This is a genomic window from Rhizobium sp. J15 (assembly GCF_002531825.1).
GTDB lineage: Bacteria > Pseudomonadota > Alphaproteobacteria > Rhizobiales > Rhizobiaceae > Rhizobium.
In genome coordinates this window covers 1-114553 of record NZ_NWSX01000006.1, presented here as the reverse complement: position 1 = coordinate 114553, position 114553 = coordinate 1, and the positions used below count along the sequence as shown (strand labels likewise).

Annotated in this window: 101 protein-coding genes, 6 tRNA genes and 1 riboswitch (1 of these 108 cut by a window edge); of the genes, 61 read left to right on the top strand and 46 right to left on the bottom strand. The window is 61.4% G+C overall.

Annotated elements, in window-relative coordinates; translation table 11 throughout:
* Positions 1–1541, top strand: the 3' portion of a protein-coding gene (locus CO670_RS07000) for a glycogen debranching protein (RefSeq protein WP_097589724.1). It extends 214 nt beyond the left edge of the window; 1541 of the gene's 1755 nt are visible here — the last part of the coding sequence; the start codon falls outside the window, past its left edge; its stop codon occupies positions 1539–1541.
* Between the two features lie 14 nt (positions 1542–1555).
* Here CO670_RS07000 and CO670_RS06995 read toward each other — a convergent pair whose 3' ends face one another.
* The gene (locus tag CO670_RS06995; RefSeq protein ID WP_097589583.1) at positions 1556–2176 is read right to left on the bottom strand and encodes a GNAT family N-acetyltransferase; all 621 of its coding nucleotides are present in this window, start codon (positions 2174–2176) and stop codon (positions 1556–1558) included.
* A gap of 177 nt (positions 2177–2353) precedes the next feature.
* Between CO670_RS06995 and CO670_RS06990 the strand changes: the two genes are divergently transcribed.
* The 3 genes from CO670_RS06990 to CO670_RS06980 all read left to right on the top strand — a co-directional run bounded on the left by CO670_RS06990 (position 2354) and on the right by CO670_RS06980 (position 5534).
* Positions 2354–3688, top strand: a complete 1335-nt coding sequence (locus tag CO670_RS06990) for an extracellular solute-binding protein (RefSeq protein ID WP_088687932.1) — start codon at positions 2354–2356, stop codon at positions 3686–3688.
* A 119-nt stretch (positions 3689–3807) separates the two neighbouring features.
* Entirely contained in the window at positions 3808–4701 is an 894-nt protein-coding gene (locus tag CO670_RS06985; RefSeq protein WP_097589582.1) for a sugar ABC transporter permease, read from the top strand.
* Positions 4701–5534, top strand: coding sequence for a carbohydrate ABC transporter permease (locus CO670_RS06980; protein WP_097589581.1), 834 nt, complete (start codon positions 4701–4703; stop codon positions 5532–5534). The genes CO670_RS06985 and CO670_RS06980 overlap by 1 nt, the downstream gene beginning before the upstream one ends.
* A 7-nt stretch (positions 5535–5541) precedes the next feature.
* Here the strand turns inward: CO670_RS06980 and CO670_RS06975 are convergent, their stop codons facing one another.
* The 4 genes from CO670_RS06975 to CO670_RS06960 are packed head-to-tail and all read right to left on the bottom strand — an operon-like array spanning position 5542 to position 10147.
* Entirely contained in the window at positions 5542–6783 is a 1242-nt protein-coding gene (locus CO670_RS06975; protein WP_097589580.1) for an O-antigen ligase family protein, read from the bottom strand.
* Entirely contained in the window at positions 6780–8342 is a 1563-nt protein-coding gene (locus tag CO670_RS06970) for an undecaprenyl-phosphate glucose phosphotransferase (protein WP_097589579.1), read from the bottom strand. The genes CO670_RS06975 and CO670_RS06970 overlap by 4 nt, the downstream gene beginning before the upstream one ends.
* A gap of 56 nt (positions 8343–8398) precedes the next feature.
* Entirely contained in the window at positions 8399–9568 is a 1170-nt protein-coding gene (locus CO670_RS06965; protein WP_097589578.1) for a glycosyltransferase family 4 protein, read from the bottom strand.
* 3 nt (positions 9569–9571) lie between these two features.
* Entirely contained in the window at positions 9572–10147 is a 576-nt protein-coding gene (locus CO670_RS06960) for a polysaccharide biosynthesis/export family protein (RefSeq protein WP_097589577.1), read from the bottom strand.
* Between the two features lie 189 nt (positions 10148–10336).
* Between CO670_RS06960 and CO670_RS06955 the strand changes: the two genes are divergently transcribed.
* Positions 10337–12499 (top strand): Wzz/FepE/Etk N-terminal domain-containing protein, encoded by a 2163-nt coding sequence (locus CO670_RS06955; RefSeq protein ID WP_097589576.1) that lies wholly within the window; start codon positions 10337–10339, stop codon positions 12497–12499.
* Positions 12500–12503: 4 nt separating this feature from the next.
* Here CO670_RS06955 and CO670_RS06950 read toward each other — a convergent pair whose 3' ends face one another.
* Both CO670_RS06950 and CO670_RS06945 read right to left on the bottom strand, forming a co-directional pair.
* Positions 12504–13745 (bottom strand): GNAT family N-acetyltransferase, encoded by a 1242-nt coding sequence (locus CO670_RS06950; RefSeq protein WP_097589575.1) that lies wholly within the window; start codon positions 13743–13745, stop codon positions 12504–12506.
* A 120-nt stretch (positions 13746–13865) separates the two neighbouring features.
* Complete coding sequence (locus CO670_RS06945) at positions 13866–14075, bottom strand: DUF2842 domain-containing protein (RefSeq protein ID WP_097589574.1); 210 nt, start codon at positions 14073–14075, stop codon at positions 13866–13868.
* A 115-nt stretch (positions 14076–14190) separates the two neighbouring features.
* Here CO670_RS06945 and CO670_RS06940 point away from each other — a divergent pair, with 115 nt between their 5' ends.
* Positions 14191–15294 carry a COX15/CtaA family protein gene (locus CO670_RS06940; RefSeq protein WP_097589723.1) on the top strand — a complete coding sequence of 368 codons (1104 nt, stop codon included), beginning with the start codon at positions 14191–14193 and terminating at the stop codon, positions 15292–15294.
* A 10-nt stretch (positions 15295–15304) separates the two neighbouring features.
* Here CO670_RS06940 and CO670_RS06935 read toward each other — a convergent pair whose 3' ends face one another.
* The 7 genes from CO670_RS06935 to CO670_RS06905 form a co-directional block, all read right to left on the bottom strand.
* Positions 15305–16096 (bottom strand): sulfite exporter TauE/SafE family protein, encoded by a 792-nt coding sequence (locus CO670_RS06935; protein WP_097589573.1) that lies wholly within the window; start codon positions 16094–16096, stop codon positions 15305–15307.
* A 4-nt stretch (positions 16097–16100) separates the two neighbouring features.
* Entirely contained in the window at positions 16101–17033 is a 933-nt protein-coding gene (argC, locus tag CO670_RS06930) for an N-acetyl-gamma-glutamyl-phosphate reductase (RefSeq protein ID WP_097589572.1), read from the bottom strand.
* Positions 17034–17092: 59 nt separating this feature from the next.
* Entirely contained in the window at positions 17093–18055 is a 963-nt protein-coding gene (speB, locus tag CO670_RS06925) for an agmatinase (RefSeq protein ID WP_097589722.1), read from the bottom strand.
* Between the two features lie 255 nt (positions 18056–18310).
* On the bottom strand, positions 18311–19501 hold the full coding sequence (cml, locus tag CO670_RS06920) for a CmlA/FloR family chloramphenicol efflux MFS transporter (RefSeq protein WP_097589571.1): 1191 nt from the start codon (positions 19499–19501) through the stop codon (positions 18311–18313).
* A 302-nt stretch (positions 19502–19803) separates the two neighbouring features.
* Positions 19804–20271, bottom strand: a complete 468-nt coding sequence (rpsI, locus tag CO670_RS06915; RefSeq protein WP_010035502.1) for a 30S ribosomal protein S9 — start codon at positions 20269–20271, stop codon at positions 19804–19806.
* 1 nt (position 20272) lies between these two features.
* A complete protein-coding gene (gene rplM, locus CO670_RS06910; protein WP_012483399.1) occupies positions 20273–20737 on the bottom strand; it encodes a 50S ribosomal protein L13 in 465 nt (154 codons plus the stop codon).
* Positions 20738–21041: 304 nt separating this feature from the next.
* Positions 21042–21941: a LysR family transcriptional regulator gene (locus CO670_RS06905; RefSeq protein ID WP_176538884.1), complete on the bottom strand. Its 900-nt coding sequence runs from the start codon at positions 21939–21941 to the stop codon at positions 21042–21044.
* Between the two features lie 73 nt (positions 21942–22014).
* On the opposite strand from CO670_RS06905, the gene CO670_RS06900 reads away from it, so the two are divergent.
* Both CO670_RS06900 and CO670_RS06895 read left to right on the top strand, forming a co-directional pair.
* Entirely contained in the window at positions 22015–22248 is a 234-nt protein-coding gene (locus tag CO670_RS06900) for a DUF1127 domain-containing protein (RefSeq protein WP_097589570.1), read from the top strand.
* 101 nt (positions 22249–22349) lie between these two features.
* Complete coding sequence (locus CO670_RS06895) at positions 22350–23183, top strand: enoyl-CoA hydratase (RefSeq protein WP_097589569.1); 834 nt, start codon at positions 22350–22352, stop codon at positions 23181–23183.
* Here the strand turns inward: CO670_RS06895 and CO670_RS06890 are convergent, their stop codons facing one another.
* Positions 23184–24020 (bottom strand): EamA family transporter, encoded by an 837-nt coding sequence (locus tag CO670_RS06890; protein ID WP_097589568.1) that lies wholly within the window; start codon positions 24018–24020, stop codon positions 23184–23186.
* A 473-nt stretch (positions 24021–24493) separates the two neighbouring features.
* The gene (locus CO670_RS06885) at positions 24494–24817 is read right to left on the bottom strand and encodes a hypothetical protein (RefSeq protein WP_097589567.1); all 324 of its coding nucleotides are present in this window, start codon (positions 24815–24817) and stop codon (positions 24494–24496) included.
* A 118-nt stretch (positions 24818–24935) separates the two neighbouring features.
* Between CO670_RS06885 and CO670_RS06880 the strand changes: the two genes are divergently transcribed.
* From CO670_RS06880 to CO670_RS06870, 3 genes are all read left to right on the top strand, one after another.
* Positions 24936–25364, top strand: coding sequence for a CoA-binding protein (locus CO670_RS06880; protein WP_097589566.1), 429 nt, complete (start codon positions 24936–24938; stop codon positions 25362–25364).
* A 116-nt stretch (positions 25365–25480) separates the two neighbouring features.
* Positions 25481–26764: an O-acetylhomoserine aminocarboxypropyltransferase gene (locus CO670_RS06875; protein ID WP_097589565.1), complete on the top strand. Its 1284-nt coding sequence runs from the start codon at positions 25481–25483 to the stop codon at positions 26762–26764.
* A 310-nt stretch (positions 26765–27074) separates the two neighbouring features.
* Complete coding sequence (locus CO670_RS06870) at positions 27075–28145, top strand: acyltransferase (RefSeq protein WP_097589564.1); 1071 nt, start codon at positions 27075–27077, stop codon at positions 28143–28145.
* 68 nt (positions 28146–28213) lie between these two features.
* Here CO670_RS06870 and CO670_RS06865 read toward each other — a convergent pair whose 3' ends face one another.
* Positions 28214–28948 carry a phosphotransferase gene (locus tag CO670_RS06865; protein ID WP_097589563.1) on the bottom strand — a complete coding sequence of 245 codons (735 nt, stop codon included), beginning with the start codon at positions 28946–28948 and terminating at the stop codon, positions 28214–28216.
* A 294-nt stretch (positions 28949–29242) separates the two neighbouring features.
* On the opposite strand from CO670_RS06865, the gene CO670_RS06860 reads away from it, so the two are divergent.
* Together CO670_RS06860 and CO670_RS06855 are read left to right on the top strand one after the other, a co-directional pair.
* Positions 29243–29593: a cupin domain-containing protein gene (locus tag CO670_RS06860; protein ID WP_097589562.1), complete on the top strand. Its 351-nt coding sequence runs from the start codon at positions 29243–29245 to the stop codon at positions 29591–29593.
* A 233-nt stretch (positions 29594–29826) separates the two neighbouring features.
* Positions 29827–31953 (top strand): EAL domain-containing protein, encoded by a 2127-nt coding sequence (locus tag CO670_RS06855; RefSeq protein WP_097589561.1) that lies wholly within the window; start codon positions 29827–29829, stop codon positions 31951–31953.
* Between the two features lie 120 nt (positions 31954–32073).
* Here the strand turns inward: CO670_RS06855 and CO670_RS06850 are convergent, their stop codons facing one another.
* Positions 32074–33318: a cytochrome P450 gene (locus CO670_RS06850; protein WP_097589560.1), complete on the bottom strand. Its 1245-nt coding sequence runs from the start codon at positions 33316–33318 to the stop codon at positions 32074–32076.
* A gap of 147 nt (positions 33319–33465) precedes the next feature.
* A complete protein-coding gene (locus CO670_RS06845; RefSeq protein WP_176538883.1) occupies positions 33466–34896 on the bottom strand; it encodes a GGDEF domain-containing protein in 1431 nt (476 codons plus the stop codon).
* Positions 34897–35119: 223 nt separating this feature from the next.
* Here CO670_RS06845 and clpP point away from each other — a divergent pair, with 223 nt between their 5' ends.
* The 6 genes from clpP (at position 35120) to CO670_RS06815 (ending at position 44185) form a co-directional block, all read left to right on the top strand.
* Positions 35120–35749 (top strand): ATP-dependent Clp endopeptidase proteolytic subunit ClpP, encoded by a 630-nt coding sequence (gene clpP, locus CO670_RS06840; RefSeq protein WP_003573944.1) that lies wholly within the window; start codon positions 35120–35122, stop codon positions 35747–35749.
* A gap of 301 nt (positions 35750–36050) precedes the next feature.
* Positions 36051–37328 carry an ATP-dependent Clp protease ATP-binding subunit ClpX gene (clpX, locus tag CO670_RS06835; RefSeq protein ID WP_004680013.1) on the top strand — a complete coding sequence of 426 codons (1278 nt, stop codon included), beginning with the start codon at positions 36051–36053 and terminating at the stop codon, positions 37326–37328.
* A 404-nt stretch (positions 37329–37732) separates the two neighbouring features.
* Positions 37733–40150 carry an endopeptidase La gene (gene lon / locus CO670_RS06830; RefSeq protein ID WP_097589558.1) on the top strand — a complete coding sequence of 806 codons (2418 nt, stop codon included), beginning with the start codon at positions 37733–37735 and terminating at the stop codon, positions 40148–40150.
* 206 nt (positions 40151–40356) lie between these two features.
* Entirely contained in the window at positions 40357–40632 is a 276-nt protein-coding gene (gene hupB / locus CO670_RS06825) for a DNA-binding protein HupB (RefSeq protein WP_003558438.1), read from the top strand.
* 117 nt (positions 40633–40749) lie between these two features.
* Positions 40750–40901: riboswitch (FMN riboswitch) on the top strand.
* A gap of 91 nt (positions 40902–40992) precedes the next feature.
* Positions 40993–41892 (top strand): DMT family transporter, encoded by a 900-nt coding sequence (locus CO670_RS06820; protein ID WP_097589557.1) that lies wholly within the window; start codon positions 40993–40995, stop codon positions 41890–41892.
* 94 nt (positions 41893–41986) lie between these two features.
* The gene (locus CO670_RS06815) at positions 41987–44185 is read left to right on the top strand and encodes an esterase-like activity of phytase family protein (protein ID WP_097589556.1); all 2199 of its coding nucleotides are present in this window, start codon (positions 41987–41989) and stop codon (positions 44183–44185) included.
* An 87-nt stretch (positions 44186–44272) separates the two neighbouring features.
* Here CO670_RS06815 and CO670_RS06810 read toward each other — a convergent pair whose 3' ends face one another.
* On the bottom strand, positions 44273–45259 hold the full coding sequence (locus CO670_RS06810; RefSeq protein WP_097589555.1) for an aldo/keto reductase: 987 nt from the start codon (positions 45257–45259) through the stop codon (positions 44273–44275).
* A gap of 146 nt (positions 45260–45405) precedes the next feature.
* On the opposite strand from CO670_RS06810, the gene CO670_RS06805 reads away from it, so the two are divergent.
* Positions 45406–45807, top strand: coding sequence for a cupin domain-containing protein (locus CO670_RS06805; protein ID WP_097589554.1), 402 nt, complete (start codon positions 45406–45408; stop codon positions 45805–45807).
* Between the two features lie 4 nt (positions 45808–45811).
* On the opposite strand, the gene CO670_RS06800 is transcribed toward CO670_RS06805, so the two are convergent.
* Positions 45812–46417 (bottom strand): class I SAM-dependent methyltransferase, encoded by a 606-nt coding sequence (locus tag CO670_RS06800; protein WP_097589553.1) that lies wholly within the window; start codon positions 46415–46417, stop codon positions 45812–45814.
* Positions 46418–46582: 165 nt separating this feature from the next.
* Between CO670_RS06800 and CO670_RS06795 the strand changes: the two genes are divergently transcribed.
* Both CO670_RS06795 and CO670_RS06790 read left to right on the top strand, forming a co-directional pair.
* Complete coding sequence (locus CO670_RS06795) at positions 46583–46942, top strand: hypothetical protein (protein ID WP_097589552.1); 360 nt, start codon at positions 46583–46585, stop codon at positions 46940–46942.
* Positions 46943–47068: 126 nt separating this feature from the next.
* Positions 47069–47617, top strand: coding sequence for a glutathione peroxidase (locus tag CO670_RS06790; RefSeq protein ID WP_097589551.1), 549 nt, complete (start codon positions 47069–47071; stop codon positions 47615–47617).
* A 59-nt stretch (positions 47618–47676) separates the two neighbouring features.
* Here CO670_RS06790 and CO670_RS33720 read toward each other — a convergent pair whose 3' ends face one another.
* The 3 genes from CO670_RS33720 to CO670_RS06775 form a co-directional block, all read right to left on the bottom strand.
* Complete coding sequence (locus CO670_RS33720; protein WP_097589720.1) at positions 47677–47889, bottom strand: hypothetical protein; 213 nt, start codon at positions 47887–47889, stop codon at positions 47677–47679.
* 382 nt (positions 47890–48271) lie between these two features.
* Positions 48272–48874 carry a hypothetical protein gene (locus tag CO670_RS06780; protein ID WP_097589550.1) on the bottom strand — a complete coding sequence of 201 codons (603 nt, stop codon included), beginning with the start codon at positions 48872–48874 and terminating at the stop codon, positions 48272–48274.
* A gap of 251 nt (positions 48875–49125) precedes the next feature.
* A tRNA-Val gene (locus tag CO670_RS06775) sits at positions 49126–49201 on the bottom strand.
* Between the two features lie 413 nt (positions 49202–49614).
* Between CO670_RS06775 and CO670_RS06770 the strand changes: the two genes are divergently transcribed.
* The 26 genes from CO670_RS06770 to CO670_RS06645 all read left to right on the top strand — a co-directional run bounded on the left by CO670_RS06770 (position 49615) and on the right by CO670_RS06645 (position 73936).
* Positions 49615–49691, top strand: a tRNA-Asp gene (locus tag CO670_RS06770).
* 51 nt (positions 49692–49742) lie between these two features.
* Positions 49743–49819 (top strand) — tRNA-Asp (locus CO670_RS06765).
* Positions 49820–50065: 246 nt separating this feature from the next.
* Positions 50066–50431, top strand: coding sequence for an NADH-quinone oxidoreductase subunit A (locus CO670_RS06760; RefSeq protein WP_008521906.1), 366 nt, complete (start codon positions 50066–50068; stop codon positions 50429–50431).
* Positions 50422–51006, top strand: a complete 585-nt coding sequence (locus CO670_RS06755) for an NADH-quinone oxidoreductase subunit B (protein ID WP_064801815.1) — start codon at positions 50422–50424, stop codon at positions 51004–51006. The genes CO670_RS06760 and CO670_RS06755 overlap by 10 nt, the downstream gene beginning before the upstream one ends.
* A gap of 18 nt (positions 51007–51024) precedes the next feature.
* Positions 51025–51627, top strand: a complete 603-nt coding sequence (locus tag CO670_RS06750; RefSeq protein ID WP_097589549.1) for an NADH-quinone oxidoreductase subunit C — start codon at positions 51025–51027, stop codon at positions 51625–51627.
* Between the two features lie 81 nt (positions 51628–51708).
* Complete coding sequence (locus tag CO670_RS06745; protein ID WP_097589548.1) at positions 51709–52050, top strand: four helix bundle protein; 342 nt, start codon at positions 51709–51711, stop codon at positions 52048–52050.
* Between the two features lie 63 nt (positions 52051–52113).
* Positions 52114–53304 (top strand): NADH-quinone oxidoreductase subunit D, encoded by a 1191-nt coding sequence (locus CO670_RS06740; protein ID WP_097589547.1) that lies wholly within the window; start codon positions 52114–52116, stop codon positions 53302–53304.
* Positions 53304–53576, top strand: a complete 273-nt coding sequence (locus CO670_RS06735; protein WP_088677234.1) for a hypothetical protein — start codon at positions 53304–53306, stop codon at positions 53574–53576. Before CO670_RS06740 ends, CO670_RS06735 begins: the two co-directional genes overlap by 1 nt.
* A gap of 16 nt (positions 53577–53592) precedes the next feature.
* Positions 53593–54753 carry an NADH-quinone oxidoreductase subunit E gene (locus CO670_RS06730; RefSeq protein WP_097589546.1) on the top strand — a complete coding sequence of 387 codons (1161 nt, stop codon included), beginning with the start codon at positions 53593–53595 and terminating at the stop codon, positions 54751–54753.
* A 10-nt stretch (positions 54754–54763) separates the two neighbouring features.
* Complete coding sequence (nuoF, locus tag CO670_RS06725) at positions 54764–56068, top strand: NADH-quinone oxidoreductase subunit NuoF (protein ID WP_097589545.1); 1305 nt, start codon at positions 54764–54766, stop codon at positions 56066–56068.
* A 2-nt stretch (positions 56069–56070) separates the two neighbouring features.
* The gene (locus tag CO670_RS06720) at positions 56071–56736 is read left to right on the top strand and encodes a 5' DNA nuclease (protein WP_097589544.1); all 666 of its coding nucleotides are present in this window, start codon (positions 56071–56073) and stop codon (positions 56734–56736) included.
* Between the two features lie 223 nt (positions 56737–56959).
* On the top strand, positions 56960–59041 hold the full coding sequence (gene nuoG / locus CO670_RS06715) for an NADH-quinone oxidoreductase subunit NuoG (RefSeq protein WP_097589543.1): 2082 nt from the start codon (positions 56960–56962) through the stop codon (positions 59039–59041).
* 11 nt (positions 59042–59052) lie between these two features.
* Positions 59053–60096, top strand: a complete 1044-nt coding sequence (gene nuoH, locus CO670_RS06710; protein WP_088677238.1) for an NADH-quinone oxidoreductase subunit NuoH — start codon at positions 59053–59055, stop codon at positions 60094–60096.
* Positions 60097–60136: 40 nt separating this feature from the next.
* The gene (gene nuoI / locus CO670_RS06705) at positions 60137–60628 is read left to right on the top strand and encodes an NADH-quinone oxidoreductase subunit NuoI (RefSeq protein ID WP_017959943.1); all 492 of its coding nucleotides are present in this window, start codon (positions 60137–60139) and stop codon (positions 60626–60628) included.
* Positions 60629–60772: 144 nt separating this feature from the next.
* Complete coding sequence (locus CO670_RS06700; protein WP_088677240.1) at positions 60773–61387, top strand: NADH-quinone oxidoreductase subunit J; 615 nt, start codon at positions 60773–60775, stop codon at positions 61385–61387.
* 23 nt (positions 61388–61410) lie between these two features.
* The gene (nuoK, locus tag CO670_RS06695) at positions 61411–61719 is read left to right on the top strand and encodes an NADH-quinone oxidoreductase subunit NuoK (RefSeq protein ID WP_010066755.1); all 309 of its coding nucleotides are present in this window, start codon (positions 61411–61413) and stop codon (positions 61717–61719) included.
* Positions 61720–61726: 7 nt separating this feature from the next.
* Entirely contained in the window at positions 61727–63727 is a 2001-nt protein-coding gene (gene nuoL, locus CO670_RS06690; RefSeq protein WP_097589542.1) for an NADH-quinone oxidoreductase subunit L, read from the top strand.
* Complete coding sequence (locus CO670_RS06685) at positions 63727–65238, top strand: NADH-quinone oxidoreductase subunit M (protein WP_097589541.1); 1512 nt, start codon at positions 63727–63729, stop codon at positions 65236–65238. The genes nuoL and CO670_RS06685 overlap by 1 nt, the downstream gene beginning before the upstream one ends.
* An 18-nt stretch (positions 65239–65256) precedes the next feature.
* The gene (gene nuoN / locus CO670_RS06680) at positions 65257–66702 is read left to right on the top strand and encodes an NADH-quinone oxidoreductase subunit NuoN (protein ID WP_097589540.1); all 1446 of its coding nucleotides are present in this window, start codon (positions 65257–65259) and stop codon (positions 66700–66702) included.
* A complete protein-coding gene (locus CO670_RS06675; protein WP_097589539.1) occupies positions 66702–67466 on the top strand; it encodes a biotin--[acetyl-CoA-carboxylase] ligase in 765 nt (254 codons plus the stop codon). The genes nuoN and CO670_RS06675 overlap by 1 nt, the downstream gene beginning before the upstream one ends.
* Before the next feature lie 17 nt (positions 67467–67483).
* The gene (locus tag CO670_RS06670; protein WP_088677245.1) at positions 67484–69154 is read left to right on the top strand and encodes a ribonuclease J; all 1671 of its coding nucleotides are present in this window, start codon (positions 67484–67486) and stop codon (positions 69152–69154) included.
* Positions 69155–69156: 2 nt separating this feature from the next.
* Complete coding sequence (mce, locus tag CO670_RS06665) at positions 69157–69561, top strand: methylmalonyl-CoA epimerase (RefSeq protein ID WP_097589538.1); 405 nt, start codon at positions 69157–69159, stop codon at positions 69559–69561.
* A gap of 169 nt (positions 69562–69730) precedes the next feature.
* On the top strand, positions 69731–70006 hold the full coding sequence (locus tag CO670_RS06660) for a DUF1467 family protein (RefSeq protein ID WP_088688227.1): 276 nt from the start codon (positions 69731–69733) through the stop codon (positions 70004–70006).
* A 589-nt stretch (positions 70007–70595) separates the two neighbouring features.
* Positions 70596–71918: a proline--tRNA ligase gene (gene proS, locus CO670_RS06655; protein ID WP_097589537.1), complete on the top strand. Its 1323-nt coding sequence runs from the start codon at positions 70596–70598 to the stop codon at positions 71916–71918.
* Positions 71919–71933: 15 nt separating this feature from the next.
* On the top strand, positions 71934–73238 hold the full coding sequence (locus CO670_RS06650) for a lipoprotein-releasing ABC transporter permease subunit (RefSeq protein ID WP_097589536.1): 1305 nt from the start codon (positions 71934–71936) through the stop codon (positions 73236–73238).
* A 14-nt stretch (positions 73239–73252) separates the two neighbouring features.
* Complete coding sequence (locus CO670_RS06645; protein ID WP_097589535.1) at positions 73253–73936, top strand: ABC transporter ATP-binding protein; 684 nt, start codon at positions 73253–73255, stop codon at positions 73934–73936.
* Between the two features lie 8 nt (positions 73937–73944).
* Here CO670_RS06645 and CO670_RS06640 read toward each other — a convergent pair whose 3' ends face one another.
* Positions 73945–74409 (bottom strand): DUF5680 domain-containing protein, encoded by a 465-nt coding sequence (locus CO670_RS06640; protein WP_097589534.1) that lies wholly within the window; start codon positions 74407–74409, stop codon positions 73945–73947.
* A gap of 488 nt (positions 74410–74897) precedes the next feature.
* Here CO670_RS06640 and dnaE point away from each other — a divergent pair, with 488 nt between their 5' ends.
* Complete coding sequence (gene dnaE, locus CO670_RS06635) at positions 74898–78395, top strand: DNA polymerase III subunit alpha (RefSeq protein WP_097589533.1); 3498 nt, start codon at positions 74898–74900, stop codon at positions 78393–78395.
* Positions 78396–78409: 14 nt separating this feature from the next.
* On the opposite strand, the gene CO670_RS06630 is transcribed toward dnaE, so the two are convergent.
* The gene (locus tag CO670_RS06630) at positions 78410–79654 is read right to left on the bottom strand and encodes a L,D-transpeptidase family protein (RefSeq protein ID WP_097589532.1); all 1245 of its coding nucleotides are present in this window, start codon (positions 79652–79654) and stop codon (positions 78410–78412) included.
* Between the two features lie 151 nt (positions 79655–79805).
* Positions 79806–81098, bottom strand: a complete 1293-nt coding sequence (locus CO670_RS06625) for a DNA polymerase IV (RefSeq protein ID WP_097589719.1) — start codon at positions 81096–81098, stop codon at positions 79806–79808.
* A gap of 75 nt (positions 81099–81173) precedes the next feature.
* On the opposite strand from CO670_RS06625, the gene CO670_RS06620 reads away from it, so the two are divergent.
* Positions 81174–81761, top strand: coding sequence for a GNAT family N-acetyltransferase (locus CO670_RS06620; protein ID WP_097589531.1), 588 nt, complete (start codon positions 81174–81176; stop codon positions 81759–81761).
* On the opposite strand, the gene CO670_RS06615 is transcribed toward CO670_RS06620, so the two are convergent.
* Together CO670_RS06615 and CO670_RS06610 are read right to left on the bottom strand one after the other, a co-directional pair.
* Positions 81736–82413, bottom strand: coding sequence for a hypothetical protein (locus CO670_RS06615; RefSeq protein WP_097589530.1), 678 nt, complete (start codon positions 82411–82413; stop codon positions 81736–81738). The genes CO670_RS06620 and CO670_RS06615 overlap by 26 nt on opposite strands.
* A gap of 2 nt (positions 82414–82415) precedes the next feature.
* Positions 82416–82724 (bottom strand): DUF3572 domain-containing protein, encoded by a 309-nt coding sequence (locus CO670_RS06610; RefSeq protein ID WP_097589529.1) that lies wholly within the window; start codon positions 82722–82724, stop codon positions 82416–82418.
* Between the two features lie 133 nt (positions 82725–82857).
* On the opposite strand from CO670_RS06610, the gene CO670_RS06605 reads away from it, so the two are divergent.
* Both CO670_RS06605 and CO670_RS06600 read left to right on the top strand, forming a co-directional pair.
* Complete coding sequence (locus CO670_RS06605) at positions 82858–83229, top strand: response regulator (protein WP_097589528.1); 372 nt, start codon at positions 82858–82860, stop codon at positions 83227–83229.
* A gap of 18 nt (positions 83230–83247) precedes the next feature.
* The gene (locus tag CO670_RS06600) at positions 83248–84621 is read left to right on the top strand and encodes a PleD family two-component system response regulator (RefSeq protein ID WP_097589527.1); all 1374 of its coding nucleotides are present in this window, start codon (positions 83248–83250) and stop codon (positions 84619–84621) included.
* 747 nt (positions 84622–85368) lie between these two features.
* Here the strand turns inward: CO670_RS06600 and rpmG are convergent.
* The 9 genes from rpmG to CO670_RS06555 all read right to left on the bottom strand — a co-directional run bounded on the left by rpmG (position 85369) and on the right by CO670_RS06555 (position 96930).
* On the bottom strand, positions 85369–85536 hold the full coding sequence (gene rpmG, locus CO670_RS06595) for a 50S ribosomal protein L33 (RefSeq protein ID WP_003587245.1): 168 nt from the start codon (positions 85534–85536) through the stop codon (positions 85369–85371).
* A gap of 92 nt (positions 85537–85628) precedes the next feature.
* Entirely contained in the window at positions 85629–86813 is a 1185-nt protein-coding gene (locus CO670_RS06590) for an MFS transporter (RefSeq protein ID WP_097589526.1), read from the bottom strand.
* 249 nt (positions 86814–87062) lie between these two features.
* Positions 87063–87515 (bottom strand): DUF983 domain-containing protein, encoded by a 453-nt coding sequence (locus CO670_RS06585; protein ID WP_097589525.1) that lies wholly within the window; start codon positions 87513–87515, stop codon positions 87063–87065.
* Positions 87516–87583: 68 nt separating this feature from the next.
* Complete coding sequence (gene rnr / locus CO670_RS06580) at positions 87584–89956, bottom strand: ribonuclease R (RefSeq protein WP_097589524.1); 2373 nt, start codon at positions 89954–89956, stop codon at positions 87584–87586.
* Between the two features lies 1 nt (position 89957).
* Positions 89958–92612, bottom strand: coding sequence for a type I DNA topoisomerase (topA, locus tag CO670_RS06575; RefSeq protein WP_097589523.1), 2655 nt, complete (start codon positions 92610–92612; stop codon positions 89958–89960).
* Positions 92613–92861: 249 nt separating this feature from the next.
* Entirely contained in the window at positions 92862–94004 is a 1143-nt protein-coding gene (gene dprA, locus CO670_RS06570; protein WP_097589522.1) for a DNA-processing protein DprA, read from the bottom strand.
* Positions 94004–94645, bottom strand: a complete 642-nt coding sequence (plsY, locus tag CO670_RS06565; RefSeq protein ID WP_097589521.1) for a glycerol-3-phosphate 1-O-acyltransferase PlsY — start codon at positions 94643–94645, stop codon at positions 94004–94006. The genes dprA and plsY overlap by 1 nt, the downstream gene beginning before the upstream one ends.
* 42 nt (positions 94646–94687) lie before the next feature.
* Positions 94688–95977 carry a dihydroorotase gene (locus tag CO670_RS06560; RefSeq protein ID WP_097589520.1) on the bottom strand — a complete coding sequence of 430 codons (1290 nt, stop codon included), beginning with the start codon at positions 95975–95977 and terminating at the stop codon, positions 94688–94690.
* The gene (locus CO670_RS06555) at positions 95974–96930 is read right to left on the bottom strand and encodes an aspartate carbamoyltransferase catalytic subunit (RefSeq protein WP_088685472.1); all 957 of its coding nucleotides are present in this window, start codon (positions 96928–96930) and stop codon (positions 95974–95976) included. Before CO670_RS06555 ends, CO670_RS06560 begins: the two co-directional genes overlap by 4 nt.
* 179 nt (positions 96931–97109) lie before the next feature.
* Between CO670_RS06555 and CO670_RS06550 the strand changes: the two genes are divergently transcribed.
* Positions 97110–98768: an acyl-CoA dehydrogenase family protein gene (locus tag CO670_RS06550; RefSeq protein ID WP_097589519.1), complete on the top strand. Its 1659-nt coding sequence runs from the start codon at positions 97110–97112 to the stop codon at positions 98766–98768.
* A 239-nt stretch (positions 98769–99007) separates the two neighbouring features.
* Here CO670_RS06550 and CO670_RS06545 read toward each other — a convergent pair whose 3' ends face one another.
* On the bottom strand, positions 99008–101881 hold the full coding sequence (locus tag CO670_RS06545; protein ID WP_097589518.1) for a ribonuclease E/G: 2874 nt from the start codon (positions 101879–101881) through the stop codon (positions 99008–99010).
* Positions 101882–102502: 621 nt separating this feature from the next.
* Here CO670_RS06545 and CO670_RS06540 point away from each other — a divergent pair.
* The 3 genes from CO670_RS06540 to prfB all read left to right on the top strand — a co-directional run bounded on the left by CO670_RS06540 (position 102503) and on the right by prfB (position 107811).
* On the top strand, positions 102503–103762 hold the full coding sequence (locus CO670_RS06540) for an N-acetylmuramoyl-L-alanine amidase (RefSeq protein ID WP_097589517.1): 1260 nt from the start codon (positions 102503–102505) through the stop codon (positions 103760–103762).
* 356 nt (positions 103763–104118) lie between these two features.
* On the top strand, positions 104119–106578 hold the full coding sequence (locus CO670_RS06535) for a penicillin-binding protein 1A (RefSeq protein ID WP_097589516.1): 2460 nt from the start codon (positions 104119–104121) through the stop codon (positions 106576–106578).
* Positions 106579–106679: 101 nt separating this feature from the next.
* Positions 106680–107811, top strand: a protein-coding gene (gene prfB / locus CO670_RS06530; RefSeq protein WP_176538882.1) for a peptide chain release factor 2 whose coding sequence is annotated in 2 segments (ribosomal slippage) — positions 106680–106748 and positions 106750–107811 — 1131 coding nt in all. Because the reading frame shifts where the segments join, the coding sequence is not laid out codon by codon here.
* 54 nt (positions 107812–107865) lie between these two features.
* Here prfB and CO670_RS06525 read toward each other — a convergent pair.
* Genes CO670_RS06525 through CO670_RS06515 form a run of 3 tightly spaced genes read right to left on the bottom strand, consistent with a single transcriptional unit; the run spans position 107866 to position 110192 of the window.
* Positions 107866–108879 (bottom strand): dienelactone hydrolase, encoded by a 1014-nt coding sequence (locus tag CO670_RS06525; RefSeq protein WP_097589514.1) that lies wholly within the window; start codon positions 108877–108879, stop codon positions 107866–107868.
* Between the two features lie 25 nt (positions 108880–108904).
* Positions 108905–109414: a hypothetical protein gene (locus tag CO670_RS06520; protein WP_097589513.1), complete on the bottom strand. Its 510-nt coding sequence runs from the start codon at positions 109412–109414 to the stop codon at positions 108905–108907.
* Positions 109415–109418: 4 nt separating this feature from the next.
* Positions 109419–110192, bottom strand: a complete 774-nt coding sequence (locus CO670_RS06515; RefSeq protein WP_097589512.1) for an NAD kinase — start codon at positions 110190–110192, stop codon at positions 109419–109421.
* A 157-nt stretch (positions 110193–110349) separates the two neighbouring features.
* Here CO670_RS06515 and CO670_RS06510 point away from each other — a divergent pair.
* Positions 110350–110425, top strand: a tRNA-Thr gene (locus CO670_RS06510).
* A gap of 114 nt (positions 110426–110539) precedes the next feature.
* Positions 110540–110854, top strand: coding sequence for a hypothetical protein (locus tag CO670_RS06505; protein WP_097589718.1), 315 nt, complete (start codon positions 110540–110542; stop codon positions 110852–110854).
* Between the two features lie 26 nt (positions 110855–110880).
* Here CO670_RS06505 and CO670_RS32885 read toward each other — a convergent pair whose 3' ends face one another.
* Both CO670_RS32885 and CO670_RS32470 read right to left on the bottom strand, forming a co-directional pair.
* Complete coding sequence (locus CO670_RS32885; RefSeq protein ID WP_176538881.1) at positions 110881–111018, bottom strand: hypothetical protein; 138 nt, start codon at positions 111016–111018, stop codon at positions 110881–110883.
* 64 nt (positions 111019–111082) lie between these two features.
* Positions 111083–111478 (bottom strand): hypothetical protein, encoded by a 396-nt coding sequence (locus CO670_RS32470; protein ID WP_141502241.1) that lies wholly within the window; start codon positions 111476–111478, stop codon positions 111083–111085.
* On the opposite strand from CO670_RS32470, the gene CO670_RS06495 reads away from it, so the two are divergent.
* Positions 111450–112190, top strand: coding sequence for a hypothetical protein (locus CO670_RS06495; RefSeq protein WP_097589510.1), 741 nt, complete (start codon positions 111450–111452; stop codon positions 112188–112190). The genes CO670_RS32470 and CO670_RS06495 overlap by 29 nt on opposite strands.
* 7 nt (positions 112191–112197) lie before the next feature.
* Here CO670_RS06495 and CO670_RS06490 read toward each other — a convergent pair whose 3' ends face one another.
* Both CO670_RS06490 and rlmB read right to left on the bottom strand, forming a co-directional pair.
* Positions 112198–112890 carry an AprI/Inh family metalloprotease inhibitor gene (locus CO670_RS06490; RefSeq protein ID WP_097589509.1) on the bottom strand — a complete coding sequence of 231 codons (693 nt, stop codon included), beginning with the start codon at positions 112888–112890 and terminating at the stop codon, positions 112198–112200.
* A gap of 38 nt (positions 112891–112928) precedes the next feature.
* A complete protein-coding gene (gene rlmB / locus CO670_RS06485) occupies positions 112929–113819 on the bottom strand; it encodes a 23S rRNA (guanosine(2251)-2'-O)-methyltransferase RlmB (RefSeq protein ID WP_097589508.1) in 891 nt (296 codons plus the stop codon).
* A 201-nt stretch (positions 113820–114020) separates the two neighbouring features.
* Between rlmB and CO670_RS06480 the strand changes: the two genes are divergently transcribed.
* Positions 114021–114105 (top strand) — tRNA-Tyr (locus tag CO670_RS06480).
* A 24-nt stretch (positions 114106–114129) separates the two neighbouring features.
* Positions 114130–114203, top strand: a tRNA-Gly gene (locus CO670_RS06475).
* Positions 114204–114553: the final 350 nt, after the last annotated feature.

Below are 114553 nucleotides of genomic sequence, written 5' to 3'. Positions count from 1 at the left end.
TCGTTGCGCAGTCGCTCCCGGTGATGCTGATCCGGGCGCGCCTTCACGGCATATATCCGGCGCGTCGTTGTGCCTGGTGGCACGAGCCGGACCGGGAAGGCGCTCGGGCAAGCGTCACGCGCGATGGTGACCGACAGACCTTCGAAATGGGCTGGGGTGTGCTCATCGTGGAGGTTTCCGCCTCCGATCTGCGGATTGCCGTCGGCGCCTCGCGAGACGAAGCCGAGAAGGCTCTGGGCCTTGCCGGTGAAGCCATCATCGCGGAAGCCGCGGAATACGTGGCGCGCTGCGATATGGTGCCGCAAGCCGACCCGCTGATGCGCAGCATGGTCAGCCAGGGAGTACACGCCGCCCTTTCCAGCATAAGGCGAGACGAAAACGGCGCCTTTGCCGGTCTCGCCGCTGGGCAGGCCTATAGCGCTCCGGCGCGGACCTATTACCGCGACGGCTATTGGACGATGCAGCCTCTGCTGACGCTTGCGCCGGAGGCGGTGCGCGACGAGATCCGGCTGCTCGCCAAGGGGGTGCAGCCGGACGGAGAGGCTCCGAGCGGCGTGATCTTGACGGGGCCGGCGCAATCAGAGGCCTGGCAGCGCTTTGTCGCCGACAGCAAGGCCAATCCCAAAATTCACAAAAGGGCAGTGCCGGAGTACCACAACCGTCCGCAGGACTGGTGGAGCGATCACTTCGACAGCCCGCTTTTCTTCATTCTCTTTCTGAACGACTATTTCGACGCGACCAAAGACGCGGCAGAGGTGGAGCGGCATTGGCCCGTCGTTAAGGCAATCATGGATCGCTATCTCAATCTGGCCGGGCCGGACAGCGTTCTGCCGCTGAAACCGCGCAACGACCGTGACTGGGCCGACAACGTTTATCGGGAGGGCCTCGTCTCCTACGATCTAGGCCTTTTCGTCGGCGCCATGGAGGCGGTGGAGAGGCTCGGCGTGGGCCACGATCCGGCTCTTGCCGAACGCGCAGGCAAGACCGCCGATTTTGCCCGCCAGGAAATCGAGGACAAGCTCTTCGTGCCGGCAACGGACGGATATATAGACTATGGAACGCCCGGCGCCTTCGTCGAGGATCATCTGGCGCTCGACAGCCTGACCCTGTCGCGGTTTGGCGCGATCTCCAGGCAGAAGGCCGTCGGCCTGCTCAACGCTTTTGAAAGCAAGCTGGAAACGCGCAACAACCAGGCGCAGCCCTATGGCAGTTGGGGTGTCATGTGCGTCTATCCTCCGTTCAAGCGGCCGAGGGATCTGCGATCCAAGACGGCATTTCCCTACCGCTACCACAACGGCTCGGACTGGCCCTATTGGGATGGCGCCTATGCCGAAGAACGCCTTCGCCATGGACTTGGAGGCGCACGCTATGCCTTGACGCGCTGGTGGAAAACCTGCCTCGACAATGGCTGGATCGGAGCGGTGGAATATTTCTCCCCGCCCTATGGGCGCGGTTCGCTGCTTCAGGGCTGGAGCGCCATGCCGGCCGCGGTCGTCCTGAAATACGGGTTGGACGCGGCCAATGCGGAGCCGGTGTCATGAACATTCCGGCGCCGTCAGCTTTGGCCAGATCTCCCATCGATCCGCATGGCAAAGGCTACGGCGTCATCCTGTTCGAGCTCGGAGAACCCGAGATGGCGGTAGAATCCCCTGGCGGCTTCGTTCTTGGGATCGACACCGAGATGCACGGCCTTGACCCCGTGCTGCCTGAGCGCCTCGAGCTCGGCGTTGATCATCCTGCGTCCCCAGCCGCTGGCCTGACGTCCGGGCAGGATGTTGATGTGGAGATGCGCGGGGTATTCGTCCTGAAGCCACGGCGTTCCGCTGCGCGGATTGTGAATCCGCTCGATCACGTCGGCGTCGCGCGGACGGGCGGGCGCCAGACCGGCGATCTGCTGGCGCACGAGCGGCCACCAGTTTGTCTCCAGGTCTCTGTCGAACCGACCGGTATCCGGCACGCCGACGACATAGCCGACCGTATGGCCGTCCTGAACCAGGACGAAAGCAAAGTCCTTGGCGAATTTGAGATAGGGCACCGACCAGATGTAGCCCGGCAGATGCGGGTCGCTGTAAAGCGCGCTGGCATCCTTGCCGCCGTCCGCGGTTTTCAGGCAGATTTCGAAAAGCGCCTCGCTGTCCGCGTCTGTCGCCGGGCGGATGAAACAGTTGCTGTCCATCACTTTGCCACCTCCTGCGTGGCGCTTCGTCATTTCTGGTTGCGAGGGAGGCTCATGCATTGACGATTACCTCAGATTCGCCGGCCCGGCAAAGCTCTGGGGGAAGAAAACGTTCGGCCGCTGCTTGGCGCGAGGCCTGAACGGGGAGTGGAGAATAAACCAAATAAGGTGGAACCCATGAAAAGAAGAGCGAAATCGATCAACATACTGTCGGCATGCCAATTGAGAGCAGCCGTCGCGCTTGCCGGCGCGGCGCTTGTAAGTTTCAGCCTTTCCGCCGCGCGCGCGGCCGATCTGCCTGTATGGGACGACCAGACCTATGAAGGTCAGAGCGCGGTCATCGAGCAGCTGAACAAGGACTTTGAAGCTGCCCATCCCGGCGTCACGATCAAACGCACCGCCCGCACCTTCGATGACATGAAGCTGACGCTGAAGCTCGCTGTTTCCGCAGGCGACGGCCCCGTCGTCACCAAGGTCAACCAGGGCGCAGGCGACATGGGCGCGATGGTCAAGGAAGGCCTGCTCCTGCCGGTTGACGACTACATCAAGAAATACAGCTGGGATAAGCGGCAGTCGGACTCCGTGCTTGCCCGAGACCGCTGGGAGGATGGAAAATTCGGGGTCGGCAAGACCTACGGCATATCGGGCCTCGGCGAGATCGTCGGCCTCTACTACAACAAGAAGATCCTCGCCGACGCGGGCGTCGAGGTGCCGAAAACCTTCGAGGAGCTCTTGGCCGGGCTTGATAAGCTGAAGGAAAAAGGCGTTGCGCCCTTCATGATGGGCTCCGCCAAGCAGCATCTGGCGCTCCATATGATCGGCGCCATCGAGCAGGCGCATATCGATGCGAGCAATCGCGCCGAACTTGACGATCTGATCTACGGCAGGGGCGGTTCCTGGAATACCAAGGGGAATATCGAATCCGCCAAGCTCGTGCAGCAATGGGCACAGGGCGGTTATTTCTTCCCCGGTTTCGAAGGCATCTCGGGTGACGACGCCGTTCAGCTGTTCATATCAGGGCAGGGCGCGTTCCTGATTTCCGGCACCTGGTATTTTGGGGACATGCAACACAACCCGGATATTGCCTTCATGGCCATTCCTGCACCGAAAGGCGTTTCCAAGCCCTTGAGTGTCGGCGGCGTGGACCTTGCCTGGGCGATAACGAGCCTTGCCAAGGAAAAGGCAACCCAGGACCTCGCCGGCGAATATATCGACTACATGGTTTCGGAGAAGGCTGCCGAAACCTGGGCCAATGCCGGCTATCTTCCTGCAACATCGCTGGCGGCGGACGCAAAGCCGAAGCTTACCCCGCTGCTCACCAGCGGTATCGAGATGTGGAAGACGCTCAATGCCAACGACGCTCTCGGCCATTATCCCGATTGGTCGAGCCCGACGATGCTGAAGACGATAGACGACAATACGCCGCTTCTGCTGTCCGGCAATATTACGCCTGAAGCCTTCGTCGATGCCATGGACAAGGATTACCAGGCCTATCTGAAGGACAAGAAGTAAGAGTGGGCACACTGGCCACGGCCGCTTGCCATGCGGCCGTGGCTGCTTCTGAGATCAACGGGCGCGGCAATCTCGGCTTGCGGCGCGACGACCATAGCTTTGGCTTGACGGAGTAATGGATGAAACGCTCCAAACTCGACGGTTCCCAACATACCAATTTGATCTACCTGCTGCCCGGGCTGCTGCTCTACGGAGCTTTCGTCTTCGGGCCGATCATTGCCGCCTTGGGTTTGAGCCTGACCAGCTGGGACGGCGTGAGCATGCCGAGATGGGTTGGCCTCAGCAATTATTTCGATCTGTTTTCCGACAGTCGCTTTTATATTGCCCTACGCAACAACGCCCAGCTGATGATTTTCTATTGTGTCTTGCCGCTCGTGCTCGGCATCACGCTTGCCGCTTGCGTCTGGAATCTGAAACAGCGCGAACAGCTCGCCCTGCGGACGTTCCTGTTCCTGCCCTACATCATGCCGACGGCCGTTTTGGGCATCATTTGGGCATGGCTCTACAATCCCGCATTCGGCCCGTTCAATCAGTTTCTGAGGGCAGTGGGATTGGGCATGTTCGCACTGCCCTGGCTCGGAGATTTCAATTTCGCGCTTTCGGCGGTCGGGATCGTCGCGACATGGTATTTCTTTGGCTTCTGCATGGTCATCTTCCTGACCGGAATTCAGCGCATCGACCCGTCCCTTTTCGACGCGGCCAAGGTCGATGGCGCTTCGGCGCGCAAAACCTTCTTCTGGGTAACGCTGCCGCTTCTCCTGCCTGAGATCAGGGTGGTGCTGCTCTTGACCGTCATTGCGTCGATCAAGAGCTTCGACCTGATTTTCACGATGACCCGCGGCGGGCCTGCGAACGCGACACTCGTGCCGAATATCTACATGTATCAGCTCGGTTTCGAGCTCAATCGCTTCGGCGCGGCGGCGGCCATCGCCATCGTCGGCGCGGCACTCACATTCATTATCAACTATGTAATTCACCGGTTCGTGGGCTCACAAAGCAGAGGGGTGGCTTGATGAGCCGTTCGTCCAACATCCCCGCCGCTACGCTATCCCTGCGCATTCTCCTCTGGCTTCTCGCTTTCGTAACGATCACGCCATTCCTGCTTCTGCTTCTGACCTCGATCAAGAGCAAGGCCGACGTGCTGAAGGGTGCCTTCGCCCTGCCGGCATATCCGCATTTCGAAAATTACCTCGATGCCTGGAATGCCGGGCATTTCAATATCTACTTCTGGAATTCGATCATCGTCGTCATACCGGTCGTCGCCGCCAGCGTTTTCCTGGGTCTGCTGACGGGCTTCGCCTTCGCGTTCCTGTCCTTCCCGCTCCGACGCACGCTGTTCGCGATCCTGACGATCGGCATGATGGTGCCGGCGGAAGCCTTCATCATCCCGCTTTATTATGAGATGCGCTACCTCGGCTGGATCAATACCTATGCGGCGGTGATCGTGCCGCAGATCGCCATGTCGATCCCGTTCTCGACGATCTTCCTCGCGAGCGCGATGCAGCAATTGCCGGAAGAAATCCTGGAAGCGGCGGTCCTCGACGGCGCCGGACGCTTCTATATTCTTCGCAAGATCGTCGTACCCCTCATGGTGCCGGCAATGTCGACACTGGCGCTGTTCCTGTTCATATGGACCTGGAACGAGTTTCTCATTCCCTTCATTCTGGTCAATGACGATGCCTATCGGACGCTGCCTCTCGGCATGCTGTTTTTCCAGGGACGCTACACGGTCAATACGCCGGTGCTGACCGCCGGTGCCGTGATCGTCATCGCTCCGCTGATCGTGACCTATCTCATCTTCCAGCGGCGGTTTATCGCCGGCTTGACGGCAGGGGCGACGAAATAGGCAGACCTCACGCCGCTGCCACGGAGCTTCGGCGCCTGTGCCGCGCTTCCAGCGCGACACAGCCCCAGACCGTGCCGAAGAGCAGGTAGACGTGCCGCCAATGATCGATGTCGATGACGTTGCCGATCGCCGCGTGGCCGAGCACAGAAATCCAGGCGATCATCAGGAAGGGTTGCCAGGGCCGGTCAAGCAGCAGGTTGCGAAAGCCGATGGCGAGCGTCCAGATCAGCATGCCGACATAGCTGATGAAGCCGAGCCAGCCATAGCTGGTCAGCGATTTCAGCCAGATATTGTGCTCGTCCTCGGGAAACATGGTGCCGAACACCAGCGGCCCGATGCCGAGCGGGCGCTCCATCATCATGGTGAAGCCGATCCTGTGGCGCTCGAAGCGGCCGAGATGCTCACCGTCATATTGCTGCACCAGCTGCGCACGGGCCGAAAACAGTTCTGCGACCTTCGGGATCTGCAGCGCCACGAGCAGCGACGCGATCAGCATGATGATCGCCGCCAGCGACAGGATCAGGACTCTCAGGCGAAAGGCGCCGCTGCGCTCCTTCAGCAGCATGATGAAGATCAGCAGCAGCACGCCGAGGGCAAAGAGGCCCCAGGCGGCGCGGGAAAAGGACAGGAAGATACCGAGCGCAATCACCAGCAGGGCTGCGGCCTTCAATGGCGACTTCTTCAGGTCGCCGACGAGGATGCCGTGGATGAGGTGGAGCGACGGCGGCACCAGAAAAGGGCCGAAAACATTCGGATCCTGGAAGGCGCCTTTGGCGCGGTCGTAGAGCGTGAAGACCTCGGAGCCGGGAAACGCGTGGAAATAGCCGAGCACGCCGAGCGCCGAAGTGGCGACGGCGGCGAAGGCCCAGGCGTTGAAGATCAGCGGCAGCCGCTTGTGGCTGTCCTCGATGATCGCCGCGTAGAAGACCGCCGTCAGCGCCAGGAAGGTCGAGACGGCGATATACATCGGCCCCGTCGCCAGGTCCTTCATCTGCGTCAGCGACAGCATGCCGCCGATATTGAAGGTGAGGAGCAGGGCAAGCAGCGGCGCCACGCTGCGCGAGATCTTCAGGCCGAGGATGAACCAGAGGCCGATCAGCCCCGCCATCCAGAGTTCATAGGGGGCGGGCTCGTCGATGACGAAGCCGGACAGAAAGACGCCGAAGGCGACGAAGGCCGAGCCGATCAAGCGCAGCGTCATCCGCTGCGGCTGGGCGACACGCGAATATGTCGCCTCGATCGCGCTCAATAGGCATTTTCCGTGTTGAGCAGCCGGATCGGCGTCAGGAACAGGATCTTGAGATCGAACCAGAGCGACCAGTTCTCGATATAGTAGAGATCGTAGGCCGTGCGGAACTTGATCTTCTCGTCATTGTCCACTTCGCCGCGCCAGCCGTTGATCTGCGCCCAGCCGGTCACACCAGGCTTGACGCGGTGGCGGGCGAAATAGCCTTCGACGACATCGGCGAAGGCGCGGTCACGTGCCTGGGCAAGAACCGCATGCGGACGCGGGCCGACGAGGGAAAGCTCGCCGCGCAGCACGTTGAAAAGCTGCGGCAGTTCGTCGATCGAAGTCTTGCGGATGAAGCGGCCGACACGGGTGACGCGCGGATCGCCCTTGGTCACCGCGGCCTTGCCTGTGGGGTCGGCCATGTTGGTATACATCGAGCGGAACTTGAAGACGTTGATGACTTCATTGTTGAAGCCGTGACGCTTCTGCATGAAGAAAACAGGACCTTCGGACGTCGCCTTGATGGCGATCGCGGTTGCGACCATCAGCGGCCAGAGCAATGCAAGCGCAATCAGCGTGAAGAAGATGTCGAAGCCGCGCTTGGCAACGGAATCCCAGTCGCGGATCGGCTTCTTGAAGATGTCGAGCATCGGCACCGAGCCGACATGCGAATAGGCGCGCGGCCGGAAACGCAGCCGGTTGGCATGCGCAGCCAGGCGGATATCCACCGGCAGCACCCAGAGCTTCTTCAAGAGGTCGAAGATGCGCGCCTCGGCCGACAGCGGCAAAGCGATGATCAGCATGTCGATGCGCGTCAGCCGCACGAATTCGACGAGTTCGGCCACGGTGCCGAGCTTCGGATAGCCGGCGACCATGATCGGCGAGCGCTTCTCGCCGCGGTCGTCGAAGATGCCGCAGATGCGGATGTCGTTGTCGGCCTGTTGTTCGAGAATGCGGATCAGCTCCTTGGCCGGTTCGCCACCGCCGACGATGACGGCGCGCCGCTCCATGATGCCGTTGCGGGCCCAGTTGCGGATGCCGTAGGAGACGAGGAATCGCTCGGCCGCGAGGAAGAGCGCGCCCGCCACGAACCAGGGGATATAGGCATCGACCATCGCCCATGTCGTCCCGCGGACCAGTGCGAAAAAGCCGGCGGTCAAGACAAGCGCGATCGTCCATGAGGCGAGGATGCGCGGCATCAGCCTGAGCTTGGCCCGAAGCGCGGGAATGGTGTAGGTGTCGGCAAGCTGTAGACCGACGACCGTCAGGGCCGAAGCGATCGCCGCCATGCCGGCGCGCACCAGCGGAGTATCGCTGCCATCGCCGGGCCAGAAATAGTGGGCGATCAGGGCGATGGCGAAGAGCGCCAGGAATTCCAGGAGCCGCAACTGCCCGATGATGATCACGGGCGATTGCGGGCCGTCGCGGAACTGTTCGGCGATCTGCCGGGCATAGGGATTGATCTCGATCGGCCCGGAAGATTTCTCCTCGGCCGCATCGCCGCGCGCCTCGACGTCGGAAACCTGCCTGCGCAGTGCTTCTATGTCGAACTGATCGCCTTTTTCCAGTTTGTTCATGGGGTTTTGTCGCTCGTTGTCAGCAAGCGAAATACCAGAAAGCCCCTAAGAAATATTTACGAGGCGACGGGCATTGCTTGCCTGGCCGCGGGATCGACGAGCTCATGGTACAATTTCAGAACATCCTGCGCCATCACGGCCGAGGAAAACACGGCCTTTACTGCTTCACGCGAGGGCATTGTTCTCGCGTGCCAGCCGGGCGTGCTCAGCGCTTCCGCCATGACGCGGGCGAGATCGTCGGAATTGCCGGGCTCCACCAGGGCCGGACTGTCCTTGCCAAGTACCTCGGGAATCCCACCGACGCGGCTTGCAATGATCGTCTTGCCGGCGCCGAGCCCTTCGAGCACGATATAGGGCATGGCTTCGGCACGAGAGGGAACGACGAGGTTCTGCGCCATGGCGAAGGCTTCGTGGATGCGCATGGCCGGCAGCATGCCGATACGCTTGCCGAGGCCGCGTTCCACCATCATCTCGCGGTAGCGGTCACGGTCAGGCCCGTCGCCGATCATCAGCGCCGAAAGCGGCCGGCCGAGCAGCCGCTCGGTCTTGGCGAAGGCATCGACAAACAGATCGGGACCCTTGAGGTCCCGGAGCATGCCGACATAGATGAAGTGGACAGCGTCCGACCGGGTATGGATCGGTTCGAACTCCCGTTCGCCGATGCCGTTGTAGATCAGTTGCGTCTTCGTCCGCGGCTTGCCCACCTTGCGCGCATAGGTGTCGCGTTCATATTCGCAGATGAAGACCAGCGCATCGGTGAAATATTCCTGCAGGCGCTCCATCCTGAGGACGAACTGTCCCGTGAAGGAGGAGCGCGAATAATGCAGGCTTCCGCCATGCGCAGTATAGAGGCGGGCTACGCGATACCTGTTCACCCGCAAGGCTGAGCCGGCAAGTCGCGCGAGCACGCCGCCTTTGGCGCCGTGCCCGTGCAGCACATCCGGCCGCAAACTTTTGATTTTCTTGTACGTATCCCACATCGTCGCAATGTCGGACGGGCTGACCGAGCGCCGGATCGGCACGCGTGTCAGGCCGAGCGAGAGATATGGGCGGATATCGTCGAAAAGGCTGTCCTCGTGTTCGCCGCCGGTCGAGCTGTCGCAGAGAATGCCGATTTGATGGCCGGCCTTGCTGTGCTCCTCGACGAGATCGCGGACATGGCGGAAAATCCCGCCGACCGGCGACCTGAAGCAATGGAGGATGCGGAGCGGCTTCTGTTTTGTCATCGCTCAGAAGAGCCGTTCGCGGACGTAGATCGTGTCGCCGGCGATGATCGGCCCGGAAATGTTGATCCGGCCGGTCAGCACCTGTCCGTTGATCTTGCGGGTCACGTCGACCATGCTCTGGTTGGCGCGGCTGGTGAAGCCGCCGGCAACGGCGATGGCGTTCTGCACGGTCATGCCGGGAACATAGGCATATTGGCCGGGCTGGCCGACTTCGCCCATGATGAAGATCGAGCGGTAGCGATCGACATCGATGGTGACGTCGGGGTCGCGAAGATAGCCCTGCTGCAGTTTTTGGGCGATCTGTCCCGAGAGCTGCTGCAAGGTCCGGCCGCGGGCAGGGACCTGGCCGATGAGGGGGAAGGCGATATAGCCGGCCTGATCCACCGTGTAGGTGTTGGTCAGGCTCTGCTGATCGAAGACGGTGACACGCAGCCGGTCGCCGCTATCAAGCGTATAGGGCTGGATGGTCGCCTCGTTGAAGGCTTTTGGAGCCGGCTTATACGTCGTGCAGCCGCCCAATGCTGCCGTCATGGCTGCAAGGCTCAGGGCCAAAAGGATCTTGGGCGGGGCGACAGACATCCGCTTGTGCTCACAGAAAATGAACTCGGTGATGTCGTTATCGATCCGTTAGGGTTAATGCCCGGTAAAAAACCTCTGCGATTTCCCGAGTTCCTTGTCGATCGGTGCTTATTTCTTGGAAGTTCGCCATTAACCGTTGAGTTACCATGGTCGTTTACGCTTACGGCACATTTGTTGTGGAGTAAGAGCATGTCCGGCGTAGTGCGTGATCAGGATGTGGACATCGACCTCGGCCAGTTGGCCCGCGCGGTTTGGGCGCGCCGTCTCAGGATTTTGACGATTACCCTCATGGCGGCGGGCGCCGCCTTCGCCGGCGCCAAGCTCATGTCGCCGCAATATCGCAGCGAGACACGCCTTCTCATCGAGCCGCGAGCGCCGGCTTTCGCCAGCACCCAGCAGGTCAATGATGTAAGCGCCAGCCCGCTGATGGATGAATTGAACATCGCCAGCCAGGTGCAGCTCCTGCAATCGGCCGATCTCCTCAAGCGGGTCATCAACGATCTCAAGCTCTACGACCTGCCGGAATTCGACGATGCCGCCAGTGGCTCGGCGATGAGCAGCATCCTGGTGAAGCTGCACCTGAAGAAGAACCCGCTGGAAAACCCGCCGGAAGAGCGCGTCATCGACGCCTTCACCGAACGCCTGCAGGTCTATCAGGTGCCGGGGTCGCGCGTCATCGGCATCACCTTCACTTCCAAGGATCCGAAGCTCGCCGCCGCCATTCCGAACGCCATGGCGAAGGTCTATCTCTCGATCCAGAGCGGCGCCAAGCTGGATTCCAATTCGGAAGCGACGCGCTGGCTGGAGCCGGAGATCGAAAGCCTGCGGCAGAAGGTCTCCGAGGCCGAGAAGAAGGTGGCCGAATACCGCACCACCCACGGGCTGTTGCAGACGAACGGCACGACCACTTTTCCGGCCCAGCAACTGAACGACATCTCCGCCGAGCTGACCCGTGTACGGGGCGACAAGGCCAATGCCGAGGCAAGGGCGCAGGCGGTGCGCAATGCGCTGTCGTCCGGCGAGTCCTCCGACACGCTGCCCGACATCATGTCCTCGCAGGCGATCCAGCGGCTGAAGGCGACGGAATCCGGTCTCCAGTCGCAAATATCAGACCTCCAGACCAGCCTTCTCAACAGTCATCCGCGGCTGAAGAGCCTGCGCGCCCAGCTCTCCGATATCCGCGGCCAGATCCGCCAGGAGACGCAGAAGATCCTGGCGAGCATCGAAAACGAGGCGAAGGTTGCCGATCTCCGCGCGAGTGAACTGGAGCGCCAGAAAGACACGGTTCAGGCCAACAGCGCCCGCGCCGGCGAAGACGAGGTCGGCCTCAATGCACTGGAGCGTGAGGCAAACGCGCAGCGCCAGTTGCTGGAAACCTATCTGGTTCGCTACCGCGAGGCCGCTTCCCGCGCCGACAGCAATTCGAGCCCCGCCGATGCCCGCATCGTTTCCAAGGCGATCGAGCCGGTCGATCCCTATTTCCCGAAGGTCGTGCCTATCGTCGTCGTCGCCGCCGTCGCGACGCTGATCGTCAGCGCGATCGTTATCATGCTGACCGAACTCTTCAGCGGCCGGGCGCTGCGCGCCGCCGACATCGCCCCGAAGGCGTCCGATGAGGAGGCCATTGAGGACGAGGCGCCGCAGGCCGCTCCGGTCGCCGTCGCCGCGAGAAGGCCTGTCCAGCCGAGCATGCTTGCCGCCGTCGCGGATGAGGACGAGGCAGTCGAGGAGCTTGAGGCCGCCGAAGAGGCGCCGGAGGACGACAATGAATTCTCCGTTGCATCGGTTGCGGATTATCTGACCGGCAGCCGGGCACCGCTGGCGATCGCCATATCTCCGACTGGCGACAATGGCTCGGCCGCGACGGTTTTGTTGACCCGCATGCTCGCCGACGCCGGCCGCCGCGTCATCCTGATCGACATGACCGGTTCCGGTTATCCGACCGAACTGATGGCCGAAGACCGGGCGGCCCCCGGCGTCACCGATCTGCTTTGCGGCGATGCGGCCTTTGGCGACACGATCCACGGCGACCGCTTTTCCGATGCCCATCTGATCCCGCAAGGCCGGAGCGATGTGCGCCGCGCCATGCGTGGCGTCGACAGGCTGTCGCTGCTTCTCGATGCGCTCGCCGCCGCTTATGACCTCGTGGTCGTCGAATGTGGTGCGGCCGATGTCGCCGGCGTCTCTCGGCTGACGCACAGCCGCGACGTCGAGATCATCCTTTCCCTGCCGGAGATGGAAGAGGCCGTCTTCGTGACGCTGATGACCGAATTCCAGGCCGCAGGTTACGAGCGCGTCGTGCTGATGTCGGGCGGCGAAGGGGCGGAGCAGGAATTCGGTCGCGCGGCCTGAGCGATCAGCCGATTCTTGCCCGGATGCCCTGGGCGAATTTGTAAAGTTTCGGGCGCGCCTTGATATGCGCCTTGCCGCGGGTCACGAACCGGTGCGCAGCGGCGGCGGCGACGCCGAACGGCGTGATCGGCAGCACCACGTCGTGATGCGCCGTCTCGACCGGCGCCCAGGAACGCTTGTAGGTCTGGTCGCCGAGGCCGAAATCGAACAGGGCCACGCCCTTGTCGTGCAGTGCCGAAATGGTCTGCCAGTACAGGAATTCGCCGGGGCTCGTATCCGGCACGAGTTCTTCGTCGATCGCGCCGAACTGGCAGATGATGTGATCGCCCTTGCGCGAGATGCCCGAAATTGCGGCGATCCGGCCCTCATTTTCGCCTTTGAGCCGCAACGCGTGCATCTGCAGCCCGAAAGACTGCCTGATGTCGTCTCGGCTGTTGATGAGGCCGTGCAGGAAGGCCTGCGTCTCCTTGTCGGCGAAAACGTCAGGCAGGCCGAGGCTGGCGAAGCGGGCGCTTTTCAGCCGGAAGAACGTATCGAGGAGGTCGTGCTGTTCTTCCGAGGTTTCGGGAACGGCGTATTCGAAGCCGCCCGCCGCTTCGAGGCGTCGCGACTGAACCCGGAATTTCTTGCGCCGGCTCTTGGCGTTGAGCTGTTTCAGCGTTTCCTCGAAAGTGGAAAGGAGCGGCAGCTGGTAGGCATGGTTCTGGTTCTGCACCATCGGCAGCCCCGTCAGCGGCGTCTGCCTCCCGCGCCATTCCAGCGGAATGTTTTGCAACAGCAGCAGATCGGCCCGGCCCTTCAGCGCGTGCTGGAGCTGGCCGGCGAACTGGTCGGCATCGATGCTTCCGCCGCTTTCTGCAAAGTTTTCGGAAAACAGGCCGGTATTGATGTTGCTGTGGTCGGCGGCGATGAACTTGGCGATGGAAAGCCCGCGGGATTTGACGATCTCGACCGGCAGAATGAAAGCCGTCTGGCCGGCATGCGTGCCCTTGAGGATCGCAAGCGGCCGCTGAAAGGCGTCGACCCAGGCGGCGCACCAGTCATAGCTCTGGTGAAGCGACTGTAGATTGTCGCGCTCCAGGGCCCGCCAGTCGTCCTCAAGCGGCTGCATGCTGTCGAACACGCTGATGTCTATTTCGGCCATCGCGAGTTTCATGCTCAGCTGGCGCAGGTTCGAAAGGGCTGTTTCGGCCAAAGCTGCGTCATTCGACTGATGTTCATGGACATCGAGCTTTTGCGTCTGCACGGGTGGGTCTCCGGTCAAGAATGCTGAGCGGAAGGTAGGGATGCCTGACGTATATTTGGTTTAAGCGCGTGGAGTGGGCGAGGTTTTCCGCCGATCACGGTTATTCGGCCGTTAATGGCCTCACTGCTGCCGCGGTCCGGCCATCCATTTGATGATTACCATGGCCGGCAAGACCCAGAGCAGGCCGGTCAGAAAGAAATAGAGAAGATGTCCCCACCAGGGCGCATTGCCGAGCGTTGCCACCGCGATCGTATTGGCCAGCAGCGCATAGCCGAGCACGAGCACGATGATGAGGATCGTGCCGATGAATTTGCGGAGGCGGATGGGCATCGCTTATCTCTTGCAATGGATGGATCGAACCGGCGCGACGGCATGCCGCAAAGGTTCGGGGCTTGTTTTGCATGAGCCGGTGGGGCAAATCAACACCCGGATAGAAGGAGACATCATGGCCGTCGCGAACCTCACCACGGAACAGGCGATCCGCAGCGAAATGCGCAAGCAGGACCGCGACCGCCGCGCCGTGCGCCTCTGGCTCGGCTTCGTGCTCTTGACGCTCTTCTGTCTCGTGCTGGTCGGCGGCGCAACGCGGCTCACCAATTCCGGCCTGTCGATCACCGAATGGAAGCCGATCCACGGCGTCATCCCGCCGCTGTCGGCTGCCGAATGGGAGGAGGAGTTCCGCCTCTACCAGCGCATTCCCGAATTTCAGCAGCTGAACAGCTCCATGACCGTCGAAGAGTTCAAGGGCATCTTCTGGTGGGAATGGGCGCATCGGCTGATCGCCCGCGGCATCGGTGTGATCTTTGCCCTGCCGCTCGTCTATTTCTGGCTGACGGGGCGGATCGAAAGACGCCTGCGCTGGCCGCTCGTCGGCATCCTGGCGCTCGGCGGCCTGCAGGGCTTCATCGGCTGGTGGATGGTGTCCTCCGGTCTTTCGGTCCGCACGGATGTCAGCCAGTACAGGCTTGCGACCCATCTCGTCATGGCCTGCCTGATCTTCGCCTCCTGCATGTGGATCATGCGCGGTCTCTCCAGACATTCGGATGATCCGGCGCCGGCACGAAGCTCGCGCGCATTTGCTGCCGCGATCGCCATTTTCTCACTGTTCCAGATCTATCTCGGCGCGCTGGTGGCGGGGCTGGATGCCGGCTTTTCTTATAATACCTGGCCGCTGATGGACGGCGCGGTCATCCCGTCGGATCTGCTGATCCAGCAACCTTTCTGGATCAACGCCTTCGAGAACCCGAAGACCGTGCAGTTCATCCACCGGATCGGCGCCTATACGCTCTTCGCGCTCACGCTGATCAATATGGTGATCGCCCTTCGCGGCGCATCATGGACCACCCATGCGCGCCGCGCCGTCCTGCTTTTTGCGCTGGTGACGATACAAGCGACGATCGGCGTCGCCACGCTCTTGATGCAGGTGCCGCTTCACTGGGGCCTGCTGCACCAAGCCGGCGCGCTGGTGGTCTTCGGTTTCGCCGTCGCCAACTGGCGCGGCTTTTACGGTGAATATCCGCGCGAGACGCTGATCGCCGAGCATAATTGAAGAGAACCGTTCAGCGCAGCACGCCGTCGAGCAGCGGCATGCCGACGATCGCTGCGACGCCGATCAGCACGTAGCAGGCGATGCGGAAGGTCCGTTCCTCGGCGAGCCCGAACAGTTTCGAGCCGCCGTAGAGCCCGACCGCATAACTCGGCAGGATGACGACGGTGAGCGCGAAGACGGCCGGCACGAACAGGCCGCCGACATAATAGCTGATGACGCTGAAGACGGTCGAGATCGAGAAATAAAGCACGACATTTGCCCTGACGCGCGTGCGGTCGCTCTTGCCGCCGAGCCAGTAGGCGACCACAGGTGGCCCGCCGAGCTGTGCCGCGCCGCTGAAAAGCCCGGCGATCAGGCCGACGCCGCTGGTAAGCGGTGCGGAGGGCGCGCCGTGGTAACGCCACCCGGATACCAGAAGCGCAAGCAGGCTGATGGCGATGATCGTGATGCTCCAGCGCAAGAGCATCGGGTCCAGCAAAGCCAGTATGGCAGTACCGGCCGGCACGCCAAGGGCAGCACCCGCCGCCATGATGAAGACCTCGCGTCGGTTGGCGCCGCGCCAGGCGGGCGGGATCATCCCGAGCGTCGCCACGCCGTCGATGACGAGCAGAATCGGCGAGACCAGCTTCGGCCCGACGATCGCACCGCCGAGCGGAATGAAAATCAGCGCAGCGCCGAAGCCGGAGAAGCCGCGGGCAAGCCCGGCGATGAAGGCGAAGGCCATCAGCGCATAGATTCCGTGGTCGGGCAGGGCGGCGGCAAACCATCCCTGCACGCCGTCTATAAGCGCGTCCGGCGTCATGACGTCAGGAGGCGAGCATCAAGTCCATATTCTGGACGGCAGCGCCCGAGGCGCCCTTGCCGAGATTGTCGAGCAACGCCACCAGATTGACCTGCGAGCCGCCTTCCTTGCCGAAGACGAAGAGCTTCATCGTGTCCTTGCCTTCGAGCTCGACGGCGTTGACGCGGGGGAGCGCCTTGCTTTCGGCGAGCGGCACGACGGTGACGATGTCCTGACCGGCATAATGGGCGACGAGTGCGGCGTGGATGCTCTCCATCGTCGCGCCCTCGGCGAGATCGTCGAGATGCAGCGGCACCTGCACGATCATGCCCTGCGCGAACTTGCCGACGGACGGCGAGAAGATCGGCGCACGATCGAGCAGGCCGTGCACGGTCATCTCGGGCACATGCTTGTGGGTGAGCGGCAGGCCGTAAAGGAAATGCGGTGCGGTGATCGCATCCGGGTGGTCCGGATTTTCCATCTGCGCGATCAGCTGCTTGCCGCCGCCGGTATAGCCGGAGACCGCGTTGACCGTCACCGGATAGCCGTCCGGCAGGATGCCGGCGGCGCGCAGCGGCCGTATGACGCCGATCGCACCGGTGGGATAGCAGCCGGGATTGGCGACGAAGCGGGCGGCCTTGATCTTGTCCGCTTGCGCATTGTCCATTTCGGCAAAGCCATAGGCCCAGCCGGGATTGACGCGGAAGGCGGTCGAGGTGTCGATGACCCGGACATTGTTGTTGGCCGACACCATCTGCACCGCTTCCTTCGACGCGTCGTCGGGCAGGCAGAGAATGGCGATGTCGGCGCTGTTCAGCATGTCCTCGCGCATGGCGGCGTTGCGCCGCTCGGCTTCCGGAATGGACAGAAGCTCGACATCGCGGCGGCCGGCCATGCGCGTGCGGATCTGCAGACCCGTTGTGCCGTGTTCGCCGTCGATGAAGATTTTCGGTGCCATGTTAGACCTGCGCTTTCAATGGGTTCTGAAGGTTTCCGGATTCAGTTTGCGATGATACGTCAGCCTTGTGACACAGCGATGGCGCGTCGCTCGGCGTGAAGACCCAGCATATACATTGCCACTGTTGCCCCCGCAATGGCGGTGATATCGGCATGATCATAGGGCGGCGACACTTCGACCACGTCGGCGCCGCGAATGTCGAGCTGATGCAGGCGCTGCAGCACCGAGAGGATCTTGGCGCTCGACGGTCCGCCCGCGACCGGCGTGCCGGTGCCCGGCGCAAAAGCCGGATCGAGGCAATCGATATCGAAGGTGAGATAGGCGGGAGCGCCGCGCGTCTGGGAGATGATCGCCGAGGCGATGTCGCCGGCACTCATGTCCTCGACCTGATGCCCATAGAGGATGTTGATGCCGCAATCCTCCGGCGCATGGGTGCGGATGCCGATCTGGATCGAGCGGTCGGGATCGATGATGCCCTCGCGGGCGGCACGCGCCACGAAGGAACCGTGATCGATACGCCGCTCTTCGTCGAACCATGTGTCCTGGTGCGCGTCGAACTGCACGAGGGCCAGCGGCCCGTGTTTTGCCGCATGGGCTTTGAGCAGCGGCCAGGTGACGTAGTGATCGCCGCCGAGCGTCAGCAGGAAAGCGCCGCTGTCGAGGATGACGTTCGCCTGGCGTTCGATGGCCGCGGGCGTATCCTGATGGTTGCCGTAGTCGAGCAGGCAATCGCCGTAGTCGATCACGGCCATGCCGGCGAAGAGTTCGCGGTTGAAGGGATATTGCGCGTCGTTGTCGAAGATTGCCGAAGCGCGGCGGATCGCCTGCGGCCCGAAGCGCGTGCCCGGCCGGTTCGATGTCGCGGCGTCGAAAGGAATGCCCCAGACGGCAACATCGACGCCGGCAAGTTCCTTGGTGAAGCGTCGACGCATGAAGGACAGCGCACCGGCAAAGGTCGGGTCGCTGGCGGCGGAGGTGAGGCTGGTGGCGGTGAAGGCATGATCGATGGACTTGTTCGCCAAGAGGGGCTCCTTCTCTGTGGGCGCTAAACCAGAGCCGCGTTCGATGTCGACTGACATTGCCGGATCACCGGTCACGACTACACCGCGGGCGGCGGATCTGCTGCCACCCGACGAGGTCTGCCTGATCCCCCGGAAGGAGCTGGTGTTTCCTTTCGGGGCAGCAAAGGGGTAGGCGAGGTAGGCCGAGATTTCAAGCGATCCCGTTGTTTGACGGCCGCTCTTGGCTTTCGAGCGGCCGCCGTTCAGCAGCATTCGTCAGGCTGCCTTCCGCGGAAGCTGGCGCAATCCGACCAGGGTTATCAGTGCCGTCATGGCGGTATAAGCTGCGAGCGGCCAGGCCGTGTCGCCGTCGAGCAGAACCACGAACAATGTGCCTGCAACTGCGACCATGAGGCTTTCGACGCAGAAATAAAGCGCCACTGCCGTTCCCGCGGTATCGCCGAAGGCTGCGAGCGCACCGTTGGCGGTGACGGCCGTCGCAAAGACGATGCCGACTGCGATAATCCACATCGGCAGGATGAAGCTGACGAGCGGTGCCTGCAGAAACATCTCTCCCATGGCAAGCATCGCCGCTCCGGCAAGCAGCATCGCCATTCCTCTGGCGAGGCTGCCTGCGATGCCCCAGCGCATGACGAAGTGTTTGGCAAAGCGCGCCGTCACGATCATCACCAGCGCCACCGAGGCGAAGAGGAAGCTGAAACTGATGCCGGAAAAGCCGGCTTGATCGATCAGGATGCGAGGCGCAGTCGAGAAGAAGACGAAGAAGGCTCCCATCGCCGCACTGAAACCGGTCGTGTAGACCCAGAAGGGAAAGCTCGTGAGAATGGGGCGTAACGCGATGGTTGCCGCCGCAGCCGCCGGGCGGGTCTCATGCCATCGCGTGCCGGCATGGAGAATGGCGGCGACCGAGAGGAGACCGATGACGAGAAAGATGGCGCGCCACCCATAACGGTCCGCAATCACCGCTCCGACGATCGGCCCGAACGCGGGTACAAGAGATAGCATGGAACCGAGCAGGCTATAGATCACGCTGCTTTCCGGGCGCTCGGCATAGACGTCGCGCACCGTCGCGAAGGTTGCGACAAGAGCCGCCGAGGCGCCGATGGCCTGCAGCAATCGGAAGGCCACGAAGAGGGACGCTGATGAGGCGCCGGCAAGCAGGAAGGATGCAACGGCAAAGAGTGCCGCTCCGCCGAGCAGGACGGGCCGCCGTCCGACGATATCGGAGATCGGACCGAAGACGATCTGCCCGACGCCGAGCACAAGCATATAGAGGCTGAGGGTTAGCTGGATGACCTCAGGCGAGGTGCCGAGCGCCCGGGGCATCGTCGGCACGACCGGTAGATAGATGTCCATGGCAAGGGACGCCAGGATGTCGAAGGGAGCCATCAGCAACAATGCCGCCGGCACGGAATAATTCCAGGACGGAATTTTCGGATAAGACATGGGTAAGATCCGCTCAAATGATTTCATTCGGCGGCGATCTGTCTTTTCATCAGTATCGGATTTGCTGGGACAGACGCCGCAACAACAGCGCAAGGTTGTTGCGGCTTAGTTGTCTGCGGACTTGGTTGTTCCCATGAGGCGGCCTTGGCTGCGGCTTCGCACATTCGCGAAGCGCTTTGCCGGATTTCTATCAGCAGAACCGGAATGCGGCAATGGCGCCAAACAGGCCCAAGAGCTCCTCAACGCGCAAGCAAAAAGGCCGGGTTTCCCCGGCCTTCGTAAATTCCGTCTGTCCGAAGCGATTAGCGCTTGGAGAACTGGAAGGAGCGGCGGGCCTTTGCCTTGCCGTACTTCTTGCGTTCGACGACGCGGCTGTCGCGGGTCAGGAAGCCGCCCTTCTTCAGGACCGAGCGCAGGCCCGGCTCGAAGTAGGTGAGCGCCTTGGACAGGCCGTGGCGAACAGCACCGGCTTGGCCGGAGAGGCCACCGCCGGCAACGGTTGCGACGATGTCGAACTGGCCGTCACGGGCAGCCGCGACGATCGGCTGGCGCAGGATCATCTGCAGCACCGGACGGGCGAAATATTCCGCGAATTCCTTGCCGTTGACGATGATCTTGCCGGAGCCCGGCTTGACCCAGACGCGGGCGACGGCGTTCTTGCGCTTGCCGGTCGCGTAGGAGCGGCCGAGCGAATCGACCTTGCGGACGTGGGCCGGAGCAGCAGCTTCGGAAGCCGTGCCGAGTTCCTTCAGGGAGGAGAGGTCAGCCATATTAGGCGCTCCTTACGTTCTTTTTGTTGAGCGCGGCAACGTCGAGGGCGACCGGCTGCTGGGCTTCATGGGGATGGTTGGAGCCGGCGTAGACGCGCAGGTTCTTCATCTGGCGACGGCCGAGCGGGCCGCGCGGAACCATGCGTTCGACTGCCTTTTCGAGGACGCGCTCCGGGAAGCGGCCTTCGATGATCTGGCGCGCGGTGCGCTCCTTGATGCCGCCGGCATAACCGGTGTGCCAGTAGTAGACCTTGTCGGAATACTTCTTGCCGGTGAAGACGACCTTGTCGGCATTGATGACGATGACGTTGTCGCCGTCGTCAACGTGGGGCGTGAAGGTTGCCTTGTGCTTGCCGCGCAGGCGCATAGCGATGATGGAAGCGAGACGGCCAACGACCAGCCCTTCGGCGTCGATGATCACCCACTTCTTCTCCACCTCTGCAGGCTTCTGGGAGAAGGTTGCCATAGTGAATACTCTCTTTTAGGACCCTTGGCCCGAGGGCTTGAAGGGCGTTTCTTGTTGCTTGGATTGGCACGCCTGAGGCAGGCCAAAAAGAAAGCAGCCCGGAAAGGCTGCGTTCTGGCGCGGTGTATAAAGGCAATGTGACATCCGGTCAATACAGGCTTTTCTGACACCCGGAAAAAAGAGATAATAAAAACAGCATGTTAGATATGGGGTATTGCAATACCTCACATTTGTCGCCTGAAGAACGATCGTGCCTGATGCTTTCACGCTGCTTTGGAAGCAGGATTGCACGGTCGGAAGGGCCCTAATCTTCGAACTCGCGCAGGCATTTCATCATTTCGCGAAGCCCGCGTGTCAGATGTTTGTCCCGGCGAAGAACCATCCCGAGGCGGCGCGTGAGTTTGGGATTCAGCGGCGACGTCGCCACAAGCCCTGCACGGTCGCGCTTCAGCGCCAGCCCCGGCAGGATCGACCAGCCGAGCCCGGCGGCGACAAGCTCCTTGATCGCTTCGATGCTGCCGAACTCCATGGCTGGCCGGATCCTGTTTTCTGGGGCGACCAGCCAGTCGTCGATCGTGCGTCTCGTATTGCCTCCCTCGTAAAGCAGCAGCGTCCTGGCGCGCATGAAGGCGGCGTCCGGTCCGCCTTCGGGCATGCGGCTGCCCGCGGGCGCGACGGCCAGCAGCTCCTCCTCGTAGAAAGGTTCGATCTCGAAGTTCCGTCCGGATGCCGGCAGGGCGACGACGGCGATATCGAGGCTGTTGGCCTCCAGGTCGCGCAGGATGTCGTCGGCATTGCCGATGTGGACGGTGATTTCGAGGTTGGGCATGCTTTTCCTGGCGGCGGCGATGGCGCGGGGCAGCAGATGGATCGATGCGGTGCCGCCGCTGCCGATGCGCACGCGGCCGCTCGCGCCATCCCGATGCGGCATCATCGCTTCTTCAGCCGCGGCGGATTCCTGGAGCAGGCGCCTTGCATGCGCGAGCAGGTCGAGGCCTGCCGCGGTCGGCTGCGCCCGCCGCCCGACGCGCTCGATGAGCCGGACGCCGAGCCGCTGTTCCAGCCCCTTGACCTGCAGGCTGACGGCCGGTTGCGTCAGCCCCTCCTTATCGGCCGCAGCCGTAAAGCTTCCGAGATCTGCGACGTTGACGAAGGTCGCGAGCTGATCGAGATTCAGAGGCATTCCAAAGAAATCCTTATGCATATCATAATATCCATAAGCTTCTTTCACGATGTCTTCCAGTGCATCCTTCGTCCGTCGAGGAAAGGAAGAAGAGATGTCTTTGGAAGCAAGCGAGATCAACGAGGCGTCCCGCGATATCGTCCCGCCGAAGCTCCGCAAGCTTAGCGGCGTCGCCCTGCGGCTCGTCGGGGCTATCGAGCATTGGCTGGAAAAGCGCCGCAGCCGCCGCACTCTTGCGGAACTGAACGACGACCAGCTTCGCGATGTCGGCCTGACCCGCGCCGAGGCGAAGGCCGAGGTATCGAGGTCATGGTTCTGGATAGAGTAGCGGCCCCGGCCGCTTTCGCCTAAGCCGCCGATATTGCTCGAAATTGCCGGCGCCTTGTGGCAGAACTGCTGTTTGGAAAATCAAGCGCAGGGAGCTGCATCATGGCCGAAATCGTATCCTTCCGGAAGGACGCAGACAGTGCGGACGAGGGTGGATTGCTGCTCCGCTCGCTGCGGGACGGCGTGCTGCGGCTCGTCCTCAACAACCCGCCGACAAACGTGCTTTCGATCGCGCTTCTCGAAGCGCTGATGAACGCGCTCGATGCGGCGGCTGCGGATCCGGATGCGCGGGTCATCGTCATCGCCTCGACCGGCAACGTCTTTTCCGCCGGCCACGATCTCAAGGAACTCACCGCTCATCGCGCCGATGACGATCAGGGAGCCGCTTTCTTCGAACGGTCCTTCCGGCTCTGCGCCGATCTGATGCTCAAGTTCGCGCATCTGCCGAAGCCCGTCATCGCCGAGGTCGACGGGCTTGCGACGGCCGCGGGCTGCCAGCTCGTCGCCTCCTGCGATCTGGCGATCTGCACGGATACGTCGACATTCTGCACTCCGGGCGTCAATATCGGCCTGTTCTGCTCGACCCCAATGGTCGCGGTTTCGCGCGGCGCTCATCGCAAGCAGGCGATGGAGATGCTCCTGACCGGCGAGACGATCGACGCTTCGACCGCCAAGGATTTCGGCCTCGTCAACCGCATCGTGCCGAAACAATATCTGGCGCAGGTCGTCGCCAAATATGCCGGCGTCATCGCCAGCAAGTCGCCGCTGATTCTGAAGATCGGCAAGGAAGCCTTTTATCGGCAGCTCGACCTGCCGGTGGAGGCAGCCTATGACTTTACCGCCCGGGTGATGGTTGAAAACATGCTGACAAGCGATGCGCAGGAAGGGATCGGCGCCTTCCTCGGCAAGCGCAAGGCGGAATGGAAGGGCGAGTAATCACGCCAGTTTCAGAACCAGGCCGCCGATCGCGATGACGACTCCTGCGACATAGCGCCAGATGCTGGCCTTTTCCTTGAACACGGTGACGGAGATCACCAGCGCGAACAGAATTGCGGTTTCGCGCAAGGCGGCAACCGTGGCGACCGGGGCTTTCGTCATCGCCCAGAGCGCCAGCCCGTAGGAGGCGATCGAGCCGGCGCCGCCGACGAGGCCGCGCCACCAGTTGCGACGGATATGACGCGTCACCGCGAAAGCGCCGCGCCGGGATGTCGCCCACGAGAACAACAGGACGGGCGGCAGCAGCGACATCCACAATGTGTAGGAAACCGCATTGCCGGAAAGGCGTGCGCCGATGCCGTCGACATAGGTGTAGCTGGCGATGACGCAGGCATTGGCGAGCGAGAACATGACGGCGCGGCTGTTGCCTCGCCGCGCTTCGAGAGCGAGCGTCAGCACGCCGGCTGAGATCGTCATGATGCCGGCAAGTGCTGCGGGGGAAAGCTTTTCCTGCAGGACGAAGCCGCTTGTGGCGGCAATCAGTAGCGGCGCGCAGCCGCGCATCAGCGGATAGACGAGGCCGATATCGCCGGCCCGGTAGGCGGCGGCGACCAATTGGAAATAGGCGAATTGCAGGATGGCCGAGGCGCCGATGAAAGGCCAGGCCGAGGCGTGCGGCAACGGCAGGAATGCAAGGAACGGCAAGGCCGAAACCGCGCCGCCCGCCGAAATCAGCGCCGCATCGAGCGATTTGTCGCTGCCGGCCTTGACGATGGCATTCCATGTCGCGTGCAGCAATGCGCCGAAAAGAACGAGCAGGATGACGTCGAGAGGCAAGGAAGTGAACCCGAAAGGCCGAGGGAAGGGAAACGCCTCTCCATAGGCGGCTTAATTTTCTGAAAAGACAACTGGGATTTGCACGAAAATCGAAGCGGGCCACGACGGCGTCGTTCAAATGTCGATTATTATCCTTCGTTGTGTGTCCAATGGCGGTCCTTCTGATCAATTTTTACGTGCGCGCGATATGCGTTCAATCCAGGCGCTGCTTTCAACTATGAGATGTTTCTAATGGACGTAAGAACATAATGCGTCCATATCTAGAACGAAGAAAGAAATTATCCGGAGGTGTTCGATAGCTTATTATTCTATGCTGCTGAAATATAGATATTATTCTATAACTTTGACATAGGGGAAAATTAAAGCTGCTGATTGTATAATCTAAAACAAATCGCAGCGCGGGATTGAGTTGCAGCCTCTTCGCAAGCGCGAAGGGCATATGGTTCCCGCGCTTATTCACGGCGGCGGAATTATCAGAGTTGATAATGCGGAATGAACAGCATCCCGTCAAGGTTGTCGATGTTCTGGCAGTTCAAAACAGGGCAGCGCGGATTGTCTTTCGAGGGGATATGCGTCCATTCCGCATAATCGGTCGCGTCGCAGTAATTGCTGTTGCGGACATAGCGGTCGTAGAGCGGCAGGCCGCGAGGAGACTGGTAACGGAAGATGACGGCGCCCTGATTGTGGATGGCGGCGCGCACGCTGGCGCAGCTCATGGTGAGCGGATTGTAGCGCGAGATCGCCAGCGCAGGAGATGCGGCGAGCACGAGCGCGAAGGCAAGAGCGAGTTTTTTCATCGAATCATCCTCCTGGAGCACCCAACTCATATATACGGGAAACCTGCGCCTCCGGTTTCATGGAGACGCAGACAAACATTACGCCCCGCCGAGGGCATTTGGGAGTGGAGAAGCGGATATGAACCACAACATCTACACGGACGATTATCTTGCCGGCATCCTGCATTCGGTAAAGACCATCGCGCTGACCGGCGCATCGCCCAATCCTGCGCGGCCGAGCAACGGCGTCATGGGTTATCTGCTGTCGCGCGGATATGAGGTTATTCCCGTCAATCCGGGGCAGGCGGGCAAGCAGATCCACGGTCGTACGGTCTATGCCCGGCTCGCCGACATTCCCGTGCCGATCGACATGGTCGACGTCTTTCGCGCCGCCGAATATCTGGATGGGGTGGTCGAAGAGGTATTGGCGCTGAAGCCGCTGCCGAAGGTCGTCTGGGCCCAGCTCGGCGTCCGCGACGATGCGGCTGCGGTTAAGGCGGAAGCCGCCGGCATCAAGGTGGTGATGAACCGCTGCCCGGCGATCGAGTATCCTCGCCTCGTTGCCTGACGTGCCGTCCGCGGAGACGGATTTTCCACCGAACGCCCTTGGGTTGAAACGGATCGCGATTAACTTTCATCGGTGACAGGCTATGATCCTGCCCGTCAGCAAAACTGGAGGACGACATGGCCAAGAATGATCCGGGATTCAACACTTTGGCGATTCATGCGGGCGCCCAGCCCGATCCGGCGACCGGTGCGCGGGTGACGCCGATCTACCAGACCACCGCTTTCGTTTTCAATGATTCCGATCATGCCGCCTCTCTCTTCGGCCTGCAGGCTTTCGGCAACATCTACACCCGCATCATGAACCCGACGCAGGCCGTGCTCGAGGAGCGCGTCGCAGCGCTGGAAGGGGGAACCGCCGCCCTTGCCGTCGCCTCCGGCCACGCGGCGCAGATGATAGTCTTCCACACCATCATGCGCCCCGGCGAGAATTTCATCGCCGCCCGCAGGCTTTACGGCGGCTCGATCAATCAGTTCGGCCATGCCTTCGAGAATTTCGGCTGGCAGGTCCGCTGGGCCGATCCCGATGATCCCGCAAGCTTCGAAAGCCAGATCGACGATAAGACGCGCGCGATCTTCATCGAGAGCCTCGCCAATCCCGGCGGCACCTTCGTCGATATCGCCGCGATCGCCGAGGTCGCGCATCGTCACGGCCTGCCGCTGATCGTCGATAATACGATGGCAACTCCCTATCTCATCCGCCCGATCGAACACGGCGCCGATATCGTCGTGCATTCGCTGACGAAATTCCTCGGCGGCCACGGCAATTCCATGGGCGGTCTCATCGTCGATGGCGGCACTTTCGACTGGTCGAAATCCGGCAACTACCCGATGCTGTCGAGCCCGCGGCCGGAATATAACGGCATGGTCCTGCATGCGACCTTCGGCAATTTCGCTTTCGCCATCGCCGCCCGCGTGCTCGGCCTGCGCGACCTCGGCCCGGCGATCTCGCCCTTCAACGCCTTCCTGATCCTGACCGGCATCGAAACCCTGCCGCTCAGAATGCAGCGCCACAGCGACAATGCGATCGCCGTCGCCAGATGGCTGAAGGCGCACAGCAAGATCGCCTGGGTGAACTATGCCGGTCTCGAAGACGACCCGAACCACGCCCTGCAGGAGCGTTACTCGCCGAAGGGCGCAGGCTCCGTCTTCACCTTCGGCGTTCAGGGCGGCTACGAAGCGGGCAAGACGCTTGTCGAAGGCCTGGAGCTCTTCTCCCATCTCGCCAACATCGGCGACACCCGCTCGCTCGTCATCCATCCCGCCTCGACGACGCATCGGCAGTTGAACGACGAGCAGAAGATCGCCGCCGGCGCCGGCCCCGATGTGGTGCGGCTTTCGATCGGCATCGAGGACGTCAAGGACATCATCGCCGATCTCGAGCAGGCGCTTTCCAAGATCTGACCGTCCTTCGCAGCAAGAGTTTGTAAATTTGCAGACTACGTTTGCCCAATGCAATTATGGGATCAGCGCCCGGTTCGAGCAGAGTCGAGCGCTGATTTTGTTTGATCGAACTAAAAATCGAAAAAGAGGGGAGTGAGACGACGAGCCGTCCAACTCGATCCATAAGAGCGGTCATTCTCAGGCCAACAATAATTTGACCGAGGCGTATTTCGGCGGATCAGAGGTTATCTCTCCTATTTTCACCACGGTCGTGACAACATTCAAAACCCACCTTAATGATCTGTTAAACCTTGAGGGAGCGGGGGCTCGCATGCAGGGGCCTGCAGTCACGAAGCCATTTTACCCGAACTTCAACATGATCAGGCTCATTGCAGCCTCCATGGTCATCTTCTCGCATGCCTTCCTTATCTCGGAAAAGACCTCGGCGAACGAGCCCTTCATGCGCTTGCTCGGCGAGGGCAGGAATCTTGGCAGATTCGGAGTCTACGCGTTTTTCATCACCAGCGGCTTCCTCGTCACGCAGAGCGCGCAGTTTGGCAGCGTCGGTGGTTTTCTCTGGCGGCGGATGCTTCGGATATATCCGGCGCTTGTCGTCTGCACGCTGCTCAGCGTGTATGTTTTAGGTCCCTTTTTCAGCCCGTTGGGCATCGGTGGTTACCTGGGCTGGTCGTATCACGTGAGGACGACAGTGTATTCGGTGCTCAATCCGAGCTACGGCATGGTCCTGCCGAAAGTGCAGTTTTATGATCCGGCAATCTCCTGGCTTGCCACCTTCACCAACGGCTCTCTTTGGACGATCAGCCAGGAAATCTTCTGCTACCTCATCCTTGCGGCATTTATGGCCATCGGGCTCCTGCGAGCGCCGTTGATGGCGCTTGTCCTCGCCGTGGCCGTCACGTGGGAGCTTTTCTTCGACCATCCGTGGCCGGACAGAAAGCTGATCACGGATTTCACTTTTATCGCTCCCTTCTTCTTCTGCGGTTCGCTTCTCTGGTTCGTGATCGAAAGGTGGCAGCCAAATATTGTCCTGGCGGTGGTCTTCGTGGCGCTCGGTTTGCTCTGCGTCGCTGTTTGGCCCGACTATATCTACGGACCCATGTTGTTCGCCTATCCGCTTGTCTACATCGCAACCTCGCCAATCATACGCCTGCCGACGCTCGACCGCTTGGGCGACCTCTCCTACGGCACCTATCTCTATGGCTGGCCGGTGGAGCAGGTGGTGAACCATGCGCTCGGCCAATACAGCACGCCGTGGAGCGTGTTCGCGCTTTCCCTGCCGACAGCGTTGTTGTTCGGATGGCTTTCATGGCATCTCTTGGAAAAGCATGCGCTCCGCTTGAAGCGAATCTCATTTCTCCAACGACAGCCTGTTAGTCAGTGATGATGAACCCACGCCCGTCGCTAGTTGATTGAAGCGTCTGGGGAGAGGCCGCCCCTCGGTGCCGTTGCTTAGACTGCTCGCACTTCTGCAAGTCGCCTGATGGCATAGTCGTCGTCCCAGCAGACGGCGGCTTCCCACGCGGCCGACGCTTGTGCGGCGACGTCATACGCTGTGCCTTCGAGACTGGCGGCATTGTGGGGCAGGGCGAGGTCGAGATCGGGGACGTCGACATGCGACTCATCCCAGTCGATCAGTGCGACCCGGTTCGCGGTCATGCGGATGTTGCCAGGGTTGGTCGGGTTGCCGTGGACGACGCTCGTCTCGCGACCGATAAGCCGCGCCCACGCCGCTCGGCATCGCGCGACGCCATCTGGCGGCATCGTTGCAAGGTTGATCCTCGTCCCGGTTTCGGTGTGCAGGAGATCAGTCGAGGACCGCCAGCCGGGGCGCTGCTTCCAACCCCGCGTCAACCGATGCAACTCGCGGAGTGTCTCGGCGACGCGACGCCAGTCGTCTTCCGTCTCAGGTGGTCCGCCATCCATATATTCCATCACCATAATGCCGTCGGCGAACAGGCTTCCATCCGTCGCCGGGATCGGCACCGGCACGCTCAGCCCTTCGCGGTCAAGATGGCGAAGGAGGTCGGCCTCCCACGCGAGATCGGCGTCGCTCCTGGTACCCAAACGACCGACCGCAAGCCGCCCGTGGACGCGCACGCTCCAGACATCGTTGGCAACTCCGCCAGAGAGCCTTTCGATGCGAACCGCATCTTTCCCCCACAGCTCCAGCGCTTCCCACCCCATCAAACGCTCCTAGAGTCCCTCGGGTCTACCATTCCCTGGGTCGGTTGACGTTCGTTTCGACTGGTCTTGTCCGGGATGTCTCCTCGGTATGAGGCGATGTAGATGCTCTTCATCCTTGTTGAAAGCGTGTCTGGAAGGTTTTAATCGTTGTTGCGGTAGATCTTTCGTCGAGCTCGCAGCAATTGCAACGCTGCCTGCGAGGTAAGCTGCGATCGCACCTGAAAAATATAACGATTACAATTGCGACCCGACAAATATTTGCTGCGAAGAACATTGATATCGGAGAGGTCTGCGATGGCCGTGAGGAACTTCATTACCTTCAGCACCGATGGCGTCGAACCGGAGTTTGGCGCGCCCGAGCCCGGCCGCATCATTTCCGGCGATCCGCAATTCCGCACATGGAATCTGGAGGAGGCCGAAGGCGGCCTCTATTCCGGCATCTGGGAGGCGACGCCGGGCAAGTGGCGGATCGTCTATGAGGAATGGGAATATTTCAGCCTGCTGTCCGGCCATTCGATCGTGACCGAGGATGGCGGCGAACCGGTTCATCTGAAGGCGGGCGACCGGATGATCTTGAGACCCGGCTTCAAGGGAACCTGGGAAGTCGTTGAAACGACTCGCAAGGATTATGTGATCAAGGTTTAGGAAGCGGCTGCAAACCCGCTCTTGCCATGCAGGCTCTGTCCCGGTTTGCGGCGATTATGGGCCGGTTTTCCTGAAATCGCCGCTTCTCTTTCGCGGATAGACGGCATTTGATCATTCTCTTTAAGGGTGCCTACATCGTCAAATGGTAGACCTTATCTGCAGCGCATTGCGGACATGATGTCTCCTGCCGTCACCACAGACATGGCCTTACAATTCATCTTTCCGGGATTGGCATGTCGTCGAATCTTGCGGGTAAGCACGTTCGCACCCAAACGTTTTCCATCATTGCGACAACCGTTTGCTTCCTTGTCATCGCTCTCGCACTGACAGGCCTCATGGCCCATGTCGTCGCGACGATGACCCGGTCGGCGAACGAGATCGACGATGCCAGGGCCACGCGCGCCGCCCGTGCGGCGGTCGCAGCCTTTGTCGATCGCCTGAGCGCGACAACGACCGATAATGCCGTATGGGATGATGCCTATAAGGCGATCTCGGCTCCTGGTGCAGCGGATTGGGCCTATGAGAACTGGGGTAAAACCAGCGCGGACTACCCGCTCTATGACGGCGCCATCGTGATCGGCCCCGACCGCTCGTCGATCATCTCCGCCTATGCCAAGGGCAAGCCTTTCCAGCCCGGCACTTTTTTCGGCGCATCCTTTTATCGGCAGGTCGACAAGGCAGCCGATTCCGGACAGGCGCCGGTGGTCAATTTCATCAAGACCAAAACGGGTATCGCGCTGATCGCGTCACAGGCAATCCAGCCGTTCGAGAAAGAAGGCGAGCTTCCCAAGCTCAGCGTGCTGAGCTTCTACAAGGAATTTAACGCGGAAGTTCTCGCCACGCTTTCGAGCGAACATGAACTCGAAGGGTTGCGCCTTGCGACCGCGCCCGAGCAGGGTTTCCTGAATACGCCGATCACCGACCTGAAGGGCAGCGTCATCGGCCATCTTGTTTGGCCGAGCAAGGCGCCGGGTAGCGCCGTGTTTCAGGGGGTCTATCCCTATGTCGCGGCCGCCGTCATCATCCTTGTGCTGTTCCTGGCAGGCGTTCTGCTGGTAGGCGCGTCCGAGGCGCGGCGCCTGAACCAATTGGCGCAGGCGGCGATTTTCGAAGCGAACCACGACAGCCTGAGCGGCCTGTTGAACAGGCATGGGCTTCTCGCCCTCCTGGAAGAGCTGGAAGGTTCGGATTTTTCGCCGCCCCGGCTCTATCTGGTCGATCTCGATGGATTCAAGGCCGTCAACGACGCCTGGGGGCATGCGGTGGGAGATGACCTGATCCGCATCGTCTCGAAGGCGCTGAGCGCCTGCCATCCCGAAGTCGTCGCCGCGGCGCGGCTCGGAGGCGACGAGTTCGCTCTGCTGCAGGTTGGAACCGCCGCACGTGAAGAGATAGAAGAGACTATCCTGGCGCTGTTTGCCGAGCCCTTCAAAATCGACGGACGAACGATCGAGGTTGGCGCGAGCATCGGCGCCGCCGCGCGTGAAATGGACATCCCTGCGCTGGAGCTTCTCCGCAGGGCTGACATGGCGCTCTACCGCGCCAAGGAAAATGGCAGGGGCAGGGCAATCGAATACGACCCCGAGCTGGATCGCGAGCGTCAAAGGGTCGCCGAACTGGAAAGCTTGTTGAAGAGCGCCATCGGCAATGGTGCGATCGAAGCCGTTTTCCAGCCTCTCGTCTCTGCGACGACGGGCGCGGTCACCGGCCTTGAAGCGTTGGCGCGCTGGCGCACCGCAGCGGGCAATATCAGCCCCGAGATTTTCATTCCGCTTGCCGAAAGATGCGGCCTCATCGACGCGCTCGGCGTTCATATGCTGAAAACATCGATCGAGCATGCCAGGAACTGGCCCGGCCTGGCATTGTCCGTGAACGTTTCGCCGGTCCAGCTCTGCAATCCGGAATTTGCCGACGAAGTGATCTCGCTCCTTGAGGATCTCGATTTCGATCCGCGGCGCCTGACATTGGAGATCACCGAAGGCGTTCTCATGACAAATCCGGATCAGGCCCGCCGGTCGATCGATCACCTCAAGCAGGTCGGCATAAAATTCGCTCTCGATGACTTCGGCTGCGGCTATGCAAGCATCGGCGCATTGCGGCAGTTCGGGTTTGATCGGATGAAGATCGACCGCTCGCTCGTATCCGCTCTCGACCAGGCCTCCAACGGTGCCGATGTCCTCAAGGCAACCATCTCTCTGGCGACCGCTCTGCAGATCCCCGTTACCGCGGAAGGCATCGAGAATTCGCGCCAGGCAACGATCCTGCGGGAGGCCGGCTGCGACCAGCTGCAAGGCTACCTGATCGGAAAGCCGATGTCGGCGCTCGACATATCCAGCAAGCTTCAGGAACAAGCAGCGTAACGCCGCCAGATTGCGGCGGCACGCTGCGCGGGGACGGACGCGAGAGCACGTCGCCGGAACGCGACAAGCGCAGGGAAGACTACATCACCGGTCGTTATGGTTGATATCCGAGGGGCTTGATCACCACCGCAGATCCAGGCGGTCCAGCCCGTGGAAATGGTAGACGTCCTTGACCACCGGTGTCTTCGCCAGCTTGAGGCCGGGAAGTCGCTCGAACAGGATCGGCAGTACGACGTTGAGCTCCAGCCGCGCCAGCGGCGCGCCGATGCAGAAATGAATGCCGGCGCCGAAGGAGAGGTTCGCCGCTTCGTTGCGGTCGGGCCGGAAGGCGAGGGGATCGGTAAATTTCGCCGGATCGAGATTGGCGGCGGCGAGGATGAGGCTGACCTTATCGCCGCGCTTGAAGGAGACGCCGTCGATTTCGGCAGGTTCGAGCGCCCAGCGCTGGAAGATGTGGACCGGCGCGCATATGCGCAGCGTCTCCTCGACGGTGCGCTCCGTCGCCGCCTCGTCCCGGAAGAGCGCCGCCGGATCTGAACCGCTGTCGAGGATGGTGCGCACGGAATTGCCGATCTGGTGCACGGTCGCCTCGTGCCCGGCATTGAGCAGCACGATCGTCGTCGAAATCAGCTCCTCCTCGGTCAGATACTGGCCCTTATGCTCGGTATGGATCATGTGGGTCAGCAGGTCGTCGCGCGGTTCGGCGCGGCGTTCTGTGATCACGGTCCTGACATAGTCGGAAAATTCCTTCGCCGCCCGTTCGGCCTCGTCCTCCTGCTCGCGCGTCCGGCCGAACATGTACATGCGGACATAGGCATGCGACCAGGCGAGCAGCTGCGGCCCCATCTCTTCGGGAATGCCGATCATGCGGGCGATCATCGTCACCGGGATGATGTCGGCAAAGGCCGCGAGCAACTCGACCTCGCGCTGGTCTGCAAAGCCGTCGATCAGTCGGTTGGCAAGCTCGGCGAGCTCCGGCTTCATTTTCTCGACATGGCGGGACACGAAGGCCCGGTTTACCAGCGTGCGCAGCCGCGTGTGCTCCGGCGGTTCGAGTTCGAGCAGGGAATAGCGTTCCGAGAGATCGAAACTGGCAAGATGAGGGCTCGGCTCGGCAAGGCCGAGTTCCTCGCGGCTGGCGATATGCAGGATCTGCCGGCCGAAGCGACGGTCGCGCAGCAATCCGTTCACGTGGTCGTAGCCGGTGAAGAACCACTGCTGCTGCTCCTTCCAATAGAAGGTCGGGCAATGGGCGTGAAGCGCCGCATAGACGGCGTTCGGATTGCCGTAAAAGGCCGGATTGCGGGCATCCAGCGAGACATGGCGGCTGGCGGGGTCGATCGAGAGGAAGGGCGGTATCGTCATGCGCTGAGGCTTAGCGGATTTGCCCGGTCTCGAAAAGATGCAGGCGAGGCAACCGGCCTCGACGGCTGCGCGCCTCGCAGGCGCGCCAGCCGCTTTAAAACTTGTGCCCAACCCCGGGAATCGACTCCGGTTTTCGGGATTGTCAGGCTAGCCGGCCCGCGACAGCGTGCTCATGCGCCGCAGGGCCTCGACCTGATCGTCAACCGTCGGCACCAGTTCGCCGGCGGTGCTGCTCGGCATTGCCGGCGCTGGCGCTGCGGCTTCCGCTTCGCCGAACGTGACCGTGCAATTGCGGCCGGCGGCTTTCGCCGCATAGAGCGCCCGGTCGGAGGCCGAAATCAGCTTGTCGATATTGGCTTCGATCGAAGAGGCGAGTGCGATGCCGATGCTGACGGTGACCGGAACGATCGCCTCGCCGGTGCTGACGGGAAGGCGGCAGAACTCGGTGCGGATTGCTTCGGCGATCGCCTCGGCTTCCGTCTGGTCAGCGACGGCGGCGAAGGCTGCGAATTCCTCGCCGCCCATGCGGCCGAAGATATTGTTCGGAATATACTGGCGGGCCATGCGTGCAAAGGCAGTGAGCACGGCATCGCCCGACTGATGACCGAAGCGGTCGTTGACGCGCTTGAAATGGTCGAGGTCGAAAAGCAGCACCGCGACCTGGCGCTGCTCGTCATGGGCTCTTTCCTGAATGGTGTCGAAATAGCCGAGCAGGCCGCGGCGGTTGAGTACGCCGGTCAGCGCATCGGTCAGGCTCAGCGCGCGCAGGTGCCGTTCGGAGCGCTCCATGATCAGCCGACAGGTCAGCGCGAAGGCGATGGTGAGCAGGAAGGCGCTGGCCATCGCCGAGGCGCCGCCGAGATTGGTGGCGTCGATCTCGCTCGGCAGTGTCAGCGCCATCGTCAGTGCCGATCCGAAGCAAAGGCAGCCCTGGATGACGAAGACGCCCATCAGCTTGACGCGGGTGCGCTCGCGGCGCATGTCGCCGGCGGCGACCGCCATGGCAAGCGCCGTGGCGCCTGTCGCCGAAGCGAGGTTATAGAGGACGACGCGGTTGGAATAGTCGTCGTTGACCCAGGGCAGGAAGATCCCCGCCAGCCAGATCACCGGCGGAAGCAGCGCCCACCACTCGATCTTCTTGCGGTCGAGCGCGAGGAAACCCGCCACCCAGGCGCTCTGCCCGAGAAGCGCGATGGCATTGCCCGCCTCTATCGAAAGCACGCTGGGGATTTGGCCGCGCCAGGCAACCATCGCAAAGCCGATGCCGGTCAAAAGAAAGCCGAAGCCCCAATAGAGATAGGCCTCGTTCTTGACGTTGTGGCGCCATGCGACGAACAACACCAAGGCGAGTGTCATGGCCTCCGAGCACCAGATGGCGAGACCTGTAGCGATATTGAACACGGCAGCAAACCCCTCGTCTGTCGGCCCTTTTCTGTCAGGCTGCATCCTTGCCGAGGAAGCTCGCCACTTCCTTAATGCCGCTGCACTGCGGCATGGTTTTGCGCCGATATCTGCCGGTAGGCTTTCCGTGGGGTAAACGTGTGTGAGCACTGTCGAATGGAGTAAGCTTTTCTTCATCCTGTCATGGAGAAAAGCCGGGGGAGACGGCGCCCGGGGCTCGTCGTCATCAGGGGTTTGGGAGAAAGAGGCTGCCGGAGCCGAAGCTTAGCCGCCTTGCCCTGCCTTCTTAACGTTATCCTCATGCGTGTCTTGAAGAGAAGGGCAGGGACACTCTATGTAGGGATAAGACATTTTCTTTGATTCCCGGCGTCGGCCGGCGAGACGTTGACAAAGGACGCACATGAGAAACCCAGTCGATACCGCAATGGCCCTCGTGCCGATGGTCGTTGAACAGACCAACCGCGGTGAACGCTCCTACGACATCTATTCCCGCCTGTTGAAGGAACGCATCATCTTCCTGACGGGCGCCGTCGAGGACCATATGGCGACGCTCGTCTGCGCCCAGCTTCTCTTCCTCGAGGCGGAAAACCCGAAGAAGGAAATCGCGCTCTACATCAATTCGCCCGGTGGCGTCGTCACCGCAGGCATGGCGATCTACGACACGATGCAGTTCATCAAGCCGGCGGTTTCGACGCTCTGCATCGGTCAGGCGGCCTCCATGGGCTCGCTGCTGCTGGCGGCCGGCCATAAGGACATGCGCTTCGCCACTCCGAACTCCCGGATCATGGTGCACCAGCCCTCCGGCGGCTTCCAGGGCCAGGCCTCGGACATCGAGCGCCACGCCCGTGACATCCTCAAGATGAAGCGCCGCCTCAACGAGGTCTATGTCAAGCACACCGGCCGCACCTATGAGGAAGTTGAAAAGACGCTCGATCGTGACCATTTCATGGATGCGGACGAAGCCCAGGGCTGGGGTGTGATCGACAAGGTTCTGACGTCGCGCCTCGAGATGGAAGGCGAGCAGGCCTAGTAATTAATTGGGATGGTGTTTTTGCCGCCACAGTTCTATCTCATTTGTGATCGAACAAGGCTTTCATCAGGCGACGAAGACGCTAATAGTAACTATTAATGCTATGTTGAATTTTTATGACATAGCATTCGGCATTCGAAGGGGAATTCGTTGCCGCCGGGACCCGCACATGATTGACTGGGACCGGTTCGTACCCCTGAAGCCCTTCTCGGCAAAGGCTCCGGCAACGGAGTGCCGCCAGGAGCTGATAGAGTGGACCGCGATTTCGCCTTGAAATGCGGCGTGCTGGAAGGAAAGTGATATGAGCAAGGTCAGCGGCAGCAACGGCGGCGACAGCAAGAACACCCTCTATTGTTCGTTCTGCGGAAAGAGCCAGCACGAAGTCCGGAAACTGATTGCCGGACCGACCGTCTTCATCTGCGATGAATGCGTCGAATTGTGCATGGACATCATCCGCGAGGAGAACAAGTCCTCGATGGTCAAGTCCCGTGACGGCGTTCCGACGCCCCAGGACATCATCAAGGTCCTCGACGAATATGTCATCGGCCAGCGGCAGGCGAAGAAGATCCTGTCGGTCGCCGTTCACAATCATTACAAGCGCCTCGCGCACGCCTCCAAGAACGGCGAAGTCGAGCTGGCGAAATCGAACATCATGCTCGTCGGCCCGACCGGCTGCGGCAAGACCTATCTCGCCCAGACGCTCGCCCGCATCATCGACGTTCCCTTCACCATGGCCGATGCGACGACGCTGACGGAAGCCGGTTATGTCGGCGAGGACGTGGAAAACATCATCCTGAAGCTCCTGCAGGCAGCCGACTACAACGTCGAGCGCGCGCAGCGCGGCATCGTCTACATCGACGAAGTCGACAAGATCTCGCGCAAGTCCGACAACCCGTCGATCACCCGCGATGTCTCGGGCGAGGGCGTGCAGCAGGCGCTTCTGAAGATCATGGAAGGCACGGTCGCTTCCGTTCCGCCGCAGGGCGGCCGCAAGCATCCGCAGCAGGAATTCCTGCAGGTCGACACGACGAACATCCTGTTCATCTGCGGCGGCGCTTTCGCCGGCCTCGACAAGATCATCTCCGCTCGCGGCGAGAAGACCTCGATCGGCTTCGGCGCCACCGTCAAGGCCCAGGACGACCGCCGCGTCGGCGAAGTGCTGCGCGAACTGGAGCCGGAAGACCTGGTCAAGTTCGGCCTCATCCCCGAATTCATCGGCCGTCTGCCGGTTCTGGCGACGCTCGAAGACCTCGATGAGGATGCGCTGATCCAGATCCTGTCCGAGCCGAAGAACGCGCTGATCAAGCAGTATCAGCGCCTGTTCGAGATGGAAGACGTGGAACTGACCTTCCACGAGGACGCGCTTCGCGAGATCGCCCGCAAGGCGATCGTGCGCAAGACCGGCGCCCGCGGCCTTCGTTCGATCATGGAGAAGATCCTGCTCGACACGATGTTCGAGCTGCCGACGCTGGAAGGCGTGCGCGAGGTCGTCATTTCGGAGGAAGTCGTGCGCGGTTCGGCACGTCCGCTCTACATCTATGCCGATCGTCAGGAAGAAAAAGCCAACGCTTCCGCGTAATCTTGTGGCTTTCGCACCATTATTTTAAGGGGCTTGCCTTAGGCAGGCCCCTTTCTATTTGAAAAACCATGCGAGGCGCTGTTAGTATTTTACCGGTGGGAACCGGAATTGCCTTTGCCGATGTTGCGCAAGGGGCGGTGCTTGGCAAAGATGCAGCGATTCCGTGAGCCATTGCTGGCGTTTGTATTTTAGCCGGGTCGGAAGTGGTAAGCGCCGGTCCAGCCACGCGTTTCATAGTGTTGGCGTTCCGTTGTAATGAAGCTGTCACATCCGGGGAACGCGGGCGTTAGCGTGGCTTGAAAAGCGTAGTCAGAACCTCCACTTGTAGAGCCAAGTGAGAGTGCCGGCCGGTCCCAAGCGGCCGTGCAGAGAGCCCGGCAACGGGACGATGGAAAGGACATAAAATGACGAAGAAAACGTCTGTAGCGAGCAGCACCGCATATCCTGTTCTGCCCTTGCGCGACATCGTGGTTTTCCCGCATATGATCGTGCCGCTGTTCGTCGGACGGGAAAAATCGATCCGCGCGCTCGAAGAGGTCATGGGCTCCGACAAGCAGATCATGCTGGTCACGCAGATCAACGCCAGTGACGACGATCCGGATCCTTCCGCGATTCACAATGTCGGCACCGTGGCGAACGTATTGCAGCTGCTCAAGCTGCCTGACGGCACCGTGAAGGTTCTGGTCGAAGGCCGCGCCCGCGCCGAGATCGACGCCTATACCAGCCGCGAGGATTTCTACGAAGCGCTCGGCCATGTGCTCGAGGAGCCGCATGACGATCCGGTCGAGCTGGAAGCTCTGTCGCGCTCGGTCGTTTCCGAATTCGAGAGCTATGTGAAGCTCAACAAGAAGATTTCGCCGGAAGTTGTCGGCGCCGCCAGCCAGATCGACGATTATTCCAAGCTCGCCGATACAGTCGCCTCGCATCTGTCGATCAAGATCACCGAAAAGCAGGAGATGCTGGAGACCACCAGCGTCAAGGCCCGCCTCGAAAAAGCGCTCGGTTTCATGGAAGGCGAGATTTCGGTCCTGCAGGTCGAAAAGCGCATCCGCTCGCGCGTCAAGCGCCAGATGGAGAAGACCCAGCGCGAATACTACCTCAATGAGCAGATGAAGGCGATCCAGAAGGAACTCGGCGACGGCGAGGAAGGCCGCGACGAGATGAGCGAACTGGAAGAGCGCATCTCCAAGACCAAGCTGTCCAAGGAGGCCCGTGAAAAGGCCGATGCGGAGCTGAAGAAGCTGCGCCAGATGAGCCCGATGTCGGCCGAAGCCACCGTCGTGCGCAACTATCTGGACTGGTTGCTCGGCATTCCGTGGGGCAAGAAGTCGAAGATCAAGGCTGATCTCAACAATGCCGAGAAGATCCTCGAAGCCGATCACTTCGGTCTCGACAAGGTCAAGGAACGCATCGTCGAATATCTGGCCGTGCAGGCCCGCGCCACCAAGATCAAAGGCCCGATCCTGTGCCTCGTCGGCCCTCCCGGCGTCGGCAAGACCTCGCTCGCCCAGTCGATCGCCAAGGCGACCGGCCGTGAGTATGTCCGCATGGCGCTCGGCGGCGTTCGCGACGAAGCCGAAATCCGCGGTCACCGCCGCACCTATATCGGCTCGATGCCCGGCAAGGTCATCCAGTCGATGAAGAAGGCGAAGAAGTCCAACCCGCTCTTCCTGCTCGACGAAATCGACAAGATGGGCATGGATTTCCGCGGCGACCCGTCTTCGGCCCTGCTCGAAGTGCTCGACCCCGCGCAGAACTCGACCTTCATGGACCATTACCTGGAAGTCGAATACGATCTGTCGGACGTAATGTTCATCACGACGGCGAATACGCTGAACATTCCTGCGCCCCTGATGGACCGCATGGAAATCATCCGTATCGCCGGCTACACCGAGGATGAAAAGCGCGAGATCGCCAAGCGGCACCTGCTGCCGAAGGCCATCAAGGAACATGCGTTGCAGCCCGAGGAATTCTCGGTCAGCGACGATGCCCTGATGGCGATCAGCCAGCAGTATACCCGTGAGGCCGGTGTCCGCAGCTTCGAACGCGAATTGATGAAGCTCGCCCGCAAGGCGGTCACCGAGATCATCAAGGGCAAGACGAAGTCCGTTCACGTGACGGCCGCCAACATCGCCGATTATCTCGGCGTCCCGCGCTTCCGCCACGGCGAAGCCGAGGGCGAGGATCAGGTCGGCGTCGTCACCGGTCTTGCCTGGACGGAAGTCGGCGGCGAGCTGCTGACCATCGAAGGCGTGATGATGCCGGGCAAGGGCCGCATGACGGTCACCGGCAATCTGAAGGACGTGATGAAGGAATCGATCTCGGCAGCGGCCTCCTATGTCCGCTCGCGCGCCGTCGATTTCGGCATCGAGCCGCCGATGTTCGAAAAGAACGACATCCACGTGCACGTGCCGGAAGGCGCGACGCCGAAGGATGGCCCCTCGGCCGGTGTCGCCATGGCGACCGCCATCGTTTCGATCATGACCGGCATCCCGGTGAACAAGCATGTGGCCATGACCGGTGAGATCACCCTTCGCGGCCGTGTGCTGCCGATCGGCGGTCTCAAGGAAAAGCTGCTCGCAGCGCTTCGCGGCGGCATCAAGAAGGTGCTGATTCCGGAAGAGAACGCCAAGGATCTGGCGGAGATCCCGGATAACGTGAAGAACAGCATGGAGATCATCCCGGTCTCCCGGATGGGCGAGGTGATCAAGCACGCGCTGATCCGCCGGCCGGAGCCGATCGAGTGGGATGGCACGGTGGAAACGCCCGTCATCACCTCGGTCGAAGGTCTCGACGACACGGGCGCGGCCATAGCGCATTGAGTGGCATTTGCCACATTTGTGCCCAATTCGCGCAAAAGACGAGAAAAGGCCGGCGGAAACGCCAGCCTTTTTTGTGAAAACGTCATGGAGACGCTTGCTTTTCCTTGATTTGCAGGGCTTTTGGGTTTCCGGCGGGCCTGATGAAACCTATTCTGCGCCTAGCTTACATTTGAGTCGTTTCATACCATTTAGAAAGGGGTGGAAACATGAACAAGAATGAACTCGTGTCCGCAGTGGCCGAAAAGGCAGGACTGACGAAGTCTGACGCGGCTTCCGCTGTTGACGCGGTTTTCGACGTTGTCCAGGCCGAACTCAAGAACAAGGGCGATATCCGCCTCGCTGGTTTCGGCAGCTTCACCGTTTCTCATCGCGCTGCAACGAAGGGCCGCAACCCGTCGACCGGCGCTGAAGTCGACATTCCGGCCCGCAACGTGCCGAAGTTCACGCCCGGCAAGGGCCTGAAGGACGCCGTCAACGGCTGATTTGATCATCCGCCGGCCGTAAACGAGAACGGCTGAGCAGGATTTCGAGGGGTTCGGCATTGCCGGACCCCTTTTCGTTTGCCGCTTGCCGCATGCAGCGCTTTGTTTTACCAACAATGCTGTTCTCAGGGCGGGGTGAAAGTCCCCACCGGCGGTAAGGGCTGCGGCCCGAGCCCGCGAGCGCTTTCCCAAGCTGTCGCGCGGGAGGGGTCAGCAGATCCGGTGTGATTCCGGAGCCGACGGTATAGTCCGGATGAAAGAGAATGAGCATGGCCGCGTGCGGGCAGGGGACTGCCGGCATCAGCGTGTCGTCGTCTCATGCGTCCTGATTTATGTTGGTTCCTATTCTGGATGGAAGACATGAATCAGAATTCCCTTGCAGTCTCGCAATCCCGCGCCTTTGCCGGCGCAACCTTCATGGTGCTGGGAGGCGCGACCTTTTCGCTCCTCAACGTCGTCACCCAGTGGCTGACCATGAAGCTCGCCTTTCCCCCGGCCTCAGCGGTCTTCTGGCAATATGCCTTCGCCTTCCTTTTCTCCTTGCCCTTCCTGCGCAAATCAGGCCTTTCGGCTATGCGCACCACCTATCCCTGGCGGCATGTCGTGCGCGTGGTCTTTGCCGCGCTCGGCGGCGCGGCCTGGGTTTCCGGTCTTGCTTCGGTGCCGATCTGGCAGGCGATTGCGCTTGTCATGACCTCGCCTTTCTTCATCATCCTCGGCGCCCGTCTGTTCCTCGGCGAACGCGTCGGTCCCGCCCGCTGGATGGCGACCGCGGTCGGCTTCGCCGGTGCGATGATCACCCTGCAGCCATGGTCCGACAGCTTCACCTGGGCAACATTGCTGCCGGTGCTCTCGGCGCTGCTCTGGGGCGCCTCGTCGCTGATCACCAAGAGCCTGACCGGCATCGAGAAGCCGGAGACGATCACCCTCTGGCTGCTGGTGCTGCTGACGCCGATCAACGGCGGGCTGGCGCTTGCGGCGGGCCTCGCCGTGCCGACGGGTGCGACGCTAGCTCTCTTCCTTCTGGCGGGCCTCCTGACGGTCGTGGCGCAATATCTGCTGACCCTTGCCTATGCCAGCGCCGACGCTGCCTATGTGCAGCCGTTCGACGGTCTGAAGCTGCCGTTCAACGTGCTCGCCGGCTGGCTGTTCTTCGGCTATGCGCCGGCCGGCTATCTCTGGCTGGGAGCCGCGCTCATTCTTTCCGCATCGCTCTTCATCATGCGAAACGAGATGCGGCGGGAAAGGCAGGCGGCCTGACGCAAAGCCTCTGAAATGACGCGGACTGTCATGTCTCTGTCATGGCAGTCCAGCAAAACCCCTCTGTTCGATCTTTCGACATTGGGGGATTTCCATGACAAATTCATCGCGCAAAGCAGCGTTCGCTGCCATGCTTTTCGCATCCGCTGCCTTCCCGGCCGCGGCCGAGCCGGTTTTCAACCGCATCGCCTCCTTCCCGGTCGCCCAAAACCTGCCTGACGACAAGGACAAGCTTTCGCCGACCTCCGCCGAAATCATCACCGCGACCAACGACGGCAACACGCTGATCTATAGCGACAGCCCGCTCGGCGCGATCGGCTTCATCGACATCACCGACGCCAAGGCTCCGAAATCAGGCGGCGCGCTGATGATGGACGGCGAGCCGACGTCGGTCACGTCGAGCGCCGGCAAGGCGCTCGTTGCCGTCAACATCTCCGACAGCAAGGCCAAGCCCTCGGGCCGTCTGGCGATCGTCGACGTGGCGACGAAGAAGATCGAGAACACCTGCGATCTCGGCGGCCAGCCGGATTCGATCGCCCTCAACAAAGACAAGACCCTCGGCGCCATCGCGATCGAGAACGAGCGCGACGAAGACGTCAATGACGGCAAGATCCCGCAGATGCCGGCAGGCGATCTCGTCGTCTTCCAGGTCAAGAACGGCACCGTCGATTGCGGCACCATCAAGCATGTGGCGCTGACCGGGCTTGCCGGCGTTGCCCCGGAAGATCCGGAGCCCGAATTCGTCGCCTTCAACGGCCTGAACGAAATTGCCCTGACGCTGCAGGAAAACAACGAGATCGTCATCATCGACGCCAACACGGCTCAGGTGAAGACGCATTTTACCGCCGGCAGCGTCGATCTTTCCGGCATCGACACCAAGCGCGACGGCGCCCTGAAATTCTCAGGCGAATCGAAGGGCGTGCCGCGTGAGCCGGACGCTGTGAAGTGGCTGGACGACAGCCGCCTCGTCGTTGCCAATGAAGGCGATTACCAGGGTGGGTCACGCGGTTTCACCATCTTCGACAAGACGGGCAAGGTTCTTTACGATTCGGGCGCTTCCTTCGAACGCGCCGTCGCCCATATCGGCCACTATCCGGAAAGCCGTTCGGGATCGAAGGGCGTGGAGCCGGAAGGCTTGGAAGCCGCAAAGTTCGGCGACGACAATTATTTCTTCCTGCTTGCCGAGCGCGCCTCGATCGTCGGCGTCTACAAGGATACCGGCGCCGATCCCGAGCTGATCCAGCTGCTGCCGTCTGGCATTTCGCCGGAAGGCGCGGTCGCCATTCCCCAGCGCAACCTCTTTGCCACCGCCAATGAAGTCGATCTCGGCAAGGACGGCGGCGCGCGCTCGCATGTGATGATCTATGAGCGTTCGGAAGGCGAGAAGGCCTATCCGCAGATCGTCTCGGCCGAGAAGGACGGCAATCCGATCGGCTTCGCCGCCCTTTCGGGCCTTGCCCCCGTTCCGGGCAAGCCGGGCATGCTTTATGCCGTCAGCGACAGCGTTCTCGGCTCGCAGCCGACGATCTGTACCATTGACGCGACCAAGAAGCCGGCTGTCATTAGCGACGCGCTGGTCGTCAAGCGTGACGGCGCTCCGGCCCAGAAGCTCGACATCGAAGGCATCGCGGCGGCCGCCGACGGCTCCTTCTGGCTCGCTTCCGAAGGCTACAGCGAGCGCCTCGTTCCGCACGCCCTTTACAACGTCAATGCCAAGGGTGACATCAAGGCCGAGATTGCCTTGCCGAAAGAGTTTGCCGCCAACGAAATCCGGTTCGGTTTCGAAGGCGTGACCATTATCGGTACCGGCGACGACACCACGCTCTGGATGGCCGTTCAGCGCGAGTGGGGCGACGACGAGAAGGGCTTCGTCAAGCTCGTCTCCTACAATCCGAAGAAGAAGGAATGGGGCGCCGTGCGCTATCCGCTCGACAAGACGGAAAGCGGCTGGGTCGGCCTCTCCGAGATTTCCGCCCACGGCGATAGCGTCTACATCATCGAGCGCGACAACCTCGTCGGCGACGCGGCCAGGCTGAAAAAGCTCTACAAGGTCGCGATCTCCGAACTGAAGCCCGCCAAGCTCGGCGGCGAACTTCCGGTCGTCAAGAAGACCGAAGCGCACGACTTCCTCGGCGAACTCAAGACCGCGACCAACGGTTATGCCCTCGACAAGCTCGAAGGCTTCGCCTTCGACGCATCGGGCAAGCCCTACGCGGTCACCGACAATGACGGCGTCAGCGATTCCTCTGGCGAGACGCTGTTTTTCCCGGTCGATCTGACCGCGACGAACTGAGTCGTCATAGATGGAACAAAGAAGAGGCCGGGCGAAAGTCCGGCCTCTTCGGTTGGATCCAAGACGCCAAACGCGACGAGCTCCAGCCTACCAGCGCTGATGCACATGCGGCGCGATCAGCCGCCCATAGATCTCCCGCGTTGCCGCCATGACATCGGCCGAAAGCGGCGCGAGATCGGCAGCGGCCGCATTGGCCCTGGCCTGCTCGGCGTTGCGGGCGCCGGGGATGACGACGGTGACGGCGTCAGCCATCAGGATCCAGCGCAGCGCGAAGGCGGCCATGGTGGCGCCGGCGGCCACCAGCTTGCGCACTTCCTCGACCGCCTGCAGACCGACTTCGAAGGGTACACCCGCGAAGGTCTCGCCGACGTCGAAGGCTTCGCCATGGCGGTTGAAATTGCGGTGGTCGTCGCTGGCAAAGTGCGTGTCGCGGGTAATCTTGCCGGAGAGAAGGCCGCTTGCGAGCGGCACGCGGGCGATGATCGCGACGTTCCTGCGGCGCGCCTCAGCGAAAAACAGGTGGTCAGGGCGCTGGCGGAAGATGTTGTAGATGATCTGGATGCTGACCACGCCGGGGTATTCGATCGCCTTCAGCCCGTCTTCGGCCTTCTCGACGCTGACGCCGTAACCCTTGATCTTTCCGGCCTTCTGCAGCTGGTCGAGACCTTCGAAAACCTCGGGCTGGTAAAACACTTCGCGCGGCGGGCAGTGAAGCTGCACGAGGTCGAGGCTGTCGACGGAAAGGTTCTTGAGGCTGCGGTCGATGAAGCCTTCGAGATTGGCCTTGCTATAGCCTTCCGCGACGTGCGGATTGAGACGGCGGCCCGCTTTGGTGGCGACCATCGGGCGTGCGCCGCTGCGTGTCTTCAAAACCTCGGCAATGATCTTTTCCGAGCGGCCGTCGCCATAAACGTCAGCCGTATCGATGAAAGTCATGCCGGCATCGAGCGCGGCGTTCAGGGCCGCGCGGCCGTCCGCTTCACTGATATCGCCCCAGGAGCCGCCGATCTGCCAGGCGCCGAAGCCGACATTGGTGACCGTGAACGGCATGCGGCCGAAAGCATGGTGTTTCATGGAAAAATCCTTCGTAGGTCATGAAAGACATTGGGGTATCAGGCGGGCGACTCTGCGGCAATCGCCGATCCGGCCTTGATCGGCCGCGGTGATGAAATATCGTTGCCTCAAGATGCTTCAACCGTAATGGATGAAAAGGAACTGTCATGGAGATCAAACCCGTCGGCTCGCGCCCCTCTGTAAAGCCGTCGCCCGACTATTTCACCGGCGCGGTTCGCCAGGATCCGCTGATGGAAGCGCCGGCGCCAGCCCGGGTGAGGGCAACATCCGTCACCTTCGAGCCTGGCGCCCGCACCGCCTGGCACACCCATCCGCTCGGCCAGACGCTGATCGTTACGTCAGGCAAGGGCCTCGCCCAGAGCTGGGGCGGGGAAATCCAGGAGATTCGCGCCGGCGACACCATCTGGTTTTCACCCGGTGAAAAACATTGGCACGGCGCCGGCCCGGACACGGCGATGACGCACATCGCCATTCAGGAAGCGCTGGACGGCAGCATTGCCGATTGGATGGAGCCGGTCAGCGACGAGCAATATTCCGGCAGGACATGAGGGCCTACAGCCGCTTCAGGCAGTAGGAAAAATGCGCGTGTGATTCGACCGTCAGAAACTCGAATTGCCAGCCGTAATCCTTGCAGAACTTGGTGACTGCCTCGACGACGCCGTAGACGATCGGCTTTACCGTATTGCCGGTGCAGAAATCATGCCCGGCAATGCGTCCCGTCCGCTTCACCTTCTTTTCGCAGAGCAGAAGCTCCTGCCAGGTGAGCTCGAAGGAGTGGTCGGTATCGATATAGGCCCAGTCGAGGAAATCGTCGTCGAATTCGGCAAGCTTTTCGAGCGATGTTCCCTGCATCAGATGCAGCCGACCGGCCCCGATTTCGGCCGCGAACCGCGTGTGGATCGAATCGAGGCCGGAGCTGTAGCGGTCCATCGACCAGGGATCGATGAGATAGAGTTGCGACGGGCGATTCTTTTCCAGGATCTCAGCCGTATATTCGCCGAAGGCCGCTCCCACCTCGACGCCGATGCCGCCGTTCGGGATCCGGTAGAGCAGTTCGCCGCGATCGGGCAGCAGACGGGCGTTTTCCATATGATGGGCGCTGAGCGGCGTGCGCGGCATGCTCGCCCGCAGCGCCTGCCTTTCTTCACGTGTTTTCATCTCTGATCCCGGGATTGCGGGCGGCTGACGGCCCTGATGTGGTTCGAGAGGAACGTAAGAGCAGCCGATGCTGATGACAACCTCATGACGGGAATTTGCTTCTTTCGCGCAAACCGCTAAGTTTCATCCGTGGACTGACGAAAGAGCCTCGGGAGGAGCGACTTCATGAGACGCATGTGGCCTGAAGAATTCAACGCCATCATCAGCGGAGCCGAAGAGGTGGTGCTGGAATTGCCCGGCGAGGCCGGAGAGGCGCCATTGCGCCGCAATGCGCTGAAAGCGCGCATCACCATGGAGGATTACGAGCGAATCTGGCCGCTGGCCGAGATGCGATTCCGACTCGGCCACGAAAGTTTCGCCGGCAAGGCCATCACGCTGATCACCACCAATCCTCATTACCATGCCTGGCATCCGAAGGACGGCGGCAGCGTCGACGCCGTGTCGGAGAGCGGTCGCCACTACAAGACCGATTATATCGTCGTGCATTTCCTGCTCGACGATGTGAGGGAAACGTCTCCTGCCTGATGGCTTTCCGACCCGGTGCGGCCGGAAGCCGCACCGGCTCTATCCTGAAGCCCGATTGACCGACGCTGGTGACAACGGCGGCGATATCGCTAAGCTCGGCGAAAATCTTTGAAAGGGAGGCTTCCCGTGACAGGCAACGTGCTTGATATCCCTGTGAAGACGGTGGATGGCCGTGAGACCAAGCTCGACGAATACAAGGGCAGGGTGCTCCTGATCGTCAACGTTGCCTCGAAATGCGGGCTGACGCCGCAATATGAAGGGCTCGAAAAGCTCTACGGGGAAAAGCGCGAGCGCGGCTTCGTCATCGCCGCTTTCCCCGCCAACGATTTCAAGGGCCAGGAGCCGGGCACCGACGCCGAAATCCTCGACTTCTGCACCAGCACCTACGACGTGACCTTCCCGATTTTCTCGAAGATCTCGGTCAAGGGGGAGGCCCAGCATCCGCTTTACCGGCAACTGACCAAGTCAGGCGTGCCGACGACAGGCGACGGCCCGATGCGCGAACGCCTGAAATCCCACGGCATTTCAGGCGGCGATAAGGACGACATTCTCTGGAACTTCGAAAAATTCCTGATCGGCCGCGACGGCAAGGTGGCGGCCCGCTTCGCGCCCGACGTGCCGGCGGATGATTCGCGGCTGGTTTCCGCCGTGGACAAGGAACTGGCGAAGGGATGAAGCCCTCCAGGCCGCCAGGCATGACCGGGCTGCGATGATTTGCGAGCTGGGCTCGCTCATCAGATCCCAAGCACGGTCACGAGGGGAGGCGTAAAATCCTTGAAGCCGAGGCTCGGCCAGTCGCACCTTCTGTCGAATTTGGTCTTTGGTTCGTGGCGCTGACAATTCGGATTCGTCTTGAATGCATAGCCGGGCAGGGTGACGTATGTGGCGTTTGGCGCGCCAACGGCAATCGCGATGCACAGCGTCAATGCGGAGCAGAGAGTTCTCATGGCACCCCCCAAGGCGTGAGAAACCTTTATGCACGGAGACTTTCCGGGCGGCGAATAGTCTCACTTTGGCCGGCCCCCATCCATTCGCCTAATGGGAGGTGGCCGGGCGACTAGGAGTAGTCCGTTTTGGTGGAGCGTTGGCTCCCGACGGCGGGCCGAATCTGGATCTGCCGGGCGTAACACCTGCCGTTCCGGAATGTCCGTTTCGGCGGAAGGGTGAAAGGCGATCTCGTAACGACAGGCGCGCCTCTATCCCACAAGGAGCGCCACCGTCCGAGTGCAACGCCTCTTGGCTCTCGAATAGAGGGCGGGTAATTCAGAGATGTAATGTTGTTACATATGAGGATACTCACGCGTGCTGCCGTCGGTTCCTTTTGGTTGGCTATCCAGTTCTGAAGTCTTGCCCGGACTTGCGTAACTCATTCCAACGCCAGCTGTCAGACAATTCGGTGCGGCTATCATGTAGGATATCGCCCTGCATAGGGTGAATGACGAAACGACGAGCAGCGAGAATTTGATCTGCTTGGCTCATCTCAGCGAGACCAGGGAACAAACCGCCCGCCATCGCTGAGAATGCCGATTCGCTTCCCCCGATCTTGGCCGCAGCAAACCAAGCAATAAACACTCCGACCACGGGCGGACTACGTTTTGCGGCCATTGTGTAGTCGATGCAAGCGGTCAGGAGGAGAGCAGTGCACTCATCAAATGTGATATCCTCAAGTATTGCAGCAGGATCGCGATCGGCGTGCTTCATGAAATTTCGCGCTGAGTTGATGAGCATGTTTACGTGTTTGACTTCCCAACCATGGTCGTCAGCCACATGCTTTTTGATACGTGTTCCTCCCGACTTTTCGAGAAGTTTATCGCATACTTCGGATACGTTCGCGGCCAACTGATACACGGCAAGTGGCTCAACCAAAAACCAGTGCAGATGGATAGCGGCAAGCAACTGCCTCCGTGCCGCATCGAGCTTCGTAATGGCCACAGAAATCTCCTAGGTCTTCGCTCACACCAACGGTGGTAGCCAGTCGGAGGCGATCTCTTCGATAATATCCGGGATGTTGTTCTTGGGCGACCCCGCCTTGCCGATCGGCCACATCTTTCGGCGCGCGCCTCACATAGCAATAGACGCCGTGGCGTCTTCGCAGGATTGGTGATCAAACGCACCGTGTACATGACCCAGGGCTCTAGTAGCCCTTGATGTCGTTTAGGTTTTTGAAACGTAAGGGAAAAGAATGGTGGGCGATGAGAGACTCGAACTCCCGACATCCTCGGTGTAAACGAGGCGCTCTACCAACTGAGCTAATCGCCCATCGCAAACAAAGCCGGATCGGCCTGCCGCGTTGGTGGCCGTGATCTATGCGGATCGCGGCAAAACCGCAAGAGTGTTTGTGAAGATTTTTTGATTTTTTTGGTGGGGATCCTGTCCCTTGCCGCGCCAGCCGGGTGCGGCCGGCTGTGGATAAAGGGGAGGGGAGAACGATCGGCATATGCATTTTGCCGATGCGCTCGGCTTCAGTCGTGCTTCGGCACGGCCGCGGACCCTAGAATCGCCGTTTTTCATTCTTCGTACAGGGGCTCTGACGAAACAATTCAACAACTGTCATGGTTTTGTCTCCAAACCTCCTTGACACTAAAAGACGAACCCCGTAGTTAGCCGCTCATCGAAACGGGCAGCCGTTTTGATGAGGGTGCGAAGGCATCCGGATTGCTTGAAAATGAAGTGCGGGTGTAGCTCAGTCGGTTAGAGTGCCGGCCTGTCACGCCGGAGGTCGCGGGTTCGAGCCCCGTCACTCGCGCCATTTCCAAGCCGGCGACAAATCGCCGCTGTCCGGCTCTTCCGTCCGTCATGCGCGGGTGTAGCTCAGTCGGTTAGAGTGCCGGCCTGTCACGCCGGAGGTCGCGGGTTCGAGCCCCGTCACTCGCGCCATCTTCTTCAGAAAGCCATGCAGTTTCCAATGGTCAGACATGCAGTTCAGACGGTTTGCGCGGATTTGTCGCGACATCGTTGCATCTGCTTGATAATGTCCGCGCGCCACTCGTCGAATTGCCTCTGTAAAAGTCTTGCGCCGGGGCGTCGGCTGCGCTAACCACGGCTTGTTGCAACGCACGTTCGCTTGCCGGGCAATTGCCCATATGCGCCGCCTGGCGCCGCCGGCAAGCAGGGATGAACATGATGACTGAACTGCTCAGTTCCTATATTCCGATCGCTATCTTCATTGGTATCGCGCTTGTCATCGGCCTGGCTCTGCTCATTGCGCCGTTCGCCGTGGCTTTCAAAGCGCCCGATTCGGAAAAGCTCTCGGCTTACGAATGCGGCTTCAATGCTTTCGACGACGCCCGCATGAAGTTCGACATCCGCTTCTATCTCGTGTCGATCCTCTTCATCATCTTCGACCTCGAAGTCGCCTTCCTGTTCCCCTGGGCTGTTTCCTTCGGCGCCATCGGCTGGTTCGGCTTCTGGTCCATGATGGTCTTCCTCTTGGTGCTGACCATCGGCTTTATCTATGAATGGAAGAAGGGAGCCCTGGAATGGGAGTGACCCCTGTGAGCAATCAGCCGCTCGTCGCGCCGCAGCCGAAGGGGATCATTGATCCCTCGACCGGCAAGCCGATAGGCAGCAACGACGCCTTTTTCGGCGAGATCAACAATGAGCTCGCCGACAAGGGTTTTCTCGTTACCTCGACCGACGAACTGATCAACTGGGCCCGTACCGGCTCGCTGATGTGGATGACCTTCGGTCTTGCCTGCTGCGCTGTTGAGATGATGCAGCTGTCGATGCCGCGCTACGACGTCGAGCGCTTTGGTTTTGCGCCGCGCGCCTCGCCGCGCCAGTCCGACGTCATGATCGTTGCCGGTACGCTGACCAACAAGATGGCGCCCGCCCTGCGCAAGGTCTATGACCAGATGCCTGAGCCGCGTTACGTCATCTCGATGGGCTCCTGCGCCAATGGCGGCGGTTATTATCACTATTCCTATTCGGTGGTGCGCGGCTGCGACCGCGTCGTGCCGATCGACATCTACGTGCCGGGCTGTCCCCCCACGGCGGAGGCGCTGCTCTACGGCGTGCTTCTGCTGCAGAAGAAGATCCGGCGCACCGGCACGATCGAACGCTAAGGGTTAAGGACAAGGCATATGAGTGAAGCCCTGACTGAGCTTGCGTCCTATCTTGGCGAAGCGCGCGGCAACCTGATTGCCGCCTCGCAGATGAAGTATGGCGAGCTGACGCTGACGGCGACAGGCGAAAACCTGATCGCGCTTCTGACTTTCCTGCGTGATGACGCCAAATGCGGTTTCGTCAACCTGATTGATATTTGCGGGGTCGACTGGCCGCAACGCGAACTGCGTTTCGACGTCGTCTATCATCTGCTGTCGCCGAAGCAGAACCTGCGCATCCGCGTCAAGGTCGCGACCGATGAGGATACGCCCATTCCCTCGGCCTGCGCCGTCTATCCGGGCGCCGACTGGTTCGAGCGCGAAACCTGGGACATGTACGGCGTGCTCTTCACCGGTCATCCGGACCTGCGTCGCATCCTGACCGACTACGGCTTCGAAGGCCACCCGCTGCGCAAGGACTTCCCGACGACGGGTTTCGTCGAGGTCCGCTACGACGACGCGGCGAAGCGGGTCGTTTATGAGCCTGTCGAGTTGAAGCAGGAATTCCGAAACTTTGACTTCATGTCTCCCTGGGAAGGGACCGAATATGTGCTGCCCGGCGATGAGAAGGCGAAGCAGTGAGTAGCGAATAGTCGGTAGTGAGTAGTGGATAGATAGTTGGGTGACGAACGGGAAAATCAATTCCTATCGTGATTTGAAGGTATGGCATTTGCCATCGAGCTATCTGTCGTTTGTTATGAGGTGACGAGAACCTTCCCGCGGGAAGAGATCTATGGAATGACCAGCCAGATTAGACGATCTTCCGCTTCTGTGGCCGCGAATATTGCGGAGGGGTATGGAAGAGAAAATCGAGGTTCGTTTGCCCAATTTCTCAAGATCGCGCAGGGCTCGTTGAAAGAGTTGGAGACGCATTTGATCATCGCCGGACGAATTGGCTTTCTTCAAGCCTCGGCCTTGGACGAATTGCTCGACCGATGCGACGAAATTGGAAAGATGCTGGGATCGCTTATCCGAAGCGTTCAGGGCAGGAAAGCTGACAAATAGTGAGTGTGATGAAAGCTAAACACTACTCACTATTCACTACTCACTCTAAGCGAGTTGATCGCCATGACAGAACATAACGTCCGCAACTTCAACATCAATTTCGGACCGCAGCATCCGGCGGCGCACGGCGTTCTTCGTCTTGTCCTGGAGCTTGACGGCGAAATTGTGGAGCGGGTCGATCCGCACATCGGGCTGCTTCACCGCGGCACCGAGAAGCTGATCGAGACCAAGACCTATCTTCAGGCCGTGCCCTATTTCGATCGCCTCGACTACGTCGCGCCGATGAACCAGGAGCATGCCTATGCGCTGGCCGTCGAAAAGCTGCTCGGCATCCAGATCCCGATCCGTGGCCAGCTGATCCGCGTTCTTTATTCGGAAATCGGCCGCATCCTCTCGCATCTCCTGAACGTCACGACGCAGGCCATGGACGTCGGTGCGCTGACGCCGCCGCTCTGGGGCTTTGAAGAGCGTGAAAAGCTGATGGTGTTCTACGAGCGTGCCTCCGGTTCGCGCATGCACGCCGCCTATTTCCGCCCGGGTGGCGTCCACCAGGATCTGCCGGAAAAGCTCGTGCAAGACATTGGCGACTGGTGCGACCCGTTCCTGAAGGCGCTCGACGACATCGATGACCTGTTGACCGGCAACCGCATCTTCAAGCAGCGCAACGTCGATATTGGCGTCGTGTCGCTGGCGGATTGCTGGGCCTGGGGCTTCTCCGGCGTCATGGTGCGCGGGTCGGGTGCCGCCTGGGATCTGCGTCGCGCCCAGCCCTACGAATGCTATTCCGATCTCGAATTCGACATTCCGATCGGCAAGAACGGCGACAATTACGACCGCTACCTGATCCGCATGATCGAGATGCGCGAATCGGTCCGCATCATGAAGCAGTGCGTCAACCGCCTGCTCTCCGATGCCAAGACCGGTCCCTTCTCTTCGATCGACGGCAAGGTCGTGCCGCCGAAGCGTGGCGAGATGAAGCGCTCGATGGAAGCGCTGATCCACCATTTCAAGCTCTACACCGAAGGCTACCACGTGCCGGCGGGCGAGGTTTATGCGGCCGTCGAGGCGCCGAAGGGCGAGTTTGGCGTCTATCTCGTCTCCGACGGCAGCAACAAGCCGTATCGCTGCAAGATCCGCGCCCCGGGCTATGCGCATCTCCAGGCGATGGATTTCATGTGCCGCGGTCACCAGCTTGCCGACGTCGCGGCCGTTCTCGGCTCGCTCGACATCGTCTTCGGCGAGGTGGACCGCTGATGCAGCGTCTGCCGCTCGTCGTCGCGCTTCTTCTTTCGGCATCCGGAGTTTCGGCTCAGGAGGCCGACACCCTCGGCACGCCGTTGGGGCATAAGGAAGTGACGCCGCCGGCAGCGCAATCGTCCATGGGCGAGCTTTTGTCCAAGGGCTATCAGATCAAGGCTGCCGTTCCGAACGGCGGCAAATTCGTAGTGTTTATGCAGAAAGACCAGTCGGCCTATGCCTGCGAGATGCAGTCCTTGACTGCGTCGCGGTGTGGAACCCTAAACTGACAAGGCGTGAGGAAGAATGTCCGTTCGTCGATTAGCCGAAGATCAATTTCAGCCTGCCGCATTCGCCTTCAGCGATGAAAATGCGGTCTGGGCGGACAAGACGATCCAGAAATACCCCGCCGGCCGCCAGCAATCGGCGGTCATTCCGCTGTTGATGCGGGCGCAGGAGCAGGACGGCTGGGTCACGCGCGCGGCGATCGAGAAAATCGCCGACATGCTCGACATGGCTTACATAAGAGTGCTCGAGGTCGCGACCTTCTATACGCAGTTCCAACTGCATCCCGTCGGCACACGCGCCCATGTCCAGGTCTGCGGCACCACGCCCTGCATGCTGCGCGGCTCGGAAGCGCTGATGTCGGTCTGCAAGAGCAAGATCCACGCCCATCCCTTCGAGCGCAATGCCGAAGGCACGCTGTCCTGGGAAGAGGTCGAATGTCTCGGGGCCTGCGTCAACGCACCGATGGTGATGATCGGCAAGGACACCTATGAGGACCTGACGCCGGCGCGCCTGGAAGAGATTATCGACACCTTTGCCGCCGGCAACGGCGCAAGCATCAGGCCTGGCACCCAGATCGACCGGATATTCTCCGCGCCTGAGGGCGGCCCGACCTCGCTGACGACGGAAGAGCCGAAGGCGAAAACGCGCGCCAAGAAGGCCGATGCCGAAACCGTGTCGGCCCCCGTCGACGCTGCTCCGGTTCCGCCATCGGAGGCTGCCCGCCCGAAGAGCACCGACGCCGAGACCAATGCCGCGCTGAAGACGCCCGCAACGGCGCCGAAGGCGGCAGCGAAGAACGCCAAGGCCGCCGAGGAGCAGCCGGTTTCCGGCACCGCGGCTGCCGAGCCTGTCCCGGCCGCCAAGGCCGAAGCCGCTCCGGCGGCGAAACCTGCCCTGACCGACAAGAATCGCCCGGCCGGCATCGAAAAGCCTGCCGCACCGGATGATCTGAAGATGATCTCGGGCGTCGGCCCGAAGATCGAGGCGACGTTGAACGAAATCGGCATCTTCACCTTCTCGCAGGTCGCAGGCTGGAAGAAAGCCGAACGCGATTGGGTCGATGGCTACCTGAATTTCCGCGGCCGTATCGAGCGCGACGACTGGGTCAAGCAGGCCAAGGCGCTCGCCAAGGGCGGCGAAGCGGAATATATCAAGGTCTTCGGCAAGAAGCCGCGGTAAGAGGTGAAGCATGTTACAAGATAAAGACCGCATCTTTACCAACATCTACGGCCTCAAGGACAAGTCCCTGAAGGGTGCGATGAGCCGCGGCCACTGGGACGGCACCAAGCAGATCCTCGAAAAGGGCCGTGACTGGATCATCAACGAGATGAAAGCGTCGGGCCTTCGCGGCCGCGGCGGCGCCGGCTTCCCCACTGGCCTCAAATGGTCCTTCATGCCGAAGGAAAGCGACGGACGCCCGCATTACCTCGTCGTCAATGCCGACGAATCGGAGCCCGGCACCTGCAAGGACCGTGACATCATGCGCCACGATCCGCATACGCTGATCGAAGGCTGCGTCGTCGCGAGCTTCGCCATGGGCGCCAACGCGGCTTACATCTATGTGCGCGGCGAATATATCCGCGAACGCGAAGCGCTGCAGGCGGCGATCGACGAGTGCTATGACTATGGCTTGCTCGGCAAGAACAACAAGCTCGGCTGGGACATGGACATCTTCGTCCATCACGGCGCCGGCGCCTATATCTGCGGCGAAGAAACCGCGCTGCTCGAAAGCCTGGAAGGCAAGAAGGGCCAGCCGCGCCTGAAGCCGCCGTTCCCGGCCAATATGGGCCTCTATGGCTGCCCGACGACTGTCAACAACGTCGAATCGATTGCTGTGGCACCGACGATCCTGCGCCGCGGCGCTGGCTGGTTCTCGTCCATCGGCCGTCCGAACAATGTCGGCACCAAGCTGTTCATGCTCTCCGGCCACGTCAACAAGCCGTGCACGGTCGAAGAGGAAATGGGCATCACCTTCCGCGAACTGGTGGACCGCCATGCCGGCGGCATCCGCGGCGGCTGGGACAACCTGCTCGCCGTCATTCCGGGCGGCGCATCCTGCCCGATCGTTCCGGCCAAGGACATCATCGACTGCCCGATGGATTTCGACGGCCTGCGCGGTGTCGGCTCCTCCTTCGGCACGGCCGCCGCGATCGTCATGGACAAATCCACCGACGTCATCAAGGCGATTGCCCGCATCTCCTCCTTCTTCAAGCACGAGAGCTGCGGCCAGTGCACGCCCTGCCGTGAAGGCACGGGCTGGATGTGGCGCGTGATGGAGCGCATGGCCAAGGGCAATGCCCAGAAGCGCGAAATCGACATGCTGTTCCAGGTGACGAAGCAGATCGAAGGCCACACCATCTGCGCGCTCGGCGACGCCGCCGCATGGCCGGTGCAGGGTCTGATCCGTAATTTCCGTCCGGAGATCGAAAAGCGCATCGACCAATATACGGCAAGCGCGCTCGATCACGGTGCGGTTCTGGAGGCGGCTGAATAATCATGGCGGACAAGGCATCCAGCGGCAGGAACAGGGAAGAGGCAGCCGATTTCGCGGCCGGCTTCGGCCGTCTTGCCGCCGAGGTGCTGGAAAATGCGCGCGCAATGCCGGTGCATCCGCTGATGGCTCATCCCGCCGCCGCCTTCGCCGCCGCAACCGCGATCGGCTTCGGTTTTTCGACGCAGATGGCGGGCGCTTTCTTCGGGGCCTTCCAGAGCGCTCTGGAAACGACCGGCAAGCTTGCCGCAGCCCTCGACGACACGCCGCCGGAAGTACCGGCGCCCGAGGTCGATATTTGGCCGGAGAACATCCGCGCTGACGTCAAGACTGTCGCCAAGCCGGTAGTGGAAAAGAAGGCAAGGCCGAACCTGACCGTGGTCACACCGGCCAGCGAACCGGTGGCCAGCCAGGCGACGCCGACCGCGAAGACAAAGCCGGCGGCGCGGACGAGGAAGGCGGACGATCTGAAGCTGATCGCCGGCATCGGTCCGAAATTGGAGCAGGTGCTGAATGCCAGGGGCATTCGCAGCTTCGCCGAGATCGCCGCCTGGAGCGACGCGGAGATTGCCAGGCTCGACGCCGAACTCGGCTTCAACGGCCGTATCGCGCGCGACGATTGGGCCGGCCAGGCGAAGGTTCTGGCAGGGCGGGGCCGCAGGAAGAAATGAAATGCCCGGCCGTATCAGGCGGCCGGAAAAACGGGCAGATCGGCAGAGGGGCGGGGGCCTCAGGCTGAGATGCCGGTGCGGGTTCCAGGTCTGGAGCGCGCGACAGAGAATTTGGGCAACATCAGCTGCCAGCAGGACGAAAGATCCGGCTTGGCAATGAGACTGTTGCAAAAATAGATTTGTTTGCCGTCTTCAGGCAAACGGGAAACAGGACTGAGCGACGATGGCAAAACTGAAGATTGACGGCAACGAGATCGAAGTTCCGGATCATTTCACGCTGTTGCAGGCGTGCGAAGACGCCGGCGCCGAAGTTCCGCGCTTCTGCTTCCATGAGCGTCTCTCGGTCGCCGGCAATTGCCGCATGTGCCTTGTCGAAGTGAAGGGCGGGCCGCCGAAGCCGCAGGCCTCCTGCGCTATGAGCGTTCGCGACATTCGCGGCGGCCCGAACGGCGAACTGCCCGAGGTTTTCACCAACACGCCGATGGTCAAGAAGGCCCGCGAAGGCGTGATGGAGTTCCTGCTGATCAACCATCCGCTCGATTGCCCGATCTGCGACCAGGGCGGCGAATGCGACCTGCAGGACCAGGCGATGGCCTTCGGCATCGACACCTCGCGCTATCAGGAAGACAAGCGCGCCGTCGAGGACAAGTATATCGGCCCGCTCGTCAAGACGGTGATGAACCGCTGCATCCATTGCACGCGCTGCGTCCGCTTCACGACCGAGGTCGCCGGCATTTCCGAACTCGGCCTGATCGGCCGCGGCGAGGATGCCGAGATCACCACCTATCTCGAACAGGCGATGACCTCCGAGCTGCAGGGCAACGTCGTCGACCTTTGCCCGGTCGGTGCGCTCACCTCCAAGCCCTTCGCCTTCACCGCGCGCCCCTGGGAGTTGAACAAGACCGAATCGATCGACGTCATGGATGCCGTGGGTTCGGCGATCCGGGTCGACACCCGCGGCCGTGAGGTCATGCGCATCCTGCCGCGCGTCAACGAGGTCATCAACGAGGAGTGGATCTCCGACAAGAGCCGCTTCATCTGGGACGGCCTGAAGACCCAGCGCCTCGACCGGCCCTATGTCCGCCGCGACGGCCGCCTTCAGCCGGCCACCTGGGCCGAGGCCTTCGGCGCCATCAAGGCCGCCGTCAGCGCCACCTCGGGCGACAAGATCGGCGCGATTGCTGGCGATCTCGCCTCGGTCGAAGAAATGTACGCGCTGTCCGAACTGGTGAAGTCGCTGGGATCGGAGAATCTCGACTGTCGCCAGGATGGGGCGGCACTCGATCCGTCGCTCGGCCGTGCAAGCTACCTCTTCAACCCGACGATTGCGGGCATCGACCAGGCCGACGCGCTGCTGATCATCGGCGCCAATCCGCGCTTCGAGGCAGCCATCCTCAACGCCCGCATCCGCAAGCGCTGGCGCCGCGGCAAGTTCCCGATCGGCGTGATCGGCGAGCCGGGCGAACTGCGCTACAGCTATGACTATCTCGGCAGCGGTCCCGACACTCTGAAGGATCTTGTCGATGGCGGCCACGCTTTCGCTGATGTCCTGAAGAATGCCGAAAGGCCGATGATCATCATCGGCCAGGGCGCGCTGTCGCGCGCTGATGGCGCCGGTGTTCTCGCAAGCGCGGCCAAGCTCGCCGGTTCGGTCGGTGCGGTCATCGAAGGCTGGAACGGTTTTGCCGTTCTCCATACCGCCGCCTCCCGCGTCGGCGGCCTCGACCTCGGCTTCGTTCCGGGCGCCAAGGGCGTCAATGCCGCCGAAATGCTGACGGCGATGGACGTGCTGTTCCTGCTCGGCGCGGACGAACTCGACTTCACCGCCAAGAAGGCCAAGCTCACCGTCTATATCGGTTCGCATGGCGATAACGGCGCCCATCACGCCGATGTCATCCTGCCGGCTGCAGCCTATACGGAAAAATCCGGCACCTGGGTCAACACCGAAGGCCGCGTCCAGATGGGCAGCCGCGCAGGCTTTGCGCCGGGCGACGCCCGTGAGGACTGGGCGATCATCCGTGCTCTTTCCGACGTGCTCGGCAAGAAGCTTCCCTTCGATTCGCTGAGCGCATTGCGCGCCCGGCTCTATGCCGCTTTCCCGCATTTCGCCGCCATCGACGAGATCGCTGAAACCGATAGCGCCCAAATTGCCGCAGTCGCGAAAAAAGCCGGCAAGATGAACAAGTCAGGGTTTGCGTCGCCGATCAAAGACTTCTATTTGACGAACCCGATAGCGCGCGCCTCGGCTGTCATGGCCGAGTGCTCGGCATTGGCCCGCAACAACTTCAAAGTCGCGGCAGAGTAAGGGCAGGGACTATGGATTCTTTCTTTTCGAGCTATGTCTGGCCGGCGATCATCATGATCGGTCAGTCGCTGCTGCTTCTCGTCTGCCTGCTCGTCTTCATCGCCTATGTGCTGCTCGCCGACCGCAAGATCTGGGCGGCCGTGCAGCTGCGCCGCGGCCCGAACGTCGTCGGCCCCTTCGGCCTGTTCCAGTCCTTCGCCGACCTTCTGAAATTCGTCTTCAAGGAGCCGATCATCCCGGCCGGCGCCAACAAGGCGGTCTTCCTGCTGGCTCCGCTGGTGACGGTGCTGCTGGCGCTGTCCACCTGGGCGGTAGTGCCGCTCGCCGACGGATGGGTGATTGCCAACATCAATGTCGGCATCCTCTATATCTTCGCGATCTCGTCGCTCGAAGTCTACGGCATCATCATGGGCGGCTGGGCTTCGAACTCGAAGTATCCCTTCCTCGGCGCCCTGCGTTCGGCCGCACAGATGGTCTCCTACGAAGTCTCGATCGGCTTCGTCATCGTCACCGTGCTGCTCTGCGTCGGTTCGCTGAACCTGACCGATATCGTCAATGCACAGCACACCGGCCTCGGCACGATGCTCGGCCTGCCGGCGTCGTTCCTCGACTGGCACTGGCTGTCGCTGTTCCCGATGTTCATCATCTTCTTCATTTCGGCGCTTGCCGAGACGAACCGCCCGCCTTTCGACCTTCCGGAAGCCGAATCGGAACTCGTCGCCGGCTTCATGGTCGAATACGGCTCCTCGCCGTACATGATGTTCATGCTCGGCGAATATGCGGCCGTCTGCCTGATGTGCTCGTTGACGACGATCCTCTTCCTCGGCGGCTGGCTGCCTCCGGTCGATATCTGGATCCTCAACTGGGTTCCCGGCATCATCTGGTTCATGCTGAAGGCCTGCTTCGTGTTCTTCATGTTCGCGATGGTCAAGGCTTTCGTCCCCCGCTACCGCTACGACCAGCTCATGCGCCTCGGCTGGAAGGTCTTCCTGCCGCTGTCGCTCGCCATGGTCATCATCGTTGCATTCGTGCTGAAACTGATGGGATGGGCATGATGATGTCCGCTCTCGTTTCCGGCAAAATTGGAGGTTGAAGATGGCAAGCTTGTCCGGCTCCATCAACTCGCTGTTTCTCAAGGAATTCGTCGGCGCGTTCTTCCTGTCGATGCGTTATTTCTTCCGCCAGAAGGCGACGATCAACTATCCCTTTGAAAAGGGTCCGGTTTCCCCGCGTTTCCGCGGTGAGCACGCGCTGCGCCGTTATCCGAACGGCGAGGAACGCTGCATCGCCTGCAAGCTCTGCGAGGCGATCTGTCCTGCCCAGGCGATCACCATCGAAGCCGGTCCCCGCCGCAACGACGGCACGCGCCGCACAGTGCGCTACGACATCGACATGGTGAAGTGCATCTATTGCGGCTTCTGCCAGGAAGCCTGCCCCGTTGACGCGATCGTCGAGGGTCCGAATTTCGAATTTGCGACGGAAACCCGCGAAGAACTCTATTTCGACAAGGCGCGGCTTCTGGATAACGGAGACCGGTGGGAGCGCGAAATCGCCCGCAACATCGCGATCGATTCTCCGTACCGCTGATTGACGTTTTGAAATGCTGCGAGGGAGCCCGAGTGCTCCTCCCGCGGTCAATATGCACAGGAGCTTTGCCGGCCAGCGCCGCGGAAAGCTCCATCGGGCAGGGAAACTCCCGGCTGCCCGGGGGAAGATGAAAAAGGCACCAACATGGGTCTGCAGGCTCTATTTTTCTATCTTTTCGCCTTTGTCGCGATAGCGTCGGCGTTCATGGTCATCTGGGCGAAGAACCCGGTTCACTCGGTTCTGTTTCTGATCCTGGTGTTCTTCAATGCGGCCGGCCTCTTCCTGCTGGCGGGTGCCGAATTCCTGGCGATGATCCTGCTCGTCGTTTATGTCGGCGCGGTCGCGGTTCTCTTCCTCTTCGTGGTGATGATGCTCGACATCGATTTCACCGAGCTTCGCGCCGGTGTTCTCGAATATGCGCCGATCGGCGCGCTGATCGGAATCATTCTCGCAGCCGAGCTGATTGTCGTCATCGGCGGCAGCGTCATCTCGCCCGATATTGCCAAGTCCGTCGCCATGCCGATCCCGGCACTCAGCGAGCGCACCAATACGGCCGCCCTCGGCGACGTGCTCTACACCAACTACGTCTATTTCTTCCAGATCGCCGGTCTGGTGCTGCTGGTTGCCATGATCGGCGCCATCGTCCTGACGCTCAGGCACCGCACCAACATCAAGCGGCAGAACATTTCCAGGCAGGTTTCCCGCACGCCCGCCACCGCCGTCGAGGTGGTTTCGGTCAAGCCGGGGCAGGGCGTCTAAAGGCAGGTCAAGGAACAAAGAACATGGTCATCGGACTTTCCCACTACCTGACGGTCAGCGCCATCCTCTTCACGCTCGGCGTCTTCGGCATCTTCCTGAACCGCAAGAACGTCATCGTCATCCTGATGTCGGTCGAACTGATCCTGCTTGCCGTCAACATCAACATGGTCGCCTTCTCCCATTTCCTGAACGACATCGTCGGCCAGGTCTTCGCGCTGTTCATCCTGACGGTCGCGGCTGCCGAGGCGGCGATCGGTCTTGCAATTCTCGTTGTCTTCTACCGCAACCGCGGCTCGATCGCGGTCGAAGACGTCAATATGATGAAGGGCTGAGTGGCTCATGTTCCTCTATAAGGCTATCGTCTTTCTTCCCTTGATCGGCGCGATCATCGCCGGCCTGTTCGGCCGCGCCATCGGCGCCAAGGCTTCGGAATATGTCACCAGCGGCCTGATGATCATCGCCGCCATCCTGTCCTGGTTCGTCTTCTTCACGGTCGGCATGGGCCACGCCGAAGGCGGCCCGATCAAGGTCGAGGTGCTGCGCTGGATCCAGTCCGGCGGCATCGATGTCTCCTGGTCGCTGCGTATCGATACGCTGACCTCCGTCATGCTGATCGTCGTCAACACGGTCTCGACGCTGGTTCACGTCTATTCGATCGGCTACATGCACACCGATCCGCATCGCCCGCGCTTCTTTGCCTATCTCTCGCTCTTCACCTTCGCCATGCTAATGCTGGTGACGGCGGATAACCTGGCCCAGATGTTCTTCGGCTGGGAAGGCGTCGGTCTTGCTTCCTATCTCCTGATCGGCTTCTGGTTCAAGAAGCCGTCGGCAACCGCTGCGGCGATGAAGGCCTTCATCGTCAACCGCGTCGGCGACTTCGGCTTCGTGCTCGGCATTGCCGGTGTCTTCGTGCTGTTCGGCTCGATTGGTTTCGACACGATCTTCGCCAATGCTTCGAACTTCGCTCCGCATGAAGGCGGCGGCGAGGCGAGCGAGGTGATCCTCAACCTCTTCGGCATGCAGCTCGACAAGGCGCATGCGCTGACTGGCATCTGCCTGCTGCTCTTCATGGGTGCCATGGGCAAGTCGGCCCAGTTTCTGCTGCACACCTGGCTGCCGGACGCGATGGAAGGCCCGACCCCGGTCTCGGCTCTCATCCATGCCGCAACCATGGTCACCGCCGGCGTCTTCCTCGTCGCCCGCATGTCGCCGCTCTTCGAACTGTCGCACGATGCGCTCGTGGTCGTCACCGTGATCGGCGCGATCACCGCCTTCTTCGCGGCGACCGTCGGCCTCGTGCAGAACGACATCAAGCGCGTCATCGCCTATTCCACATGCTCGCAGCTCGGCTACATGTTCGTGGCGCTCGGGGTAGGGGCCTATGGCGCGGCGATCTTCCATCTCTTCACGCATGCCTTCTTCAAGGCGCTGCTCTTCCTCTGCGCCGGCTCGGTCATCCATGCCGTCGATGGCGAGCAGGACATGCGCTACATGGGTGGCCTGCGGCCGCACATCAAGGTGACGTTCTGGATGATGATCATCGGCACGCTGGCGATCACCGGCGTCGGCATTCCCTTCACGCCGATCGGCTTTGCCGGCTTCTTCTCGAAGGACGTGATCATCGAGGCGACCTATGCTTCGCACTCGCCCGTCTCCGGCTTCGCCTTCTCGCTGCTGGTCATCGCGGCTCTGTTCACGAGCTTCTATTCCTGGCGTCTGATCTTCATGACTTTCTTCGGCAAGCCGCGCGCTTCGCACGAAGTCATGCACCATGTTCACGAGTCGCCGCAGGTCATGCTGGTTCCGCTCTATCTGCTGGCGATCGGCGCGGTGCTTGCGGGCGTGATCTTCGAAGGCCGCTTCTACGGCGAAGAATATGCCGAATTCTGGAAGGGCGCGCTCTTCACGGGTGCAGAAAACGAGCTGGTGGAAGAATTCCACCACGTGCCTGCGCTCGTGGCCTTGAGCCCCTTCATCGCCATGGTGCTCGGCTTCGTTACCGCCTGGTACATGTATATCCGCTCGCCGCAGACGCCGCGCATCCTCGCCAAGCAGCATCGGGTGCTCTACCATTTCCTCTTGAACAAGTGGTATTTCGACGAGCTCTACGACTTCCTCTTCGTCGGTACCGCGCGAGCCCTTGGCCGCTTCCTGTGGAAGAAGGGTGACGTCGGCGTCATCGATACCTACGGCCCGAATGGTGTCGCCGCCCGCGTCGTCGCCGTTACCGACCGCGTGGTCCGTCTGCAGACCGGTTACCTCTATCACTATGCCTTCGCCATGCTGATCGGCATTGCGGCGCTCGTTACCTGGATGATGCTCGGGAGTTCCTTCTGATGACCGATTGGCCTATTCTTTCAACGGTCACCTTCCTGCCGCTCGTCGGCGTGGTGCTTCTGCTGCTGATGAACGGCGAGAGCGAAAGCGGCCGCAAGAACGTGCTGTGGATCTCGCTGATCACCACCGTCTTTACCTTCGTCGTCTCGCTCTTCATCTGGATCGGCTTCGACAATGCCAATCCGGGCTTCCAGATGATCGAGAAGCACAACTGGCTCGGCACCGGCATCGGCTACCATGTCGGCGTGGACGGTATCTCGATGCTGTTCGTGATCCTGTCGACCTTCCTCATGCCCTTCTGCGTGCTGGCGAGCTGGCTCTCGATCGAGAAGCGCCTGAAGGAATACATGATCGCCTTCCTCATCCTGGAAACGATGATGATCGGCGTGTTCGTCTCGCTCGATATCGTGCTCTTCTACGTCTTCTTCGAAGCGGGCCTCATTCCGATGTTCCTGATCATCGGCGTCTGGGGCGGCAAGGACCGCGTTTACGCGAGCTACAAGTTCTTCCTCTATACGCTGCTCGGCTCGGTGCTGATGCTGCTCGCCATTATGGCGATGTACTGGCAGGCCGGCACGACCGACATCACCGCGCTGCTCGCCTACAAGTTCCCGCCGGCAATGCAGACCTGGCTATGGCTCGCCTTCTTCGCCTCCTTCGCGGTGAAGATGCCGATGTGGCCGGTCCATACCTGGCTTCCGGATGCCCACGTTCAGGCGCCGACGGCAGGTTCGGTCATCCTGGCGGGCGTGCTGCTGAAGCTCGGCGGCTACGGCCTCATCCGCTTCTCGCTCGGCATGTTCCCGGTCGCGTCCGATTATTTCGCGCCGTTCGTCTTCGCCTTGTCCGTCATCGCCATCATCTACACCTCGCTGGTGGCGATGATGCAGGACGACATCAAGAAGCTGATCGCCTATTCCTCGGTGGCGCACATGGGCTACGTGACCATGGGTATCTTCGCCGCCAACATGCAGGGCGTCCAGGGTTCGATCTTCCAGATGCTGTCGCATGGCATCGTCTCCGGCGCGCTCTTCCTGTGCGTCGGCGTCGTCTATGACCGCACCCATACCCGCGAGATCAACGCCTATGGCGGCCTCGTCAACAACATGCCGAAGTATGCCGTCGCGATGATGGTCTTCACCATGGCCAATGTCGGGCTTCCCGGCACGTCGGGTTTCATCGGCGAATTCCTGACGCTGATCGGCGTCTTCCGGGTCAACACCTGGGTCGCGCTCTTTGCCGCCACCGGCGTCATCCTCTCGGCCGCTTATGCGCTTTGGCTTTATCGCAGGGTGATCTTCGGCGCGCTGGAAAAGGAAAAGCTGAAGGCACTGCTCGATCTTTCCAGACGCGAACAGCTCATCCTCTACCCGTTGATCGCGCTGACCATCTTCTTCGGCGTTTACCCGGCTCCGGTCTTCGATGCGACGGCCGCCTCGGTGGATCTGCTGGTCAACAACTACACGGCCGCCGTGCACGCAGCGCAGAATGTTGCGCTGTCTATGAATTGATGACGGGACTTATCGGACATGACCGCTGAAACAATCCTCCTCAGTCTGCATCTTTCCGCGCCGGAGCTCATCCTCGCGGTCGGCGCCCTTGTCCTGCTGATGGTCGGCGTCTTCTCAGGCGAGCGGTCGGGCCCCGTCGTCACCGGCCTTGCTATCGTCCTGCTCCTGGCTTCCGGCCTGTGGCTGCTCTTCGTTCCGGCGGAAGGCCTTGCCTATGGCGGCGTCTATATGGCCGATGGCTTCTCCCGCTTCATGAAGCTGGTGGCGCTCATCGGTTCGCTGGTCGCCCTGTTCATGACGATGGGCCATGCACGCGAAAACCAGCTCGACAAGTTCGAGTTCCCGGTTCTCCTGGTGCTGGCGACCCTCGGCATCTTGCTGATGATCTCGGCCAACGACCTGATCTCGCTCTATCTCGCACTGGAACTGCAGTCGCTGGCGCTCTATGTCGTCGCTGCGATCAACCGCGATAGCCTGAAGTCGACCGAAGCCGGCCTGAAATATTTCGTCCTCGGCGCTCTGTCCTCGGGCATGCTGCTCTACGGCATGTCGCTGGTCTACGGCTTCACCGGCCACACCCATTTCTCCGAGATCGCCCAGGCGCTGTCCGTCGAGGGCGCGCGTTCGCTCGGCCTCGTCTTCGGTCTGGTCTTCATTCTTGCCGGCATCGCCTTCAAGATTTCGGCCGTTCCCTTCCACATGTGGACGCCAGACGTGTACGAAGGTGCTCCGACGCCGGTGACCGCCTTCTTTGCTGCAGCCCCCAAGGTTGCCGCCATGGCGATGATGACCCGCATCGTCATCACCGCTTTCCAGCCGGTTCTGGCGGACTGGCAGCAGGTCGTCGTCTTCATCTCGATCGCCTCGATGCTGCTCGGCTCCTTCGCCGCGATCGGCCAGAAGAACATCAAGCGACTGATGGCCTATTCCTCGATCGGCCACATGGGTTACGCTCTGGTCGGTCTTGCCGCCGGTAATCAGACAGGTGTTTCCGGCGTCATGCTTTACATGGTCATCTACATGATCATGACGCTCGGGACCTTTGCGATCATCATGTCGATGCGCCGCAAGGACGGCACCGTCGTCGAGAATGTCGACGATCTCGCCGGCCTCTCGACCACCAACCCATTCATGGCTGTGGTGCTGACAGCGCTGATGTTCTCGCTTGCCGGCATTCCGCCGCTCGCCGGCTTCTTTGCGAAGTACTTCGTCTTCGTCGCCGCCATCGAGGCCAAGCTCTATGCGCTCGCCATCATCGGTGTTCTCGCCTCCGTCGTCGGCGCCTACTATTATCTGCGCGTCATCAAGCTGATGTGGTTCGACGAAGCAACCGGCGAATTCGCTCGTGTCTCCGGCTCGTTGCGCCTGGTCTTCGGTCTCTCCGGCCTCTTCGTCACCGCCTATGTCCTCATCGGCGGACCGATCGGCGGCGCGGCAGCGCTTGCCGCCGCGACGCTCTTCTGATGGCCTCCGACGGACGACGCCGGATATCGCTCGGCGATTTCCGGCACGAGGCTCTGTCGGAAACATCGTCTACCAATAGCGAATGCCTTGCCCGGGCTCGGGCAGGCGAGGGCGGAAACCTATGGATAACCGCTGAAAGGCAAACCGGCGGCCGTGGCCGTCGCGGTCGGCTATGGGTTTCCGAGCGCGGCAATCTCTATGCCTCGCTTCTCCTGATCGACCCCGCGCCGATGGAACGGCTCGGCTCTCTGCCGCTGGCGGTCGCAGTCGCCGTGCATCAGGCGATCCGCCAGGTGCTGCCGCCGGGCGCCGAGCCGCTCGAGATCAAATGGCCTAACGACATTCTGATCGGTCGAAAGAAGACCTGCGGCATCCTCGTCGAAGGCGAGGGGCTGCCGGACGGGCGCTATGCGCTGATCGTCGGCATCGGCATCAATGTTTCGGTAGTGCCCGATAATCCGCTCTATCCCGTCACCTGCCTGCGCGAGCAGGGGAGTGCGGCTTCTCCCGAGGAACTCTTCGCCCATCTCTTCGCTGCAATGGCTGACGTGCTCGATATATGGGATCAGGGCCGCGGCATCGGCGCGATTACGGAGCGCTGGCGCACTATTGCCTGTGGCATTGGCGAAAAGATCACGGTCAATTTACCGGACCGGTCGATTTCCGGACAATTCGCCGGGATTGATGATAATGGCTTGTTGATGCTCGATACTGGCGCTGGCAGGATGATGTCTATTGCCGCCGGTGATGTGTTTTTTGGATAGCGGAAAAAACGAAAATTATGGCGAAACAGGACGAATTGGTATTCCTGCCTCTGGGCGGCGTTGGCGAGATCGGCATGAATCTCGCTCTTTACGGCTACGGCCCGCCCGAGCATCGCCAGTGGATCATGGTCGATTGCGGCGTCACCTTTCCCGGCCCCGACCTGCCGGGCGTCGACCTCGTGCTGCCCGATATCCGCTTCCTCGCCAGCGAGCGCAAGAACCTCAAGGCGATCATCATCACCCATGCCCATGAAGACCATTACGGCGCGCTCGCCGATCTCTGGCCGGGCCTCAACGTGCCGGTCTTCGCCTCGGCCTTTACCTCAGGCCTGCTCGAAGCCAAACGCAATTTCGAGAAGGCAACGATCGGTGAAGTGCCGGTGACGCCGTTCAAGGCGGGCGACACGATCAATGTCGGCCCCTTCAGCATCGAAGGTGTGGCCGTCAACCATTCGATCCCCGAGCCGATGTCGCTGATGATCCGCACGCCGGCTGGCAATGTCATCCACACCGGCGACTGGAAGATCGACCACGAGCCCTCGCTCGGCCCCCTGACCGACGAGACGCGCTTCCGCCAGCTCGGCGACGAGGGTGTGCTGGCGCTGATGTGCGATTCCACCAATGCGCTGCGCGACGGTGTTTCGCCCTCCGAGAAGGATGTGTCGGAGAGCCTGCGCAAGATCATCGAGGATGCCGAGGGCCGGGTGGCGATCACCACCTTCTCCTCGAATGTCGGGCGTATCCGCACCGTCGCCGAGGCTGCCGAGGCGGCCGGCCGCGAAGTGCTGCTGCTCGGCAGCTCGCTGAAGCGCGTCGTCGATGTCGCCCAGGATATCGGCCTGATGGAAGGCGTGAAGCCTTTCATATCAGAGGAAGAATACGGCTATATCCCGCGCGACAAGGTCGTCGTCATCCTGACCGGCAGCCAGGGCGAGGCGCGCGCAGCCCTTGCCAAGCTTTCCCGCGACGAGATGCGCAATGTGGCATTTGCGGCCGGCGACATCGTCGTCTTCTCCTCGCGCGCCATTCCCGGCAACGAGAAGGCGATCCAGGACATCAAGAACGGCCTCGTCGAACAGGGTGTGCACATCATCACCGACACCGAGGCGCTGGTCCACGTTTCCGGCCATCCCCGCCGCAACGAATTGCAGAGGATGTACGAGTGGACGCGGCCGAAGATCGTCGTCCCCGTCCATGGCGAAGCGACGCATCTGACGGCCCACAAGGAGCTTGCCGAACAATCCGGTATTGCGATCGTGCCGCGCGTGCGCAATGGCGACATCTTGCGGCTGGCGCCCGGTCCCGTCGAGGTGATCGGCGAGGCGCCGCATGGCCGCATCTACAAGGATGGTATGCTGATTGGCGATTTCGACGAGATGGGCATCGGCGAGCGCAAGAAGCTCTCCTATGTCGGCCATGTCGCGGTCAGCATCGTGCTCGATGCGCGCTATGATATCATCGGCGATCCCGATCTCGTTTCGATCGGCCTGCCTGTTTATGACGACGAGGGCGACGAGATGGAAGATACGCTCTACGACGCGGCGATCGGCGCCATCGAGAGCATTCCGCGTGCCCGCCGCAAGGATATCGACATGCTGCAGGAAGCCGTGCGCCGCGCCGTCCGCGCCGCCGCGAACCAAACCTGGGGCAAGAAGCCTGTTGTCACCGCCTTCGTCACCAAGGTCTGAGCATGCTCGGCCGCGTGAACCATATCGCCATTGCCGTTCCTGATCTCGCCGCGGCGACGGCCGCCTATCGCGATACGCTGGGTGCTGCCGTTTCTGAGCCGCAGACCCTGCCGGAGCACGGCGTCACCGTCGTCTTCGTCGAACTGCCGAACACCAAGGTCGAATTGCTGCAGCCGCTCGGCGACGCCTCGCCGATCGCGGCCTTCCTCGAAAAGAACCCCGCCGGCGGTATGCACCACATCTGCTACGAGGTGGAGGATATCCTTCTCGCTCGTGACCGGCTGGTCGGGGCAGGTGCAAGAGTGCTCGGCGATGGTCAGCCGAAGACCGGCGCGCACGGCAAGCCGGTGCTCTTCCTGCACCCCAGGGATTTCTTCGGTACGCTGATCGAACTCGAGCAGGCCTGAGTGCTGCGGCAGAGTGACCTAACGGTGGTCAAACATTTCCTTCGCTTTGAGTTGGCCGCCATTCCGCCGTATAAAGATGCTTCAGGGCAATTCCAGCAGCACTGCGCTGGGTTTGCGTCTTGAATTGCGCAAAGACTGCGGCGCCGAGCCGGCATGAACGGGAACCATGATGCTCCAGATTTTTCTCCAGGGATTTGCCGTCTATTTCATCATATGGTGGATGACGCTGTTCGCTGTCCTGCCGATCGGCCTGCGCACCCAGGCCGAGGATAACGACGTGGTGCTTGGCACCGTCCCGAGCGCGCCCACCCGTTTTCGCGCTGGCTTCGTCTTTTCCCTGACGACGCTGATTTCGGCTGTGATCTACGGCGTCTGGTATGTGTCCGACACCTATTTCGGCTGGGGCTTCGATGCTCTTCCACAATTCGGGCCGAGCTTCTATTAAGAAGTAGCTTTTGCTCAAAGTTTGAGCAGATGTAAATGCAGGAGACGGTATACCGTCATACCAGCGTCATATTGTTACGGCAAAGAGCTTCCGTAACGTAATGAGGCCTGCTTCCTTATGAAGGAGAAGTGGCTTTTGGGAAACGGAAGAAGCCGAAAAACCAAAAAAAAACAAGGCTAAAAGCCTTGTTTTAAGTATCGCGTGATCTGTAACCGTTGCCGGGGCTGCGACGAGCGCGCCTAAGATCTGATCCTCCCAAGACTTGACCGCGAAATGGCAAGAATTAACTTCCTTGCCTGTTTTGTGAGCTAAAGCTAGCTCAAACATTGGGCTTTGTCATTACCTTTTTTTGCATTTTTGCTACACCCTAGCAAAATTTTTCTGTTGACAAGATTTTCGTTCAAGTCCTTATAAACACGCGCTTTTTCATGCCCTTTCATTTTGCGGGTGCGAACATGCGCGTGCGGGAGGTTTCCAAGGTCCGTTGCGGGTTTCCTTCCTGCCGCGAAGCGGCTATGAACGCTCCCGACATTAACAATTGTCTTCGATTCCGCTTTTCCGCGGGATCTCAACTTGTCCGGAATCCGCCATGCGTCTGTCCCGCTATTTCTTGCCCATCCTCAAGGAAAACCCCAAGGAGGCGGAAATCGTCTCCCACCGGCTAATGCTGCGCGCCGGCATGATCCGCCAGCAGTCGCAGGGTATCTATTCCTGGCTGCCGCTCGGCAAGCGCGTGTTGGACAAGGTCAACGCCATCATCCGCGAGGAACAGAACCGCGCGGGCGCTATCGAGCTGTCGATGCCGACCCTGCAATCGGCCGAGCTCTGGCAGGAAAGCGGACGCTACGATGCCTACGGCAAGGAGATGCTGCGCATCAAGGACCGTCAGGACCGGCCGATGCTCTACGGCCCCACCAACGAGGAGATGGTGACGGATATTTTCCGCTCTTCCATCAAGTCCTATAAGGATCTGCCGCTCAACCTCTATCACATCCAGCTGAAGTTCCGTGACGAGATCCGCCCGCGCTTTGGCACCATGCGCTCGCGCGAATTCATGATGAAGGATGCCTATTCCTTCGATCTGACGCGCGAAGGGGCAGAGCATTCCTATAACAAGATGTTCGCCGCCTATCTCAGAACCTTCGATCGGCTCGGCCTGCGCGCCATCCCGATGCGTGCCGACACTGGCCCGATCGGCGGTAATCTCAGCCACGAATTCATCATCCTCGCCGACACCGGCGAATCCGAGGTGTTCTGCCACAAGGATTTCGTCGGCTTCGATATTCCCGGCGACAACACCGATTTCGACAGCGTCGGCGGCCTGAAGGCGATCTTCGACAAGTGGACCTCGCTCTATGCGGCGACCTCGGAAATGCACGACGAGGCGGCCTTTAACGCCGTTCCCGAAGGCGACCGCCTGTCGGCGCGCGGCATCGAGGTCGGCCACATCTTCTATTTCGGCACGAAATATTCCGAGGCGATGGGCGCGAAAGTGCAGGGGCCTGACGGCAAGGAACACTTCGTTCACATGGGTTCCTACGGTATCGGCCCGACACGCCTTGTTCCCGCCATCATCGAAGCATCGCATGATGAGAACGGAATCATCTGGCCGGCGTCGGTCGCGCCCTTCGATGCCGTCGTGATCAACATGAAGGCGGGCGATCAGGCCTGTGACGATACCTGCGAGCTGATCTATGCCGCGCTGACCAAGGCCGGCAAGGACGTGCTCTATGACGATACCGACGACCGGGCCGGCACGAAGTTCGCGACTGCCGACCTGATCGGCGTGCCCGTCCAGATCATCGCCGGCCCGCGCGCGGTCGCGAACGGCGAAGTGGAGGTAAAGGACCGCAAGACGGGTGCCCGCGAAACGATGACCATCGAAGCGGCGATCAACAGGTTCGTGGCTTAAGGAAACGGAGGCGAAATGGCAGAGGCAGCAGTGGACCGGAGTTCAAAATCCGGCTTGGGTCCGGCTGGCAGGCCATTTTCAACCTTCGAACGCCTCGTGGCGTGGCGCTATCTGCGCGCCCGCCGCAAGGAGGCTTTCATATCGGTCATTGCCGGCTTCTCCTTCGTCGGCATCATGCTCGGCGTTGCGACGCTGATCATCGTCATGGCCGTGATGAACGGCTTCCGCACCGAGCTCGTCTCGCGTATCCTCGGCATCAACGGTCATATGATCGTGCAGCCTGTCGACGGGCCTTTCACCGACTATGCCGACCTTGCCGGCAGGCTCGCCGCTGTACCCGGCGTTAAGATGGCGCTGCCTTTGGTGGAAGGCCAGGTGCTCGCCTCCGCCCAGGCCGGCGGCAGCACCGGTGCGCTGGTGCGCGGAGCCCGCGCCGACGATCTGACCAAGCTCAAGACGATTTCCGAGAACATCAAATCGGGCGACATGGTGGGTTACGCTTCCGGCGAAGGCGTCCTCATAGGCACCCGCATGGCCGATCAGCTTGGTCTGCGCGTCGGTGACCTGATTACGCTGACGTCGCCGGACGGAGACGTTACGCCGATGGGCGTCAGCCCGCGCGTCAAGTCCTACAAGATCTCCGGCCTCTTTGAGATCGGCATGTCGGAATATGATTCCTCGATCATCTTCATGCCGCTCGAGGAGGCGCAGCTTTACTTCAATGCCGAAGGGCTGGTGCAGTCGATCGAGCTCTTCGTCGACAATCCCGACGATATCGACAATCTGAGGCCCAAGGTGGAAGAAGCGGCCGGCCGCCAGATCGCCATTACCGATTGGCGCCAGCGCAACCAGACCTTCTTCTCGGCGCTCCAGGTCGAACGCAACGTCATGTTCATGATCCTGACGCTGATCGTGCTGGTCGCGGCGCTGAACATCATTTCCGGTCTCATCATGCTGGTGAAGGACAAGGGCAGCGATATCGCCATCCTGCGCACCATGGGCGCCAGCGCCGGCGCGATCATGCGCATCTTCTTCATGACCGGAGCGGCGATCGGCATCGTCGGCACGCTTGCGGGCGTGCTGCTCGGCGTCGTCGTCTGCGTCAACATCGAATCCATCCGCCAGTTCTTTTCCTGGATCTCCGGCACCGTAATCTTCAATCCGCAGGTCTATTTCCTCAGCCAGCTGCCGGCCGAGATGGATATCAGCGAAACGATCTCGGTGGTCGTCATGGCGCTCAGCCTCTCCTTCATCGCGACCATCTTCCCGGCCTGGCGCGCCTCCAGGCTCGATCCGGTGCAGGCCCTGCGCTACGAATAAGGAATGCCGCCTTCATGAAACGCAACGTCGTTCTCAAGCTTACCGGCGTCGAGCGCCATTACGGGCAGGGCGATACGCTGCTCGCCATCCTGAGAGGCGCGGATTTCTCGCTGTCGAAAGGCGAGATGGTCGCGCTTGTTGCTCCCTCCGGCACCGGCAAATCGACGCTGCTGCACGTCGCGGGTCTGCTCGAACATCCCGACGGCGGTGAAGTCACCATCAATGGCCACGCCTGCGACGGCCTTTCCGACGAGAAGCGTACCGCGATCCGCCGTAGCGAGATCGGCTTCGTCTATCAGTTCCACCATCTCCTGCCGGAATTCTCCGCGCTCGAAAACATCATGATGCCGCAGCTGATCGCCGGGCTGTCCTGGAAGGAAGCCGGCGAGCGGGCTGGTCAGCTCCTCGATTACATGCGCATCGGCCATCGCGGCTCGCATCGCCCGGCTGAACTATCGGGCGGCGAACAGCAGCGCGTCGCGATCGCCCGCGCCGTCGCCAATGCGCCGACCTTGCTTCTTGCCGACGAGCCGACCGGCAATCTCGACCCGGAAACGGCAAGTTACGTCTTCGATGCGCTGGAGGCGCTGGTGCGCCAGTCCGGCCTTGCAGCCCTTATCGCCACCCACAATCACGAGCTTGCCCGGCGCATGGATCGGCGCGTGACGATCTCCGACGGAAAGATCGTCGACTTCTGAGGCTGGGATCAAGGGATGACCAGCCCGCCGCGATAATCGAGCATATAGGCTTTCCGGCCCTCGACCATGATGCATTCATGGCCGTTGAACCGGTCGCAGCCGCCTTCGCTGCGGTCGACATAACGGCCGAGCAGATGGTCGAATTCCATGCCGCCAAGAAACCGGCCTTCCCGATACATGGCCGAGAGAGCTGCCTTGATCACCGTCCCGGCCGCGCTCCCATCGATGAGATCAGGGGCGATGACGCAGCCGAAATAGTTCATCGCCCATACAGGTTGGTCGCCAAGCCATACCACTTCCTGTCCGGCGAAATCCGTGCCGCCGAAATAGCTGTCGAGATAGCGCCAGTCGCCGCGTTCGTATCCGATATCGTGAGAGCCGGGCCGGCAGGGCAGGCGAGGCACACCGTCGCCGACATAGGTAGCGGCCTTGGCCTCGACGATGAAGTCGTTCAGCATCGCGATATCGAGCATTGTCGTTTCCCTCAACTCATCTGCTATGCATGTAACACGGTGGAGAGAACGTAAGAAGAACAAAATCGCGAGTGAGGTCGCAGCTGTTAGATGATCAGCGCGGACCGGTTTTCAGTCGAAATACCGAGCCGGTTGACGAAGGCATTCTCACACCAGCGCTGAGCAAAGCTGATTCGCACGCGCCTCACGGGATTTTTCAAACGCAAGCACGAAGGAAAAGATTCCTGTTGACATCAGAACATAAATGGAACAAATTAAAAACATAACGAGTAAAGGAGAGCCAAATGACTGACATGATCCGTGATATCGCAGCATTCACCTCCATCGCAATGTTCGTTGCCAGCTTCTCGCTGATCGTCATCGCCATCTAAAGTTTTCAGGGGATCGCATGGCAGCCATGCGGTCCGGACGCGGGACTTCTTCTGGACATCATCGCCCTCAATGCCGACAATGCGTCCGATTCATTCGGGTGATTGGGAAGGCATGTCATGGCGGAGACGGCAAAGGATTCTACGGCGGAAGCAACCGGCGGCACGCCGGGCTTCATCCACCTGCGGGTCCACTCCGCCTATTCGCTCCTAGAGGGCGCGCTGCCTCTCAAGAAGATCCTCTACAAGGCGACCTGCGACAGCCAACCGGCGATCGCCATCACCGACACCAACAATCTGTTCATCGCGCTGGAATTCTCCCAGAAGGCGATGGACGAGGGCCTGCAGCCGATCATCGGTTGCCAGGTCTCGATCGACATGGAAGACGGGCTGGAAACGGAAAAGCGCGGCGGCCAGCAGGCGCTGGTCAAGTTGCCGTCGATCGTTCTTCTTGCCGCGACGGAGGCCGGTTACGAACGGCTGGTCGATCTCGTCAGCCGCGCCTATCTCGGCGGCGAAGGCAATCAGGCCATCCATGTCCGCGCCTCATGGCTGGAGGAGGCGGGCACCGAGGGGTTGATCGCCCTGACCGCCGCGTTGACCGGACCGGTCGACGCGGCGATTAAGGAAGGCCATGCCGCCCAGGCGGAAGCCCGGCTACTCCTGCTGAAGCGCCTCTTCGGCGACAGGCTCTATGTCGAGCTGCAGCGCCATGGCACCTACGACAAGCGGCATGAGCAGAAGGTCGTCGGGCTTGCCTATGCGCACGACCTGCCGCTGGTGGCGACCAACGAAGCCTTCTTCCCGGCACGCGACGATTACGATGCCCATGATGCGCTGATGGCGGTTGCGCACAATGCAATCGTCTCCGACGACAGCCGCTTTCGTCTGACCCCGGATCATTATCTGAAGAGCCGCGCCGAGATGGCGAAGCTCTTCGCCGACCTGCCGGAAGCGCTGGAAAATACGATCGAGATCGCCAAACGCTGCTCCTTCGTGCTGAAGACGCGCAAGCCGATCCTGCCGCGTTTCACCGGCGCCACCGCCGATGCCGAGGAGGCGGAGCGCGCCGAGGCGAACGAATTGCGACGCCAGGCGGTCGAGGGTCTGGACATGCGGCTTGCCACCCTCGGCATGTCGCCGGGTTACGAGGAGAAGGATTATCGCGAGCGGCTGGAATTCGAGCTCAGCGTCATCGAGCGCATGCGCTTTCCCGGCTACTTCCTCATCGTTGCCGACTTCATCAAATGGGCCAAGCAGCATGACATTCCGGTCGGGCCCGGCCGCGGTTCGGGCGCCGGTTCGCTGGTCGCCTATGCGTTGACGATCACCGACGTCGATCCGCTGCGCTTTTCGCTGCTCTTCGAGCGCTTCCTCAATCCGGAACGCGTTTCGATGCCGGACTTCGACATCGACTTCTGCCAGGACCGCCGCGAAGAGGTGATCCGCTACGTTCAGGCCAAATATGGCCGCGAACAGGTGGCGCAAATCATCACCTTCGGTTCGCTGCAGGCGCGCGCAGCACTCCGCGACGTCGGCCGCGTGCTCGAAATGCCCTACGGCCAGGTCGACAAGATCTGCAAGCTCGTGCCGAACAACCCGGCCAACCCGACGCCGCTCTCCAAGGCGATCGAGGAGGAGCCGAAGCTGCAGGAAGAGGCGGCAAAGGAGCCGGTGGTCGCACGCCTGCTCGACATTGCCCAGAAGATCGAGGGGCTTTACCGCCATGCCTCGACGCATGCTGCCGGCATCGTTATCGGCGACCGGCCGCTTTCCAAGCTCGTGCCGATGTATCGCGATCCGCGCTCCGATATGCCGGTTACTCAGTTCAACATGAAGTGGGTGGAGCAGGCTGGCCTCGTCAAGTTCGACTTCCTCGGACTAAAGACGCTGACGGTCTTGAAGGTTGCGGTCGATTTCGTCGCCAAGCGCGGCATCAATGTCGATCTCGCCTCCATTCCTCTCGATGACAAACCGACCTACGAGATGCTGTCGCGCGGCGAGACGGTCGGCGTGTTCCAGGTGGAAAGTGCGGGCATGCGCAAGGCGCTGATCGGCATGAAGCCGGACTGCATCGAGGACATCATCGCGCTGGTGGCCCTCTATCGCCCCGGCCCGATGGAGAACATCCCGGTTTACAACGCCCGCAAGCATGGCGAGGAAGAGGTGGAATCGATCCACCCGATGATCGACCATCTCCTCAAGGAAACCCAGGGCGTTATCGTCTATCAGGAACAGGTGATGCAGATCGCTCAGGTCCTGTCTGGCTATTCGCTCGGCGAAGCCGATCTTCTGCGCCGCGCCATGGGCAAGAAGATCAAGGCCGAGATGGACCAGCAGCGCGAGCGCTTCGTCGACGGCGCCGTGAAAAATGGAGTGAAGAAGCCGCAGGCCGACGTCATTTTCGATCTGCTGGCGAAATTCGCCAATTACGGCTTCAACAAGTCGCACGCTGCCGCCTACGCTATCGTCTCCTATCAGACAGCCTATATGAAGGCGCATTATCCGGTCGAATTCCTCGCCGCCTCGATGACGCTCGACATGTCCAACACGGAAAAGGTCAATGATTTCCGTCAGGACGCCAAGCGTCTCGGCATCGAGGTGATCGCCCCTTCGGTGCAGACCTCCTTCCGCCATTTCGAGACCGGCGACAACCGCATCTATTATGCGCTTGCTGCCCTCAAGGGCGTCGGCGAATCCGCCGTCGACCATGTCGTCGAGGTGCGGGGCGACAAGCCCTTTGCCAGCATCGAGGATTTCTGCCTGCGCATCGACCCGCGCCAGGTGAACCGCCGCGTGCTCGAAAGCCTGATCTATGCCGGCGCCTTCGATTGCTTCGGCACGGACCGCGCCCATCTGGCGGCCGGCCTCGACCGCATCCTCGGTTACGCCCAGCGCGCTCAGGAAAACAAGCTGAGCGGCCAGTCGGATATTTTCGGCAGCACGCTGACGTCGGGACCGGAGAAGATCTCCCTGCCGCCCTATTCACCCTGGCTGGCTTCGGAGCGGCTGCTCAAGGAATTCCAGGTGCTGGGCTTCTATCTCACGGCCCACCCGCTCGATTCCTATAACAACATCCTGCAGAAGATGCGCGTGCAGACATTCGCCGAGTTTTCGGCCGCCATCAAGCAGGGCGCCACCAATGCGCGCCTTGCCGGAACCGTCATCTCGAAGCAGGAACGCAAGACCCGCACCGGCAACAAGATGGGCATCATCGTCTTTTCGGATTCGTCGGGCCAGTTCGAGGCCGTGCTGTTTTCGGAGATGCTGAACCAGTATCGCGACATACTGGAATCGGGAAAATCCTTCCTGCTGACCGCGACCGGCGAGGAGCGCCCCGAGGGCATCGGCCTGCGCATCCAGACGATCCAGTCGCTGGAAGAAAAATCGCTGCAGATGCAGAAGGCGCTGCGTGTTTATGTCCGAGATTCCGGACCGCTGAAGATGGTTGCCGGCCATCTGAACGCCAAGGGCGACGGCCTCGTTTCCTTCATCGTCATCAAGGAGGAGGGCAAACGCGAGGTCGAGGTGGCGCTGCCGGAGAAATACCGCATCACGCCGGAAATCGCCGCCGCTCTTCGCGCCGCCCCCGGAGTGGTCGACGTCGAGCTTGTCTGATCAGCCCGGGCGCGTCAGCCCCGGGTGATCGTGATGAAATTCGTGCCTTCGCCGGTCTCCGTGCCGAGGCCGGTATCGGAGATCGTCAGCGTCGAGCCCGGCGCGATCAGAGCGTCGATCTTGCGGCGCGTCTCCTCGGGGATCGCGATGCGGCTGAGCGAACGGGCGATCGGGCGGCCCGTGACGATCGAGCTTTCCTGATTGGTGATGCCGAGCCACTTCATCGTCTCGCGGGACAGGTTGTTGGTGAGCGTCACGCCGAGCCATTCCGCCGTGCCGGCCGTCTCGTCGACCGCATGCAGCGTGAAGAAATGCGTGCCGAGTGCCAGGCCGGGATCGGCGATCGTGACCGGGGCTTCGAGGATCGGCTTGAAAGCCCGCCGCACCATGATGACGCCGTTCGGCGGCTCGCCCTTGCCGGCGGCAGCGTAGATGGCCTTGAGCAGCGTGTCGGAGACGAGGCTCCTGTCACCGGCAAATTCCGCCGGCCGCAGCGCCTTGAAGGCCTGGATCGCCTGCACGGTCGTCGGCCCGAGCAGCCCGTCGGGGTCGCCGGCGGAAAAGCCGAGCTGGTTGAGAAGCGCCTGGATGTCGATCACCGTCTCACGCAGCGTCCGGCGCGTGATCAGCATGCTGATCGGCTCGGACGGCGGCTCGGCCTTCGGCGATGCAGCCGGCATCGGTATCGCAGCCGTATCGTTCATCGCCACCTGTACCGGCTTTTGCGGGCTGTCGGGCATTGCGGGCCGCAACTCGACATCGGAAAGCAGCGGCATCGCCGCCGGCGTGTCCGGATGGAAAAGAGTGGGATGGTCGATCGGCTGCGGCGCCAATTCGCCATCGCTGATAATGACGGGGATACCGGTGCCGGTCATGCCATAGAGCATTTTTGCGAAAGCCCCGGGCATGCGCACGCAGCCATGCGAGGCCGGATAGCGCGGCACCGAATTGGATTCGTGCAGCGCGATGCCGGACCATGTCAGCCGCTGCATGAAGGGCATCGGCGCGTTCGAATAGATGTTGGATTCGTGATATTTCTGCTTTTCCAGCACCGAGAAGATGCCGCTTGGCGTCGTGTGGCCGTCCTTGCCGGTCGAGACCTTCGAGGTCGCGACGACCTCGGTGCCGTCATAGACCGCAAGCGACTGCTTGTTCTTCGAGACGAAGATCTGCAGCGTGCGTGCATCCGCGGCAAAAGCCGGGTGCACGAGTGCTGTGGCCGACAGCAAGCCGAGGCCCAGGGCGAGACGCGAGAACATGATACCCAACCATACGCAATACTGGTCCGGCACATTATGGGACGAAGTTTAAGGAAGATTTTATAGGCGCGATCACGCGCTGGTCTCACAACTTCACTTTGTTTTGACGCATATCGCCCGGAGCCGCTACGCATTTCCAGGCGACATGCGGTCAGGGATCGCGCTTGCTGCCGCCGAACGTGTAGCCGGTCTCGACCGTATTCTTTCCGAACTTGTCGCGGAGCTTGTCCATCGCCGCTTCGGCGGCCGCTCTCCGGCCGGATTGACGGTCGATCAGATCGGGCGGGTCGGCGCGGGCGGCATCGCCGAGATCGGTGACGCCGATGCCGAGCAGGCGGAATTTCGTGCCGTCCGTCTCCTTTTCAAGAAGCTCGAGCCCGATGCGGAAGATCCTGTCGGCAAGCTGGGTCGGGTCCTCGAGCTTGCGGTTGCGCGTGCGTATCTTGAAGTCGGCGCTCTTCAGCTTGAGGACAACGGTCTGCCCGGCAATATCGTTTTTCTTCAGCCGCCATGAGACCTTTTCGGAAAGGTTGCGCAGGATCGGCACCAGATCGTCATAACGTGCGATGTCGTCGAAGAAGGTCGTTTCGGCCGAGACGCTCTTTGCCGCATCGTTGAGATGCACCTCGCGGTCGTCAACGCCGCGCGACAGCCGGGCAAGCCGCTGGCCGATGCTGCCGTAGCGGCGCATCAGGTCGTTTTCCTCCATCTGCTGCAACTGGCCGACCGTGCGGATGCCATCCGCCTCCAGCGTCGCCGCAAAGGCCTTGCCGACGCCCCAAATCGTGGTGACGGGGCGTGGCGCCAGGAATTCCACCGCTTCTTCGCGGCCGATGACGGAAAAGCCGCGCGGTTTCTGCAGATCGGAAGCGACCTTGGCGAGGAATTTGCAATAGGAAAGCCCGACCGAAACGGTGATTCCGATCTCTTTTTCGACACGGCGGGCGAATTTGGCAAGCGTGCGCGCCGGTGGATCGTGATGCAGCCTCTCCGTGCCGCCAAGCTCCAAGAAAGCTTCGTCGATCGACAGCGGCTGCACCAGCGGCGTCAGGTCCTGCATCATCGCCCGCACCTGGCGCCCAACCCGGACATATTTCTCCATGTCAGGACGGATGACGATCGCCTCGGGGCATGCCTCCAACGCCTTGAACATCGGCATGGCCGAGCGCACGCCGTGGATGCGGGCGATATAGCAGGCGGTGGAAACAACGCCGCGTTTGCCGCCGCCGACGATGACCGGCTTGTCGGCAAGCTCCGGATTGTCACGTTTTTCGATGGCCGCGTAAAAGGCGTCGCAATCGATATGCGCAAGCGTCAATGCGTAGAGTTCGCGATGGCGCACCAGACGGGGACTGCCGCAGGAAATACAGCGGCGCGCCTCACCCTTCTGCTCGGCAAGGCAGTCGCGACAGAAGCCGGGAGTCTTGTCGGGCGCGGGTGTCATGGTGAGAACAAAGGTTGAACGCCGCGACACTACGCTTTAAACTCCCGAGTCACAAGAGAGGGCTGAGCTTTGCCTTTGGATAACGAATTTCGTTTTGAGCCGGTGACGCCGGAACGTTGGGATGATTTCGAAACCCTCTTCGGTCCGCAGGGCGCGTTCTACAATTGCTGGTGCGTCGCGTTGCGCCTGCCGCATGCGGTGAGGACGAATATGTCGGCCGAGGAGCGCAAGGCGCATATCAAGGAACGGATCGAGACAGGCCCGCCGCCGGGCATTCTCTGTTATGCCGACGGTGCGCCGGTTGCCTGGGTGCAGGTCGGACCGCGTTACGACGTGCCGCAGTTCAATTCGCCGCGCACCGTCTCGCGGCCGCTGGAGGAGGGCGACGCGCATGATCCATCGATCTGGGCCGTCAGTTGTTTCTTCCTGCTGCCGAAACTCCGCGGCAGAGGATTAAGCCATCGGCTGCTCGCCGGCGCGATCGACCATGCGCGGCGCCAGGGCGCACGGCTTATCGAAGCCTGTCCGATCGATCATGTGAAACAATCGAAATCCGTGACGCTCTGCATCGGCTCGACGGCGATCTTCGATGCAGCGGGTTTCGAGACGGTGGCAAGGCGCAAGGATGGCCGTCCGCTCATGCGGCTGGAGCTGCGCGGCTAAACGTGCCGGAAAGGATGTGCGCCTCGATGAGTTCGGCCGCATGCGTCCAGTCGGTGGCCCGGGTGATATCGTCGGCCGCTGCCGGTGCGAAACGATGGACGGGCGAACTCGGCATCAGGTGAATGAGCAGGCAATCGGCGACGTGATCCCTGACGGAGTGCAGATTGCGCGCCATATCATCGATGAAGACGACAGGAAGGGAGCGGCTGGCATGCAATGCGTGAACGATCGGCCCTTTGGGCTGCTCACTGGCAAGCAACGGAAAGAGAAGGCCTATTCTATCGAGCAGTCGTCGGCGCTGATCCTGGAACCGCGGCGGCATCGCCGTCAGGAAAAGAATGTCGGCCTCTTGCGAAAACCGGCCGAGCGTCTCGACGACCCGGTCGAGCGGCGTCTGCCACAATTCCTGCGCTTCGAAAAATTCTTCGATCAGCCGGCTGACATGCTGGTCATCGATCTCCGTGCCATCCGCCACCGAGACGATGTTGCCGTGGAGATGGAACGATCGCGGCAGGAATTCATGACCGAGGCTTTGAATGAAAAGCTGGAAGGGTCCGATGAACTGCAGCACGACATCGTCGACGTCGCAAACGATCAGCGGCCGTTCGCCGAGGCGGATATGCGAGATGTCGAGTTCCGCTACGCCGGTCACCGTCAGTATTCCCCGGAATCGAGGCCGGGCGAAGAAAAATGCCGCCAGGCGGCGGTCACCGCCTCGGGGCTGATGCCGCTCGCCGTGCAGAAGGCCATCGCCGTCGGTTCGTGGTTCATCAGGAAATCCATCAAGCCGGCGAGAAATCCCGGATCGTTGACGGCGCCCCGCACCTGTGCGGGGGCCACACCGGTGAGCGCAAGGAAGCGGCCGAACATCTCGGGATCGTCGGCAAGCCATCCAAGAACGGCGATCGCCGTCTCGTGGGGGTCGGCGGCTTGTTGTTTCGAAGGCTTGAAGTTGCTTTGCATTTCGAGGGGTAAGTTACCTTTTCTTCAACCAAATACCGGTAGCGTGCGCTATCGGTCTCACGGAGCTATTTGTCCGCATGTGCATTTCTCATGGGACGAACGACTGCGCGAACGGACGTAGGGACAGCTTGTCATGCCCAAACAGGTAATGATTGTAGAAGATAACGAGCTCAACATGAAGCTCTTTCGCGACCTGATCGAGGCGTCCGGCTATACCACGATTCAGACGAGAAACGGCATGGAGGCGCTCGATCTGGCGCGCAAACATCGCCCCGACCTCATCCTCATGGATATCCAGCTTCCCGAGGTCTCCGGCCTCGAAGTCACCAAATGGCTGAAGGAAGACGACGAGCTGCATGTGATTCCCGTGGTCGCCGTCACGGCTTTCGCGATGAAGGGCGACGAGGAGCGGATCCGTCAGGGTGGCTGCGAGGCCTATGTTTCCAAGCCGATCTCGGTTCCGAAATTCATCGAGACGATCAAGACCTATCTGGGCGATGCCTGACGCATCGGAAAGACCGTTATGACTGCGCGAATACTGGTGGTTGACGATATTCCGGCCAATGTGAAGCTGCTCGAAGCGCGGCTGCTTGCGGAATATTTCGACGTGATGACGGCAGCCGACGGCTACGAGGCGCTGGCGATCTGCGAGCGCAACCAGGTCGACCTGATCCTGCTCGACATCATGATGCCTGGCATCGACGGTTTCGAAGTCTGCGAGCGGCTGAAGGCCAGCCAGAGAACCGCCCATATTCCCGTCGTCATGGTTACCGCACTCGACCAGCCTGCCGATCGCGTGCGCGGCCTGAAGGCCGGCGCCGATGATTTCCTGACCAAGCCGGTCAACGACCTGCAGCTGATCTCTCGGGTAAAAAGCCTGCTCCGGCTGAAGACTTTGAGCGACGAACTGCGCATCCGCGCCGACACCGCTCATACGATGGGCATGGACGACCTGATGCGGGGAGGCGAGGCCCGCGCCGACGAGGCCGCTCAGGTGCTGCTCGTCGACGGCCGCGCCAATTCGCAGGAGCGCATCGTCAAGGCGCTGAAGCCCGTCGCCGACGTGATTGCCCTTTCCGATCCGCAGGCTGCCCTCTTCGAGGCGGCCGAAAACGCGTTCGATCTCGTCATCGTCAACGCCAATTTCGATGATTACGATCCGCTTCGCCTCTGCTCGCAGCTGCGTTCGCTGGAACGCACGCGCTTTCTGCCGATCCTGATCATCACCGAGCAGGGCGCCGACGAGATGGTCGTCCGCGCGCTCGATCTCGGCGTCAACGACTACATCATCCGCCCGGTCGATCCCAATGAGCTGGTCGCCCGCAGCCTGACGCAGATCCGCCGCAAGCGCTATAACGACCGCCTGCGCAACAGCGTCAAACAGACGATCGAGCTTGCCGTCACCGATCCGCTGACCGGTCTCTACAACAGGCGCTACCTCGATAATCACCTCAACGTGCTCTTCAACCGTTCGATGGCGCGTGGCCGGCCGCTCTCGGTGCTGATCACCGATATCGACCGCTTCAAGCAGGTGAACGACACCTATGGCCATGATGGCGGCGATGAGGTGCTGCGGGAGTTCGCAAATCGGGTGCGCTCCACCATTCGTGGCGCCGATCTCGCCTGCCGCTATGGCGGCGAGGAATTCGTCGTCGTGATGCCGGACACTTCGCCGGAAATCGCCGCTGCCGTCGCCGAGCGCCTGCGCGCGGCGGTCGAAAGCGCGCCTTTCCTGCTGAAACACTCCGGTCAGGCGCTGAACGTCACCGCTTCCTTCGGCATATCCTCACGTATCGCAGCCGTCCTGACCCCCGATCAGCTGATGAAGCAGGCGGATCTGGCTCTCTACGAGGCTAAAAACACGGGCCGCAATCGCGTGGTCGCCGCAGCCGCCTGACGAATCATTTGCCGCGCTAGCCGCGCTTTACGGGTTTTCCACTGCGGTAAGCAAATTGTTACCGATTTTTAATCCCGGCCGGGCGCAGGCGGGGCGAAAATTTTGCAACTCAATAGCCCAAAAATGGACAGCCCGCATTGCTGTGATGTGCTGGCGCGCGATAGTCTTGAAACCCTCAGCGCATCGCGTCTGATGAATTGGAAACTATAAAAATTAGCGGGTGCCAACAAGGCTAAATAGAGTGCCGGGGTGTCACCTCACGTAAGGGGAGCGGGGGCGTAAGTTATTATCTTATATTGCCGAATTTCTTCGGGAACGTGAGCGTTGCGCTCTAAAGTCAAGCAGAGCCAATGATTCTTTGTATGTCCCAAAACTGAACTTTTAACCATAGAATCAGACTCAGATTTTTTACCATTAAGAATTTGTTGATTTTCTTTCATTTTTGCGCAAATTATCGGCTCATAAGAGAAGCGCTCCCGTAGAGGAGTTGTCGATACCCCATGATGCTCAGGTCCGCCGCATCTCCTGGGTCGTGGGGTCGGTCGGCTAGTAGGCAAGCTATAACGGTTCCTCGTGCCGTTTTGCATGCTGGCCGACCCCCTTTCAAGAAAACGCCGTCACTTCCCGAAGATGGAAGGGCGGCGTTTTTCTGTTTGCGCTGTCATCTCTCAAAGAGGGCCGATTCCGGCAATAAAAAACGCGCGACCCGTGGGCGCGCGCTTTTTCGAAATCCCAGATATCAAGCGATTACTTGATCTTGGTTTCCTTGAACTCGACGTGCTTCTTAGCAATCGGGTCGTACTTCGTCTTCGTCATCTTGTCCGTCATCGTACGGCTGTTCTTCGTCGTGACGTAGAAGAAACCGGTGTCGGCTGTCGACAGCAGCTTGATCTTGATTGTTGTAGCCTTGGCCATGGTCGTCCTGCCTTTAAGAAAATGAAAGCCGTGGAAGCCGGATGGGCTCCACGGCAAATTCTGGCGCGAAACTACGAATCCCGCCCGAAAAGTCAAGTCCGTTTTCGAATGAACATCAATCTGATGCCGGAAAGTAGCGCGTAGAAGCCGAAGAAGGCGGCGATTGCCCAGGCAAAACCGTTATTTCCTGCGACATCGATCGCCGCGCCGATCGCTTGCGGCCCGGCCACGGTTCCCATCGCATAACAGAAGACGAATGCGGCATTGGCCGCCGCAAGATCGGAGCCCGTCAGCCGCGAGCCGAGATGGCTGAGGCCGACCGTATAGAGGCCGGAGACACAGCCGCCCCAGAAGAGCAGGAGCCCGGCCATCAGCAGCCAGTTGTCGATCAGTACCGGCAACATCATCGAGCCGATGAAACCCATCAGCGCCATGCCGGCCAGAAGCGGCCGCTTGTCGCCGATGCGGTCGGAGAGCAGGCCGAGCGGAATCTGGAAGATGACGTTGCCGACGCCCATCATCGTCAGCAGCAGCGCCGCTTGCGATTCGGTGAAGTGGGCGCGCACGGCAAAGATCGGGAAAAGCGATAGTCCGCCCGCTTCGACCGCACCGAAGATGAAGACGGCCGCCGTCGCCGTCGGCACGAGAAATACGTAGCGCATGAAATGCAGCTCCGGTTTTTCCTCGAGTATCGGGCTTTCGTCGCGGGCGATGAAGATCGGAATGGCGGCAAGCAGGATTGCGCCGGCGCCGATCAGGAAGGGGAAGATGCCGTCGCTGCCGAGTAGCGAAAAGAGCAGCGGTCCGGCCGCAAAACCTAGGGAGAGCACCGTCGCATAAATGCCGAGCACGAAGCCGCGCTTGGAAGGCGGCGAGGCGGCGTTGATCCAGAATTCGGAGAGGATGAACAGGGTCGTCGTGGCGCCGTGGAAGGCGAAGCGCAGCGGAAACCACATCCAGAAATCCTGGGCGTAATAGAAGCCGAGCGCACTCAGCGCCGAAATCAGCACGGCCCACAGCATCGTCGGGGCAACGCCGTATTTGTGGGCGAGCTTAGTGGTGACGGGGGCTGCGGCCATCGCCGCGATCCCTGCCATCGCGGTGTTGAGCCCGATCAGGGTGGACGAGATGCCGCGTTTTTCGAGGATGATGCTGAGGAGGGGCAGTCCGAGGCCGATTGCTATGCCGACGGCTGAGATGGACGAGATGGCTGCCACCAGAGAAGGCCAATGGATTTCTTCGAGATCGCCTGGTGTGCCGTTTCTCGGCTGAGACATTTATCCATCCTTAGAAAGCTGCGCGAGCGAATCGACCTCTCGCCGCACATAGAAAGGCACAGACGTGCCAAATCCAGGTGACGAGCAGCGTTTCGCAGTATTTCCGATGTGATCTGCGGAATGTAAAGCCTGTTCAGACAAGAAAAGCTTACCATGTCAAGTCGTTGCGGATTATCGACTGCCGCATATCGGTGGTGGTCGGTGGAGGGCTGCCACTACACGCTAAATATGTCTGGAAGGTGAAGGCGCTCAATCCGGCCGGCGGGGAAGGTCGTAGTCGTCGGGACTGTCGCTCTCTCCGCCGAAGCCATGCATGCGCAGCGCCCATTGCAGACCGATGACACCGCCCTTGATCGGCTGGATCGAGGCAAGCGCGGTGATGACGGTGATCGGCGCCCAGATGGCAAGATGCACCCATACCGGCAGCAGGAAAGTCATGTCGGTCAGCATATAGCCGCCGACCACGACGTGGCCGAGGACGAGGATGACGATATAAGGCGGCAGGTCGTCGGAGCGATGGTGATGCATCGCCTCGCCACAGGCGGCACAATGATCGACAGGCTTCAGGAAGGCGCGAAAGAGCTTGCCGTTGCCGCAGGCCGGGCAGCGGTTCATCAGCCCGCGCATGATGGAACGCCCAAGCAGACGCTCGGCCTCGGGCCTATCCCCGTAGCGGACGACCGGATCGGTCGGTGTGCTCATCGCGTCTTCCTCTTTCAGGCTAAAAGCATCGGTCGTCATCGAACCATCGCTGCTTTCGGCACGATGCCTCAGCGGCGCCCGCGCGGTGGCCGCGTTCCCGGCTTCTTGCGAACCTGGCCCCTCTCGCGGCGGCCGGCCTTATGGAAGGAACGCACCGCCGCCGGCATCTCGCGCCCCTCGCTCAGCATTTCGAAGCGCAGCGCGCCGGCCAGCGGAATTGCCTCGGCAAGCTTCACGGTGACGCTGTCACCGAGACGATAGCCGAGCCCGGTCTTTTCACCGGACAGTGCCTGATGCGCCTCGTCATAGATGAAATAGTCGGTGCCGAGCGTAGATATAGGGACGAAACCGTCGGCCCCATAGTCCGGCAAGGAGATAAAGAGCCCCGATTTCGTTACCCCGGAGACACGGCCGGCAAACTCTTCGCCGACGCGGGTGCTGAGGTGGTGGGCGATCAGCCGGTCGATGGTCTCGCGCTCGGCCGCCATGGCGCGACGCTCGAAGGTCGAGATTTCGGCGGCGATATCGTCGAGCGTGGCTTCTTCCTCGGGGGTGATGCCGCCTTCGCCGAAGCCCAGCGAGCCGACGAGCGCGCGGTGCACGATGAGGTCGGCATAGCGGCGGATCGGCGAGGTGAAGTGTGCATACTTCATCAGGTTCAGGCCGAAATGGCCGATATTCTCAGGGCTGTAGATCGCCTGGCTCTGCGAGCGCAGCACCATCTCGTTGACCATCGTCTGGTGCGCCGTGCCTTCCGCCTTCGCCAGAATGCCGTTGAAGCTGTTGGCGCGCACGTTGCCGCCCTTGGCGAGCGAGATGCCGAGGGTCGCCAGGAATTCGCGCAGGACTTCCTGCTTGGCAAGCGTCGGGCCGTCATGGATGCGATAGACCAGCGGCTGGCGCTTCTTTTCCAGCGTCTCGGCGGCGGCGACATTCGCCTGGATCATCATCTCTTCGATCAGCTTGTGCGCATCGAGCCGCGGCGGCATGAAGACCCGGTCGACGGTGCCATCGGGCTTCAGCAGGATCTTGCGCTCCGGCATGTCGAGTTCCAGCGGCTGGCGCCGGTCGCGTCCGCGCTTCATCACCTCATAGGCGTGCCAGAGCGGCTTCAGGATCGGCTCGAGCATCGGTCCGGTCTTGTCGTCGGGATTGCCGTCGATTGCCGCCTGCGCCTGCTGATAGGAAAGCTTGGCCGCGCTCTTCATCATGACGCGATGGAAGGTGTGGCCGATCTTGCGGCCTTCTCCAGAGAAACTCATGCGCACGGCAAGCGCCGGGCGATCGACGCCTTCCTTCAGCGAGCAGAGATCGTTGGAGATGCGCTCCGGCAGCATCGGCACGACGCGATCCGGGAAATAGACGGAATTGCCGCGCTTCAGCGCCTCGCGATCGAGCGGCGAATTGGGGCGGACATACCAGGAGACGTCAGCAATGGCGATGGTAACGATGACGCCGCCGGGATTGTCGGGCGAGGGGTCGAGCTCGGCGTAGACGGCGTCGTCATGGTCCTTGGCGTCGGCCGGATCGATGGTGATCAGCGGCACGTCGCGCCAGTCCTCGCGATGCGACATCGTGGCGGGCTTTGCGGCTTCCGCCTCGGCGATCGCTGCCGGCGGGAAGACATGCGGGATGCCATGCGCATGGATGGCGATCATCGAGATCGCCTTTTCCGAGCCGACGGAGCCGACCACGGAAAGAACCTTGGCGCGCGGCAGGCCGAAGCGGCCGAGGCGGGCGATTTCGATCTCGACCAGATCGCCGTCCTTGGCGCCGCCGGTATAGTCCGGATCTATCACCATCTCCTCGCCGCGCCGCTCGATCGGCAGCAACCGGCCGCCGCCGCCCGGCGCACTGCGGAAAACACCCATCGAGGCGCCGCGGCGCTTGTCGATCACCTTGATAATGCGCGCCGTATAGGCCGGCCCGCCGCGATCGACGGCCGGGAAGATCTTTGCGAGGATGCGGTCGCCGAGGCCGGCGACGGGCGCCTTGCCCTTGCCCTGGCGGCCCGCAGGCGATTGCTGGCGAATGGCGACGGCAGGCGCCACGCCCTGGTCTTCCGGCCATTCCGCCGGCCGGCCGATCAGATCGCCGTCCTTGTCGCGCGTCGTGATGTCGAGAACGGTCACTGGCGGAAGCGCGCCCGGACGGATCAGCGACTTGCGGCTCTTCTGCAGCATTCCTTCCTGCTCGAGCTCCTGCAGCATGTGCTTCAGCTCGACGCGGCTGTCGCCCTTCAGGCCGAAAGCCTTGGCGAGTTCGCGCTTCGAAGCCTTCTGCGGATGATCGGCGATGAAGCGCAGGATTACATCGCGCGAAGGCAGCGCGCCGTGGACGATGTTCAGCGGCTCGACGGCGGAGGCATCCTTGCCGGCGCGGCCGATCTTGCCCGGGCGCTTGCCCGCAGGGTTCGTTCTCTCGCGCGGTGTCCTGCTCACGTCAGCTCTTTTTCGATTTTGCGGGCGCTTTCGCCTTCGTTGTCTTCGGCTTGGCCGCCGTCTTGGCGGTCTTGGCCTCGGCGACCGCAGCCTTCGGCTTGGCTTTGGCTTTGGCAGTCTTCGCCGCAGGTGCCTTGCCGGCCTTCTCGGCGATCAACGCAAGCGCCTCCTCGACGGTGATCGCCTGCGGATCCTTGCCCTTCGGCAGGGTCGCATTGACCTTGCCCCAATTGACATAGGGGCCGTATTTGCCGTCGCGAACGGTGATGGCGCCGCCATCAGGATGGTCGCCGAGCGTCTTCAGCGCTGCCGGCGTGCCGCGCGCGCCGCGGCCCGGCGCCTTGTTCGCCTTTTCGGCGATGACGGTGACCGCGCGATTGAGGCCGACCGAGAACACGTCCTCGACGGTCTCCAGATTGGCATAGGAGCCGTCATGCAGCAGGAACGGTCCGTAGCGGCCGATGCCTGAGGAGATCATCTTGCCGGTCTCGGGATGCTTGCCGATATCACGCGGCAGCGAGATCAGCGCCATCGCCTTCTCGTAATCGATGTCCTCGGGCTTCCAGCCTTTCGGCAGCGAAGCGCGCTTGGCCTCCTTGCCGTCTCCGCGCTGGATATAGGGGCCGAAGCGGCCGGAGCGCAGCGTCAGCTCCTCACCGGTCGTCGGATCGACGCCGAGGTTCTTCGGCTCGTTGAGCGCCACGCTTTCGGCTTCCCCGCCGTTCTCGGAGGAAAGCTGGCGGGTGTAATTGCATTCCGGATAGTTCGAGCAGCCGACGAAGGCACCGTATTTGCCGAGCTTCAGCGACAGGTTGCCGGTGCCGCAGACCTGACAGATTCTGGGATCGCTGCCATCCTCCCGCTTCGGGAAGACCAGCGGCGCCAGCGCCTCGTTCAGCGAATCGAGCACGTTGGTGACGCGCAGTTCCTTGGTGTCCTCGATCTGCGCGAAGAAATCCTTCCAGAAATCGCGCAGCACCTGCTTCCAGTTCAGCTCACCGGCGGAGATCCGGTCGAGCTTCTCCTCGAGATCGGCGGTGAAATCATATTCGACATATTTGGTGAAGAAGCTTTCGAGGAAAGCGGTCACCAGCCGGCCCTTGGCCTGCGGGATCAGCTTGCGCTTGTCGATCGTCACATAGTCGCGGTCGCGCAGTGTCGCGAGCGTCGCAGCATAGGTGGAGGGGCGGCCGATGCCGAGTTCTTCCATCTTCTTGATCAGCGAGGCTTCCGAATAGCGCGGCGGCGGTTCGGTGAAATGCTGCGTCGAATTGATCTTCTGCTTGGCGAGCGTCTCGCGCGCATTGATCTCCGGCAAGCGGCCATCCTCGTCGCCGTCGTCGCTCTGCTCGCCGTCTTCCTTCTGGTCGGTATAGGCGGCGATGAAGCCGTCGAAGCGGATGACCGAACCGACGGCGCGAAGGCCGGCCTTCTCCCCCTTGTTGTCGGCAATGATTTCAGCCGTGGTGCGCTCGATCTCGGCCGAGGCCATCTGGCTGGCGATGCCGCGCTTCCAGATCAGATCATAGAGACGGATCTGGTCGGCATCCAGGAACTTGCGCACACGGTCCGGCGACCGGTTGAAGTCGGTCGGACGAATGGCCTCGTGCGCTTCCTGAGCGTTTTTCGCCTTGGTGGAATAGAAGCGGGCCTTCTCAGGCAGGTAGCGGTCGCCGAACTGCTCGCCGATGGCGCGGCGCGCGGCATCGATTGCTTCCGGCGCCATCTGCACGCCATCCGTACGCATATAGGTGATGAGACCAACAGTCTCGCCGCCGATATCGACGCCCTCATAAAGCTTCTGCGCGATCTGCATGGTACGCGATGCCGAGAAGCCGAGCTTGGACGAGGCAGCCTGCTGCAGCGTGGAAGTCGTAAACGGCGGTGCCGGGTTGCGCTTGACAGGCTTCGCCTCGACGCTTTCTACGACATAGCTTGCGCCTTCAAGCAGAGCCTTCAGCTTGCCGGCTTCCTCGCCGTTGCCGATCGCCCGCGGCGGCAGCCGCTTGCCGTTCGCGGAGACCAGCCTTGCCTCGAACTCGTCGCCGCGCGGTGTCTTCAAGAGCGCTGAAATGTTCCAGTATTCTTCCGAAATGAAGCGCTCGATCTCCGACTCGCGGTCGCAGACCAGACGAAGCGCCACCGACTGGACGCGACCGGCAGAACGCGCGCCGGGCAGCTTGCGCCACAGGACCGGCGAAAGATTGAAGCCGACCAGATAGTCGAGTGCGCGGCGCGCGAGATAGGCATCGACCAGCGGCACGTCGATATCGCGCGGGTCGGCCATTGCGTCGAGCACGGCCTTCTTGGTGATCGCGTTGAAGACGACCCGCTTGACGGATTTGCCGTTCAGCACGCGCTTCTTGTTCAGCATGTCGAGGACGTGCCAGGAGATCGCTTCGCCTTCGCGATCCGGGTCGGTCGCGAGAAATAGGCCGTCGGAGGATTTCACCGCGTCGGCAATGTCCTTCATCCGCTTGGCCGACGCCCCGTCGACCTCCCAGAGCATTTCGAAGTCCTGATCGGGAAGAACTGAGCCATCCTTGGCAGGCAGATCGCGCACATGACCGAAGGAAGCGAGCACTTTGTATCCCGAACCCAGATACTTGTTGATCGTCTTGGCCTTGGCAGGCGATTCCACCACTACAACATTCATGATGATTCTCTAAAAAAGACGCCGCGCCAGCGTGGAAGCCAGCGCAACACGCAGCGCAACTTGGATACTGGCCCTCCGACATGGACAGGGAAATCGCTGCGGTCAAGGGGTTTGCTACAATTTTACCTCTTGCGTACGGTGCAATCGAGGGAAGATTGTGGGGTGAATACAATTTCAAGTGGCAATACTATCGGATTCGACGCGCGGCTACTGCAGTTCGCAAAGCCACTCGCTGATATCGCGCAAGGCTCAATCGGAAAGCGAGACCAGACCGCCCTGATGTCGATGCAGCCTGCCTGATATGTCGAGTTCAAGAAGAATGAGATAGATGGCGGATGCCGAAAGGCCGGTATGGCGGATGACGTCGTCGACCTCGACGGGCGTCGGTCCGAGTGCGTCGATGATACGGCTGCGGTCGGAATCGCCGGGCGGCACGATCATCGCCTTGCCGTCACGCGCCGGTTCCTCCGCCATCGAGGACGGGAAAAGATCGAATTGCGCAAGCGGCGCCAGGGCCTCGACGACATCGGCGGGCGTGGTAACGATCGAAGCCCCGTCCTTCAGCAGGCCGTTGGTGCCGTGACAGCGCGGATCGAGCGGTGAGCCTGGCACGGCAAACACCAGCCGCCCGAACTCTCCTGCAAGCCGCGCGGTGATCAGCGAACCCGAACGCTCTGCCGCTTCGATGACCACGAGGCCGAGCGCGATGCCGGCGATCAGCCGGTTCCGGCGCGGAAAGTCGCGGGCGCGGGGCTCCCAGCCGAAGGGCATCTCGCTGACGGCCAGGCCGTTGCCGCCCGTTATCTCCTCGAGCAGGCCGATATTCTCGGGCGGGTAGGGCTGGTCGAGACCGCCGGCAAGGGCTGCGATCGTGCCTGTCTCCAGGCTGGCCCGATGCGCCGCCGTGTCGATGCCGCGCGCCAGGCCGGAAACGACGGTATAACCCGCCCGGCCGCAGTCGCGCGCCACCATGGCCGCGAATTTGGCGCCGGCGATCGAGGCGTTGCGTGAACCGACGATGCCGACAGCCGGTCGCCTGGCGGCGGCAAGCGTGCCTTTCACGGCAAGCAGCGGTGGCGCGCCGTCGATCTGCTTCAGCGCTTGCGGATAATCCGGTTCGCCGATGCCGACGAAGCGGGCGCCGCAGCGATGCGCCGCCTCCAGTTCCCGATGCGCCTCGGCCTCGGTGGCGATGCGGATTGCCCGTGTGGCGCCGCCGCGCGCCGAAAGCTCGGGCAGCGCCGCGAGCGCGGCCTCGGCCGAACCGAAATGATTGATGAGGTCGCGAAAGGTCGCCGGGCCGATGTTGTCGGAGCGGATGAGACGCAGCCAGGCAATTCTCTGCCGTTCGGTCAGCACAACGCCTTTGGGTGCCGCGCTCAGCGCATCCATTATCCCTTCGCCCCGATCTTGCTTTCCGTCCCAGCCATCAGGCGGGAAATATTCGCCTTGTGCTTCCAATAGGAGATGAGCGTCATGATCGCCATGACAGCCGCAACCTTTTCGCTTTCAGCTATACCCAGCTGGTTGCCGAGGATCCAAAGCGCGATCGGGATGACGAGCATGGCGACCAGCGCCGACAGAGAGGAGTAGCGGGTGGTGAAGGCGATTGCCAGCCAGACGGCTGCGAAGAGCACGACCATGATCGGCGCAATGCCGAGCAGGGTGCCGATATAGGTAGCGACGCCCTTGCCGCCCTTGAAGCCGATCCAGACCGGGAAGAGATGGCCGATGAAGGCGAAGAAGCCGGCGATGATGGCGGCTTCCTCACCGAGGAAATAACCGACGATCCAGGCTGCGGCCGATGCCTTCAGGGCGTCGAGCAGCAGTGTCGCCGCGGCGAGCTTCCGGTTCCCGGTTCGCAGAACATTGGTCGCGCCGATATTGCCGGAGCCGATGCTGCGCACATCGCCGAGGCCGGCGGCGCGCGTAAGGATCAGGCCGAAAGGAATGGAACCGAAGAGATAGCCGATGGCGGCGGCGGCAAACGCGATCGGCAATGTGATCTGCCATGACATGAGATTGGATAGCATATGTCCTCTCAGCCCTCCGTGGCTTATCGTTCCAGCCGCCTCTTAGACTGCGTAAACAAGATTTCCCGAGACGTATGTCGCGACGGCCCGCCCGCTGAAGCGCGCATCCTCGAACGGCGTATTCTTCGAGCGGGAGAGAAGCATGTCTTTAGCGACAAGCCAAGGCTCATCGAGATCGATGAGCGCAATATCAGCGGCCGCACCAGGCTTCAGCGTGCCGGCATTGAGGCCGAAGATCTGAGCGGGACGGGTCGACATGGCGTCGATCAGGCGCATCAGGCTCACCTGGCCGCCATGGTGAAGCCTGAGAGCCGCCGCCAGCATGGTTTCAAGACCGACCGCGCCGTCTGCCGCCTCGCCGAAGGGCAGGCGCTTGGTATCGACGTCCTGCGGATCGTGCGAGGAAACGATGATGTCGATCGCACCACTCGCGACGGCGTCGGCCATGGCCACCCGGTCGGCTTCCGGGCGCAGCGGCGGATAGAGCTTGAAGAAGGTGCGGTATTCGCCGATGTCGTTTTCGTTGAGCGCCAGATTGTTGATCGAGACGCCTGCGGTCACCTTGGCGCCGCGGCTGCGGGCGCGCTCGATGGCCTCGACCGATTCCGGCACGGAGATCATCGCGGCGTGATAGCGGCCGCGCGTCAGCTCCGCGATCCTGAGATCGCGTTCGAGCGGGATGAGTTCGGCTTCTTTCGGAATGCCCGAGAGCCCGAGCCAGCTGGCGAAAAGCCCCTCATGCATGACGCCATTGGCGCCGAGATATTTATCGCGCGTCTCACAGGAGATGACCGCGCCGAATTCGCGCGCATAGGTCATGATGCGGCGCAGCACCTGGGTGTTATGGACGCTGGAATGGGCATCGGTGAAGGCGACGGCGCCCGCCTGCATCAACAGGCCGATCTCGGTCATCTCCTCGCCGGCAAGCCCTTTGGTGATGGCAGCTGCCGGATAGACATTGACGGCGGCCGTGTCGCGGGCCGTCTTCTTGACGAATTCGACGAGGGCGATGTCGTCGATGACGGGATCCGTGTCCGGCATCATGATGATCGTCGTCACGCCGCCCGCCGCCGCCGCCCGGCTCGCCGAGGCGATCGTCTCGCGGTGCTCGCCGCCGGGTTCGCCGATATGGACGCGCGCGTCGACGAGGCCGGGCGTCGCAACGAGGCCCGCGCAGTCGCGGACGACGGCGCCTTCCGGCGCGCCCTGGTTCTGCGCTGCGCTGCCGGCGGCAAGAATGACGCCGTTTTCGGCGATGATCGTGCCCACCTCGTCGAGATTGCGCGAGGGATCGACGATGCGGACGTTCTTGAGGACGATCGGGTTGCTCATGCCATCATTCCATCGGTTCGGGGACCCTGGTTCTGCGAGACGAGCAGCGTCTCCATGACGGCCATGCGCACCGCAACCCCCATCTCCACCTGTTCGGCGATCACGCTCTGCGGACCGTCGGCCACCTCGGAGGCGATCTCGACGCCGCGGTTCATCGGGCCGGGATGCATGACCAGCGCATCCTCCTTCGCCGCTTTCAGCGTTTCGGCATCCAACCCGTAGAAGTGATAGTATTCGCGCACCGAAGGCACGAAGGCGCCGGACATGCGCTCGCGCTGCAGCCGCAGCATCATCACCACATCGGCGTCCTTCAATCCTTCTTTCATCGAGTGGAAGACCTCGACGCCCATATCCGCGATGCCGGCGGGCAGGAGGGTGGCGGGTGCGACGACACGGACGCGCGCGCCCATGGCGTTCAGCAGCAGGATATTGGAGCGCGCCACGCGCGAATGCAGCACGTCGCCGCAGATCGCTACGATGATGCGTGAAAGCTTGCCCTTGGCGCGGCGGATCGTCAGCGCGTCGAGCAGCGCCTGGGTCGGATGTTCGTGCTGTCCGTCACCGGCATTGACGACTGAGCAGGAGACCTTTTGGGCGAGAAGGGCGGCCGCTCCCGCGCTCGAATGGCGGATCACCAGCACATCGGGGCGCATCGCATTCAGCGTCATCGCCGTATCGATCAGCGTTTCGCCTTTCTTCACGGAGGAATTGCCGACCGACATGTTCATGACGTCGGCGCCGAGCCGTTTGCCGGCAAGCTCAAAGGAAGCCTGCGTGCGGGTCGATGCCTCGAAGAAGAGGTTGATCTGCGTCAGTCCGCGCAGCGTCGACGTCTTCTTCTCTCTCTGGCGGCTGATCTTGACGGCTTCGTCGGCCTTGTCGAGAAGATAGGTGATATCCTGCTCGGTGAGGCCCTTGATGCCGATGAGGTGGCGGTGGGGGAAAAAGACCATGACCCTGCCTCTTGCTGTCTCTGGCGGGTCTATAAAGAGTGCGGCCCGCCGGGGCAAGCATGCGCTGTGGGCAAAGGCTTATGTCCCCATGCATTTTCGCCTGAATTCCGATAGAGCAGGATGACGCGAATCATAACTTCCGGTTTCCTTTTGCCGGGCTCTTGCACTAGAAGCGAATAATGACCTCCGCCAACCGGACTGACGACAAACTCGCAGAACTCAACCAGCCGAGCCTGTGGTCCGGCATCAATGCCTATCGGTCCGATCCGCTGATCGTTGATCTGACGGCGGCTTTGCCGCGCGGCATCCGCGAAGACCTGGAAAATATCGGCCGCTACGTCACCTCGCCGGAGGCGCTGGAGCTGGCGCGCATGGCCAACCAGGGCGCGCCGCAGCTGCGAACCCATGGCCCACGCGGCGAGCGACTCGACGTGGTCGAATTCCATCCCGCCTGGCACGCGCTGATGCGCCGCTCGATGTCGGTCGGCCTGCATTCCTCCGTCTGGGACCCGCAGGCCGATACCGAAGCCAAGGATGAGGCGCACAAGGTTCGCGCCGCGCGCTTCTATCTGATGGCGCAGCTGGAATCCGGCCATCTCTGCCCGCTGACGATGACGAGCGCCTCCGTTGCCGCGCTTTCGGCGTCTCCCGCCGTACAGAAGGACTGGGCGCCGAAGATCCTCTCGCGCAAATATGATTCGTCGAACAAGCCGGCCATGCAGAAGTCTGCCGTCACCATCGGTATGGGCATGACGGAAAAGCAGGGCGGCACGGATGTCAGGGCCAACCGGAGCGCGGCCGAAAAGGTCAGCGAAGGCATATACCGGCTGTCCGGCCACAAGTGGTTCATGTCCGCTCCGATGAGCGATGCCTTCATCATGCTGGCGCAGACCAAGGAGGGCATGGGCTGCTTCCTGGTGCCGCGCCTTCTGGAGGATGGCTCCGCCAACGGCCTGCAGTTCCAGCGGCTGAAGGACAAGGTCGGCAACCGCTCCAATGCCTCTTCCGAGGTGGAGTTCTCAGATACTTTCGGCTTCCTGCTCGGCGGCCCGGATGCCGGCATCCGCACCATCCTCGACATGGTGACGTTGACGCGGCTCGACTGCGCGCTGGCCTCCTCAGGCATGATGCGCGCCTCGCTCGCCGAGGCCGTGCACCACACCCGTGGCCGCAGCGTCTTTGGCAAGATGCTCGTCAACCAGCCGATCATGACGCGCGTGCTCGCCGATATGGCGCTCGATGTCGCCGCCGCCACCGCGCTCTCCTTCCGCCTTGCCGATGCCTTCGACAAGGCGCGCGGCAATGCCGAGGACGCGGCCTATGCCCGCGTCATGACGCCGGTCGCCAAATACTGGTGCTGCAAGATCGCCCCCGCCCTGATCTACGAGGCGATGGAATGCATCGGCGGCAACGGTTACATCGAAGAGCGCCCGATCGCCCGCCATTACCGCGAGGCGCCGGTCAACGCCATCTGGGAAGGCTCCGGCAATGTCATGGCGCTGGATGTGCTGCGCGTACTCAACCGTGGCAAGGACCTGTTCGAGACGGTCTTTGCGGGGCTCGCCCGCGATCTCGGCCCAGCCGGCAAGAAGACGATCGACGTGCTGCGCGCCGCAATCGCCCTCTGCGAACAGGATGAGGGGGCCGCGCGCCTGCTCGTCGAGCAATTGGCGCTTGCCGCCGGCGCTGCCGAACTCTATCGGCTCGGGGCAGGGCGCATTGCCGATGCCTTCATCGAGACGCGCCTTGCCGGCGGCTGGCGTTCGACCTACGGCATGCTCGATTCCCGCTTCGACGCCAGCTACATCGTCGACCTGCTCTATCCGCCGGCCGCCTGATCGCCAGCGCGGATATCATTCTTCATTCCGTCGAGCCGGGTGATCTCGCGGCGCAATATCCTATTGCGCTCGCGATCGGCGACGCTATCCATCCCGCGCAGAATTAAAACTTAAATCGCACTGTCGAAGACGCTCATCGTCCGGGTCGGGCCGGATCGACGATCTCGCCATCGTTGCAAAACAAAAAACCGGCCGCGTTGCCGCAGCCGGTTCTCTCATTTACGTCCGAAAATCAGCTTTCAGAAGAAGCCGCGGCGCTGCCACCAGCCGGCTTTCTTCGGCTTGCCGTCGTCGCTTTCGCCATTTTCGCTGCGGGTCGATTTCACCATCGGCTCGGAGGAGGAGATGTTGGATTCGCGGTTGGCGCGAACCGGCTTTGCCTCTTCCTGAACCTGTGTTTCGAGATCGGCGGAGGCTTCGACCACCTCCGGCTCGGCTTCGACGGCCGGTGCCGTTTCAGCCACCACTTCCTCGACGGGGGCTGCGGCGGGTTTGCGGCGGCCGCGACCACGGGCGGGCTTCACATCCTCGGTGACGACGGCTGCACCTTCGACTGCGGCCGCTGCTGCCTGGTCTTCGCCGGCCTGTTCGGCAACGGTCTCGACGACTGCGGTTTCGGCAGGAGCGACGTCATTCGAGACATCGTCGCCTTCGTCCTCGCCGCCATTGCCTTCGCCGGCTTCATCGGCCGCCAGTTCGGAGCCGTCCTCGGCGCGATTGCGGCGACCGCCACGCTTGCCGCGGCGACGGCGCTTGCGGCGCTGTGATTCCTCGTTCTCGGCGCGGGCCTCCGGCGAGGCGGCGGCTTCATCGCCCTCGCTGCCTTCGTCTTCGCCGTCTTCATCCTCATCGCCGGCTTCGCCTGCCGCCAATGCCGGCTGCTCGGCATTGCCGTTGCGGCCGCGACGGCGCCTGCGGCGCTTGCGCTTGCGGTTGCCGTCACCTTCGCCTTCCGAGCGCGCCGTGGCGGGGCGTTCGGTTGCGGCGGCCTTTTCCTCGAGCTCTTCGTCTTCGTCCTCATCCGCCTCGATGACGATATCGTCGTCGTCATCCTCGGGAATGGCTGCAAAGTTGAAGAGGCTTTCGATCTTGACCGGATTTTCGACCGGCTCGCCGCGATCGATCGCGAAGTGCTGCGCACCGACCGAGCCATCGGCATCGATGATGATCGCGACGCCGAAGCGCGCTTCGTAATCGACGATCGTCTGACGCTTGTGGTTGAGCAGGTAGAGCGCGATGTCGGGCGTGGTGCGCACGGTGATGTTGTGCGTCGTGTTCTTGAGCAGATATTCCTCGATGCCGCGCAGCACATGCAGGGCGACGGAGGACTGCGAACGGACGTGGCCGGTGCCGCCGCAATGCGAGCAGACCTGGGTGGTCGATTCGAGAACGGAAGCGCGGATGCGCTGACGCGACATTTCGAGCAGGCCGAAATGCGAGATGCGGCCTACTTGAATGCGGGCGCGGTCGTTCTTCAGGCATTCCTTCAGCTTCTTCTCGACGGCGCGGTTGTTGCGCTTCTCTTCCATGTCGATGAAGTCGATGACGATCAGGCCGGCGAGGTCGCGGAGGCGAAGCTGGCGGGCGATTTCTTCCGCGGCTTCGAGGTTCGTCTGCAGCGCCGTATCCTCGATCGAATGTTCGCGCGTCGAGCGGCCGGAGTTGACGTCGATCGAAACCAGCGCTTCCGTCTGGTTCATGATCAGGTAACCGCCCGAACGCAACGTCACCTGCGGCTGCAGCATGCGGTCGAGCTGGGCCTCGATGCCGGAGCGCGAGAAGATCGGATGGATGTCGCGATAGGGCTGGACCACCTTGGCATGGCTCGGCATCAGCATTTTCATGAAGTCTTTCGCTTCACGATAGCCTTCTTCGCCGGCAACGATGATCTCGCCGATATCCTTGTTGTAGAGGTCGCGGATCGAACGCTTGATCAGCGAGCCTTCCTCATAGACCAGGCAGGGAGCGGTGGACGCCAGGGTCAGCGTGCGCACATTTTCCCAGAGGCGCATCAGATATTCGAAGTCACGCTTGACCTCGACCTTGGTGCGGTTGGCGCCGGCGGTGCGCAGGATGACACCCATGCCCTGCGGCACTTCGAGCATGCGCGCGATCTCTTTCAGGCGCTTGCGGTCCTGCGGATTGGTGATCTTGCGGGAAATGCCGCCGCCGCGCGCCGTGTTCGGCATCAGGACGGAATAGCGGCCGGCGAGCGAGAGATAGGTGGTCAGCGCCGCGCCCTTGTTGCCGCGCTCTTCCTTGGCGACCTGCACCAGCAGGATCTGGCGGCGCTTGATCACTTCCTGGATGCGGTACTGCTTGCGCGGCTTGCGCTGCACGCGGTCCGGCACTTCTTCCATCGCGTCTTCGGCGCCAACGGATTCGATGACTTCCTCTTCGCCGTGATCGTCATCATCGTCGTCATCATCGTGGCGACGCTTGCTGGTGTCGATATCTTCGGAGATCGTGTCGGTTTCCACCATCGCGGCCATCGTGCCGCCGGTCGAACCATCATCCTCGTTGTCGACATTTGCACCGCCTTCGGCTTCGACGTCCGTGGGAACGGCGTCCTCGGTCGCGGTCGTTTCGGCAACCTTCTTGCGGCTGCGGCGCGGCCTTGCCTTCTTGACCGGCGCTTCCTCGGCGGCTTCGGGCGATGCCGCCACCTCTGCCGCTGCGGCAACCTCTTCCGCCGCTGCCTCTTCCGTTACGGCAACCGGTTCAGGCGCCTCGGTAGGCACGATGCCGACATCCGGCTGCTCCTGGGTCGAAAGATCGACGATCGGCGCGGTTTCCACATGCTCGACATCTTCGTCGCGGCGATGCTCTTCCGCTTCGGCCCGAAGCAGCGCCTGACGGTCGGCGAGGGGGATCTGGTAATAATCGGGGTGGATTTCGGCGAAGGCCAGGAAACCATGACGGTTGCCGCCGTAATCGACGAAGGCGGCCTGCAGCGAGGGTTCGACCCTCGTTACCTTGGCGAGGTAGATATTGCCGCGGATCTGCTTCTTGTGCTGCGACTCGAAGTCAAATTCTTCTATGCGGTTCCCGCGAACGACAACGACGCGCGTCTCTTCCTCGTGAGACGCATCGATAAGCATTTTGTCTGCCATGTAAGCTGTGCTCCTCGGCGTGGCCGCGAGAGCGCATTCCCGACTGCTGTAGAAACAGAAAGAATGCGGTCCACCGTGGCCGCGCCGGATAATGAAAGTCGCGCCTGGCGCGAAGAGGAGAGCAGCAGCCAGACCGCAGCCGGAACCATTTCGGTCCGGGGCCTGTAGACTTCAGATAAAATCTGCTGCGAAACCATCAACAACCAAGCGTGATCGACAATACGAAGACCCGTTTCGGGTCCGATGAGGGTGCTCCCTGAGAGCGTGGTGGCTGATCCACCAATGAAGTTCCGACAAAAGCCGGAAAATCAGGATCCAGTTCTGGGTTGAAACGCATAAGACGGCGGACGATGACCGATGTGGCGCCAGGTCCTGATCTGGCTGGCAGCCTTGCGGCGACTCTATCCCGTCAACACTTCTACCCTAAAATGCGTTGTATGTTTTCTCTGTCACAATAGCAAGGGAAAAGCCAAATGTGCCATAATATTGATGGATTTCGTAACGCATAGGAATCGGGGATAAAGCGATTGCGATTCGGCGGGCGGCGGAAGGTGTTCGCTCTCGGGCGAGCGCTCCGGCCATGCCGGGTCCATCGCGATATAAATAGGGTGTGGCGGTTTATTGTTTAAGAGGGCTCGGATCGCGGCGAAATCCGCAGCGCGGCGATCGACATTCGCAAGGCGGGTTCTGACAGCGGTGCTTGTCGCCGGCTGTCTCCTGCCTGCCGTCGCGGGTTCCGCCGAGACCAGGGATCCGCTGCTCGCCTATGGCGCGCGCATCATCGGCGATGACGCAAGAACGCGTATCGTCATCGATTTCGACCGCGAACCGCGCTTCTCCGTCCATTACATCGCCAATCCGGAGCGCATCGTCGTCGATCTGCCGGCGACCGCTTTCGGGTTCCCGGCGAAGGATCTGGCCGCCCGTGGCCTCTTCAAAGACATCCGCTACGGCAAGATGGATGAGGAAAGCGCCCGCATCGTGCTGACGGCTGCAAAGCCGGTGAAGCTGGCGCTTGCCAAGGTGCAGGCCGACGAGGCCGGCAAGGGCCATCGGCTTGTGCTCGATGCCGAGATGATCGACAAGCAGGCCTTTGCCGAGCTGGTCAAGACGCAATCCTGGGATGACCGGGCAGAGGCGGCCCAGACGACGAGCGCCATTCCCGCGCCTGAGAAGGCCGCCCCCGGCGATTTCGTCATCGCCGTCGATGCCGGTCACGGCGGCATCGATACCGGCGCGATCGGCGTCGACACCAAGACCGAAGAAAAGCAGGTGACGCTGGCTTTCGCCAAGGCTTTGGCCGACCGGCTGAACAAGGAGCCGGGCATCAAGGCTTTCCTGACGCGCCAGGACGACGAATTCCTGTCGCTTTCGCAGCGTGTGCTGATCGCCCGCCAAAACCACGCCGGCCTGTTCATATCGTTGCACGCCGACACGCTGAAGCAGAAGGACATCCGCGGAGCGACCGTCTATACGATCTCGGACAAGGCCTCGGACAAGCTCGCCGCCGATCTTGCCGAGCGCGAAAACCTTTCCGACCAGATCGCCGGTAAGGAAACGGTCGCCGAACCGCCGGAGGTCGCCGATATCCTGCTCGACCTGACGCGGCGCGAGACGCAGGCCTTCTCGATCTCCATGGCCGAGAGCGTGCTGAATTCCTTCAAGGACCAGGTCGGCACCATCAACAATCCCCACCGACATGCCGGTTTCCGCGTGCTGCAGGCTCCCGACGTGCCGTCGATCCTGCTCGAGATCGGTTTCCTCTCGAATGCTGAGGATGAGAAGCTTCTGCTGGACGAGACCTGGCGCGGCAAGATCGCCGATCTCCTGACCGACGCGGTGAAGCGATACCGCACGGCCGTCGTGGCGAATGGCGGCTGACCTCGTCCAGGCATGAAGTGGTTCTGAGACGATAAGACGTTTAAAAACAAAGATTAAACTCAGTTGGCTGAATCAAATTCCGAGCAAACTGCGTTATCCCGGCGGCGAGGAGGGGCGTTGCTTGGATGTGACACTCCTGATGAAACGCTGATATAGCGGTGAATGCGGCGTCAGGAGCCCTATTTTGCTCACATTCGCGCCGTTACTCCGGCTTATGTTTCGTAGCCTGGGGCGCGGAATCGGCTTGTGGCGGTAGCGCTCATGGAGTAAGCCGCGCGCAACGTGTAAATTGCCTTGATCTGTGCAATCGTTGCGGCTGCGCCGATTGAAGATCGAAGAGACCGGTAGCTGAAAATATGGTTAGACTTCTTGGATATTTCTTCGGAATGGCCTGCGTCCTGTTTCTGGTCGCGGCGGCGGGTATTGCCATCTATCTCGCCAGCGTCGCGAAGGATCTCCCGGACTATGCCGTTCTGAACAGCTACGCACCGCCGGTCACGACCCGCGTCCACGCCGGCAACGGCGCACTGATGGCCGAATATGCCAAGGAAAAGCGCCTCTTCCTGCCGATCCAGGCCATTCCCGACCGTGTGAAGGCCGCTTTCCTCTCGGCCGAAGACAAGAATTTCTACAACCATCCGGGCGTCGACCTGACCGGTCTCGGCCGCGCAATTCTCGTCAACTTGCAGAATTTCGGTTCCGGCCGGCGCCCGGTCGGCGCCTCGACCATCACGCAGCAGGTGGCCAAGAACTTCCTTTTGAGCTCCGACCAGACGATCGACCGCAAGATCAAGGAAGCAATCCTGTCCTTCCGCATCGAGCAGGCCTACAGCAAGGACAAGATCCTCGAACTCTACCTGAACGAGATTTTCTTCGGCCTGAATTCCTACGGCATCGCGGGAGCCGCGCTCACATATTTCAACAAGTCGGTCACCGAGCTGACCGTTGCCGAGGCAGCCTATCTGGCGTCGCTGCCGAAGGGCCCGGCCAATTACCATCCGTTCCGCCATCCCGAGGCAGCGCTCGAGCGCCGCAACTGGGTGATCGACCGCATGGTCGAGAACGGCTATGTCAGCCAGAGCGACGGCGAGGAAGCCAAGAAGCAGCCGCTCGGCGTCACCGCTCGCAGCACCGGTCCCTCGCTCTTCGCTTCGGATTATTTCGCCGAAGCCGTGCGCCGCCAGCTGATCGATCAATATGGCGAGAAGGTCCTCTATGAGGGCGGCCTTTCCGTGCGCACCTCGCTCGATCCGCAGATGCAGCTTGCCGCCCGCAAGGCGCTGCAGGACGGTCTCGTGACCTATGACGAGCGCCGCGGTTTCCATGGGCCGGTCAAGCAGATCGACGCAGGCGGCGATTGGGGCAAGGCGCTTGCCGATATTCCCGCGCTGTCCGACGTGCCCGAATGGCGGCTCGCCGTCGTTCTCGCCGTGTCCGACGACAACGTCGATATCGGCCTGCAGCCGTCCAAGGACGGCAGCGGCAAGGTTGCGGCGGACCGTCAGCGCGGAACGATCGACGTCAAGAACATGCAGTGGGCCTTCCGTTCGGCGGACGGCTCCCGCAAGACCGCGAAATCGCCGGAGGGCGTCTTGAGCCCGGGCGACGTCGTCTATGTCGAGAAGCTCGGCGACGACGCGTCGACCTCCTATCGTCTGCGCCAGCCGCCGAAAGTGCAGGGCGGTCTCGTCGCCATGGACCCGAAGACCGGCCGCGTGCTCGCCATGGTCGGCGGCTTCTCCTATTCCCAGTCCGAATTCAACCGCGCCACCCAGGCGATGCGCCAGCCGGGCTCCTCCTTCAAACCCTTCGTCTACGCGGCGGCGATGGACAATGGTTATACGCCGGCCTCGGTCATCATGGACGCGCCGATCGAGATCGTTTCGGGCGGTCAGGTCTGGAGGCCGGAAAACTATGGCGGCGAAGTCGGCGGCCCGTCGACGCTGCGCTCGGGCATCGAGCATTCGCGCAACCTGATGACGGTGCGCCTCGCCAACGATCTCGGCATGAATATCGTCGCCGAATATGCCGAGCGCTTCGGCATCTACGATCACATGCTGCCGGTTCTCTCCATGTCGCTCGGCGCCGGCGATACGACGGTGCTGCGCATGGTCTCGGCCTATTCGGTCCTTGCCAATGGCGGCAAGCAGATCAAGCCGACACTGATCGACCGCATCCAGGATCGCTACGGCAAGACGATCTTCAAGCATGAGGAGCGTCTGTGCGAGGGCTGTAATGCCGGCGACTGGCAGAACCAGGAAGAGCCGAATGTGGTCGATAACCGTGAAACCGTCCTCGACCCGATGACCGCCTACCAGATCACATCGATGATGCAGGGCGTCATCCAGCGTGGCACCGCAGCCGGCAAGATCGACCTCGGCGGCCGCGACGTCGCCGGAAAGACCGGCACCACGAATGACGAGAAGGACGCCTGGTTCGTCGGCTTCACGCCGGATCTCGTCGCCGGCCTCTATATGGGCTTCGATACGCCGGCGCCTCTCGGGCGCGGCGGCACCGGCGGTGGTCTTTCCGCGCCGATCTTCAACGAGTTCATGCAGGCCGCGGTCAAGGACATGCCGGAATCCAAATTCGTGATCCCAGCGGGCATGAATCTCATCCCGATCGACCGCAAGACCGGCATGGCCGCCGTCGATGGCGATCCGAATACCATCATCGAGGCCTTCAAGCCCGGCACCGGCCCGGCCGACAGCTTCTCGGTCATCGGCATGGACAGCACGATGGCGCCGGAAGAGATCCTGAAGACCTCGCCGCAGGCCAATCAGGCCGTCCAGACCGGCACGCCAGGCCTCTTCTGAGGTTCGCCTGAATTTTGAACGCCCGCCGCGGCTCTTTACATCCGCGGCGGGCGTCTCTATGTCACCAGCACTTGATAAGACCGATACAGAGAAGCAGGAAAATGCGAGCTGAAATCGAAAACGTGGTCGATGAAACCAAGCAGGCTATCACCCTGCTGAGGAGGCATCTTTGACTGGGACCAGGCGATAAGACGACTGGACTGGTTGAACAACAAGGCGGAGGATCCGAACCTCTGGAACGACGCGGCCGAAGCCCAGAAGCTGATGCGCGAGCGCCAGCAGCTCGATGACGGCATCAATGGCGTCAGGCAGCTCGAACAGCAGCTGAACGACAATATCGAGCTGATCGAGCTCGGCGAGGAAGAGGGCGACGAAGGCATCGTCAAGGAGGCCGAGGATACGCTGAAGGCGTTGAAGGCCGAGGCCGCGCGCCGCCAGGTCGAAGCGATGCTCTCCGGCGAAGCCGATGGCAACGACACCTATCTCGAAGTCCATTCCGGCGCCGGCGGCACCGAAAGCCAGGACTGGGCGAACATGCTGCTGCGCATGTACACCCGCTGGGCCGAGCGCCAGCGTTTCAAGGTCGAGCTTCTGGAAGTCCACGACGGCGAAGAGGCGGGCATCAAGTCCGCAACCCTGCTCGTCAAGGGCCACAATGCCTATGGCTGGCTGAAAACGGAATCGGGCGTTCATCGCCTGGTGCGCATCTCGCCCTATGACAGCAATGCGCGTCGCCACACCTCGTTCTCGTCGATCTGGGTCTATCCCGTCGTCGACGACTCGATCAACATCGAGATCAACGAAAGCGACTGCCGTATCGACACCTATCGCTCGTCGGGCGCCGGCGGTCAGCACGTCAACACGACCGACTCGGCCGTGCGCATCACCCATATTCCGACGGGCATCGTCGTTGCCTGCCAGCAGGAACGCTCCCAGCACAAGAACCGCGCCAAGGCCTGGGAAATGCTGCGTGCTCGCATGTACGAAGCCGAGTTGAAGAAGCGGGAAGAGGCTGCCAATGCCGAAGCCGCCTCCAAGACGGATATCGGCTGGGGCCACCAGATCCGCTCCTACGTGCTGCAGCCCTATCAGCTGGTCAAGGACCTGCGTACCGGCGTTGCGAGCACCGCGCCTGACGACGTGCTCGATGGCGAGCTGAACGAGTTCATGGAAGCCGCTCTCGCTCACCGCATCAGCGGCGCCGCCGACGCGGTCGTCGACGATGTCGATTGACGGTTAGAGCAGGATCGAGACGAAAAAGCCCCGGAAACGGGGCTTTTCTTTTGGCTATGTGCTTATTCTGGCCTTCCGGAACAGCGCGGCTGACAGATCGGCGATCTCTTCGTGAACGGCTGCGCGCTCGATGCCTGGCGGATCGGTGAAGAGTTCCGCTGCAAAGGCAAAGCCAAGTCCCGTACCCTCCGGCAGGAAGACATAATGTCCAAGGCCGCCGTCGAAGATCTTAAGGGTGCTGCGGTCCAGCCGAGCATGCAGCCATGACGAACATTCTTCGGCCGGCGCCGCCCGGTCGGCATCGCCGACGAGGATGAGCGCCGGTGCCTCGACCGCTTTCAGGCTTTCCTCGCTGAAACCAAGAACGGATCGGCCCGGTGCGCAGAGGAGGGCCGCCTTGATCCTGTCGTCTCGGTAAGGCTTTGACATGCGCGACCAAGAATCGCGAAATACGTCGCTGCTGCGAAGCAGTGCCGGGATATGATCGGCAAGGTCGGGAAATTCCCGAGGCCCGCGCGGACCGCCCGGCTTCAGCCTAGCAGGCTCGAACTGCGAAAACCGGGCGACGGCGCCAAGAAGCAGCGTCACGCTATAGGCGCCGGCCGAAAATCCGGCGGCGAATACACGTGACATATCGATATGGCCGCGAAGGTCACCCAGCCATTCATCACAGCGGTCGAGCATATGGCTGAGATCCGGCGCCCGCTCCCAAAGACAGGCAAAGCCTTCGGCGCGGTAAGGCTCGCCGCCGGTGTTGCCGTGATGGTTGACGCCGAGCGCTGCAAATCCGCGATGGACAAGGCGCCGCGCCAGCCATTCCAGCCCGGCCGTGGAGCCGCCGGTGCCATGCGAGAGAAGAACCAGGGGATAGGGCCCGGCCGCCGGCCGAATGGGCGCATCGCGGGCGACCGCCACTTTTTTGAACCAGCTTCTTTCCGGGAAATCGCTTTCCTGTGCCTCATCGGCAGCGGGATACCATAGCGACCAGCTGATGGGCCTGGGGCCGTCCGCGTCCCAGTTCGGCCGTTTCTCGTCGTAGAGGACGCCGTCGCGAAAGCCCAGTTTCATCTCTTGGATGCCTCTGAAGCACGGTTCAATTCGTCGCCTTCTCCACGGTGATGTCACCGAATTCGTCGATCAGCACGGTCCAGCCGTTCGGCTCTGCCGCCGGGTCGGTCTTGAGATAGACGGTGGCGAAGAGCCCCGGCTGCTTGATGATGCCGGTCGAATTCTCGGGGCGTATATCGGTCACGTAAGGCTTCAGATCGCTGAACTCCTGCAGCTCGATGGTCGAGACGATCGCCGGGCCGGCCTCGGCCTGGGCAATCTGCTGCAGATAGATCTTCGAAGTTCTGTCCGGCTGGCGCACGGCAAAGAGTTTGTAATAGCCGTGGCGCTGTGCGCCCTTTTCGCCGGTCTTCGCGGTGGTCTCGGCGCCGGCAGGCGCCCGCTCGACCGTTGGCGAATTGCCGTCGTCCTCCCAGTAGCCGGTGCTGGTCGCAAAAATCACCGAGGCCGGCAGAATGTCATCCTGTGCCTGAACGGCTGCGGCCGACCATCCGACCAGCAAAACTGTCGTTATCAACATCCGTCGCATTGTTATCGTCTCAATCCTTGAACTGCTCGGCGAGAATACGGTCTGACCATGAGCGGTCGGGATCGGAAAGGATGCGCGCCGTCATATGTTCGGACTGGGCGATGCGGACATGCAGCACCGATTTGACCTCGGTATTGTCGGCCACCGCATTCACCGGGCGCTTTATCGGCTCGAGAACGTCGATATCGACGGTCACCTTATTCGGGAGCAGCGCCCCCCTCCAGCGCCGCGGCCTGAAGGCGCTGACCGGGGTCATGGCGAGCAGCGGTGCTTCGAGCGGCAGGATCGGACCATGGGCGGAAAGATTATAGGCCGTTGACCCGGCCGGAGTCGCTACCATCAAACCATCGCAGATCAGCTCTTCCAGGCGCACATGCCCGTCTATCACGACCCTCAGATTGGCGGCCTGATAGGATTGGCGGAAAAGATAGACTTCGTTGATGGCGAGCGCCGTCGTGTTGGTACCGTCCGCATTGGCCGTCGTCATTTTCAATGGCCGGAAGGCGTTTTCGACGGCGGTGCAGATGCGCTCCTGAAGCCGGTCGGTGCGATAATCGTTCATCAGGAACCCGACCGAGCCACGGTTCATGCCATAGACCAGCTTGCCGGAGTTCATGGTGCTGTGCAGCGTCTGCAGCATGAAGCCGTCGCCGCCGAGCGCCACGATGACGTCGGCTTCCTCCGCCGGCACGTCGCCATAGATGCGAATCAGCTCTTCGCGCGCGGCGAGCGCCTCCATCGTCGGTGAGGCTATGAAAGAAAGCGTCTGAAATGACCGGCCCATGCAATGCCCTTTGTGAAGCTGCTCTAGCTAAAGGATAAAGGGCGGGCGCGACAAGGACGTTTTGCATCGTAATGCGTTTTGGATCGAGGCCGATCGCTGCCCGAAAGAGCGGATTTTCCTTTACAGAATGACAGAATCTGTTAGTTGGGCAGCTATTGCCCTTGTAGCTCAGTTGGTAGAGCACCTGATTTGTAATCAGGGGGTCGCGGGTTCGAACCCTGCCGGGGGCACCATCCTTTTCTGTACTATCGCCTGGTAACCGTGATGAACGTCGCCTGAAGGACCACTTCAGCGGCAATTCAGCCGTGGCAGTGCATCTTCGCCTCATCATCAATGAGGAAACAGCCATGAAGATCGCGCATATCATTCTCACCGCTGCCATTTCCGCCGGCGCGGCTTTCGCCATCATCGCGCCTCCCGCAAACGCCATGCCCGCCAATCGGCCGGCAGTGTCTGCGCAGACCGGCATCGTCCAGGTTCACGACAGCTGGCGGGATGACCGGGACTGGCGGGACGACCGGGACTGGCGCGATGGTCGCGATTGGCGCCGGTCCGAGTGGCGCTATCAGCGCCGTCATTGGCGGCCATGGCGCGCCGAGCGCTGGGAAGAGCGCGAGTGGCGTCATCGCCATCGCGAAATGCCCAGGCTCTATCGCAGCTGAGCATCACGATACCGGACGTTCTCGGTTCAATGGGTGACGGGTTCGTTGACGCTCGCTTCGATCCTGTCGCCATTGCCGGTCTGGCCGGCGCCGGAAGGCGACATCATGCCGATACTCAGCACGGAAGCGACCATGAAGGCGACGACGGCGATCATTATGCGCATAGGCGTTCAATCCTCGTTCGGTTCCGGGATTAACGCATGATTGTCATCCGCGTTCCTGCGGATGCTATTGCACCGTTCCCGGTGTCGCGGGGCCGGGCGCCGTCGGCGACAGGGGATCGGGCTGGTGGACCGGGTGTGTTGTGTCCACCCAGATGATACTCAGAATGATCCCGACGAAGACCGCGATGAAGAGGACACCGAAAATCAGTGGTCGAATGGCCATGGGGCGGATGTTCCTCCTTGCCTCTGGTCGGTTGCTGTAATCGGTCATCGCCCGATCATAATGCGCCGGAGCATCTTTCCAAGGCAAAAATGGAGATCCTTGGTATCGAACGGCCGCCCTCCGGTCATTGACGGCTTCCGCTTTCCATCTGTCCAGGCAGATCGAAACATGGCAGAGATACCGGAAATAAGGGGAAGCGGGAGCTGTGATGAGGCGGGCGGTCAGGATATCGGTCATCGTTGCGGCAATTATTTCCTTTGCCGGGGCCTCGGAAAATGCGGCGGCTTTTGACGAGCCGGTGAAGGTCGACGTCGTGGCGCTGCCCCGGGATGAGCTCAATCCCGATGCGAAACCGAAGATCAGCTGCAGCCGCTATCCGGGCTTTATGGTCAAGGAGGTCGATCTCGGCGAGGTCGGTGCGGAAAAGCTCGCGCTGCTGGCTGCCGATGCGCCTTGCGAGCGCACCGACGAGCGCGAACGGGTGATCGAGGATGACACTGCCGGCTATCTCATGGGCGCCAGCGGCGATTTCGTCTTCTTCCGTGCAGCGGATGGATGGAACGGCGGATTGCCGTTCGTCATCTACGATGCGGCAACGGGTGAACGGCTGCTCAACGATTCGCTGGATGGCGACAATTTTACCGCAATCAGAAGCGGGAAGGGAAAGCTGACTCTCGATTTTCGCCGCGTTTACACGGCGTCCTGCTCACTCTATCTGGAGGGCGCTGCCTGCGCCAAGGCAATTGCAGCCGAGACCGGACTGACGCCGAAGCAATTGCCGGATTGTTCCGCCGCTTACAAGGCGGAAATGAAGCGCAGCCCCGATCACGCCAGCGAGATCGGAAAACTGCCGAGCGTGATCGTCTATCCCGTTGAAGTCGGCTACGCCGCGGGCGAGACGACGCGCCGGCCGATGGATGGGCCGACCACCTGCGGGACGCCCGACTAAACGAGGATCAGCGACGTACGAGCGAAAGCGGCTTGCCGCCTTCCTGCTTCGATTTGTCGAAATTGCCGTCGGCGCGCATATCGAATCCCAGTGAAGAACCGTCGAGGCCCATCAGTGTCAGGCCGAACCCGTCGATACGCCATACCGCGAGCTTGAGCTTGGCGACATTGGCGGCGCAGTCACCGGAAAGTGACAATGGCGCATTGCCATCCGTGCCGACATTGCCGTCGAGCGTCACGCCGCAGAGCCTTTCGCCATCCGGCCGCTGCATCGTCCAAGCTCCCGCAAGGCTTGCGACGGTCGGCAGGTGGTCGACGCCGTCGGGTGCTGCGATCAGCAGCAGCGGCTTGCCGTCTTCCGTCTTCATGGGCGAGCCCTCGTTTTCGACGAAGCGGGCGAGCACCTTGCGCATGGGATCGATGAGGATGAGGCCGCCATTGCCGTCGAAATTCCATGCAGCGGCTTCGGCGAATGCCGACAGCTGCTTGGCGCAGGCTTCCTGACCGGAAAGCGAGTAGCCGCCGATCGCCATATCGGTTTCGAGCGTCATGCGGCATCCGGCGCCGCCGTCAGCGGGAGCGATGAGATAGGTTCCTGCCTGCGCTTTGAGAATATCTGGATCGATATCCTGTCCGTGGGCCATGCCGCAGAAAAGCAGCGCCGCTGGCGGAGCCGCGAGCCGAAGGATGAAACGGATCATGACAGTTCCCCTTTGTCGCGGCCCGCCTGCGGACCGGCCTATGCCTTCAGGTAGAGCCGCGCCGCATAAAGCGCGATCGCCGCCGCATTCGAGACGTTCAGCGATTTGATGGCGCCGGGCATGTCGAGGCGGGCAAGCGCGCCGACGGTCTCGCGCGTCTTCTGCCGCAGTCCCTTGCCCTCTGAGCCGAGCACCAGCGCCACCTTCTCGCCGGAGAAGGTGCCTTCGAGCGGCGCCGGTCCTTCCGAATCGAGGCCGATGGTGGAGAAGCCGAGCTTGTGCAATTCACCGAGCGCATCGGCGAGATTGGTGATCTGTATATAAGGTATCAGTTCCAGCGCGCCGGAGGCGGATTTGGCGAGCACGCCGGACTCGGTCGGGCTATGTCTCTGGGTAGTGATGACCGCGCCGGCATTGAAGGCGACGGCCGAGCGCATGATCGCGCCGACATTGTGCGGATCGGTGACCTGGTCGAGGACGAGCAGGAGAGGACTGTCCTTCAGCGCTTCCAGCCGGCGCACCGGAAGCGGCCGTGTTTCCAGCATCACGCCCTGATGGATCGCGTCGGGGCCGAGGACCTTGTCGATCTCCTGCGGCGAGACGACCTCGACGGGAATGCCGAGCGCCTCGACATCGATTTCGAGCCGGGCAAGCGCATTCTGCGTCGTAAACAGCTTGATCTTCTTGCGCTCGGGATTGTCGAGCGCCGCGCGCACCGTATGCAGGCCATAGAGATGAACCTGATCGGGGGCGAGGGCCGGCGGCTTCCAGTCTTCAGCTCCGCGCTTGCGCTTTTGTGGCTGCGGCGTCGGGATCTCGCCGCGCTCACGCTTGGCGTCGCGGTGGGCTCGCCGAAGATTGGCGTAGTGCGTATCCTTGGCGGATGGGTCTGTGACGGTCTTGCCGCCAAATTTCTTGTCTTTGCTCATGCGGCTTTATAGCCAGGGCGCTGGCCGTCGCATAGGCTTTCTTTCATGTGCGGGCTTTCGGCGGCGAATGAAATTTTTCGTGTTTTTTCTATTGTCATCGTGTTGACAGACTGAAATGGTCCGGTCATATACGCGGCGCAGACGACGGCGGCAACGCTTCGAAGTCTGACGAACTTGGTCTTCAAGATCCGGACGAAAACTGGAGAGATGCCCGAGTGGTTAAAGGGGACGGACTGTAAATCCGTTGGCTCAGCCTACGTTGGTTCAAATCCAACTCTCTCCACCATTCGTCATCGGATCTGACCATCCCGCGGGTATAGCTCAATGGTAGAGCAGCAGCCTTCCAAGCTGAATACGCGGGTTCGATTCCCGCTACCCGCTCCAGCTTCCCTTTAAACCGGTCTAGACGATTGCCGCTGCGATCTGCGCAGATATTTTTAGCCTGGCGCTGAAGAGGCCGGGAAGGGCTGTCGCCTGCCTGCCGAAAACGCGCGATCCATTCATTTTTCTTCGGGATTTCAGCGATTTTCGAGGAGGCTTCGGCGAATCGCCTTGCAGGCGGCGAATTGTCTCCCATATGCGCTGTCACGCCAAGAATGGCGTCTGCAATTAAGTCTTGCGCAATTTCGCCGAAAGCCTTAAACGGCGGCACTAAACCGGTTCGCCGGGGCCACCATTTCGTTCACAGGAAGCATTCAAATGGCAAAGAGTAAGTTTGAGCGCAACAAGCCGCA

Excerpts from the sequence above, each read along its gene's own strand:
- CO670_RS06995 (WP_097589583.1), bottom strand. The coding sequence starts at position 2,176 with ATGGACAGCAACTGTTTCATCCGCCCGGCGACAGACGCGGACAGCGAG.
- CO670_RS06990 (WP_088687932.1), top strand. The coding sequence starts at position 2,354 with ATGAAAAGAAGAGCGAAATCGATCAACATACTGTCGGCATGCCAATTG.
- CO670_RS06985 (WP_097589582.1), top strand. The coding sequence starts at position 3,808 with ATGAAACGCTCCAAACTCGACGGTTCCCAACATACCAATTTGATCTAC.
- CO670_RS06980 (WP_097589581.1), top strand. The coding sequence starts at position 4,701 with ATGAGCCGTTCGTCCAACATCCCCGCCGCTACGCTATCCCTGCGCATT.
- CO670_RS06970 (WP_097589579.1), bottom strand. The coding sequence starts at position 8,342 with ATGAACAAACTGGAAAAAGGCGATCAGTTCGACATAGAAGCACTGCGC.
- CO670_RS06965 (WP_097589578.1), bottom strand. The coding sequence starts at position 9,568 with ATGACAAAACAGAAGCCGCTCCGCATCCTCCATTGCTTCAGGTCGCCG.
- CO670_RS06960 (WP_097589577.1), bottom strand. The coding sequence starts at position 10,147 with ATGTCTGTCGCCCCGCCCAAGATCCTTTTGGCCCTGAGCCTTGCAGCC.
- CO670_RS06955 (WP_097589576.1), top strand. The coding sequence starts at position 10,337 with ATGTCCGGCGTAGTGCGTGATCAGGATGTGGACATCGACCTCGGCCAG.
- CO670_RS06945 (WP_097589574.1), bottom strand. The coding sequence starts at position 14,075 with ATGCCCATCCGCCTCCGCAAATTCATCGGCACGATCCTCATCATCGTG.
- CO670_RS06940 (WP_097589723.1), top strand. The coding sequence starts at position 14,191 with ATGGCCGTCGCGAACCTCACCACGGAACAGGCGATCCGCAGCGAAATG.
- CO670_RS06935 (WP_097589573.1), bottom strand. The coding sequence starts at position 16,096 with ATGACGCCGGACGCGCTTATAGACGGCGTGCAGGGATGGTTTGCCGCC.
- argC (WP_097589572.1), bottom strand. The coding sequence starts at position 17,033 with ATGGCACCGAAAATCTTCATCGACGGCGAACACGGCACAACGGGTCTG.
- cml (WP_097589571.1), bottom strand. The coding sequence starts at position 19,501 with ATGTCTTATCCGAAAATTCCGTCCTGGAATTATTCCGTGCCGGCGGCA.
- rpsI (WP_010035502.1), bottom strand. The coding sequence starts at position 20,271 with ATGGCTGACCTCTCCTCCCTGAAGGAACTCGGCACGGCTTCCGAAGCT.
- rplM (WP_012483399.1), bottom strand. The coding sequence starts at position 20,737 with ATGGCAACCTTCTCCCAGAAGCCTGCAGAGGTGGAGAAGAAGTGGGTG.
- CO670_RS06905 (WP_176538884.1), bottom strand. The coding sequence starts at position 21,941 with ATGCATAAGGATTTCTTTGGAATGCCTCTGAATCTCGATCAGCTCGCG.
- CO670_RS06900 (WP_097589570.1), top strand. The coding sequence starts at position 22,015 with ATGTCTTTGGAAGCAAGCGAGATCAACGAGGCGTCCCGCGATATCGTC.
- CO670_RS06895 (WP_097589569.1), top strand. The coding sequence starts at position 22,350 with ATGGCCGAAATCGTATCCTTCCGGAAGGACGCAGACAGTGCGGACGAG.
- CO670_RS06885 (WP_097589567.1), bottom strand. The coding sequence starts at position 24,817 with ATGAAAAAACTCGCTCTTGCCTTCGCGCTCGTGCTCGCCGCATCTCCT.
- CO670_RS06880 (WP_097589566.1), top strand. The coding sequence starts at position 24,936 with ATGAACCACAACATCTACACGGACGATTATCTTGCCGGCATCCTGCAT.
- CO670_RS06875 (WP_097589565.1), top strand. The coding sequence starts at position 25,481 with ATGGCCAAGAATGATCCGGGATTCAACACTTTGGCGATTCATGCGGGC.
- CO670_RS06870 (WP_097589564.1), top strand. The coding sequence starts at position 27,075 with ATGCAGGGGCCTGCAGTCACGAAGCCATTTTACCCGAACTTCAACATG.
- CO670_RS06865 (WP_097589563.1), bottom strand. The coding sequence starts at position 28,948 with ATGGGGTGGGAAGCGCTGGAGCTGTGGGGGAAAGATGCGGTTCGCATC.
- CO670_RS06860 (WP_097589562.1), top strand. The coding sequence starts at position 29,243 with ATGGCCGTGAGGAACTTCATTACCTTCAGCACCGATGGCGTCGAACCG.
- CO670_RS06855 (WP_097589561.1), top strand. The coding sequence starts at position 29,827 with ATGTCGTCGAATCTTGCGGGTAAGCACGTTCGCACCCAAACGTTTTCC.
- CO670_RS06850 (WP_097589560.1), bottom strand. The coding sequence starts at position 33,318 with ATGACGATACCGCCCTTCCTCTCGATCGACCCCGCCAGCCGCCATGTC.
- CO670_RS06845 (WP_176538883.1), bottom strand. The coding sequence starts at position 34,896 with ATGAAGAAAAGCTTACTCCATTCGACAGTGCTCACACACGTTTACCCC.
- clpP (WP_003573944.1), top strand. The coding sequence starts at position 35,120 with ATGAGAAACCCAGTCGATACCGCAATGGCCCTCGTGCCGATGGTCGTT.
- clpX (WP_004680013.1), top strand. The coding sequence starts at position 36,051 with ATGAGCAAGGTCAGCGGCAGCAACGGCGGCGACAGCAAGAACACCCTC.
- lon (WP_097589558.1), top strand. The coding sequence starts at position 37,733 with ATGACGAAGAAAACGTCTGTAGCGAGCAGCACCGCATATCCTGTTCTG.
- hupB (WP_003558438.1), top strand. The coding sequence starts at position 40,357 with ATGAACAAGAATGAACTCGTGTCCGCAGTGGCCGAAAAGGCAGGACTG.
- CO670_RS06820 (WP_097589557.1), top strand. The coding sequence starts at position 40,993 with ATGAATCAGAATTCCCTTGCAGTCTCGCAATCCCGCGCCTTTGCCGGC.
- CO670_RS06815 (WP_097589556.1), top strand. The coding sequence starts at position 41,987 with ATGACAAATTCATCGCGCAAAGCAGCGTTCGCTGCCATGCTTTTCGCA.
- CO670_RS06810 (WP_097589555.1), bottom strand. The coding sequence starts at position 45,259 with ATGAAACACCATGCTTTCGGCCGCATGCCGTTCACGGTCACCAATGTC.
- CO670_RS06805 (WP_097589554.1), top strand. The coding sequence starts at position 45,406 with ATGGAGATCAAACCCGTCGGCTCGCGCCCCTCTGTAAAGCCGTCGCCC.
- CO670_RS06800 (WP_097589553.1), bottom strand. The coding sequence starts at position 46,417 with ATGAAAACACGTGAAGAAAGGCAGGCGCTGCGGGCGAGCATGCCGCGC.
- CO670_RS06795 (WP_097589552.1), top strand. The coding sequence starts at position 46,583 with ATGAGACGCATGTGGCCTGAAGAATTCAACGCCATCATCAGCGGAGCC.
- CO670_RS33720 (WP_097589720.1), bottom strand. The coding sequence starts at position 47,889 with ATGAGAACTCTCTGCTCCGCATTGACGCTGTGCATCGCGATTGCCGTT.
- CO670_RS06760 (WP_008521906.1), top strand. The coding sequence starts at position 50,066 with ATGACTGAACTGCTCAGTTCCTATATTCCGATCGCTATCTTCATTGGT.
- CO670_RS06755 (WP_064801815.1), top strand. The coding sequence starts at position 50,422 with ATGGGAGTGACCCCTGTGAGCAATCAGCCGCTCGTCGCGCCGCAGCCG.
- CO670_RS06750 (WP_097589549.1), top strand. The coding sequence starts at position 51,025 with ATGAGTGAAGCCCTGACTGAGCTTGCGTCCTATCTTGGCGAAGCGCGC.
- CO670_RS06745 (WP_097589548.1), top strand. The coding sequence starts at position 51,709 with ATGGCATTTGCCATCGAGCTATCTGTCGTTTGTTATGAGGTGACGAGA.
- CO670_RS06740 (WP_097589547.1), top strand. The coding sequence starts at position 52,114 with ATGACAGAACATAACGTCCGCAACTTCAACATCAATTTCGGACCGCAG.
- CO670_RS06735 (WP_088677234.1), top strand. The coding sequence starts at position 53,304 with ATGCAGCGTCTGCCGCTCGTCGTCGCGCTTCTTCTTTCGGCATCCGGA.
- CO670_RS06730 (WP_097589546.1), top strand. The coding sequence starts at position 53,593 with ATGTCCGTTCGTCGATTAGCCGAAGATCAATTTCAGCCTGCCGCATTC.
- nuoF (WP_097589545.1), top strand. The coding sequence starts at position 54,764 with ATGTTACAAGATAAAGACCGCATCTTTACCAACATCTACGGCCTCAAG.
- CO670_RS06720 (WP_097589544.1), top strand. The coding sequence starts at position 56,071 with ATGGCGGACAAGGCATCCAGCGGCAGGAACAGGGAAGAGGCAGCCGAT.
- nuoG (WP_097589543.1), top strand. The coding sequence starts at position 56,960 with ATGGCAAAACTGAAGATTGACGGCAACGAGATCGAAGTTCCGGATCAT.
- nuoH (WP_088677238.1), top strand. The coding sequence starts at position 59,053 with ATGGATTCTTTCTTTTCGAGCTATGTCTGGCCGGCGATCATCATGATC.
- nuoI (WP_017959943.1), top strand. The coding sequence starts at position 60,137 with ATGGCAAGCTTGTCCGGCTCCATCAACTCGCTGTTTCTCAAGGAATTC.
- CO670_RS06700 (WP_088677240.1), top strand. The coding sequence starts at position 60,773 with ATGGGTCTGCAGGCTCTATTTTTCTATCTTTTCGCCTTTGTCGCGATA.
- nuoK (WP_010066755.1), top strand. The coding sequence starts at position 61,411 with ATGGTCATCGGACTTTCCCACTACCTGACGGTCAGCGCCATCCTCTTC.
- nuoL (WP_097589542.1), top strand. The coding sequence starts at position 61,727 with ATGTTCCTCTATAAGGCTATCGTCTTTCTTCCCTTGATCGGCGCGATC.
- CO670_RS06685 (WP_097589541.1), top strand. The coding sequence starts at position 63,727 with ATGACCGATTGGCCTATTCTTTCAACGGTCACCTTCCTGCCGCTCGTC.
- nuoN (WP_097589540.1), top strand. The coding sequence starts at position 65,257 with ATGACCGCTGAAACAATCCTCCTCAGTCTGCATCTTTCCGCGCCGGAG.
- CO670_RS06675 (WP_097589539.1), top strand. The coding sequence starts at position 66,702 with ATGGCCTCCGACGGACGACGCCGGATATCGCTCGGCGATTTCCGGCAC.
- CO670_RS06670 (WP_088677245.1), top strand. The coding sequence starts at position 67,484 with ATGGCGAAACAGGACGAATTGGTATTCCTGCCTCTGGGCGGCGTTGGC.
- mce (WP_097589538.1), top strand. The coding sequence starts at position 69,157 with ATGCTCGGCCGCGTGAACCATATCGCCATTGCCGTTCCTGATCTCGCC.
- CO670_RS06660 (WP_088688227.1), top strand. The coding sequence starts at position 69,731 with ATGCTCCAGATTTTTCTCCAGGGATTTGCCGTCTATTTCATCATATGG.
- proS (WP_097589537.1), top strand. The coding sequence starts at position 70,596 with ATGCGTCTGTCCCGCTATTTCTTGCCCATCCTCAAGGAAAACCCCAAG.
- CO670_RS06650 (WP_097589536.1), top strand. The coding sequence starts at position 71,934 with ATGGCAGAGGCAGCAGTGGACCGGAGTTCAAAATCCGGCTTGGGTCCG.
- CO670_RS06645 (WP_097589535.1), top strand. The coding sequence starts at position 73,253 with ATGAAACGCAACGTCGTTCTCAAGCTTACCGGCGTCGAGCGCCATTAC.
- CO670_RS06640 (WP_097589534.1), bottom strand. The coding sequence starts at position 74,409 with ATGCTCGATATCGCGATGCTGAACGACTTCATCGTCGAGGCCAAGGCC.
- dnaE (WP_097589533.1), top strand. The coding sequence starts at position 74,898 with ATGGCGGAGACGGCAAAGGATTCTACGGCGGAAGCAACCGGCGGCACG.
- CO670_RS06630 (WP_097589532.1), bottom strand. The coding sequence starts at position 79,654 with ATGTTCTCGCGTCTCGCCCTGGGCCTCGGCTTGCTGTCGGCCACAGCA.
- CO670_RS06625 (WP_097589719.1), bottom strand. The coding sequence starts at position 81,098 with ATGACACCCGCGCCCGACAAGACTCCCGGCTTCTGTCGCGACTGCCTT.
- CO670_RS06610 (WP_097589529.1), bottom strand. The coding sequence starts at position 82,724 with ATGCAAAGCAACTTCAAGCCTTCGAAACAACAAGCCGCCGACCCCCAC.
- CO670_RS06605 (WP_097589528.1), top strand. The coding sequence starts at position 82,858 with ATGCCCAAACAGGTAATGATTGTAGAAGATAACGAGCTCAACATGAAG.
- CO670_RS06600 (WP_097589527.1), top strand. The coding sequence starts at position 83,248 with ATGACTGCGCGAATACTGGTGGTTGACGATATTCCGGCCAATGTGAAG.
- rpmG (WP_003587245.1), bottom strand. The coding sequence starts at position 85,536 with ATGGCCAAGGCTACAACAATCAAGATCAAGCTGCTGTCGACAGCCGAC.
- CO670_RS06590 (WP_097589526.1), bottom strand. The coding sequence starts at position 86,813 with ATGTCTCAGCCGAGAAACGGCACACCAGGCGATCTCGAAGAAATCCAT.
- CO670_RS06585 (WP_097589525.1), bottom strand. The coding sequence starts at position 87,515 with ATGAGCACACCGACCGATCCGGTCGTCCGCTACGGGGATAGGCCCGAG.
- topA (WP_097589523.1), bottom strand. The coding sequence starts at position 92,612 with ATGAATGTTGTAGTGGTGGAATCGCCTGCCAAGGCCAAGACGATCAAC.
- dprA (WP_097589522.1), bottom strand. The coding sequence starts at position 94,004 with ATGGATGCGCTGAGCGCGGCACCCAAAGGCGTTGTGCTGACCGAACGG.
- plsY (WP_097589521.1), bottom strand. The coding sequence starts at position 94,645 with ATGCTATCCAATCTCATGTCATGGCAGATCACATTGCCGATCGCGTTT.
- CO670_RS06560 (WP_097589520.1), bottom strand. The coding sequence starts at position 95,977 with ATGAGCAACCCGATCGTCCTCAAGAACGTCCGCATCGTCGATCCCTCG.
- CO670_RS06555 (WP_088685472.1), bottom strand. The coding sequence starts at position 96,930 with ATGGTCTTTTTCCCCCACCGCCACCTCATCGGCATCAAGGGCCTCACC.
- CO670_RS06550 (WP_097589519.1), top strand. The coding sequence starts at position 97,110 with ATGACCTCCGCCAACCGGACTGACGACAAACTCGCAGAACTCAACCAG.
- CO670_RS06545 (WP_097589518.1), bottom strand. The coding sequence starts at position 101,881 with ATGGCAGACAAAATGCTTATCGATGCGTCTCACGAGGAAGAGACGCGC.
- CO670_RS06535 (WP_097589516.1), top strand. The coding sequence starts at position 104,119 with ATGGTTAGACTTCTTGGATATTTCTTCGGAATGGCCTGCGTCCTGTTT.
- CO670_RS06525 (WP_097589514.1), bottom strand. The coding sequence starts at position 108,879 with ATGAAACTGGGCTTTCGCGACGGCGTCCTCTACGACGAGAAACGGCCG.
- CO670_RS06515 (WP_097589512.1), bottom strand. The coding sequence starts at position 110,192 with ATGGGCCGGTCATTTCAGACGCTTTCTTTCATAGCCTCACCGACGATG.
- CO670_RS06505 (WP_097589718.1), top strand. The coding sequence starts at position 110,540 with ATGAAGATCGCGCATATCATTCTCACCGCTGCCATTTCCGCCGGCGCG.
- CO670_RS32885 (WP_176538881.1), bottom strand. The coding sequence starts at position 111,018 with ATGCGCATAATGATCGCCGTCGTCGCCTTCATGGTCGCTTCCGTGCTG.
- CO670_RS06495 (WP_097589510.1), top strand. The coding sequence starts at position 111,450 with ATGAGGCGGGCGGTCAGGATATCGGTCATCGTTGCGGCAATTATTTCC.
- CO670_RS32470 (WP_141502241.1), bottom strand. The coding sequence starts at position 111,478 with ATGACCGATATCCTGACCGCCCGCCTCATCACAGCTCCCGCTTCCCCT.
- CO670_RS06490 (WP_097589509.1), bottom strand. The coding sequence starts at position 112,890 with ATGATCCGTTTCATCCTTCGGCTCGCGGCTCCGCCAGCGGCGCTGCTT.
- rlmB (WP_097589508.1), bottom strand. The coding sequence starts at position 113,819 with ATGAGCAAAGACAAGAAATTTGGCGGCAAGACCGTCACAGACCCATCC.